Annotated in this window: 107 protein-coding genes (2 of these 107 only partly in view); 39 read left to right on the plus strand and 68 right to left on the minus strand. The window is 63.2% G+C overall.

Annotated features, from left to right (window positions below):
• The 5 genes in view from M2361_RS18300 to xerC are tightly spaced (at most 30 nt apart) and all read left to right on the plus strand, a layout consistent with a single transcriptional unit that may run on beyond the window.
• Window positions 1–654: the 3' portion of a lysophospholipid acyltransferase family protein gene (locus M2361_RS18300; protein ID WP_259251053.1), read on the plus strand. The gene continues 243 nt to the left of window position 1, outside the view; the window shows 654 of its 897 coding nt (coding positions 244–897); the start codon falls outside the window, past its left edge; it ends in the stop codon at window positions 652–654.
• A gap of 30 nt (window positions 655–684) precedes the next feature.
• Window positions 685–1,575, plus strand: coding sequence for a lysophospholipid acyltransferase family protein (locus tag M2361_RS18305; RefSeq protein WP_259251055.1), 891 nt, complete (start codon window positions 685–687; stop codon window positions 1,573–1,575).
• A 28-nt stretch (window positions 1,576–1,603) separates the two neighbouring features.
• Window positions 1,604–2,515 (plus strand): diaminopimelate epimerase, encoded by a 912-nt coding sequence (gene dapF, locus M2361_RS18310; RefSeq protein ID WP_259251056.1) that lies wholly within the window; start codon window positions 1,604–1,606, stop codon window positions 2,513–2,515.
• A gap of 4 nt (window positions 2,516–2,519) precedes the next feature.
• Entirely contained in the window at window positions 2,520–3,197 is a 678-nt protein-coding gene (locus M2361_RS18315; RefSeq protein WP_259251058.1) for a DUF484 family protein, read from the plus strand.
• A gap of 23 nt (window positions 3,198–3,220) precedes the next feature.
• Window positions 3,221–4,225: a tyrosine recombinase XerC gene (gene xerC / locus M2361_RS18320; protein WP_310508920.1), complete on the plus strand. Its 1,005-nt coding sequence runs from the start codon at window positions 3,221–3,223 to the stop codon at window positions 4,223–4,225.
• A 6-nt stretch (window positions 4,226–4,231) separates the two neighbouring features.
• On the opposite strand, the gene M2361_RS18325 is transcribed toward xerC, so the two are convergent.
• The 6 genes from M2361_RS18325 to M2361_RS18350 form a co-directional block, all read right to left on the minus strand.
• Window positions 4,232–5,311: a nickel/cobalt transporter gene (locus M2361_RS18325; RefSeq protein WP_259251523.1), complete on the minus strand. Its 1,080-nt coding sequence runs from the start codon at window positions 5,309–5,311 to the stop codon at window positions 4,232–4,234.
• Between the two features lie 71 nt (window positions 5,312–5,382).
• Window positions 5,383–5,976 carry a DUF1007 family protein gene (locus M2361_RS18330; protein ID WP_259251525.1) on the minus strand — a complete coding sequence of 198 codons (594 nt, stop codon included), beginning with the start codon at window positions 5,974–5,976 and terminating at the stop codon, window positions 5,383–5,385.
• Between the two features lie 50 nt (window positions 5,977–6,026).
• Entirely contained in the window at window positions 6,027–6,998 is a 972-nt protein-coding gene (locus M2361_RS18335; RefSeq protein ID WP_404976391.1) for a metal ABC transporter substrate-binding protein, read from the minus strand.
• Window positions 6,999–7,017: 19 nt separating this feature from the next.
• The gene (locus M2361_RS18340) at window positions 7,018–7,884 is read right to left on the minus strand and encodes a metal ABC transporter permease (protein WP_259251059.1); all 867 of its coding nucleotides are present in this window, start codon (window positions 7,882–7,884) and stop codon (window positions 7,018–7,020) included.
• Entirely contained in the window at window positions 7,881–8,603 is a 723-nt protein-coding gene (locus M2361_RS18345; protein ID WP_259251061.1) for a metal ABC transporter ATP-binding protein, read from the minus strand. The genes M2361_RS18340 and M2361_RS18345 overlap by 4 nt, the downstream gene beginning before the upstream one ends.
• The gene (locus tag M2361_RS18350) at window positions 8,600–8,770 is read right to left on the minus strand and encodes a hypothetical protein (RefSeq protein WP_259251062.1); all 171 of its coding nucleotides are present in this window, start codon (window positions 8,768–8,770) and stop codon (window positions 8,600–8,602) included. The genes M2361_RS18345 and M2361_RS18350 overlap by 4 nt, the downstream gene beginning before the upstream one ends.
• A 251-nt stretch (window positions 8,771–9,021) precedes the next feature.
• Here M2361_RS18350 and M2361_RS18355 point away from each other — a divergent pair, with 251 nt between their 5' ends.
• From M2361_RS18355 to hslU, 5 genes are all read left to right on the plus strand, one after another.
• Window positions 9,022–9,525, plus strand: a complete 504-nt coding sequence (locus tag M2361_RS18355; protein WP_100853858.1) for a Fur family transcriptional regulator — start codon at window positions 9,022–9,024, stop codon at window positions 9,523–9,525.
• 322 nt (window positions 9,526–9,847) lie between these two features.
• Window positions 9,848–10,975, plus strand: coding sequence for a GTP-binding protein (locus M2361_RS18360; protein ID WP_046802983.1), 1,128 nt, complete (start codon window positions 9,848–9,850; stop codon window positions 10,973–10,975).
• Between the two features lie 126 nt (window positions 10,976–11,101).
• Entirely contained in the window at window positions 11,102–11,566 is a 465-nt protein-coding gene (dksA, locus tag M2361_RS18365) for an RNA polymerase-binding protein DksA (RefSeq protein WP_006216410.1), read from the plus strand.
• 132 nt (window positions 11,567–11,698) lie between these two features.
• On the plus strand, window positions 11,699–12,238 hold the full coding sequence (hslV, locus tag M2361_RS18370; protein WP_006216412.1) for an ATP-dependent protease subunit HslV: 540 nt from the start codon (window positions 11,699–11,701) through the stop codon (window positions 12,236–12,238).
• An 84-nt stretch (window positions 12,239–12,322) separates the two neighbouring features.
• On the plus strand, window positions 12,323–13,657 hold the full coding sequence (gene hslU / locus M2361_RS18375) for an ATP-dependent protease ATPase subunit HslU (protein WP_259251065.1): 1,335 nt from the start codon (window positions 12,323–12,325) through the stop codon (window positions 13,655–13,657).
• Between the two features lie 198 nt (window positions 13,658–13,855).
• Here hslU and M2361_RS18380 read toward each other — a convergent pair whose 3' ends face one another.
• The gene (locus M2361_RS18380) at window positions 13,856–14,161 is read right to left on the minus strand and encodes a copper-binding protein (protein ID WP_006216414.1); all 306 of its coding nucleotides are present in this window, start codon (window positions 14,159–14,161) and stop codon (window positions 13,856–13,858) included.
• 207 nt (window positions 14,162–14,368) lie between these two features.
• Here M2361_RS18380 and M2361_RS18385 point away from each other — a divergent pair, with 207 nt between their 5' ends.
• From M2361_RS18385 to rfbC, 5 genes are read left to right on the plus strand one after another with little or no spacing between them, the layout of a single operon-like run.
• Entirely contained in the window at window positions 14,369–14,923 is a 555-nt protein-coding gene (locus tag M2361_RS18385; RefSeq protein ID WP_259251066.1) for a cob(I)yrinic acid a,c-diamide adenosyltransferase, read from the plus strand.
• 48 nt (window positions 14,924–14,971) lie between these two features.
• The gene (gene rfbB / locus M2361_RS18390; protein ID WP_259251068.1) at window positions 14,972–16,033 is read left to right on the plus strand and encodes a dTDP-glucose 4,6-dehydratase; all 1,062 of its coding nucleotides are present in this window, start codon (window positions 14,972–14,974) and stop codon (window positions 16,031–16,033) included.
• Window position 16,034: 1 nt separating this feature from the next.
• Complete coding sequence (rfbD, locus tag M2361_RS18395) at window positions 16,035–16,943, plus strand: dTDP-4-dehydrorhamnose reductase (RefSeq protein ID WP_259251069.1); 909 nt, start codon at window positions 16,035–16,037, stop codon at window positions 16,941–16,943.
• The gene (rfbA, locus tag M2361_RS18400; protein WP_259251070.1) at window positions 16,940–17,821 is read left to right on the plus strand and encodes a glucose-1-phosphate thymidylyltransferase RfbA; all 882 of its coding nucleotides are present in this window, start codon (window positions 16,940–16,942) and stop codon (window positions 17,819–17,821) included. The genes rfbD and rfbA overlap by 4 nt, the downstream gene beginning before the upstream one ends.
• A complete protein-coding gene (gene rfbC, locus M2361_RS18405; RefSeq protein ID WP_259251071.1) occupies window positions 17,821–18,363 on the plus strand; it encodes a dTDP-4-dehydrorhamnose 3,5-epimerase in 543 nt (180 codons plus the stop codon). The genes rfbA and rfbC overlap by 1 nt, the downstream gene beginning before the upstream one ends.
• Here the strand turns inward: rfbC and lipA are convergent, their stop codons facing one another.
• On the minus strand, window positions 18,364–19,386 hold the full coding sequence (gene lipA, locus M2361_RS18410; RefSeq protein ID WP_259251072.1) for a lipoyl synthase: 1,023 nt from the start codon (window positions 19,384–19,386) through the stop codon (window positions 18,364–18,366).
• Window positions 19,387–19,648: 262 nt separating this feature from the next.
• Between lipA and M2361_RS18415 the strand changes: the two genes are divergently transcribed.
• Window positions 19,649–20,461 (plus strand): substrate-binding domain-containing protein, encoded by an 813-nt coding sequence (locus M2361_RS18415; protein ID WP_259251073.1) that lies wholly within the window; start codon window positions 19,649–19,651, stop codon window positions 20,459–20,461.
• A gap of 326 nt (window positions 20,462–20,787) precedes the next feature.
• Here M2361_RS18415 and M2361_RS18420 read toward each other — a convergent pair whose 3' ends face one another.
• From M2361_RS18420 to M2361_RS18465, 10 genes are all read right to left on the minus strand, one after another.
• Window positions 20,788–21,510 carry a tetratricopeptide repeat protein gene (locus M2361_RS18420; protein ID WP_259251074.1) on the minus strand — a complete coding sequence of 241 codons (723 nt, stop codon included), beginning with the start codon at window positions 21,508–21,510 and terminating at the stop codon, window positions 20,788–20,790.
• A gap of 20 nt (window positions 21,511–21,530) precedes the next feature.
• Complete coding sequence (gene lipB, locus M2361_RS18425) at window positions 21,531–22,181, minus strand: lipoyl(octanoyl) transferase LipB (RefSeq protein WP_259251075.1); 651 nt, start codon at window positions 22,179–22,181, stop codon at window positions 21,531–21,533.
• Window positions 22,182–22,193: 12 nt separating this feature from the next.
• On the minus strand, window positions 22,194–22,466 hold the full coding sequence (locus M2361_RS18430; RefSeq protein WP_006216435.1) for a YbeD family protein: 273 nt from the start codon (window positions 22,464–22,466) through the stop codon (window positions 22,194–22,196).
• Window positions 22,467–22,580: 114 nt separating this feature from the next.
• Entirely contained in the window at window positions 22,581–23,447 is an 867-nt protein-coding gene (locus M2361_RS18435; RefSeq protein ID WP_259251076.1) for a D-amino acid aminotransferase, read from the minus strand.
• 134 nt (window positions 23,448–23,581) lie between these two features.
• A complete protein-coding gene (locus M2361_RS18440) occupies window positions 23,582–24,844 on the minus strand; it encodes a D-alanyl-D-alanine carboxypeptidase family protein (protein WP_259251077.1) in 1,263 nt (420 codons plus the stop codon).
• 145 nt (window positions 24,845–24,989) lie between these two features.
• Window positions 24,990–25,643 carry an alpha/beta hydrolase gene (locus tag M2361_RS18445; RefSeq protein WP_259251079.1) on the minus strand — a complete coding sequence of 218 codons (654 nt, stop codon included), beginning with the start codon at window positions 25,641–25,643 and terminating at the stop codon, window positions 24,990–24,992.
• A 54-nt stretch (window positions 25,644–25,697) separates the two neighbouring features.
• Complete coding sequence (locus M2361_RS18450; RefSeq protein ID WP_259251527.1) at window positions 25,698–26,339, minus strand: ABC-type transport auxiliary lipoprotein family protein; 642 nt, start codon at window positions 26,337–26,339, stop codon at window positions 25,698–25,700.
• Between the two features lie 2 nt (window positions 26,340–26,341).
• Complete coding sequence (locus M2361_RS18455) at window positions 26,342–27,298, minus strand: MlaD family protein (RefSeq protein ID WP_259251080.1); 957 nt, start codon at window positions 27,296–27,298, stop codon at window positions 26,342–26,344.
• Window positions 27,285–28,124 (minus strand): ABC transporter ATP-binding protein, encoded by an 840-nt coding sequence (locus tag M2361_RS18460; RefSeq protein WP_100853848.1) that lies wholly within the window; start codon window positions 28,122–28,124, stop codon window positions 27,285–27,287. The genes M2361_RS18455 and M2361_RS18460 overlap by 14 nt, the downstream gene beginning before the upstream one ends.
• The gene (locus M2361_RS18465; protein ID WP_259251081.1) at window positions 28,124–29,254 is read right to left on the minus strand and encodes an ABC transporter permease; all 1,131 of its coding nucleotides are present in this window, start codon (window positions 29,252–29,254) and stop codon (window positions 28,124–28,126) included. The genes M2361_RS18460 and M2361_RS18465 overlap by 1 nt, the downstream gene beginning before the upstream one ends.
• A 95-nt stretch (window positions 29,255–29,349) precedes the next feature.
• On the opposite strand from M2361_RS18465, the gene M2361_RS18470 reads away from it, so the two are divergent.
• Genes M2361_RS18470 through M2361_RS18480 form a run of 3 tightly spaced genes read left to right on the plus strand, consistent with a single transcriptional unit; the run spans window position 29,350 to window position 31,220 of the window.
• Window positions 29,350–30,201 (plus strand): biotin--[acetyl-CoA-carboxylase] ligase, encoded by an 852-nt coding sequence (locus tag M2361_RS18470; RefSeq protein ID WP_259251082.1) that lies wholly within the window; start codon window positions 29,350–29,352, stop codon window positions 30,199–30,201.
• The gene (locus tag M2361_RS18475) at window positions 30,198–31,004 is read left to right on the plus strand and encodes a type III pantothenate kinase (protein ID WP_259251083.1); all 807 of its coding nucleotides are present in this window, start codon (window positions 30,198–30,200) and stop codon (window positions 31,002–31,004) included. Before M2361_RS18470 ends, M2361_RS18475 begins: the two co-directional genes overlap by 4 nt.
• A gap of 15 nt (window positions 31,005–31,019) precedes the next feature.
• Complete coding sequence (locus M2361_RS18480) at window positions 31,020–31,220, plus strand: hypothetical protein (protein WP_259251084.1); 201 nt, start codon at window positions 31,020–31,022, stop codon at window positions 31,218–31,220.
• 31 nt (window positions 31,221–31,251) lie between these two features.
• Here M2361_RS18480 and M2361_RS18485 read toward each other — a convergent pair whose 3' ends face one another.
• Complete coding sequence (locus M2361_RS18485) at window positions 31,252–32,649, minus strand: 3-deoxy-D-manno-octulosonic acid transferase (protein WP_259251085.1); 1,398 nt, start codon at window positions 32,647–32,649, stop codon at window positions 31,252–31,254.
• Window position 32,650: 1 nt separating this feature from the next.
• Window positions 32,651–33,688: a lipopolysaccharide heptosyltransferase I gene (waaC, locus tag M2361_RS18490; RefSeq protein ID WP_259251086.1), complete on the minus strand. Its 1,038-nt coding sequence runs from the start codon at window positions 33,686–33,688 to the stop codon at window positions 32,651–32,653.
• Window positions 33,689–33,874: 186 nt separating this feature from the next.
• On the opposite strand from waaC, the gene wecB reads away from it, so the two are divergent.
• Complete coding sequence (gene wecB, locus M2361_RS18495; protein ID WP_259251087.1) at window positions 33,875–35,008, plus strand: non-hydrolyzing UDP-N-acetylglucosamine 2-epimerase; 1,134 nt, start codon at window positions 33,875–33,877, stop codon at window positions 35,006–35,008.
• 36 nt (window positions 35,009–35,044) lie between these two features.
• Here the strand turns inward: wecB and galE are convergent, their stop codons facing one another.
• The 10 genes from galE to M2361_RS18545 form a co-directional block, all read right to left on the minus strand.
• Entirely contained in the window at window positions 35,045–36,103 is a 1,059-nt protein-coding gene (gene galE / locus M2361_RS18500) for a UDP-glucose 4-epimerase GalE (protein ID WP_259251088.1), read from the minus strand.
• A 23-nt stretch (window positions 36,104–36,126) separates the two neighbouring features.
• Entirely contained in the window at window positions 36,127–37,218 is a 1,092-nt protein-coding gene (locus M2361_RS18505; protein WP_259251089.1) for a glycosyltransferase family 2 protein, read from the minus strand.
• The gene (glf, locus tag M2361_RS18510) at window positions 37,215–38,393 is read right to left on the minus strand and encodes a UDP-galactopyranose mutase (protein ID WP_259251090.1); all 1,179 of its coding nucleotides are present in this window, start codon (window positions 38,391–38,393) and stop codon (window positions 37,215–37,217) included. The genes M2361_RS18505 and glf overlap by 4 nt, the downstream gene beginning before the upstream one ends.
• Before the next feature lies 1 nt (window position 38,394).
• Complete coding sequence (locus tag M2361_RS18515; protein ID WP_259251091.1) at window positions 38,395–39,582, minus strand: hypothetical protein; 1,188 nt, start codon at window positions 39,580–39,582, stop codon at window positions 38,395–38,397.
• Between the two features lie 127 nt (window positions 39,583–39,709).
• Entirely contained in the window at window positions 39,710–41,248 is a 1,539-nt protein-coding gene (locus tag M2361_RS18520) for a glycosyltransferase (RefSeq protein WP_259251092.1), read from the minus strand.
• Window positions 41,245–42,543, minus strand: a complete 1,299-nt coding sequence (locus tag M2361_RS18525) for an ABC transporter ATP-binding protein (protein ID WP_259251093.1) — start codon at window positions 42,541–42,543, stop codon at window positions 41,245–41,247. The genes M2361_RS18520 and M2361_RS18525 overlap by 4 nt, the downstream gene beginning before the upstream one ends.
• Window positions 42,533–43,360 (minus strand): ABC transporter permease, encoded by an 828-nt coding sequence (locus M2361_RS18530; RefSeq protein ID WP_259251094.1) that lies wholly within the window; start codon window positions 43,358–43,360, stop codon window positions 42,533–42,535. The genes M2361_RS18525 and M2361_RS18530 overlap by 11 nt, the downstream gene beginning before the upstream one ends.
• A 23-nt stretch (window positions 43,361–43,383) precedes the next feature.
• Window positions 43,384–44,166: a glycosyltransferase family 2 protein gene (locus tag M2361_RS18535; RefSeq protein WP_259251095.1), complete on the minus strand. Its 783-nt coding sequence runs from the start codon at window positions 44,164–44,166 to the stop codon at window positions 43,384–43,386.
• Complete coding sequence (locus M2361_RS18540) at window positions 44,156–45,280, minus strand: hypothetical protein (RefSeq protein ID WP_259251096.1); 1,125 nt, start codon at window positions 45,278–45,280, stop codon at window positions 44,156–44,158. Before M2361_RS18540 ends, M2361_RS18535 begins: the two co-directional genes overlap by 11 nt.
• Window positions 45,277–46,404 carry a glycosyltransferase gene (locus tag M2361_RS18545; RefSeq protein ID WP_259251097.1) on the minus strand — a complete coding sequence of 376 codons (1,128 nt, stop codon included), beginning with the start codon at window positions 46,402–46,404 and terminating at the stop codon, window positions 45,277–45,279. Before M2361_RS18545 ends, M2361_RS18540 begins: the two co-directional genes overlap by 4 nt.
• 715 nt (window positions 46,405–47,119) lie before the next feature.
• Between M2361_RS18545 and M2361_RS18550 the strand changes: the two genes are divergently transcribed.
• From M2361_RS18550 to M2361_RS18560, 3 genes are all read left to right on the plus strand, one after another.
• A complete protein-coding gene (locus tag M2361_RS18550) occupies window positions 47,120–47,689 on the plus strand; it encodes a carbon monoxide dehydrogenase subunit G (RefSeq protein ID WP_259251098.1) in 570 nt (189 codons plus the stop codon).
• Window positions 47,690–47,788: 99 nt separating this feature from the next.
• On the plus strand, window positions 47,789–49,141 hold the full coding sequence (locus tag M2361_RS18555; RefSeq protein WP_259251100.1) for an MFS transporter: 1,353 nt from the start codon (window positions 47,789–47,791) through the stop codon (window positions 49,139–49,141).
• 18 nt (window positions 49,142–49,159) lie between these two features.
• Entirely contained in the window at window positions 49,160–50,029 is an 870-nt protein-coding gene (locus tag M2361_RS18560; protein ID WP_259251101.1) for a DMT family transporter, read from the plus strand.
• Between the two features lie 9 nt (window positions 50,030–50,038).
• On the opposite strand, the gene clsB is transcribed toward M2361_RS18560, so the two are convergent.
• The 12 genes from clsB to M2361_RS18620 all read right to left on the minus strand — a co-directional run bounded on the left by clsB (window position 50,039) and on the right by M2361_RS18620 (window position 63,340).
• The gene (clsB, locus tag M2361_RS18565; protein ID WP_259251103.1) at window positions 50,039–51,250 is read right to left on the minus strand and encodes a cardiolipin synthase ClsB; all 1,212 of its coding nucleotides are present in this window, start codon (window positions 51,248–51,250) and stop codon (window positions 50,039–50,041) included.
• Window positions 51,247–52,113, minus strand: a complete 867-nt coding sequence (locus M2361_RS18570; protein WP_259251104.1) for an endonuclease/exonuclease/phosphatase family protein — start codon at window positions 52,111–52,113, stop codon at window positions 51,247–51,249. The genes clsB and M2361_RS18570 overlap by 4 nt, the downstream gene beginning before the upstream one ends.
• 273 nt (window positions 52,114–52,386) lie before the next feature.
• Window positions 52,387–54,174, minus strand: a complete 1,788-nt coding sequence (aspS, locus tag M2361_RS18575; RefSeq protein ID WP_259251105.1) for an aspartate--tRNA ligase — start codon at window positions 54,172–54,174, stop codon at window positions 52,387–52,389.
• A 40-nt stretch (window positions 54,175–54,214) separates the two neighbouring features.
• Complete coding sequence (locus M2361_RS18580) at window positions 54,215–54,880, minus strand: DUF502 domain-containing protein (RefSeq protein ID WP_404976393.1); 666 nt, start codon at window positions 54,878–54,880, stop codon at window positions 54,215–54,217.
• 16 nt (window positions 54,881–54,896) lie between these two features.
• Window positions 54,897–55,244: an FmdB family zinc ribbon protein gene (locus M2361_RS18585; RefSeq protein ID WP_259251109.1), complete on the minus strand. Its 348-nt coding sequence runs from the start codon at window positions 55,242–55,244 to the stop codon at window positions 54,897–54,899.
• A 209-nt stretch (window positions 55,245–55,453) separates the two neighbouring features.
• Entirely contained in the window at window positions 55,454–56,737 is a 1,284-nt protein-coding gene (locus M2361_RS18590) for a putative Na+/H+ antiporter (protein WP_259251110.1), read from the minus strand.
• Between the two features lie 179 nt (window positions 56,738–56,916).
• A complete protein-coding gene (locus M2361_RS18595) occupies window positions 56,917–57,813 on the minus strand; it encodes a DUF6999 family protein (RefSeq protein WP_100853801.1) in 897 nt (298 codons plus the stop codon).
• Window positions 57,810–59,741, minus strand: a complete 1,932-nt coding sequence (locus tag M2361_RS18600) for an iron-containing redox enzyme family protein (protein WP_259251112.1) — start codon at window positions 59,739–59,741, stop codon at window positions 57,810–57,812. The genes M2361_RS18595 and M2361_RS18600 overlap by 4 nt, the downstream gene beginning before the upstream one ends.
• Window positions 59,742–59,773: 32 nt before the next feature.
• A complete protein-coding gene (locus M2361_RS18605) occupies window positions 59,774–60,706 on the minus strand; it encodes a fatty acid desaturase (protein ID WP_259251113.1) in 933 nt (310 codons plus the stop codon).
• Complete coding sequence (locus M2361_RS18610; RefSeq protein WP_259251114.1) at window positions 60,666–61,442, minus strand: sterol desaturase family protein; 777 nt, start codon at window positions 61,440–61,442, stop codon at window positions 60,666–60,668. The genes M2361_RS18605 and M2361_RS18610 overlap by 41 nt, the downstream gene beginning before the upstream one ends.
• A gap of 134 nt (window positions 61,443–61,576) precedes the next feature.
• A complete protein-coding gene (gene dapA / locus M2361_RS18615) occupies window positions 61,577–62,470 on the minus strand; it encodes a 4-hydroxy-tetrahydrodipicolinate synthase (RefSeq protein ID WP_259251115.1) in 894 nt (297 codons plus the stop codon).
• Window positions 62,471–62,854: 384 nt separating this feature from the next.
• Window positions 62,855–63,340, minus strand: a complete 486-nt coding sequence (locus tag M2361_RS18620) for a GAF domain-containing protein (RefSeq protein ID WP_259251116.1) — start codon at window positions 63,338–63,340, stop codon at window positions 62,855–62,857.
• A 157-nt stretch (window positions 63,341–63,497) separates the two neighbouring features.
• Between M2361_RS18620 and M2361_RS18625 the strand changes: the two genes are divergently transcribed.
• The 5 genes from M2361_RS18625 (at window position 63,498) to M2361_RS18645 (ending at window position 68,404) form a co-directional block, all read left to right on the plus strand.
• Window positions 63,498–64,700, plus strand: coding sequence for a PLP-dependent aminotransferase family protein (locus M2361_RS18625; RefSeq protein WP_259251117.1), 1,203 nt, complete (start codon window positions 63,498–63,500; stop codon window positions 64,698–64,700).
• Window positions 64,701–64,830: 130 nt separating this feature from the next.
• Window positions 64,831–65,757, plus strand: a complete 927-nt coding sequence (gene ubiA / locus M2361_RS18630; protein ID WP_259251118.1) for a 4-hydroxybenzoate octaprenyltransferase — start codon at window positions 64,831–64,833, stop codon at window positions 65,755–65,757.
• A 167-nt stretch (window positions 65,758–65,924) separates the two neighbouring features.
• Window positions 65,925–66,341 carry a DUF1090 domain-containing protein gene (locus M2361_RS18635; RefSeq protein WP_259251119.1) on the plus strand — a complete coding sequence of 139 codons (417 nt, stop codon included), beginning with the start codon at window positions 65,925–65,927 and terminating at the stop codon, window positions 66,339–66,341.
• A 345-nt stretch (window positions 66,342–66,686) separates the two neighbouring features.
• Entirely contained in the window at window positions 66,687–67,079 is a 393-nt protein-coding gene (locus M2361_RS18640; RefSeq protein ID WP_100853794.1) for a DUF4148 domain-containing protein, read from the plus strand.
• A 203-nt stretch (window positions 67,080–67,282) separates the two neighbouring features.
• Window positions 67,283–68,404 carry a saccharopine dehydrogenase family protein gene (locus tag M2361_RS18645; RefSeq protein ID WP_259251123.1) on the plus strand — a complete coding sequence of 374 codons (1,122 nt, stop codon included), beginning with the start codon at window positions 67,283–67,285 and terminating at the stop codon, window positions 68,402–68,404.
• A 45-nt stretch (window positions 68,405–68,449) separates the two neighbouring features.
• Here M2361_RS18645 and glcC read toward each other — a convergent pair whose 3' ends face one another.
• A complete protein-coding gene (gene glcC, locus M2361_RS18650; protein ID WP_100853792.1) occupies window positions 68,450–69,214 on the minus strand; it encodes a transcriptional regulator GlcC in 765 nt (254 codons plus the stop codon).
• Between the two features lie 239 nt (window positions 69,215–69,453).
• Here glcC and M2361_RS18655 point away from each other — a divergent pair, with 239 nt between their 5' ends.
• The 3 genes from M2361_RS18655 to M2361_RS18665 all read left to right on the plus strand — a co-directional run bounded on the left by M2361_RS18655 (window position 69,454) and on the right by M2361_RS18665 (window position 73,465).
• Entirely contained in the window at window positions 69,454–71,625 is a 2,172-nt protein-coding gene (locus M2361_RS18655) for a malate synthase G (protein WP_259251124.1), read from the plus strand.
• 119 nt (window positions 71,626–71,744) lie between these two features.
• Window positions 71,745–72,362, plus strand: coding sequence for a TetR/AcrR family transcriptional regulator (locus M2361_RS18660; protein ID WP_259251125.1), 618 nt, complete (start codon window positions 71,745–71,747; stop codon window positions 72,360–72,362).
• A 245-nt stretch (window positions 72,363–72,607) separates the two neighbouring features.
• Window positions 72,608–73,465 (plus strand): cysteine hydrolase, encoded by an 858-nt coding sequence (locus M2361_RS18665; protein WP_259251126.1) that lies wholly within the window; start codon window positions 72,608–72,610, stop codon window positions 73,463–73,465.
• Window positions 73,466–73,495: 30 nt separating this feature from the next.
• Here M2361_RS18665 and M2361_RS18670 read toward each other — a convergent pair whose 3' ends face one another.
• The 6 genes from M2361_RS18670 to M2361_RS18695 all read right to left on the minus strand — a co-directional run bounded on the left by M2361_RS18670 (window position 73,496) and on the right by M2361_RS18695 (window position 77,434).
• Window positions 73,496–74,098 (minus strand): TetR/AcrR family transcriptional regulator, encoded by a 603-nt coding sequence (locus tag M2361_RS18670; protein ID WP_259251127.1) that lies wholly within the window; start codon window positions 74,096–74,098, stop codon window positions 73,496–73,498.
• A 127-nt stretch (window positions 74,099–74,225) separates the two neighbouring features.
• Window positions 74,226–74,534: a DUF4148 domain-containing protein gene (locus M2361_RS18675; RefSeq protein ID WP_230693728.1), complete on the minus strand. Its 309-nt coding sequence runs from the start codon at window positions 74,532–74,534 to the stop codon at window positions 74,226–74,228.
• Window positions 74,535–74,649: 115 nt separating this feature from the next.
• Window positions 74,650–74,958: a DUF4148 domain-containing protein gene (locus M2361_RS18680; protein ID WP_259251129.1), complete on the minus strand. Its 309-nt coding sequence runs from the start codon at window positions 74,956–74,958 to the stop codon at window positions 74,650–74,652.
• Window positions 74,959–75,072: 114 nt separating this feature from the next.
• Window positions 75,073–75,381, minus strand: coding sequence for a DUF4148 domain-containing protein (locus M2361_RS18685; RefSeq protein ID WP_050448319.1), 309 nt, complete (start codon window positions 75,379–75,381; stop codon window positions 75,073–75,075).
• A 293-nt stretch (window positions 75,382–75,674) separates the two neighbouring features.
• Entirely contained in the window at window positions 75,675–76,403 is a 729-nt protein-coding gene (locus M2361_RS18690) for a bifunctional 2-polyprenyl-6-hydroxyphenol methylase/3-demethylubiquinol 3-O-methyltransferase UbiG (RefSeq protein WP_259251132.1), read from the minus strand.
• A gap of 77 nt (window positions 76,404–76,480) precedes the next feature.
• Window positions 76,481–77,434 (minus strand): AraC family transcriptional regulator, encoded by a 954-nt coding sequence (locus M2361_RS18695; RefSeq protein WP_259251133.1) that lies wholly within the window; start codon window positions 77,432–77,434, stop codon window positions 76,481–76,483.
• Between the two features lie 167 nt (window positions 77,435–77,601).
• On the opposite strand from M2361_RS18695, the gene M2361_RS18700 reads away from it, so the two are divergent.
• Entirely contained in the window at window positions 77,602–79,809 is a 2,208-nt protein-coding gene (locus M2361_RS18700) for a TonB-dependent siderophore receptor (RefSeq protein WP_259251134.1), read from the plus strand.
• A gap of 103 nt (window positions 79,810–79,912) precedes the next feature.
• On the opposite strand, the gene M2361_RS18705 is transcribed toward M2361_RS18700, so the two are convergent.
• Window positions 79,913–81,079 (minus strand): mandelate racemase/muconate lactonizing enzyme family protein, encoded by a 1,167-nt coding sequence (locus M2361_RS18705; protein ID WP_050448316.1) that lies wholly within the window; start codon window positions 81,077–81,079, stop codon window positions 79,913–79,915.
• Window positions 81,080–81,193: 114 nt separating this feature from the next.
• On the opposite strand from M2361_RS18705, the gene M2361_RS18710 reads away from it, so the two are divergent.
• Window positions 81,194–82,093 (plus strand): LysR family transcriptional regulator, encoded by a 900-nt coding sequence (locus tag M2361_RS18710; RefSeq protein ID WP_259251135.1) that lies wholly within the window; start codon window positions 81,194–81,196, stop codon window positions 82,091–82,093.
• Between the two features lie 112 nt (window positions 82,094–82,205).
• Here the strand turns inward: M2361_RS18710 and ssb are convergent, their stop codons facing one another.
• Window positions 82,206–82,730 carry a single-stranded DNA-binding protein gene (gene ssb / locus M2361_RS18715; protein WP_259251136.1) on the minus strand — a complete coding sequence of 175 codons (525 nt, stop codon included), beginning with the start codon at window positions 82,728–82,730 and terminating at the stop codon, window positions 82,206–82,208.
• 400 nt (window positions 82,731–83,130) lie between these two features.
• Window positions 83,131–84,315: an MFS transporter gene (locus M2361_RS18720; RefSeq protein WP_259251137.1), complete on the minus strand. Its 1,185-nt coding sequence runs from the start codon at window positions 84,313–84,315 to the stop codon at window positions 83,131–83,133.
• Between the two features lie 195 nt (window positions 84,316–84,510).
• On the opposite strand from M2361_RS18720, the gene uvrA reads away from it, so the two are divergent.
• On the plus strand, window positions 84,511–87,366 hold the full coding sequence (gene uvrA / locus M2361_RS18725; protein ID WP_404976394.1) for an excinuclease ABC subunit UvrA: 2,856 nt from the start codon (window positions 84,511–84,513) through the stop codon (window positions 87,364–87,366).
• A gap of 34 nt (window positions 87,367–87,400) precedes the next feature.
• Window positions 87,401–88,063 carry a glutathione S-transferase family protein gene (locus M2361_RS18730; protein WP_259251138.1) on the plus strand — a complete coding sequence of 221 codons (663 nt, stop codon included), beginning with the start codon at window positions 87,401–87,403 and terminating at the stop codon, window positions 88,061–88,063.
• Between the two features lie 35 nt (window positions 88,064–88,098).
• Here the strand turns inward: M2361_RS18730 and M2361_RS18735 are convergent, their stop codons facing one another.
• From M2361_RS18735 to M2361_RS18745, 3 genes are read right to left on the minus strand one after another with little or no spacing between them, the layout of a single operon-like run.
• The gene (locus tag M2361_RS18735; protein WP_259251139.1) at window positions 88,099–89,226 is read right to left on the minus strand and encodes a deoxyguanosinetriphosphate triphosphohydrolase; all 1,128 of its coding nucleotides are present in this window, start codon (window positions 89,224–89,226) and stop codon (window positions 88,099–88,101) included.
• Between the two features lie 24 nt (window positions 89,227–89,250).
• Complete coding sequence (aroB, locus tag M2361_RS18740; protein WP_259251140.1) at window positions 89,251–90,327, minus strand: 3-dehydroquinate synthase; 1,077 nt, start codon at window positions 90,325–90,327, stop codon at window positions 89,251–89,253.
• Window positions 90,324–90,965, minus strand: a complete 642-nt coding sequence (locus M2361_RS18745) for a shikimate kinase (RefSeq protein WP_100853772.1) — start codon at window positions 90,963–90,965, stop codon at window positions 90,324–90,326. The genes aroB and M2361_RS18745 overlap by 4 nt, the downstream gene beginning before the upstream one ends.
• 114 nt (window positions 90,966–91,079) lie before the next feature.
• Between M2361_RS18745 and M2361_RS18750 the strand changes: the two genes are divergently transcribed.
• A complete protein-coding gene (locus M2361_RS18750) occupies window positions 91,080–93,530 on the plus strand; it encodes a penicillin-binding protein 1A (protein ID WP_259251141.1) in 2,451 nt (816 codons plus the stop codon).
• A gap of 56 nt (window positions 93,531–93,586) precedes the next feature.
• Here the strand turns inward: M2361_RS18750 and M2361_RS18755 are convergent, their stop codons facing one another.
• The 6 genes from M2361_RS18755 to hydA all read right to left on the minus strand — a co-directional run bounded on the left by M2361_RS18755 (window position 93,587) and on the right by hydA (window position 101,703).
• Window positions 93,587–95,239: an ABC transporter ATP-binding protein gene (locus M2361_RS18755; protein ID WP_259251142.1), complete on the minus strand. Its 1,653-nt coding sequence runs from the start codon at window positions 95,237–95,239 to the stop codon at window positions 93,587–93,589.
• Window position 95,240: 1 nt separating this feature from the next.
• Entirely contained in the window at window positions 95,241–96,137 is an 897-nt protein-coding gene (locus tag M2361_RS18760; RefSeq protein WP_259251143.1) for an ABC transporter permease, read from the minus strand.
• Between the two features lie 10 nt (window positions 96,138–96,147).
• On the minus strand, window positions 96,148–97,089 hold the full coding sequence (locus tag M2361_RS18765; RefSeq protein ID WP_230693723.1) for an ABC transporter permease: 942 nt from the start codon (window positions 97,087–97,089) through the stop codon (window positions 96,148–96,150).
• A gap of 6 nt (window positions 97,090–97,095) precedes the next feature.
• The gene (locus M2361_RS18770; RefSeq protein ID WP_259251145.1) at window positions 97,096–98,700 is read right to left on the minus strand and encodes an ABC transporter substrate-binding protein; all 1,605 of its coding nucleotides are present in this window, start codon (window positions 98,698–98,700) and stop codon (window positions 97,096–97,098) included.
• Window positions 98,701–98,769: 69 nt separating this feature from the next.
• Window positions 98,770–100,212, minus strand: coding sequence for an amidohydrolase family protein (locus M2361_RS18775; protein WP_259251146.1), 1,443 nt, complete (start codon window positions 100,210–100,212; stop codon window positions 98,770–98,772).
• A gap of 42 nt (window positions 100,213–100,254) precedes the next feature.
• Complete coding sequence (gene hydA / locus M2361_RS18780) at window positions 100,255–101,703, minus strand: dihydropyrimidinase (RefSeq protein WP_259251148.1); 1,449 nt, start codon at window positions 101,701–101,703, stop codon at window positions 100,255–100,257.
• Window positions 101,704–102,022: 319 nt separating this feature from the next.
• Here hydA and M2361_RS18785 point away from each other — a divergent pair, with 319 nt between their 5' ends.
• The gene (locus M2361_RS18785) at window positions 102,023–102,703 is read left to right on the plus strand and encodes a GntR family transcriptional regulator (RefSeq protein WP_259251149.1); all 681 of its coding nucleotides are present in this window, start codon (window positions 102,023–102,025) and stop codon (window positions 102,701–102,703) included.
• A 117-nt stretch (window positions 102,704–102,820) separates the two neighbouring features.
• Here M2361_RS18785 and cyaY read toward each other — a convergent pair whose 3' ends face one another.
• Window positions 102,821–103,150: an iron donor protein CyaY gene (cyaY, locus tag M2361_RS18790; protein WP_100853770.1), complete on the minus strand. Its 330-nt coding sequence runs from the start codon at window positions 103,148–103,150 to the stop codon at window positions 102,821–102,823.
• A gap of 55 nt (window positions 103,151–103,205) precedes the next feature.
• Between cyaY and M2361_RS18795 the strand changes: the two genes are divergently transcribed.
• Both M2361_RS18795 and lysA read left to right on the plus strand, forming a co-directional pair.
• Window positions 103,206–103,358 carry an LPS translocon maturation chaperone LptM gene (locus tag M2361_RS18795; RefSeq protein WP_259251151.1) on the plus strand — a complete coding sequence of 51 codons (153 nt, stop codon included), beginning with the start codon at window positions 103,206–103,208 and terminating at the stop codon, window positions 103,356–103,358.
• Window positions 103,355–104,647, plus strand: coding sequence for a diaminopimelate decarboxylase (gene lysA / locus M2361_RS18800; RefSeq protein WP_259251152.1), 1,293 nt, complete (start codon window positions 103,355–103,357; stop codon window positions 104,645–104,647). The genes M2361_RS18795 and lysA overlap by 4 nt, the downstream gene beginning before the upstream one ends.
• Before the next feature lie 23 nt (window positions 104,648–104,670).
• Here the strand turns inward: lysA and M2361_RS18805 are convergent, their stop codons facing one another.
• The 6 genes in view from M2361_RS18805 to tssJ are tightly spaced (at most 36 nt apart) and all read right to left on the minus strand, a layout consistent with a single transcriptional unit that may run on beyond the window.
• Window positions 104,671–106,137 carry a hypothetical protein gene (locus M2361_RS18805; RefSeq protein ID WP_259251153.1) on the minus strand — a complete coding sequence of 489 codons (1,467 nt, stop codon included), beginning with the start codon at window positions 106,135–106,137 and terminating at the stop codon, window positions 104,671–104,673.
• A 26-nt stretch (window positions 106,138–106,163) separates the two neighbouring features.
• Window positions 106,164–106,880, minus strand: coding sequence for a type VI secretion system-associated protein TagF (gene tagF, locus M2361_RS18810; RefSeq protein WP_259251154.1), 717 nt, complete (start codon window positions 106,878–106,880; stop codon window positions 106,164–106,166).
• A gap of 13 nt (window positions 106,881–106,893) precedes the next feature.
• Window positions 106,894–110,520 (minus strand): type VI secretion system membrane subunit TssM, encoded by a 3,627-nt coding sequence (gene tssM / locus M2361_RS18815; RefSeq protein ID WP_259251155.1) that lies wholly within the window; start codon window positions 110,518–110,520, stop codon window positions 106,894–106,896.
• On the minus strand, window positions 110,517–111,803 hold the full coding sequence (locus M2361_RS18820; protein ID WP_259251156.1) for a DotU family type VI secretion system protein: 1,287 nt from the start codon (window positions 111,801–111,803) through the stop codon (window positions 110,517–110,519). The genes tssM and M2361_RS18820 overlap by 4 nt, the downstream gene beginning before the upstream one ends.
• Before the next feature lie 14 nt (window positions 111,804–111,817).
• Entirely contained in the window at window positions 111,818–113,152 is a 1,335-nt protein-coding gene (gene tssK / locus M2361_RS18825) for a type VI secretion system baseplate subunit TssK (RefSeq protein WP_259251157.1), read from the minus strand.
• 36 nt (window positions 113,153–113,188) lie between these two features.
• On the minus strand, window positions 113,189–113,611 hold the 3' portion of the coding sequence (tssJ, locus tag M2361_RS18830) for a type VI secretion system lipoprotein TssJ (protein ID WP_100853762.1). Its footprint extends 147 nt past the window's final position; the window shows 423 of its 570 coding nt (coding positions 148–570); its start codon lies beyond the right edge, outside the window; it ends in the stop codon at window positions 113,189–113,191.

Below are 113,611 nucleotides of genomic sequence, written 5' to 3' on the forward strand. Positions count from 1 at the left end.
GTGGTATCGGACGATAACGAGGTGGTCGACGCCGCCCGTGCCGAAGGCCGGGGCATCCTGTTCCTGACGCCGCACCTGGGCTGCTTCGAGATCACCGCCCGCTATCTGGCCCGCCAGATGCCCATGACGGTCATGTTCCGCCCCCCGCGCAAAGACGTGCTGGCCCCGCTGCTGGAGACGGCGCGCAACAGTTCCGCCGTCAACGCCGTCCCGGCCACCATGCAAGGCGTGCGCGAATTCGTGCGCGCGCTGCGTCGCGGCGAATCCGTGGGCATGCTGCCTGACCAGGCGCCCAGCGTGGGCGACGGCGTGTGGGTCCCGTTCTTTGGCCGGCTGGCCTACACCATGACGCTGCCCAGCAAGCTGGCCACGCAAACCAACGTTCCCATCATCCTGACCGCCGGCGAACGCCTGCCGCGCGGCAAAGGCTGGCGCATCCACTACGTGCGCGTGCCCGAACCGCTGCCGGCCGACCCCGAAGCCCAGGCGGCGCTCATCAACGCCGCGATGGAAACGCTGATTCGACGGTGCCCCCAGCAGTACCTCTGGAGCTATAACCGCTACAAAACGCCGCGCGGGGCGCCCCCGGCCCCTGATGCCAACGCCAACGCCGATGCCGATGCAGACACCGACAGCATTCGGCAGGTCCGCTGACCGTTCCCGCCCGGCCCTTTCCCCAAAACGATGACAGATTCAAAGACGCGCACGCTGGTTTCCCTGTTGAAGTGGTTCGGCCGCATCAAGCCCTCGACCCGCCAGCGCATCGGCGCCGTGCTGGGCTGGCTGGCGCCACGGCTGGCGAAGTCCCGGGCGCGCATCGTGCGGCGCAATCTTGAACTGTGCTTTCCCGACCAGCCGGAATCGGTGCGCGAGCAATGGGTGGCGGACCACTTCCGGGCCTTGGCGCAATCCATCGTGGACCGGGGCGTGCTCTGGTACGGCACCCCAGAGGCCATCAAGGACATGGTCACGCAGACCGGCGCCGAACGCATCAACGAGCTCACCGCCCAGGGCCGCCCCGTGATTTTGCTGGCGCCCCACTTCATTGCGCTGGACGCCGCCGGCACCCGCCTGACCATGGAAGTGCCCAGCGCCGCCACCATGTACACGCCGCAAAGCGACCCCCACATCGACGCGGTCGTGGCCGCCGGCCGGGCCCGCTTCAACGAGGTGTTTCTGGTCAGCCGCAAGGACGGCGTGCGTGACCTGATCCGCCACCTGCGCGCGCCGCGCCCGATCTATTACCTGCCCGACATGGACTTCGGCCGCCAGGGGTCCGTGTTCGTGCCGTTCTTCGGCGTGCAGGCCGCCACGCTGCTGGCCACCGCCCAGCTTGCCCAGAAATGGAATGCCGCCGTGCTGCCCATCGTGGGCTTCTGGAACCCCGAGACCGGCCGCTATCACATAGACGTCCTGCCTCCGCTTGAGGATTTCCCCGGCGCGGCGTCCCTGGAAGAGGCCACCGCCCGCCTGAACCGCGAGCTGGAATCCTGGGTGCGCCGCTGCCCCAGCCAGTACTACTGGGTTCACCGCCGCTTCAAGACCCGCCCGCCCGGCGAAGCCAAGCTCTATTGATTCCGCCCTGGCTTCCCGCGTCCGAATAATGGGCGATAATCCAGCGATGAACTGGAACTTCACCAAAATGCATGGCGCGGGCAATGATTTCGTCGTGCTCGACGGGGTCCGCCAGACCATCGAAATGACGCCCGAGCGCGCCCGCGCCCTGGGCGACCGGCACTTCGGCATCGGCGCCGACCAGATCCTTCTGGTTGAACGCGCCACCCGCCCGGACGCTGATTTCCGCTACCGCATTTTCAATTCCGACGGCAGCGAAGTCGAACACTGCGGCAACGGCGCGCGCTGCTTCGTGCGTTTCGTGCACGAACAAGGCCTGTCCGACCGCAACCCGCTACGCGCCGAAATCGCCACCGGCATCCTCGTGCTGGATGAAGGCGACGACGAACAAGTCACGGTCGACATGGGCAGCACCCGTTTCGAGCCCGAAGCCCTGCCCTTCGACACCACCGGCCTGGCCTCGCAACGCGAAGGCGAAGACACGCTCTGGGAATTGGACATCGACGCGCCCGCCGGCGTGCCCGGCAAAGTGCTGTTGTCCACCGTGGCCATCTCCAATCCGCATGCGGTGCAGGTGGTGGACAACGTTGACACCGCCCCCGTCGCCATTCAAGGCCCGCTGATCGAAACCCATCCGCGCTTTGCGCGTCGCGTCAACGCCGGCTTCCTGCAAGTGATGGATCGCCACAACGTCCGCCTGCGCGTCTTCGAACGCGGCGCGGGTGAAACCCTGGCCTGCGGCACGGGCGCCTGCGCCGCCGTTGCGGCCGGCATCCGCCGCGGTTTGCTGGAATCGCCCGTGCGCGTGCAAACCCGTGGCGGCGTGCTTACCGTTGCCTGGAATGGCGACCAACTGCGCATGACCGGCCCCGCCGAATCCGTGTTCACGGGGCAAGTCGACATCGACAAGCTCGTCTTCTCCATGGCGCTGAACCGCTGACCCTATGACTGATACCGCTTTCACCGCCCAAGACATCGCCGCCTTCCTGCAAGACCATCCCGGCTTCTTTGACGAGCACGCCGACGTGTTCGCCACCATGCAGGTACCGCACCCGCATGGCTCGCGCGCCATTTCGCTGGGCGAACGCCAAATCCTGACGCTGCGCGAACGCAACCGCGAACTGGAATGGCGCTTGAACGAACTGGTGCGCAACGCCACCGCCAACGAAAGCATCGGCTCGCATCTGGCCAAATGGTGCAGCCGCCTGCTGTCGGAAAACGACGCGCAGCGCGTGCCCGGCGAAATCGCGCTTGGCCTGGCCGAACAGTTTGAACTGAACCACGTGGCGCTGCGCTTGTGGAACCTGTCCGAGCTGGCGCCCACGGGCTACGGCGAACCCACTTCGCAAGACGTGCGCACGTTCACCGACAGCCTGAAGACGCCGTACTGCGGCACCGATACCGACTTCGAAGCCGCGGGCTGGCTCGACAGCAAGCCCAAGTCGCTGGCATTGGTGCCGCTGCGGCTGGAGGCCGACGGCCCCGCCGTGGGCTTGCTGGTGCTGGGCTCGGACGACCCCGAACGCTTCACGCCTGAAATGGGCACGACGTTTCTGGAATCCATCGGCCAACTGGCTTCGGCGGCCTTGCATCGCCTGAATCCCGCGTCGCCGAAGGCCTAGCGCAAACCAGGGCGGGCGGACAAATGACCCAGACCACGCAAGACGCGCCCCCGCCCGACCCTGCCCCCGGCGCCGAGGCTTTGCCCGACCCGATGCGCGCCTGGTTGCGCCATCTGGAAACCAACCGCCGCTATTCGCCTCACACGCTGGACGCCTATCGTCGCGAGCTGCATTTCCTAAATCAGCTTGCCGACCGCGCCCGGCTGCCGTTGGACAAGATTGCCAACGGCCATATCCGCCAGTTTGTCGCTCGGCTGCATGCCGAAGGCAGAGGCCCACGCAGCCTGGCCCGCACCTTGGCGGCCTGGCGCGGCTTCTACCAATGGTGGGCCCCCGCAATCAACCTGGCCGGCAACCCCGTGGCCGGCGTGCGCGCGCCCAAGGCCCCGCGCGGCCTGCCCAAGGCCTTGTCCGTGGAGCAGACCCAAGCCCTGCTTGACCGGCCCACCGCCAAAGTCGCGAACGAACCCGCCGCGCTACGCGACCAGGCCATGTTCGAACTGCTCTACTCCAGCGGGCTGCGCTTGTCGGAACTGGTGGGCTTGGACCTGCGCTACACACGCACGGCCGATTACGAATCGCGCGGCTGGTTGAAGCTGGACGAAGCCGAGGTCGAGGTGCTGGGCAAGGGCGGCAAGCGCCGTTCCGTGCCGGTGGGCCAGGCCGCCGTTGCCGCCTTGCAGAAATGGATAGCCGCGCGCCCGCAATTGGCGCCGCCCGCGCCACAGCCGGAGGACGCCGCCGCGTTATTCCTGGGCGCGCGGGGCAAGCGTATCTCGCCCCGCATCGTGCAATTGCAATTGGCGCAGGTTGCCCAAGCAGCGGGCTTGCCCACGCATGTGCATCCGCACGTGTTGCGCCACAGCTTCGCCAGCCATGTATTGCAGTCGGCGCAAGACTTGCGCGCCGTTCAGGAAATGCTGGGCCACGCCAATATCTCGACCACCCAGGTCTACACCCGGCTGGATTTTCAGCATCTGGCCAAAGCCTACGACCAGGCGCATCCCCGCGCGGGGCGCAAGTCCTGAAGCAGGCTAGCCGCCTCCGGCCACCATGCCGCCCAGCAGCATGACGCCCAGCAACAGCACCGCCACCGCCGCCAGCGCTTCCACCCCGTAGCGCACGCGCGCCGCGCCCGTGCTCGACAAGCGTTGGCCGATGCGCGTGGCCGCGCCGCCGGCGGCCACGGCCAGGCAAGCCAGCGCCGCCACGGTCAAGCCCGTGCCCAAGCCCATCGCCAATGCCGACGCCACGCCGGCCAGGAAGAAGCCCTGCGACAAGGCGAACACCAGCACGATCAGCGCACCGCTGCACGGACGCAATCCGACCGCCAGGATGGCCGACGCGGCGCGCCGCCAGTTCAACTGGCCGGCGACCTGATCGGGCGCCGGCACATGCGCATGGCCGCATCCGCAATCATCGTCGTGGTGATGGTGGTGGTGATGCGTATCGGCATCGGCATGCGGCACCGGCGCATGCACGGCGATGGCGCGCAGCGCAGCCGCGCCCTTCAATGCTGAAGCAGGCGTCGGAGCGGTTGGGACATGGGACACGTTGGGGACAGTGGGCGCATCAGGCATGGGTGCATTCGCCACCACCGCCGCAATCGGCTCACCCCGACGCCGCAGCAATGGCCTGACCGCCTTGATCCACACCAGCCACGCACCCAGCAGCGTCACCAGCCCGTACGACGCCAGTTCCAGCCAACGCGTCGCCTGGTTCATCGTGGCGGCGGTTGCGTTGAACACCAGCGCCAGCACCGCCACCATCACAATCGCCACCAGCGCCTGGATCAGCGCGGACGCCAGCGCCAACAGCGCACCGTTGCGTGCCGTCTGCCGATTGGCCACTACATAGGAAGAGATCACCGCCTTGCCGTGCCCGGGGCCCAGGGCGTGAAACACGCCATAGGCGAACGACAGACCAATCAAGGTCCAGGCCGCGCCGCCGTCGGCCTGCCAGGCGCGCACCGCGCCCGTCAATTGACGGTAGAAATGGCTTTGCCAGACGGCCACTTGCCCAAAGAAACTGGCCAGCCAGCCCGGCCCACTCATGCCCGTGCCGCTTTCGGGCACGCCAAAAGGATGCGCGCCCTGCGCCGTGGCCACACCCATGCCGCCCAGCAGCAGCGACAGCAGCAGTAGCGCCGCCGCCGCCCGCCAGCCAAGGCGCCAGGAAGCCAGCGTTACGGGCATCGCACCTCGATGCGGTGCGTCAGCCCCTTGGTGATGGCGAACAGTTCGTCCGGCAATGCCTCCGGGTCGGCCGGGATCGCGGCCAGTTGCTGCATGGTCTTCCAATCCAATTCCTTGGGCTTGCGGTAGGCCGACGTACAAGTCGCGGCATCCGGGCCTCCCAGCGACACCGCGCCTTTCTCGTCAAAAGCGTACGCAACAAAATAAGTAGGGTCGTAGATATCCACCTGCGCGCCGTCGGCGCCCACCGGCATGGGCGTGGCCAAGGGCAAGGTGAACGACAGCGTCAGGCGTGTGGTCTTGGGGTTCCAGTCGACCTTGGCATCGCGCGGCGCCCCGAACGTGGCGGTCTTGCCGCCCACGGTGACGCGGGTGAAGTAGTGCGAAATGGGTTCACCCAGCGCCTTCATCCAATCATCCGCCATGCCCTTCAAGGTGGCGGCGGGCAAGGAGCCGCCCTTGCCTTTCGGCAGGCCCTGCGTGGCATAGGCGCCGAACATTTCATCGAACAACCAGACCTGGCGAACCGCCGTGATGCGGTGCTGCGCGTCGACATCGATGACCGCGCGGGCGTCGATCCACATATGCGGGTGCGCGCTGGCGGACCCGGCCGCCAGCAGTGCCGTCGCGGCGGTCAGGGCTGCAAGGCCGCGGCGAGCTGACGTACGTTCCATTCAAACATTTCCAGATAGGTAGCGCCGGGCTGTCCGGGCTTGGACAGCGCATCGGAATAAAGCGTACCACCCACCTTGGCGCCGGTCTCGCGCGCAATCTGCTGAACCAGCTTGGGGCTGGAAATATTCTCGACGAACACCGCCGGCACCTTGTCGCGCTTGACCTGTTCGATGATGCGGGCAATTTCACCGGCCGACGGTTCGGCATCCGTGGAGACGCCCATCGCGGGGATGAACGACACGCCGTAGGCATCGCCGAAATAGCCAAAGGCGTCGTGCGACGTCACGACCTTGCGGCGCGCTTCCGGAATGGCGGCGAACGTCTTCTTGGCCGCAGCGTCAACGGCTTCCAGGCGCGCGATGTAGGTGCCCGCGCGCTGGCGATAAGCGTCGGCATGTGCCGGATCGGCGGCGGCCAGGCCCTCGGCCACGTTGCGCGCATAGATCACGCCGTTGGCCAGGTTCTGCCAGGCGTGGGGATCCGAGTCGCCATGATGATGGTGATGTCCTTCCTTGTGATCTTGGTCGTGGTCATGCTCGTCATGCTTGCCATCGCCACCTGATTGCGCGAACTTGCGCGGCGTCACGCCTTTGCTGGCCACCACCGTCTGGCCGGCAAAGCCGGACGCCTTCGTCAGCTTGGGCAGCCAGGTCTCGAAATCCAGGCCGTTCACGAACAACACTTTCGCGGCGGACAGCTTCTTGGCGTCCCCCGGCGTGGGCTCGTATTCGTGCGCGTCGCCATCCGGCCCCACCAGCGTCGTCAGGCTGACGTCATCGCCCCCCACTTCGCGCACGATGTCACCCAGGATAGAAAAGCTGGCCACCGCCTTCAAGGGCTCGGCGGCATGCGACGCCCCGAACACGGCCGACAGGCACAGCCCGGCCATTGCCAACAAGGCGCGGCGACGCAGCGGCAACATGGAACGCATAATGAATCTCCTTATGAAGTCAGGCTTGGCGCATGCGGCGCGGCGCCCGCAGCAGCCCGCCTTGCGGGCCGCCGACGATGGAAAACAGGTAACAGGCGCCCGCCGCCAGAATGATCGATGGCGATGCGGGTACGTTGAAGTGGTAGGACACCAGCAAGCCGCTGACGGAGGCCAGCACGCCGAACCCGGCCGCCAGCGGAATCTGCCGCGCTGCCGACCGTACCCAGAAGCGCGCGGCGGCGGCGGGCAGCATCATGATCCCCACGACCATCAAGGTGCCCAGCACCTGAAAGCCCGCCACCAGGTTGACCACCACCAGCACCAAAAACCCCATGTGGACCCAGCCGCCCCCGCCGCCGCTGGCCCGCAGGAAACCCGGGTCCAGGCATTCGGCGACCAGCAGGCGGTAGATGGCGGCCAGCACCAGCAAGGTCACGCTGGCCGTGATGGTCACCAACAGCAGCGCCGCGTCGTCCAGGCCCAGCACCGTGCCGAACAGCACGTGCAGCAGATCCATGTTCGAGCCGCGCAAGGACACCAGCAGCACGCCCAGCCCCAGCGATATCAAATAGAAAGCGGCGAAGCTGGCGTCTTCACGCAGCGGGGTCAACCGCGCCACCACCCCGGCCAGCAAGGCGACCGCCAAGCCGGTGGCGATGCCGCCCAGCATCATGGCGCCCAACGACAACCCGGACAGCAGGAACCCCGCCGCCACCCCCGGCAAGATGGCGTGCGACATGGCGTCGCCCATCAAGCTCATGCGCCGCAGCACCAGAAACACGCCCAGGGGCGCCGCGCCCAGCGACAAGGCGCAGGCGCCGGCCAGCGCGCGCCGCATGAAGCCGTAGTCCAGAAACGGTGAAACCACCCATTGCGCCAAGGTCATGCGTAGGCCCTCGCATGCCACTGCCGCGCCACCTTCAGATGCGCGTCGCTCAAGACGCTGGCGGTATCGCCCCAGGCCACGACAGAGCCCGACAACAACAGGCATTCGGGAAAGTGGTCGCGCACAAGGTCCAGGTCATGCAGCACGGCGATCACCGTGCGGCCCTGGCCGTGCAGCCCGCACAGCAAGGCCATCAGGTCGTCGGCGGTATGGGCGTCGACCGCGGCAAAGGGCTCGTCCAGCAGCAGCACCGGCGCATCCTGCACCAGCATCCGCGCAAACAAGGTGCGCTGCATCTGCCCGCCCGACAAGGTGTCCACCCCGCGCCCGGCGGCGTCCGCCAGGCCCACCGTTTCCAGCGCATGCATGCAGCGTTCAAGTTCTTCGTGGCGAAAACGGCGCCACGCGCCGACCCGTCGCCAGGCGCCCATGGCCACCAGATCCAGCACCGTGACCGGAAACGATCGGTCCAGTTCGGCCGCCTGCGGCAACCAGGCCAGTTCGGAACGCCCCCCGCCGCTGATGCGCACGCTGCCCGCCATGGGGCGCAGCACGCCCATGATGCCTTTGATCAACGTCGACTTGCCCGCCCCATTCGGCCCGACCACGGCCGTCATGCCGCCGGCGGCAAAACAGCCCGACACGGACTTCAGCGCGGGATGGCCATGCCAGCCAAACGACGCATCGGCCAGCTCGATGGTGACGGGCGCCTTGCTCATCGCGGCCACCAGTCCAGCGCCCACCCCGTCAGCGCCCACAGCAGGGCGGCCGCCACCACGGCCGCGGCCATGCGGCGCCAGGCGGACACCAGAAAAGCAGAGCGGGGAATGGTGCCTTGCCGAAGCGCGGCGCCGGGCCGCGGGGGCAAAAGCGTGAAGTGAGACATGGAAAGCGGGCAGGCTAAAGACTAAAGACGTAGGGGCGGACAGGGGGAAAGAAGCACGCACCGGCCAGCGAAACCACGGCTAATCCGACATGCGTAGACCGCCTGAACTCGGCCCGGCTTATTTTTACAATGTTATATCATAACTAAACTGACTTGAATCTGGCCGAGGGTGCCCGCATATCTGAGTTTTCTGCTACTTTCCTGGCATCTCGCGCGCGTCGCGCGCGTCTTTCATTCAGATAAAGTCCACCATGCCCGCTCCGCCCCGTTCCCCCCGCAGCGACACCGTCGGCGCCCAGCTCAGCGTCGCCGAGACGCTGTGCGAACAGCGCGGCCGCCGCTTAACCCCCATCCGCCGCAAGGTGCTGGAACTGCTGCTTCGCCACGGGCGCAGCCTGAAGGCGTATGAATTGCTGGACGCCATGCGCGAAGTGCATCCCGGCGCGGCGCCTCCCACCGTGTACCGCGCGCTGGACTTTCTGATGGACGAAGGCCTGATCCACCGCCTGGACGCCGTCAACGCCTGGAGTGCGTGCCATGACGCCGGCGGCGCCCCGCATGATTTGTTGGTGGTCTGCACCGGCTGCGGCGCGGTGGCCGAAGTGTCCGACCCCGCCATGAGCCGCCAATTGGCCGAACGGGTCGCCCAAACGGGCTACGCCCTGGCCACGCACGAGACCGAGATCCGTGCGCTCTGTCCCCAATGCCAGAAAAAGCAGCCCGCCGACGCTGCGCATCATCACCACCATCACTGAAGCGGCATGTGGCTGGGCGCCCGTCATCCCCTGGCGCATTCCGGCCGCACTTGAAATCCGCAAAACCGCCCCAAAATAGTGATATCGCCGGATACTTGCCGGCCTACAGACGCGATCCGGACGGCTTCGGCCCCTGGGTTGATCCGGGGTTTGCCCCCTGCCCCCGACTGTGCTGTAATCCTGCGTCCGGCCGCTGTTGGCGGCCCACGCAGCCTGTGGCAAACATCATCCCGCACGGGGCAAAACGCCCTGTCAGCCTATGTTGAATGCCTGGGCTTCAGCTTTGACTTCACAGTCTTGACTTCACGCTAGCAGCTTCGCCATGAACACCCCGCGCAGTTTGGACAAAATGGTTCCCGTCACCATCCTCACCGGCTTTCTCGGTGCGGGCAAGACCACCCTGCTCAAACGCATCCTGACCGAATTCCACGGCCGCCGCGTTGCGGTCATCGAAAACGAGTTCGGACCGGAAAGCATCGACAACGACCTGCTCGTGCAGGACAGCGATGAAGAAATCATCGAACTGTCCAACGGTTGCGTCTGCTGCACGGTGCGTGGCGACCTCATGCGCACCCTGTCCGAGCTGCGCGTCAAGCGCGAAGCCGGCGAACTGACTTTCGAGCGCGTCATCCTGGAAACCACGGGCATGGCCAACCCCGGCCCCGTCTGCCAGACGTTCTTCATGGATGACGACATCGCCGAGTACTACCGCCTGGACGCGGTGGTGACCGTGGTCGATGCCAAGCACGGCATGTCCACGCTGGACGAACAACCCGAAGCCCAGAAGCAAGTCGGTTTCGCCGACCGCATCCTGATCTCCAAGCGCGACCTGGTCAACGAAGTTGACTACGAAGCGCTGCGCCACCGCCTGGTTCACATGAACCCGCGCGCGCCGATCACGCCGGTCAATTTCGGCGAAGTCGACCTGAAGTCCATCATCGACATCAGCGGCTTCAACCTGAATTCCATTCTCGACATCGACCCGGAGTTCCTGGCCGATGAGCACCCCGACGCCGCCCACAGCCACGCCCACGACCATGGGCATGACCACGGGCACGATCATGGCCACGGTCACGACCACGACCATGATCACGAAGGCGATTGCGGGGCGCATTGCGATCACGCGCACCATCACCACCCCAAGCACGACGACGAGATCGGTGCGTTCGTGTTCCGTTCCAACAAGCCGTTCGATCCCGCGCGCCTTGAGGAATTCCTGGGTGGCGTGGTGCAGGTCTATGGCCCCGACCTGATGCGCTACAAGGGCATCCTGTACATGAAGGGCATCAACCGCCGCATGTTGTTCCAGGGTGTGCACATGATGATGGGCGCCGAACCCGGCAAGCCGTGGACCGCGGCTGAAAAACCGTCCACCAAGATGGTATTCATTGGTCGTAAGCTGCCCCAGGAGATTTTCACCCGGGGCTTGGAGCAGTGCCTGGCGGGGTAATCCCCCTTCCCGACGTGACGCGATGCGACGAAGGCAGTACTGTGAGGTACGAGTAACGTAGTCAGCAAGCAGCACGAACCGGGAAAGGACGCCCGCGCCAGGATCGATTCATAGTGGAGTGTTTTCATGGCTACCAAGGCAGCAACTAAAAAATCAAGCAAGTCGACGAGCGATACGGCGATTGATCTGCCCAGCGAGAAGGAATTGCTGGCCATGCCCGAGTCCGACTATATGAACGAACGCCAACTGGCTTTCTTCAAAGAACGGCTCAAACAACTCGAACAGGACATCCTGGCCAACGCCGGCGAGACCACTGAGCACCTGCGCGAAACGCAGTTCGTGCCCGACCCCGCCGACCGCGCCACCATCGAGGAAGAACACGCACTTGAGCTGCGCACCCGCGACCGCGAGCGCAAGCTGCTGAAAAAGGTGCAACAGTCCATCGCCCGCATCGATAGCGGCGAATACGGCTGGTGTGAAGAAACCGGCGAACCGATTGGCGTACCCCGCCTGTTGGCCCGCCCCACGGCCACCCTGTCGCTGGAAGCGCAGGAACGCCGTGAGATGCGCCAAAAGCTGTACGGCGACTGATCCGTCCCGTTTTCGCGCCATGCCCTGAAAGGCTATGCTGGTTTCCAGCATGGCCTTTTTTATTGGCCGTCGCGCACCGCGCTTGATTTCTTTCGAACCGCCCCCAGCTAGTCCTTTCATAGGAAGGAACGCATGGAACAATTTCACGCCACCACCATCGTGTGTGTGCGCCGCGGCAACCGCGTCGCACTCGGCGGCGATGGCCAGGTCACCCTGGGCAACATCGTCGTCAAGGGCACGGCCCGCAAGATCCGCCGCCTGTACCACGACAAGATCCTCGCTGGCTTTGCCGGCGCCACCGCCGACGCGTTCACGCTGCAGGAACGCTTCGAGGCCAAGCTGGAAAAGCACCAGGGCAACCTGATGCGCGCCGCCGTCGAGCTCACTCGCGACTGGCGTACCGACCGCGTCCTGCGCCGTCTTGAAGCCATGCTGATCGTGGCCGACACCGAGCACACGCTGGTCCTGACCGGCAACGGCGACGTGCTTGAACCCGAGCACGGCCTGGCCGCCATCGGGTCGGGCGGCGCCTACGCGCAATCGGCCGCGCTGGCCTTGCTGCGCAACACCGAGCTGTCGCCCGAAGCCGTCGTCAAGCAATCGCTGGAAATCGCCGGCGACCTCTGCATCTATACCAACCAGAACCACGTCATCGAAACGCTGGGTGACTGACATCCGCCACGCGGCGCATGGGAAACCTCCCTGCGCCGCGGCCGCTTCCCCAGCCCGCCGCTCTCGCTTCAAGGATTCGCCCTCATGTCCGCATCCAACATGACGCCCGGAGAGATCGTCTCCGAACTCGACAAATACATCGTCGGCCAGAACCGCGCCAAGCGCGCGGTGGCCGTCGCCCTGCGCAACCGCTGGCGCCGCCAGCAGGTCGCCGAACCCCTGCGCCAGGAAATCCACCCCAAGAACATCCTGATGATCGGCCCCACCGGCGTGGGCAAGACCGAAATCGCCCGCCGCCTGGCCAAGCTGGCCAACGCGCCCTTCATCAAGATCGAAGCCACCAAGTTCACGGAAGTGGGCTACGTTGGCCGCGACGTCGACACCATCATCCGCGACCTGACCGAATACTCGATCAAGCAAACGCGCGAACTGGAAATGCGCCGCGTGCGCACCCAGGCCGAAGACGCCGCCGAAGACCGCATCCTGGACGCCCTGGTGCCACCCGCCCGCGGCGCCTCCGGCGAGCCGGAGCGCGGTGAAGACAACAGCGCCCGCCAGACCTTCAGGAAGCGCCTGCGCGAAGGCAAGATCGACGACCTGGAAATCGAGATCGAGGTGTCCCAGGCCGCGCCGCAGATGGACGTCATGACGCCCCCCGGCATGGAAGAAATGGCCGAGCAACTGCGCGGCATGTTCGCCGGCATGGCTCGCGACAAAAAGAAGCCCAAGAAAATGAAGGTGCGCGAAGCCTTCAAGCTGATCATCGACGAAGAAGCCGCCAAGCGCGTCAACGAAGAAGACCTGCGCACGGTTGCCATCAACAACGTTGAACAGAACGGCATCGTCTTCCTGGACGAAATCGACAAGATCGCCGCGCGCCAGGAATCCGGCGGCGCCGACGTGTCGCGCCAAGGCGTGCAGCGCGACCTGCTGCCGCTGGTCGAAGGCACCACGGTCAACACGCGCTATGGCATGGTCCGCACCGACCACATCCTGTTCATCGCGTCGGGCGCCTTCCACCTGGCGCGCCCGTCCGACCTGATCCCCGAACTGCAAGGCCGTTTCCCGATCCGCGTCGAACTGGAATCGCTGACCGCCGAAGACTTCGTGCGCATCCTGTCCGACACGGATGCGTCCCTGACCAAGCAGTACACCGCGCTGATGGCCACCGAAGACGTGCAGCTGGAGTTCACGGAAGAAGGCGTACGCCGCTTGGCTGAGTTGGCCTTCGACGTCAACGAAACCACCGAAAACATCGGTGCGCGCCGCCTGTACACGGTCATGGAAAAACTGCTGGACGAACTGTCGTTCGACGCCACCTCCAGCCAGGACAAGCACGTGAAGATCGACGCCGCCTACGTCAATTCGCAACTCGCCGAAGCCGCCAGCAGCCAGGATCTGGCCCGCTACGTGCTGTAAGCCGGTGCGGACTGGGCGCTAGGCCAGTGGGTGCCAAAGGGTGCAATACTTTTGCGCCCTTGCACTTGGCCCACTGGCAAAAAAGCCGCTTATCGCCTGATCGCGATAAGCGGCTTTTTCTTGAGCGCCCGTTTTTTCCTCTTCAGATCATGCGCTTCGGTTTGCGAATCCGAATCATGAGCTTCAGAGTCATGAACTTCAGTTAGTGATGGCGGTCACAACGTACTTGCCATCCTTGCGCGTGGCCGTAAAACGCACCTTGTCGCCCGCCTTGATCTTGGCCAACAGCGCCGGGTCCGCGTCATAGACCAGCGTCATCGCGGGCAGGTCCAGCGCCTTGATCTCGTCATGCTTGATTGTCACCTTGCCCGCGGCCGGGTCGACACGACGCACTTCCCCGCTGGCGTCAGCCTGCTGCGCAAACGCCAGGGGCGTCGCCAGCGACACAACGGCCATCGCGGTGGCGACGGCCATGGGCATTGCATACTTGCGGTCAAAAGCCATACAGGCATCCTCCATTGACACCGAAAGCCGCCCGGGAAGCACTGCGCCCGGTCTACTTTCCACAGTGCTAGGATACCGCCGTTACGAAACAGTTCCTGCGGCAGAACGCAACAATCCTGACGGTTGATTGCGAGCCTACCTCTTTGCGAGGTGCCCGCTTACCGCTGGACGCAACCCTCCACATTCACCAACTTCAGGACGTTTCACATGGCCAACCGCTTATCTGTCATCGCTACCCGCACAGGGGACGACGGCACCACTGGCCTGGGGGACGGGTCACGGACTCCCAAGGACGCCCCGCGCATCGCCGCATTGGGGGATGTGGACGAGCTGAACAGCGTAATCGGCGTGCTGCTGGCCGAACCGCTTCCCTCCGAGATCTCGATTGATCTGGTGGCAATTCAACACCACCTCTTCGACATGGGCGCGGAACTTTGCATTCCCGGCCATACCGCCGTCACCGACGAACAGGTCGCCCTGCTGGACACGCGTCTGGCGCATTACAACGCTACGCTGACGCCCTTGCGAGAATTCATCCTACCCGGCGGAACGCGCGCGGCCGCCCAAGCGCACGTGGCGCGCACCGTATGCAGGCGGGCGGAGCGGGCGGTGGTGGCGCTGGCGGCGGCGGAGCCAGTGAATGCGCCGGTCAGACAGTATCTGAACCGGTTGTCGGATCTGATGTTTGTGCTGGCGCGTTGTATAAACCAGCATGCAGGTCAGAAAGATACATTTTGGGCAGGCGCCCAAGCGCGCCGATAGCTTGCGGCCGGAATACGCCGGTCGCCATCGGCCCAAGGTTCGAAGCATATGAGCATTCTCGTCACCGGCGGCGCCGGCTTCATCGGGTCGAATTTCGTCCTGGACTGGCTCGCGCTCAGCGACGAACCGGTCATCACGCTGGACAAACTGACCTACGCCGGCAACCTGGATAACCTGGCTCCGTTGGCCAGCGACTCGCGCCATCGTTTCGTCCACGGCGACATCGCCGATCAAGCCACCGTGCAGGAATTGCTGCGAACGCATCGGCCCCGTGCCGTAATCAATTTCGCCGCCGAAACCCATGTCGACCGGTCCATCGCCGATCCGGGCGCGTTCATTCAGGCCAACGTGCTGGGCACCTACCAATTACTGGAAGCAACGCGCAACTACTGGTCCGCGCTTGGTTCGGCAGATCAGAACGGCTTTCGCTTCTTGCATGTATCGACCGACGAGGTTTATGGCTCGCTGGACGAAAATGGCTCGCCCTTCACCGAACAGACCCCCTACGCGCCCAACAGCCCATACTCCGCCAGTAAAGCCGCCAGCGACCATTTCGTGCGCGCTTACCACCAGACCTACGGCCTGCCGGTGCTTACGTCCAATTGCTCCAATAACTACGGTCCTCGGCAATTCCCGGAAAAGCTGATTCCGCTGATCATTCACCATGCCTTCACCGGCAAGCCTTTGCCCCTCTACGGCGACGGCCTGCAGCGACGCGACTGGCTATACGTGTCTGATCATTGCGACGCCATTCGCAGGATGCTGGAAGCCGGCACGCCCGGCGCCACCTACAACGTAGGCGGCTGGAACGAAATGACCAATCTGGAGCTGGTCCGCGGACTTTGCGGGCTGCTGGACGAATTGCGACCGCGGGCCGATGGCAGGCCATACGCAGATCAAATCACCCATGTCCCCGATCGGGCGGGTCATGACCGCCGTTACGCGGTTGACGCCTCGCGGCTGCAACGCGAATTGGGCTGGATGCCTGCGGAAACGTTTGAGTCGGGTATCCGGAAGACGGTGCAGTGGTATTTGCACGAAACACAATGGGTGGCAAACGTCGCCAGCGGCGCTTACCGTAGGCATCCGACGCCTTTCGGCGGGAGCTAGCGTGAAGATCCTCTTGCTTGGCAAGAACGGGCAGATTGGCCGGGAATTGCGGCACGCCTTACCCGCGTTGGGTGAAGTAGTGTCCTTGGGCCGCGAAGATATCGATCTGCGCGACCAGGACGCCTTACGCATAACGCTATCGTCCCATCAGCCCGATGTCATCGTGAATGCGGCGGGCTATACCGCCGTGGATCTGGCGGAATCGCATCAGAAGGAAGCCGCACTGCTCAATACGCAGGCTGTCACCACGCTAGCCCACTACGCACAAGACTCGGGCACCCTGCTTGTTCACTATTCCACAGACTATGTGTTCGACGGCTCCAGCACCACGGCCTATAAGGAAACCGACGCCACCGCCCCTCGGAATGTCTATGGCGCCACCAAACTTGCAGGTGAAGACGCCATCAGGGCCAGCCTTTGCGAGGCGTTGATTCTTCGTTGCAGCTGGGTCTATGCTGCACACGGTCAGAATTTTCCGAACACGATATTGCGCATCGCACGCGAGCGTGACCAGTTGAATGTCGTCGCGGACCAGATCGGCGCCCCGACATCCGCGACGCTGATCGCGGACGTCACCGTGCGCGCCATCAAGGCGCATCATCGGTCGTTGCTGGCAAGCGGCATTTATCATCTGTCGGCAAGCGGCGCGACAAGCTGGTACGCCTACGCACAGCATCTGGTTGCCGGCGCGGCAGCGCGCGGGATTCCGCTGCGGCTGACACCAGACGGCATTCGACCCATCACCTCGGCGGACTACAACGCCGCGGCCAGGCGCCCTCACAATTCCCGCTTGAACAGCGCAAAGCTTGCCAACGCGCTGAGCCTGCAACTTGCGGATTGGACGCACGGAGTCGAGCAGGTATTGGATCAGCTTTCAGAACGCGCACACCACGGCGGAGACCAACCATGACTCGTAAAGGCATCGTGCTGGCCGGCGGTTCGGGCGCTCGCCTGCATCCGGCCACGCTAGCGATCAGCAAGCAATTGCTGCCCGTTTTCGACAAACCGATGATCTACTATCCGCTCAGCACACTGATGCTGGCAGGTATACGTGACATTCTGATCATCTCCACGCCGCAGGACATCCCTCGTTTTCAGCAACTGTTGCAAGATGGGTCGCAATGGGGCTTGAACCTGCAATACGCCATCCAGCCTTCGCCGGACGGCCTGGCACAGGCCTTTCTGATTGGCGCGCCATTCATTGGCCAAGGGCAGTGCGCGCTGGTGTTGGGCGACAATATTTTCTATGGCCACGAACTGCCCAAACTGCTGCACCGCGCCAACGCGCGCAGGGAAGGCGCCACCGTGTTTACCTACCATGTCCAGGACCCGCAACGCTATGGCGTGGCCGAGTTCAACGAGAATGGCAAGGTGTTGTCCATTGAAGAGAAGCCTGCCCAGCCGCGTTCCAACTACGCTGTGACCGGTCTGTATTTCTACGACAACGACGTGATCGACATCGCCCGAGGCATTCAGCCCTCCGCGCGCGGGGAGCTCGAGATCACCGACGTGAACCAGCGCTACCTGGAACAGGGCTCGCTCGCCACGGAGATCATGGGCCGCGGCTTCGCCTGGCTGGATACCGGCACGCACGAATCGTTGCTGGAGGCCAGTCAGTTCATCGCCACGCTGGAGCATCGGCAAGGGTTGAAAGTGGCTTGCCTGGAAGAAATCGCCTATCGCCAGCAATGGATCACTGCCGAGGCGCTGTCACGGCTGGCTGCGCCGTTGTCCAAAAGTGGTTACGGCCAATACCTGAATCGCATCCTCATGGACAAGGTGTTCTGATGAAAGCCATTGCGCAAGCCCTGCCCGAAGTGCTGCTGCTTGAGCCGCGCATTTTCAGCGACGAACGCGGGTTTTTTTTTGAGAGCTTCAATGAACGCACCTTTGAAGCCACCACCGGTTTGCAGCGTCACTTCGTGCAGGACAATCATTCGCGCTCGCTCCGCGGCGTGCTGCGCGGCTTGCACTATCAACTCGAACGCCCGCAGGGGAAACTCGTGCGCGTCTGCGCGGGAGAGATCTTTGATGTGGCAGTTGACGTGCGGCGCGCATCACCCACGTTCGGACAATGGGTGGGCGCTCACCTTAGCGCGGAGAACAAACACCAAATGTGGATACCTGAAGGGTACGCACACGGTTTTTTGACGTTGTCTGAGTCGGCCGAGGTGCTATATCGGACAACGGACTACTACGCGCCGGAGCTTGAACGCTGCATCCGGTGGGATGACCCCGATCTGGCTATCGCCTGGCCTGGCGGTGAAGCACCGTTACTGTCCCAAAAGGACCATCACGGCGCGTCCCTGAAAACCGCACAACTGGATTGATCAATTCACCCCAGCCGCATGCGCCTGCTCATCCGCATGATACGAAGACCGCACCATCGCGCCCACCGCCGCATGGGAAAACCCCATCGCATAAGCCTCACGCTCAAACATCTTGAACGTGTCCGGGTGCACGTACCGCAATACCGGCAAATGATGCTCCGACGGCTGCAGATACTGCCCGATCGTCAGCATATCCACGTTGTGTTCGCGCATATCGCGCATCACTTGCAGGATTTCCTCGTCCGTTTCGCCCAACCCCAGCATCAGCCCTGACTTGGTCGGCACTTCGGGGTGCAGCTTTTTAAACTCGGCCAGCAGCTTCAACGAGTGCATGTAGTCCGACCCCGGACGTGCCTGCTTGTACAGACGCGGCACGGTTTCCAGGTTGTGGTTCATGACGTCGGGGGGGCCGGCGTTCAGGATGGTCAGCGCGCGGTCCAGGCGGCCGCGGAAGTCGGGGACCAGCACTTCGATGCGGGTGGTGGGCGACAGTTCGCGGATGTGCGTGATGCAATCCACGAAGTGGCCGGCGCCGCCGTCGCGCAGGTCGTCGCGGTCCACCGAGGTGATGACCACGTACGACAGTTTCATCGCGGCGATGGTGCGCGCGAGGTTCTCGGGTTCTTTGGTGTCCAGCGGGTCGGGGCGGCCATGGCCCACATCACAGAACGGGCAGCGGCGCGTGCACTTGTCGCCCATGATCATGAACGTGGCGGTGCCCTTGCCGAAGCATTCGCCGATGTTCGGGCAAGACGCTTCTTCGCAGACCGTGTGCAGGTTGTGTTCGCGCAGGATGCGCTTGATGTCGTAGAAGCGCGAACCGGGCGCGGCGGCCTTCACGCGGATCCACTCGGGCTTCTTCAGGCGTTCTGCCGGAACGATCTTGATGGGGATGCGCGCCGTCTTGGCCTGCGACTTCTGCTTTTGCGTCGGATCGTAGACGGCTTGCGCAGTGGCCGAAGCGGTTGCGGATGCAGCGGCGGATTCGTTCGGGGGAACAGCGGACTCGGCGAGCGTAGACATTGGGCACCTTCGCAACCGGCGCGCAGGACGGCCCGGTTTGAGACAAAAATGGCATTTTACCCTTCGCCGCTCCGGTGCGCCGTCGGGGGTGGGGATGGCTGCCTGCCCCAACGGACGAGGCAAGCCCCCAGCGGTCGCGGACACCTACCGGCCTCATCGGATGGGACAGGCGCCGCAAGGGTCACGGATGCCTACGGGTCCAAACGAGGCATGACCGGCTGGGTTATCGTCTTGCCTGACAAATTTGCTGAATTTCCTTCTTATGGCCCTCCTTCCCCCGCCGCGCCTTGTCGCCCTGATCGCCCCCCGCCTGGACGCCGGACCCGCCAGCCGCGCCATTCAAGCGTGTGCGCAGCGCCTGGCGCCCGAGGGCTACTTTCTGACGGCGGGCCCTTGGCACGACCCGGCCATGCTGCCGCAGCTTGCCGCGCTGCGCCCGGCCGCAGCGCTAGTCATTGGTCCGCTGGACGAACCTGCGTTGCGGGCCGGCTTGGCGGCGCTGGAAATACCGGTGGTGGAAACCTGGAGCGCCTCGGCGCATCCGCTGGACACCGCCGTGGTCATCGACAACGAAGAGGCCGGTCGTGCGGCGGCGCGTCATCTTGCTGAAAAGCGCCATGCGCTGGTGGCCTGCATCAGCGCCGACAATCCGTGGGAACGCGCGCGGCGCCAAGGTTTCATCAGCGCGGCGGCAGCGTTGGGCCTGGATCGGGTGGCGGACATCGTGCAACCGGAAGTGCTGCAGATGAACGACGGCCGCATGGCGTTCTTGCGCTTGCTGGCCACCAATACAATCTTTGACGCGGTATTTTGCACGTCGGACCTGCTGGCCGCGGCGGCGGTATCGGAAGCTCACAACCGTGACCTGCACGTGCCGCAAGATCTGGCCGTCTTGGGATTTACAGACGACGGCAGCGCCGCGCAATGGGCGCAAGGGCTGACTACGTTGGGGGTAGACGCAGAAGACTTGGGCCGCCGGGCCGCGCAGGTGCTCCTGGACCGTTTACAAGGCGAGCTGGCGCCCGGCCAGCATCAAACGCTGGACGCAACATTCGAACCTCGCCTAAGCACGTAGGATGGGTGCAGCGCGGGAGGACGGCTAAAAGAACCCCGCCGTAGATCGCGCGAAACCCATCAGACGAACGTGATGCTGTAGCGGGATGAATTTAGAACACGGGCATTACTGAATGCCGACACAGTCGAGCGTGGTGGGATGCTGCGTTGCTGGATTGTGTTGTGGCGGAATTAGCTAGGAAGCTGGGGGCGCTTGATTGCTTTGTGGCGGAATCTGCTAGGACGCCGGCGCTGCTTGATGGGTTGCGCGCGATCGAACTTGGGGTTCTATTAGTGGTCGTCTCGCGCTTCACCCATCCTACGTCGTATGGTCCTACTTTCCGCGCCTTATACCTCGTAGAGCGGGGGAAAACCGCTGTCTTGCAACAGCGTATTCGCTTCCTTCAAGAATGCTGGCGTGGCGGTTTCTGGTACCTGGACCAGCCATTGCACCGCTTCCTCTTTCTTGCCGCGCAGCAGCAATAGTCGGCCCAGATGAAACATGCCGCGAAAGTCGCCGCCCTCGGCGCAACGCTGGTAGCAGTCGAATGCGCGCTCCATGTCTTGCTCGACTACCTCGCCCGCTTCATAAAACCGCCCGACCACGCCGATGGACTTCACATGGCCGGTCTGCGCCGCCTGCTGGTAAAGCGCCAGTGCCGCGGCCTTGTTTTGTGTGACGCCGCCCCGGCCAGCGCGCAGCATGTGCGCGTAGTTGTACATGCCCCAGTCCAGGCCACGGTCGGCGGCCAGCCTGAACCAATACGCCGCGACGGAATCGTCGGCCGGCACGCCCCAGCCATTTTCATAGCAGCGGCCCACCATATTGATGGCCATCGGATGGTCGGCATTGGCGGCACGCTTGAACCAGGCCAGCGCGGCGTCGGGCTGGCGCGCCACGCCCACTCCGTCCAGCAGCATCTGGCCGTAGATGGTCTGTGCTTCGACCAATCCAAGCTCAGCCGCGGCCCCGATCCAGGCGGCGTAGGGTTCCGGTGGACCTTCGCGCAATTGGGCCAGTTGTTCCGGCGTGGTCGCGGCAACATCGGCGGCGGTATATGCGGTCTTCAAAGCGGTCTTCAAATCCGTTTTCAAAGCGTGCTCCTTGCGCGGCGCCAGGCGTCCGCCAGATTCCGCGCCAGCGCGTCGCCCACGTCGGTGGGCAAGCGGCGCACGCCGCAGGCCGCCATGTCGACGGTACGCAGCCCTTCGTAGCCGCAAGGGTTGATGCCCAGGAACGGGGCCAGGTCCATGTCCACGTTCAGCGACACGCCATGATAGGCGCGCCCGTTGCGGATCTTGATGCCCAGCGCCGCGATCTTGGCGAGTTCGCCACTGTGGGGTCCCAGGTCGGGGTCCGGCACGTACACGCCCGGCGCGCCGGGCTTGCGACAGGCGCCGTCCACGCCATGCTGCGTCAGCGTGTCGATGACGGCGCCTTCAAGCAGCGTGACGTATTCCTTCACGTACATATCCATGCGGCGCAGGTCGAACAGCGCGTACGCCATGACCTGCCCGGGGCCGTGATAAGTCACCTGGCCACCACGGTCGCAATGCACGATGGGGATGTTGCCGGGGTTCAGCACATGTTGCGGCAGGCCGGCCTGGCCTAGCGTGTAGACCGGCGCGTGCTCGCAAAGCCAGATCTCGTCAGGCGTATCGGCGCCGCGCAGCGAGGTATACGCCTGCATGTCCTGCCAGACCGGCAGATAGTCCGCCGGCCGCGCGAGCCACTTGATCACGGCAATTCCGGTTTACAGAACGATGGACACCATCGGATGGCCGTGCAAGGCCTTGTACAGGTTGTCCAGCTGCTCGCGCGAGGTGGCGCGCACGATGAACGTCAGGCCCATGTAGTTGCCGCCCTTGCTGGGCCGCATCTCGACCGTGGCGGCGTCAAAGCCGGGGTCGAATTGCAGCACGACGTCAGTCAGCGTCTGGGCGAATTCGGGATGCTGCTTGCCCATGACCTTGATGGGAAAGTCGCTGGGATATTCGATAAGCGATTCTTCGGGCGGAATATGCATGAGTGGACCCTAGAGAGGTGGTTGCCCCTGAATGTTTTTATATGGGGGCAAGCTGCGCACAGGCAAGGCCGGCCGGAAGGTCGGGCGGCTGTGGCAGCCGCCCGGTACAGCGGCTTACAGCGCGGCGATGCGGGCATCATAACCCGCTCGCAACTGCTCAAAAACAGGGCCGGGCTTGCCCGAACCCACCGGCTTTCCGTCAAGGGTGACGATAGCCAGCACTTCCTTGGTGGCCGAAGACAGCATCAACTCGTCGGCGGATTCCACCTCTTGCAGGCTGATGCGGCGCGACTCGAAGGGGATGCCTGCTGCGTCGGCCAGCTCGCCCATCAGGCCATAGCGGATGCCTTCCAGGATCAGGTTGTTCTTGGGCGGCGCCAGCAGCTTGCCACCCGACACGACCCAGATGTTGGTGGACGAGCCCTCGGTGAGGTAGCCATCGCGAAACTGCACGACTTCGTCAGCGTTCGCATCCACCGCCTGCTGCTTGGCCAGCACGTTACCCAACAGCGACACCGACTTGATCTCGCAATGCAGCCAGCGTTCGTCGGGAATGCTGATGGCGGTCAAGCCCTGCGTGCGTTGCGCGGCGGGTGGCGGCGACCACGCCGAGATCATGCCGAACACGGTGGGCGTGACCGGCGTGGCTGGGAACTGGTGGTCGCGCTTGGCCACGCCGCGCGTGACCTGCAAGTAGACGATGCAGGTGTCCAGCGTGGTGCGCGACAACAACTGCTCGATCAGATCGACCCAGCCCGCGCGATCCAGCGGCGGCGTGATACGCAAGGCGGCCAAGCTGCGATCCAGGCGGTTCAGGTGCTCCGCCATGCGGAATGCCTTGCCCTGGTACACGGGAACGACTTCGTAGATGCCGTCGCCAAAAATAAAACCGCGGTCCAGGACAGAGACTTTCGCCTCGTCGACACGCAGGAACTCGCCGTTGAGATACACCTGGCTTTCGCCCGGCACGCCCGGAATCATGGGGTACTCCTGAAGGATCAAACGTCGCGGACAAGCCCGATAGGCTTGCCTGAAAATGGAAAACGGGCGTTTCGCACGAAACGCCCGCTGCTAGCTTACACCCGCGGCCGCGCCCGTGGCGCGGCGCCGTGCGCTTATTCGAACCAGCGCTTCACGGTGTCGACCATGCGGCCAAAGAAGCCCGCGCGCTCAACGGCATCCTGCACCACCAGCGGTTCGGTGCGCAGCACCTTGCCATCCAGCGTGAATTGCAGCGTACCCACCTGTTGGCCCTTGGCCAGCGGCGCGATCAGCGGATCGGTGCGCTGGGCAACCGGCTTCAAATCACCGGCCTTGCCGCGCGGCACCGCGATCGACACAGGTTTCGGCGGACCCAGCTTGACGCTTTCGGCCGTGCCTTCCCAGACGCGCGCGTCGATACCAGGTTGGCTCTTGTCGAACAGCTTCACGGTGTCGAAGTTCTGGAAGCTCCAGTTCAAGAGCTTCAGGCTTTCTTCGGCGCGCGTGGCTTCGCTATCCGTGCCCACAACCACCACCAGGATGCGGCGGTCGCCGCGCACCGCCGTCGACACCAGGCAGTAGCCGGCCGAGTCGGTGTGGCCGGTCTTCATGCCGTCCACCGAGGGGTCGGCCCACAGCAGCCGGTTGCGGTTCGGCTGCGTGATCTTGTTGTACGTGTAGCTCTTCTGCTTGTAGTAGTGGAAGTAGTCGGGGTGATCGGTGATCAGATGCGACGACAACGTAGCCAGGTCACGCGTGGAGGTCACGTGCTGCGGATCCGGCAGGCCGGTCGAGTTCATGAAGTGGGTGTTCTTCATGCCCAGGCGTTCGGCTTCCTGATTCATCAGCGCGGCGAAAGCGGATTCACTGCCGCCCACGGCTTCGGCCAGCGCCACGGAGGCGTCGTTGCCGGACTGCACAATCATGCCTTGATTGAGCTCGTCGACAGTCACCGGTTTGCGCGGTTCGATGAACATGCGCGAACCGCCGGTGCGCCAGGCGTGCTCGGACACGGGCACCGTCTGTTCCAGCGTCAGGCGCTTTTCTTCCAGCGCGTTGAACACCACATAGGCCGTCATGATCTTGGTCAGCGATGCCGGCTCGACCTTCATGTCGGGGTTGGACGCGGCCAAGGTCTGGCCGCTGTTCACGTCGATCACGATCCATGCCTTGGCGGCGATGGTGGGCGCCGGAACCGCCGACACATCACCCACCGGCACCGCGCCCGAGGCCGTTGGCGCCGGTGCCGCCGTGCCGGCAGCGGCCGGTGTAGCGGCGGGCGCCTGTTGCGACCAGGCCGGCATCGAGGCCGCGAGCATCGCCGACAACACAGCGCCTGTGATCAGGCGGCGGGTAAAGACAACGGGGGAGTGAACGGAATAAGGCAATTTCTTCATCGGCAACGTGGGTCCAAGGAAAGACACCCGCCGGCGCGGGGCTGATGGCTGACAATTATAGGCAGGCGATTGGACCGGTCCGCTTCGCAGGGGGTTCCCGGTGCATTTAAAACATGCAACTTGATGCAACCTTGCCAGGCCGGGGTCAGTCCAGTGCGACTTTCAAGCGCGCCTGCACCAACTGGCGCAGCACCAGCAGCTTGCCATGGAAGAAGTGCGATGCGCCCGGCACCACCACCACGGGAATCGAGCGCGGCCGCGCCCAATCCATCGCTTCGGACAGCGGCACCACTTCGTCTTCTTCACCGTGGACCATCAGCGTGTCGTCCGGCACCTGTACTTCATGCGACTGAAAGCGATTGACCGCCGGCCCCATCAGCATCAGCGCGGACGGCAACGCCGCATCGCCGGCGTCGGCAAGCGCGGCATAGGTTTGCGCGGCGACGGCGGTGCCGAACGAAAAGCCCGCCAGCACCCAGGGCGCATCGGCCAGTTCGGGATGCAGCTCACGCATTTGCGCCACCACCGCCAGCATGTCCTGCGTTTCGCCCACCGACTTGTCGAACGCACCTTCCGACTGCCCCACCCCACGGAAGTTGGGGCGCACCGCCACCAGGCCATGCTGCACGCAGGCGCGCGACACGGTCGTGACGACCTTGTTTTCGCGCGCACCGCCTTGCAGGGGATGCGGGTGCAGGACCAGGGCCCAGCCTCGCGGCGTGCCGGCAGGCCAATCGACGGCGCAATCGATGCGGCCGGCGGGGCCGGTGAAGGCGTGGGTATCAGTGCGTGCGGACATGGATCAACTCAACGTGCGTAAAGAAAAAGGAAAAGCGGAAAACCGAAAACGATGTTAACCGCCCGCTTTGGCGGCTGGCGTCATCGTGGCGGGCGTCATGGTGGTGGCCAGCCATTGCGCCAACTGGTCGGCCGCCTCGTCGGTGGCTTGCCGCAACGCGGCCACGCCGCCCGCGGCATCTTGCGTGGGCGCGGGCGCCTGCACCAGGATGCGGGTTTGATCGACGACCGAGCGGCCGTTGACCAAAACCGCTTGCAGCAAGATGCGCCCCTGGCTGGTCTGGCCGTCTTCCGAGAACACCTGCTCGAACTGCGACAGGGAAACCTGCAACTGCGGCGTCTGAAGATTGACGCGGTCAGCCAGAACGGGACCCTGACGCGACAGGCGGTCGGTAATGCGCTGGCGCACCAGCTCGGACGGCGCCGACGCCCAACGGTAGGTGGCATAGGCCTTGGGCGCGGCGCTGTCGCCCACCCGCCAGATCATGCCGGTATCCGACAACGCGGGCGACGCCTGGAAAGTCAGCGCGATGGGAGCGCGTGCCGGCAAGGAGGGAGCTGGCCGGGCGTCCAGCCCCAAGTCGAAGACGGACGGTGGCGCGGGCACGCGGCCAATGCCGCAACCCGCAAGCGCCAGGGTCAAGGTCAGGGTCAATGTCCGGGTCACCATCGAAACGGCGCTACGCATCTTCAGCATCTTCATTTGGGCTGTCTCCCGAAACCGGCGAACCCGGCTTCGCCAGGCCCAGGCGCAACAGGCGCCGGGCCGAACAAGAACGATTGCGGCGTGCTGTCGACACGGCGCAGGGTCACGGCCGCTCCGCGCGCGGCCGCACTGACGTTGCCGGCCATGTTGGTAACGGCAGGCAAGGTCTCGCCGTCCAGCCGGGCGGCGGCCAGGGCAATGTCGTTCAGGCTGCGCGTGGCCACTGACAAGGGGCCATCGGGCGCGTTCAGGCGTGCCACCGCCTGGCGAGCCTGCTGCGCCAGATCGGCAATCTCGCGTGCCGCGCGATCCGCCTGGCGCGAGGTGGTGTTCAGCGAATCCAGCAGCGGGCCCAGCTTGGCCATCGTGGGCGCCAGGTCGCGGGTGGCTTGCCGCAATGACTGCGTGATGTCGGTGGCGTTCTGCAGGCTGGCGGTCAGCGCTTGCACGTTTTGTTCGCTCAGCACGCGGCGCAGTTGCTCGGTGGCTTCTTCCACGTTGGAAATCAGCTTGCCGCCGCGCTGTTCGATGCGGTCAAGAAAGCCCGGGCGCAGCGGAATGGCGGCGGGATTTTCCGCCGTGGACGCCAGGCGCTTGAGCGAGGTGCCGTCGTCGCGCAGCTCGACGTTGGCCATGCCCGTCACGCCCTGCACGCCCAGTTCGGCCCAGGTCGACTCGGTGATCGGCGTGTTCGGGGCCACGCCGATGCGGATGCGCACCTGCCCCGGCTTGTTGGGGTTCAGCGCCAGCGACTGCACCTTGCCCACCGGCACGCCCTGATAGCGCACGGCCGATTGCGGGTTCAGGCCGCTGACGGCCGTGGCCGAGATGATTTCGTACGTTTGCAGTTGGGTCCGGTCCCGGCCAATCCAGACGGCCACCAGCACGGCGGCGGCCAGCAGGACCAGCGTGAAGATGCCGGCCATGAGCGCATGACTACGGTTTTCCATGATGCAATCCCTTCGGCGCCAGATCCCCAAGCGCGCGCAAGCCGCGTTCGCCCAGGAAGAACGTGTGAATGAAGGGGTGATCGACCTTCAGTACTTCCGGCACCGTGTCGCACACGATCACCCGCTTGTCCGCCAGCACGGCCACACGGGTGGCCAACGCCAGCAGCGTGTCCAGATCGTGCGTCACCATGACGACGGTAAATCCCAACTGCCGATGCAGGCTGCGCACCAGGTCCACGAATTCGTCGGAGCGCAGCGGGTCCAGGCCCGCCGTGGGCTCGTCCAGGAACAGCAATTCCGGGTCCAGCGACAAGGCGCGCGCCAGCGCCACCCGCTTGACCATGCCGCCGGACAGGTCCGACGGCCGCTTGTCGGCATCATTGGCCGTCAGCCCCACCATGGCCAGCCGGCACATGACGACGTCGCGCACCAGGTCTTCGGGCACCGTGCGCAGTTCACGCAGCGGCAAGGCCACATTGTCGAACACGGACAAGGCCGAGAACAGCGCCCCCGCCTGAAACAGCATGCCCCACCGGTACGACAGGCGCCGACGCTCGCCGGGCGTCAGATCAAACAAGGAATGCCCCAGCACTTTCACGCTACCGGCGGCGGGCTGGTCCAGGCCGATGATCTGCCGCAGCAACACCGTCTTGCCCGTGCCCGAGCCGCCCACCAGCACCAGGATTTCGCCCGGGAAGACGGTCAAGTCAAGGTTGTCGTGAACCACGTGGTCGCCAAAGGCCGTACGCAGGCCGCGCACCGTGATGACGGGTTCAACCGTGATGCTGTCATCGGTGAACAATCGATGTTGCAGGGCGCTGTTCATCAGATGCCCACCGAACTGAAGATGATGGCGTACAGCGCATCCAGCAGGATCACGCCCGTAATCGACGTAACCACGGATGTGGTGGTGCCGCGCCCCAGGCTTTCGGTATTGGGCTGGATGCGCAGGCCGAAGTGGCAGGCGATCAGCGCGATCAGGATGCCGAAGGTCACGCCCTTCAAGATGCCGATCCAGTAATTGGTCAGTGAGATGGCATCAGGCAGTGACGTCAAGAACCACTGCGCCGACACGCCCAACTGCACTTGCGCGGCCAGCATGCCGCCCAGGAGCGCCATGGCGCTTGTCCAAAGGGCCAGCAGGGGCATGGTTACCGCCAACGCCAGCACGCGCGGCAGAATCAGCCGTTGGCCGTGCGAGATGCCCATGACGCGCATGGCGTCCAGTTCCTGAGTGACCCGCATCACGCCAATCTGCGCGGTGATGGCCGAGCCCGACCGGCCCGCCACCAGGATGGCGGCCAGCACCGGCCCAAGCTCGCGCACGATGGACACGCCCAGCAGCCGCACGATGAAGCGGTCGGCGCCGATCATCTGCAACTGCTGCGCCGACAGATACGACAGCACCACGCCGATCAGGAACCCCACCAGCGCGGTGATGCCCAGCGCCTGCGCGCCGGTCCGATACACCTGCGCCGAGATCTCGCGCCATGGGCCCAGGCGCGGACGGCGCAGCATGCTGCCCAAATCCAGAATCAGTTGGCCCAGCATGATGAGCAGGGCCCGGCCGTTCTCGGCCGCCTGAAAGATGGCGCCCCCCAGGGCGCGAATCCAAGTCCAGGATTCGGGCTTGGACGGCGCCGCCTGGACCTCGCCCTTGTTCAGGGCCAGCGCATTGAACACATCCTGCTGGCCGGCCGACCAGCGCACGCGCTCGGGCAGCTTTTCGCCCCAGGCTTGCCAGATGAGCAAGGCGCCGATGGTGTCCAGCCGGCTGATGCCATGCAAGTCCCAACGCACGCCCTCTTCGGCGGCCCGCGCCATTGCCGTGCGCCGACGTTCGACTTCGCCGGCCTGGGCCAGGGCCAGCACGCTCCAGTCGCCCGCCACATGGCAAACTTTCCCGTCCTGACGGAAAGGCACGGCGGCGGGCGCGGATGAAGCGGAATGCGGCATGTAGGCGGGGCACCGATGCAAAATGTATCGCCAATGATAAACGCTACAGGGCTGAAAGGCCGCGAGGGCGGGCCGCGTGCCCTACAATCGCCGCCATGCCCGATCACGTCCGCCCTATCGACCTGCCCGCGCCGGAAGCCCTGGCCCGGGAGCTAGGCTCGCGCCTGCCCGTATTCCAAGACATCGCCTGGACCGGCGACACCGGGTCGACCAACGCCGACCTGCTGGCGCGCGCCCGCTCAGGCGCTGGGGCCGGTAAACCGTGGCTGCTGGGCAGCCACCTTCAGAACGCCGGCCGTGGCCGCGCGGGGCGTCCCTGGCAAAACCAGTCTGGCGCCACGTTGATGTTCTCCTGCGCGTACGACGTCCACCTGCCTGCCGCGCAATTACCCGCGCTGTCTCCCTTGGCCGGCGTAGCCGCCTGCGAGGCACTGCGCGCGGTGGCCGGCCCGCGTGCGCGCGGCCTGTGCATGAAGTGGCCGAACGATGTGCAATGGCACGACGCCAAGCTGGCGGGCGTGCTGGTGGAAACCACCCGCAACCCGGGCGGCCGCGAAGCCGGCTACACCGTCGTCATCGGCATGGGCGTCAATCTGACCGACGCGGGCGAACTGTCTCGCGCGCTGGGCCGCGAGGTGGCCGATTGGACCCAGGTGCAAGCCGAATCAGGCCGCGTGGCCAGCGCCGCCGACCTGGTCTGCGCCAGCGCCACCGCCTGGCTGGAAGCCGTCCAGACCCTGGAACGCGAAGGTTTCGCTGCGTTCCGCCAGCGGTTCAACCAGGTCGACGCCTTGGCCGGCAGGCCGGTGAACGTGCTGGAGAAAGGCGATATCCTACTTAGCGGCACCGCCTGTGGCGTAGACGAACACGGGCGCCTGCTGGTGCAAACGCCCGAGGGCGCCACCCCGATCTCGATCGGTGAAATTTCGATTCGACGCCAAGCATGATTATTCTTATCGACTCCGGCAACAGCCGTCTCAAGGTGGGTTGGCTGGACGCCAGCAACCCCGACATGCCCCGCGAACCGGCGGCTGTCGCCTTCGACGGCCTGGACCTGGATGCGCTGGACGGCTGGCTGGCCGCGCTGCCGCGCCGCCCCCTGCGCGCGCTGGGCGTGAACGTGGCCGGCGAGGCGCGCGGCACGGCCATCGCCACAATCCTGCAAAAACATGGCTGCGCGGTCACCTGGTCGCTGTCGCAGGCGACGACGCTGGGGCTGGTCAACAGTTACCGCGTGCCGACGCAATTGGGCGCCGACCGCTGGGCCTCGCTGCTGGGCGTGCTGTCGCGCTTGCCGGGCGCGCATCCGCCCTTCGTGCTGGCCAGCTTCGGCACCGCCACCACCATCGACACCGTCGGCCCTGACAACGTTTTCGCGGGCGGCCTGATCCTGCCCGGCCCCGCCATGATGCGCAGCGCGCTGGCCCACGGCACCGCCAACCTGCCCATCGCCAATGGCCAGGTCGTGGCATACCCCGTCGATACGCACGAAGCCATCGCCTCGGGCATCGCCGCGGCCCAAGCCGGCGCGGTGGTGCGCCAATGGCTGGCGGGCCGCCAGCGCTATGGCCAGACCCCGCAGATCTACGCGGCGGGCGGCGGCTGGCCCGAAGTGCATCAAGAGATTGAACGCTTGCTGGCCGACGCCGGCGGCGCATTCGGCGCGGCTCCCGTGCCGGAGTACCTGGATCACCCCGTCCTGGATGGCCTGGCCGCGGTCGCGCGCGCCACCCTGGACACCCACGCCTGAGCGAGGTCTTGCGCCATGCGAGTGCTCTTCATCCTGATATTGCTGGCGAATGTATGGGTGCTGGCGCTGGGCCAGGGATGGATCGGCGTGCGCCCGGAAGATGAAGGGCGGGATACGCGAAAGTTCAGTCAGGAATTAAACGTGGATGCGGTAAAGCTGGTGGGACGGGCGATATCCACGCCCTCCACGGCACCCCCCAACCAGACGACACGCTGAGCATTCTTGGACCCAAGGGGTGCAATGATGGTCACCCCAGCCAGGGCGCCAGCGCATCCGTGGTCCGCCGCGTTGCGCCCGCATGCAGCTCGAACCAGGCGCGGGCGGCACGGCTTGCTTCTTGGCGCTGTGCCTCATCCTTCAGCATGGCCAACGCGGCATCGGTTGCCTGGGCGGGATCAGCCTTGCGCGTTGCCGCCCCCGCGGCAATCGCATCTTCCGCCGCCTGCTGAAAATTGAACGTGTGCGGTCCTACGATGACCGGCACACCCGCTGCACAAGCCTCGATCAAGTTCTGACCGCCCAGCGGCGCAAAGCTGCCCGCCACAATGGCCACGTCCGAGGCGGCGTAATAGAAGGCCATTTCACCCAGGCTATCGCCAAGCAGCACCCGGGTTTCAGGCGCCGGATCGCCGCCAGCGCTGCGCCGGACATACGACACGCCCGCCTCGCTCAGCAGGCGTGCAGCGTCGTCAAAGCGTTGGGGGTGGCGTGGGATCAACAGAAACAGTGGCGCGTCGATGGGGCTGCCTGTGGCGCTGTTGGCGGAGTTGTTGGCAGGGTCGCTAGCCGAGTTGCTGGCAGGATTGCCTGCGGGGTGGCAAGAACCATTGCCGTAATGCTTGATGGCCTTGATGAATGGCGCGTCCTCGCCTTCGCGGGTGCTTGCAATGGCGATGACCGGGCGGCCGATACGCGCGCGCCATTCCCGGCCGGCCTGGACCTGCGCCGCCGGCAACACCAAGTCGAATTTCAGGTTGCCAGTCACAACGGGCGTGGGCGCGCCCGCCTGCGCCAGCCGCCCGGCGTCTTCAGCCGTCTGCGCCAGAACCAGATCCAAGCCACCCAGCGCTTCGCGCATCACGCTACCCATCCGTGTCGCCTGGCGCAGCGACGATGCCGAGTACCGCGCGCTGACCAGCGCCATCGGCACCCCTGCTTGCCGCGCGGCCGCCAGCAGGTTGGGCCAGATCTCGCGTTCAATCAGCAGGCCGCAGCGAGGCCGATAGCCCCGCATGAAGCGCCGGGTTGCGCCGGGAAAGTCATAAGGCAACCAAGCTTGCCGCAACTGCCCCCGGGACATGGCGTCGGCGAACAGCCGCTGGCCTTCGGCACGGCCCGTGGCGGTCATATGCGTGAGCAACACAGGCAGCCCCCGGTCGAGCAACGCCTGAAGCAGCGGCTGTGCAGCGCGCGTCTCGCCCAGGCTCACGGCGTGCATCCATACGGGTGCAGTCCAGGCGAAACCTGTTGAAGTGGCAGTAGTAGCCGAAGTAGAAGCAGGGGGTTTTGTATCAGGCCGATGGCCGAAACGTTCACGCGAAAACACGCCCCACTCGCCGCCCGCGCGCTTGGCACGACGAGCCATCCACAACCAGAGCAGCGGGGCCAAGGCCCGCAGTGCCAGCGTGTAGACGCAGCGGTTCATGTCACTGCGCGGCCAGCGCCTGTTCCACCGAGGCCATCACCGCTTCGCGCGATGGCGAAGCGCCCCGGTCACCCAGGCTGGCGGTGTAGTTCGACCCGACCAGCGGAGTGCGAACCGGCGTGGAGGCGCGGTAGATGCCGATGGTCGGCCGACCCAGCGCGGCGGACAGGTGAGTCAGGCCGCTGTCCAGGCCGACCATCAGACGTGAGCCGGCCAGCAACTGCGCCACCGACGTCAGATCCATACGGGGCATCACTTCCGCCCCGTCCATGCCTGCCACCAGCAGGCCGGCGCGCTCCGCTTCGGAATCGTTGCCCGCCAGGAGCTTCAACGTGCAGCCCGCCTCGCGCAAACGGCGAAACACCGCGCGCCAGTCCTCTTCGGGCCAAAGCTTATCGTCGCGACTGGCCGACGGCATGATCACGGCGTAACCGCGGTCATTGTCCAGATGATGCAGGCGCGGCAGCTCCGTGACGTCCAGGCCGGCGCTACCGACTTCCACCATGGGTTCAGCCGCTTGCCCTGCCTGGCGCACGAAATTCTGCAAGCCGAAGTCCGGCAGGCCGGCATGCTGGTAGCCAAAGGTCAATGCCGCCAACTTGCGCTGGCGGATCACGGCGGGCTGCCAGAATTCAACACGGTGCCGCACGTTATAGAAGAGCGAGGCCAGCGGCTCGCGCGCCGACCTCCAATCCAGCCCATGCCGCACGCCACGCGTCTGCCGCACCAGCCACGCAGACTTCAGCAGCGCCTGCATATCCAGCACGATGTCATATTGGGTGGACCGCAGCCGCTCTTTCAGCGCCCGGCGCTCGGCGCGCACCTGGCCCGACCACCACGACTTGCGCCAGCGGCGGTGCGCGACTTTGATGATTTCATTGACGGCCGGGTGCCACGAGGGGATCTCGGCAAACGCTTCCTCGACGACCCAGTCAATCTGTGCGTCAGGCACATGCCGGGCAATATCGGTGATTGCCGGAAGCATGTGGACTAGGTCGCCCAGGGAGGACGTGCGAACGATGAGAATGCGGGTGGGCATCAAAGCTGGGGATCGTGCAACTGAAGGAGCGAATGTACAACATATCAACGCTTGAGTAGCTATGCCCCGCACCGAGGGTGCCACGAAGGTAGAATCACCCCATACGGAGCACTCCATCGCCCAGTACTATGAACTGGCACCCTCTACATCGGCCATCGCCGCTTTACGGCATAGCATCTGTCTGAAATGAAAATCCTAACAGTATTTGGCACACGTCCCGAAGCCATAAAGATGGCCCCCTTGGTCCTCGCACTCGCGCAAGAGCCCGCAATAGACGCGCGCGTATGCGTGACCGCTCAGCACAGGGAAATGCTGGACCAAGTACTTGGGTTGTTTGAAATAAAACCGGATTTTGATTTGAATATCATGAAACCGGGTCAGGACCTCATCGATGTGACGAACGCCATTTTGGTCGGCCTTAGAGAGGTATTTGCCCAATTCCGGCCCGACTACGTGCTTGTACACGGCGACACCGCGACTACGTTTGCCGCATCGTTGGCTGCTTACTACCACAGGATTCCGGTTGGACACGTTGAAGCGGGGCTGCGCACCGGCAATATCTATTCGCCGTGGCCCGAAGAGGCAAACCGTAAACTGACAGGTGCGTTGGCAAAATGGCACTTCGCGCCCACCGATACGGCGCGCGCTAATCTGCTACGCGAGGGAGTATCAGACGAAAATATCATCGTGACGGGTAATACCGTTATCGATGCTCTGCTATGGGTGAAACAGAAGTTGGCGGAGGATGCTCATCTACGTGAATCAATTGCCGCACAACTTCCATTTTTGAACGATGACCGCCGCGTTGTCTTGATTACTGGACATCGCCGCGAGAGCTTCGGCTCCGGATTTGAGAGGATATGCCAGGCCATCGCAAACTCTGCCGCCAGTTTTCCTGACCACGACTTCATTTATCCGGTCCATCTGAATCCTAACGTCCGCGAACCCGTAAATCGTCTGTTAAAAGGACTGAAAAACGTGTTTCTGGTTGAGCCAATGGATTATCTGCCTTTCGTCTATCTGATGAACCGGTCGTACATCATTCTCACCGACTCCGGTGGAATTCAAGAAGAGGCGCCCTCACTAGGCAAACCAGTACTAGTGATGCGCGACACTACTGAACGGCCCGAAGCGGTGGCCGCAGGCACTGTACGGCTAGTTGGAACTGACGCGGCCACTATTACAGACCAAATCGCCGCATTGCTTCAGCATCCCGATCAATATCGGACCATGAGCGTCGCTCATAATCCCTATGGCGACGGGTTGGCGAGCAAGCGTATCGTAGAAAGTCTCCGTGGCGCCGGCCCGATCTCAACCTAATCAATCCTCTCACTTTCTCAGGCGCTATTTGGCCAATTAAGGAACCTGATCCTTTGCCACATAGCCCTGGGGATTGTCTTTCTGCCACTTCCAACCGTCGCGGCACATTTCCTCGACGGTCCGCTTTGCGGCCCAGCCGAGTACCTCGTTCGCCGAGGTCGGGTCAGCCCACGCCTGCCCAATATCACCAGCTCTACGCGACGTCACCTGCTGTGGAATAGAGATTCCACTCACACGCTCGAACGCTCCGATTAGTTCTTTCACTGACGTCCCTCGTCCCGTGCCGAGATTGAACGCAGCAAACCCTTGGGGACTTTTTTCAGACAGCGCGTACTCGATGGCTTTGACATGTCCGTCCGCTAGATCGGAGACATGCACATAATCGCGTACCCCCGTGCCATCGGGGGTATCGTAGTCATCTCCAAATATGCTTAGACATTTGGACCGGCCAATAGCAGTACGGGTGATATACGGAAAGAGGTTGTTGGGTTCGCCTTGCGGATCCTCACCGATCAAGCCACTCCTATGCGCTCCGATAGGATTAAAGTACCGCAGGCAAATCGCCTTACTCCTAGGACTCGACGCGCAAAGGTCTCGCAAAATTTGCTCGACCATCGCCTTGGTCTGCCCATAGGGATTGGTAGGTGAGATGGGGTGGGCTTCCAAAAACGGCAGATATTTTGGCTCACCATAGACCGTAGCCGAAGAACTGAACACAATCGCATTTACGGTCGCGCGTCGCATGGCTTGCAGCAGGACAATAGTGCCTGTGACATTATTGTCGTAATACTCGAGGGGTATAGTGTTCGACTCTCCCACCGCTTTCAGCGCCGCCAGATGCAGTACGCAGTTGACGGGTGCACCACGGTCGTTGCATACCTGAAAGGCTGCGTCCAACGCGTCCGCATCCCGGATATCTCCGGCAATGCACTCGACGGCAACCCCTGTAATCTGCTCGACACGTTCAAGTGCGACAATGCAACTATTAGAGAAGTTATCAAATACCACGGGGCGATAACCTGCCTCGATCATACTCACGAGCGTATGCGTACCGATGTAGCCAGCCCCACCGGCTACCAGAATAGAGTTATTCATGAGGCTCTCTCCCCTTCCCCAGCTTATGGCAAAACACCGAGCCGAACGCGCACAGCGCGCTTCACCCGCCTGTAACCCCGTAAAGGCAAGCCAAGTAAATTTTCGAAGCCGTTATCCAAACGTTTGATCGGTTCCGCTAGCCGCCAGAAGACTGCAATAGGCGCGTAACCGAACATCCTCGATATTTTGACTCCGCGATGTACTTTTTTGCCAAACATGTCCCATACGATTCCGGTCTTCAACCAATCTGAACCAAAATTCTTATCGGCGACAGCAAAAATTTCGCGCAGAGCTTTCAGCTTTGGATAATCCGAAAGCGTACTAACCCGCTTAATCCATGACACGCAGTGGATCGCGACGTACCACATCAGTTGCTTACGATAGGGTTCGAAAGCGCCTTTCTTGCGATAGAACGCCAGCATATCGTTCAATGCCGGAACGATATTCAGTATTCGCTTGTCCGTTTGCTTCATCGACTGAGTCGGACGCGTAATGTCGTAATTGTAGAGCTCCTTATCCACGTAATATATTTTCTTCGCGACAAGATAACTCTTAGGGACAAAATTCGCGTCCGCGAACATGATCCCAGGCAAAAGACGGACGTCCGGATCTTCGAAAATCGAACGATGGTAAATCCGACCACAAGGAGTTGCCCAGTTTCGGTACAACAAGTCTCGGTCCACATTTGTCAACTCTCGCTCGGAGTCGATGGGTATCGGCTTGAATTGCGACGTATAGCCGGTGAAGTAATAGCGAAGATTACCAATAAGCAGATCCGCGCCCGTTTCCTGTGCCTTCGCGTACATAAACTCAATGGCGTCGTCATCCAGGAAATCATCGCCGTCGACGATGATTATGTACTCCCCGGTAGCGCGATCAATTCCATAATTGCAAGCCGCGCCATGTCCGCCGTTCTCCTTAATGAACGACTTAAAAATATGCGGCCAACGGGCTACGTACTCGTCAATGATAAGTTGACTATCGTCAGTCCCCCCGTCGTTGACCACGAGCACCTCAATGTCCTTGCATCTCTGATTTGCTAGAGACGCAAGGCAACGATCGACATAAAACTCGAGGTTGTATACCGGGACGACCACACTGACTTTAGGCCTCATTTTTTCTTTTTCTCGTCAAATTCGGTCTCGAACACGTCAAGCGCTCGTTCGATAATATTGTTCATATCGTAATAGCGATATTCGGCTAGGCGGCCTACGAGTTTCAACTGAGGAAACTTATCGGCAAGACTCAGGTAGCGCGCATACAATTCCGCACTGGAGTCCTTGGGGATTGGGTAGTAAGGAATGCTCTGAGAGGGCACCATCCGATCATAGACTTGCGGATATTCTTTCATGATGGTCGTCTTTTCCGGCTTCTCACCCATCAGATGCTTATACTCAGTGATTCGAGTAAATTTCTCCGCGTTCGGATAATTAACCGTAGCAGTCGGCTGGTAAAAGTCCATACTATGGGTTTCCAAATCGAAGCGCAGCGATCGATAAGGCAGCTCGCCAAAAACATAGTCAAAAAGCTCGTCTACAGCACCTGTATAAATCAAATCCCCATTGAACTCTTCGCCATCCAGGAGAAGTTTCCCGGTGTTTGAATCGAGCTGGAGCAGATCCTTAGCCTTCGTGTTGAGCCGAACCTCGATGTTCGGGCTGGAGAGCATGTTGGCGAACATGGCGGTGTAGCCGTTCTTGGGTAGAGCTTGGTGGCTCTCCTGGAAGTAACGATCGTCGTAAGACAAATGCACCGGCACACGCGCGGTAATAGTCTCAAAATCCAGATTTTCCGGCTTGTCGCCCCATTGCTTTGTAGTGTAGTTTAGATAAATATTCTGAAAAATGAACTCGCCCAAGTCCCGGACACGCTGATCAGCGTGTTTGCGCAACACGGAAACCGGCACTTTCACGTCCATACCGAATTCCGCTACCAGCAGCTTTTTCAGATCGGCGGCCTGATCTGGCAGGAGCTTTTCAAGCGAAGTCAGATTGAACGGGACCGGCACTAGTTGTCCCTGCACATGTGCAAGCACCCGGTGCTGGTACGGCTCCCAGTCCGTGAACTGCGATATGTACGCGAGTACGCGCGGGCTATTGGTGCGGAACAAGTGAGGTCCATATTTATGAACCATAACTCCGTGCTCGTCCCGATAGTCGAACATATTGCCTGCGATATGATCCCTCTGCTCAAGCAGCAGGACACGCTTGTTGTTCTGGGAGGCCAGGCGCTCTGCCAGAATAGAACCAGCAAAACCGGTTCCAACGATCACCACATCAAACTTATTCATATCACACCTTTATAACTGACCGAATCGCGTTCTCCATGAGGCTAGAAACTCTCTCAATGGAATACTCGTCGTATACTGAATAATCAGGGTTAATTTTTTTATCGATATATCGCTTCAAAACGTAGGCAATCCTATCTAATCTTCCGTCCGCAATCAGGTTTTTCGACTTAACCATAATGTCAGCGGTAGGCCCTTTTGCCATCGTGATGGAGGCGATGGGTTTTCGTGCACCCATATAGTCGGTGAGCTTTCCTGGAAAAAAGGGATTGCAGTCCAACTCGTCTTCTTCCTTACTGAACATCCCGTCAATCAGCAACAGGGCATCCGCCTCAGCCATCAGTCGCAAGCTTTCGGAATACGGCACTGAACCGAGGAAACTGACATGCGACGAATACCGCATTGCGGCGTGCACCATTCTGTCGTTTTCGCAGGGAGCACCTCCGTAAAACTGGATTTCGAACCGCCCAGCATATTCGGGATATATCTCCAACAGGCGATCCACCGCTTTAAGCACGGGCTCCGCTGTACGCTTGACGTGATAGAGCGTGCCAAGGTGAGCAAAAATGAACTTCTCGGTTTTGACGTGCCGGGGAGCAGGATACATTTCTCGATCGAAACAATGGGGCACTACGACAGCTTTGTCTTTGATAGATTCCAAATCCCCGAGAAACATCAGATCCCGTTGATACTCGTTGTTGAGTATTACGAGGTCAGCATTGAGCAGAGTATCCCTTTCAATTGCGCAGTCTTCTTCAACGAGTGGGTAGCCGGCGATATATTTAACGTACGGATTCTTTACAAACAAGTCACCGAAGTAGCTAATCCAGGGCAGCTCCGGATGCATTTTCTTGATTGCGGCGGCTGCCTCGTGGCTCACCACCTCGTTTGAATGAGAAATAATGAAGTCGAACTTCTCCTCAGCCTCCCCAAACGCTTTAATTACCCCTTCGACAAAATGCGATCGGGCTTCGCGAGTCCGGGGCTGCGTATGGTCGGCGCCATCTATCTCGATTCGCTTGATGGATGCCGACGCATGAGCCATGATGCGGTCATCGCGTAAGTCTCGCGGTACTTGCACAACTGTATAGGAAAAATCAGTGTCTTTAATCCGCTTGAAAAAATCCAGATCAGCAGACCCGATGTAGGGCGCAAAAAACCAAGAAGGGGCAAAACCATTGAGTTTTTTCATTGTGAAGGAACTTATGCGTCAAGCATCTCGCGGCAGTAATTATATGAAAGGTGCATGAATTATAAGCATGCCGCGCTCAGACAGTAGCGGACGCAATAACTGATACACGAAGTAGTTCCAAACATGGTCAACGTACCAGCCACTTCCGCGCCTTCGCCAAAACGCGCTGAAAGCTAGTGGGCTCTTGCTTTAAGCGATCGTCCAAGCCCTCAAAGGCCATATCCAGACGATTTATGGCCTCGACCAACGCCTCGCTTTGCTTTACACGCTCCGTCTCGTAGTTTCGTAGTTCGTCGACCAACCGTTCCACAGTTTTCGAGCTGCGATTTTCTGCTTCCGCCATCGCTGCCATGAGCTTCCGCTGCCCGGTATCCAATTGCTCCCGTTCAATACTAGACCGAACGGCATTCATGCGCGACGCATAGAAACTGTAGCAGGCGACCGCCGTAGGCGAAAAATACGATGTCGAATGCACCACACGGCCTATTCGGTAGAGCAGGTCTTGCGATTGGAGATAGGGCTCTGTTGACGCAGCTTCCTCAGACTGCAATACGGTATATATTGCCCGAACCGAAGGAGGCTCGCTGTAAGGAAAAGCAGAAATCTGCTTGGCGAATGCGGCCCACAAAGCATCTTCGGAATGGTAGTGCAGCACAGCATCAGTCAAGTCGGCTACGTTGGCGGTTCGCCGCTCCAGCTGGCTGACAAGATCCGCAAGGGACACATCAGGCAGGTTTCGTCCCGAGAAGTTGGCATATGCGGCGCGCCGAAAGAGGTCGAGATCTACAAGACCCTTGACTCCATCGTAGCCCACCATGCATATAGGCTTCCCACATGCGATACCCTCCAACAACACCCGTCCCATTCCCGCTACACCGGCGCTTGAGTGCATAAGGCTTCGGACATCTGCTCTTGCTCCCAAGAACCGCGCGATATGATCGACACCGTCCTGCCTTAATAACTCTTCGAGCGTTGCACGGCCAGGGCCGTCGCCCACGATATCAACCTGTCCAAGATTGAGCTCGTGCGCCACGTTGATGAACTTTCGAATCCCGTGGATCTTGACAGCGTCTAGGCGACTGACGGCCAGCCAAGGCGCTCCTGTCGGGGCCGACGACACCGCTTGGCGAAAATACTCAACATCGACTGAGTTGTGTTGTATGCACAGCCGCCCGTACCCCGTGTACGGCGCAGCTAGTTCGCCCACCTCGTTGGATACGGCAAGCACTGCGTTGGCGGCAGGCAACGCCAGCGAAGCCAGCAGGTAGTCATTAAACGGCCCGTAGCCGGAGCTTAAGGATGTTGGGCCATGCAAGGTGATGATGAAGGGAACTTCCTCTAATGCCGCAGCCAGCATAGCCGGAAAAATGCTCGTGAACGGATGTGCGTGCACGTGCGTAACCGACTTATCACGAATGACCGCGCGCAGCGTTTCCACGGCGGCGATCAGATCCGTAACGGTCGCCGCTGGCCCTAAGGGAAGACCTGGATGAACCGTCGACAAGCCAGGAGGCAAAAACTCGGCGGCCGGTTTCGACCCACAGGCCAAATGGACCCCCCAGCCTTCAGAGGTCATAACTCTTACTTGGCCTGCAATATATGTTTCCAAGCCGCCGACTTCGAAGCTCTCTGTGACGATAAGTAAAGAAGGGGTTGCAACGCTCACAGCTTGTCCACCCTGGCGCTCGAAGGGAGGGCTGCAATTCCGCTACCTAACGTGCGGCGATGGCTCACTTTGAGAATAATCACGTCTGTCTTTCGATCAAGATAATCCATGCCTGCTTTGGTCACCTCTTCGGCAATCGCAAGAGTGACAAAGTAGTTACCTTCGCATAGGGCCAATTCCAGATCGAACACCACCCGAAGGCGATCGCCAGCCTTGGCGTCCGGATAACTGGAGTCGTGGTATAGGGTGCTCGTGCCAAAGGCTGACACGCCCTCGACGGTACGGACGAGCAACCCAGCCTGCATCAAGGTGATCGGCGCGAAGACTTCTACATCCACTTCGATACGGGCTTTCTGCCCGATTTCAAAAGCTTCGCACTGTACGCCCGCCGCATCCAACGAGCGCCAACCGCGAATTAGCGCGCGCATCCCCGGGTCCGCATCAGGACTCAAATCTAACGTTCCTGTGGAAGCCTGTTCTACAACAGCGCTTTTTTCGTCCGCAGTTGCGTCACCCGATGACATATTTGCATTCAGGTAGCGTAAATATGTGCGCTCATCTGAATAGAGCAAAGCGTGATACTGATCGACTACCTCTTTTGCAGGTCCCAATCCATGCAATTCACCCTTATGCAGCAATGCGGCACGTTGACAGAATTTCTCCACGGTAGAGGTCGCGTGCGTAACAATCAAAATGGCGCAACCACCAGCTCGCAGTCGCTCGATATAATCGAAACACTTGCGCTGAAACTTCTCGTCGCCGACGGAAAGCGCTTCGTCAACGATCAAGACATCAGGTTGGACGCAGGCCTGTACCGCAAACGCTAAGCGGACGTACATGCCGCTCGAGTACGTCTTTACCGGCTGCTCGAGGTGTTCTCCAATGTCAGCGAACGAAATGATCTCATCTATTCGTTCGTCCATCTGGTCTTTCGAGAAGCCCAGGATCGAACCATTTAAATAGACGTTCTCCCGACCAGTGAAATCCGGGTTAAAACCTGAACCCAGCTCCAGAAGTGCCGCAAGCTTGCCGTTGACACTGGCTTCCCCGGAAGTTGGTGCCAAGGTGCCAGCGATAATCTGCAGTAACGTACTCTTGCCACTCCCATTTCGGCCCAGAATGCCGACCGTTTCGCCCTTCTTAACATCCAGCGAAACGTTTCGTAGAGCCCAAAATTCCTTGAAGTACTGGCGCCGCCCAAACGAGAGAAACTGCAACAGGCGGTCGCGCGGTTGCGAATACATCTCAAACCGCTTGGAGACATTTTCTACTGAAATTACTTTTTCAGAGAACATCGGCAAACCCTTTTCTCGTTTTCTGGAACCACGAGTATCCTAGCGCGGCAATAACTATCGCAACTACCATGTAAAGCGCCCAAACAGCCCAATCAATTGTTCTCCCCCAAAATAATACATTCCGACTCTGCTCGATAATGAGAGTCAGCGGACTGATGTGCAGGAAGGGTCGGTATTTTTCAGGGATAGCCTCGGCTGCGTAAAATATGGGCGAAAGAAACATTAGGACGGTGGTGATTATCCCGATGAATTGCGTAACATCACGCAAATAGACACCAAGAGACGCAAGAAACCAACTAAATCCCAGAATAATAATTGCAAGCGGCAGAACCACGAGCGGAAATAGCAAAACTGTCCAGTGCGGAATTCCAAATAAAATTAGATAGAAAATTATCCACACCAAAAGACTGATAAGCATGTGAAAAAGCGCCGCCCCTAAAGAAACACACGGAAGCGTTTCCAGCGGAAAGACGACCTTTTTTACATAATTAACATTACTCAAAATAAGCGACGGGGCTCGGTTTATACATTCGGCGAACATATTGAATACGATAAGTCCGGCAAATAGGACCAAGGCAAATTCCGCTTTTGATTCAGAACCTCCCGGCCATCGTGCTTTGAAAACCACGCTGAACACAAACGTGTACACCAAGAGCATGAACACGGGATTAAAAAATGACCATAATAGGCCCAGGGCTGAACCCCGATACCGGCCGACAACCTCTCGCCTTATGAGGTTCCATGTGAGCTGGCGATTCGCCGCCAAGCTCTTCAAGAGCGACAGCGGAGATGCACTGTGTTTTGATTTTTGAGACACGCGCAGTAATTCCTACAAATGAATCATCGATTAGCTTTCCGCGATATGCTACGCTTTAATATTGCGTGCCACATATAGCAAAGGAATAAAAAAGAACTACGAAAGGCGGATAGGCCAAGCCTTGAGCGATAAATTGCCCATTGCCAACGAGCGGCATGAAACTTGTTTGCTGACATCGAGGACGAGCTCACTCGATATCTTGCGAGCGGTTCACTTGATGGAGTAGCCCGGGCTACTTCCACTTGTCCAAGCGCTCGAAGCCAAAATAAATAGTCCTCGTGTTTACTGTCTTCGAACCTGAGACCCGCCAGGTCTACCCTGCGGAATATGCCAGTCAGATTGCCGATGAAGTTAGACCTCAGCAGTCGCTCGTATCGTACAACTTCAGGAGCTAGTACTTTACCGAGCTCACGGCCATCGCCGTCCATACGCACGTAATCCCCATAAGAGATTGCCACGCCGGTCTCCTCCATGAACGCCACCTGCCGGTCCAGCTTGAACGTTTCCCAGACATCGTCCGCATCGAGAAAAGCGACATATTCGCCGCGCGCCGTGTCTAGGGCAAGATTTCGGCTATTGACGACGCCCATATTGCTCGCACTACGGCGATATCGAATGCGGTCCTCTCCCTGTTGAAATGCCTTAACGATTTGAGCCGTATCGTCGGTGGAAGAGTCGTCGACCACAAGCAGCTCCCAGTTGCTATAAGTCTGGGCCAACACCGATCGAATCGCCTCGGCGATAAATCGTTGGGCATTAAATGCCGGCATCACGATAGAAACAAGAGGCTTATTTTCAGCGCCCATCGCCCCTCCCTCCCCTGCAGAAACGCCGCATCCGCGTCGCGTATTCACCGCAGTAATGCGATCTAAAATAGGAGGAGTACCGTTCCATCCACACCTGCGCGGCGCGCCGCCCACGTTGGTTAATCTCGTCAGCAGAAAGCTCGTTGAGCCACGCTTCCAGAGCGTCCTGCCCCTCGGCTACCGCCCAACCAGAATCGTCTTGGCCCACTCGAGCCCCAGGCGGCGTTCCCGCCGTCGTCAGCATAGGTCGGCCCAGCATCAAATGTTCGTAATATTTGTTGGGCGATGCGTACTGGTGGTTTGGAACCGAAAGATAATACATACCCACCACGACGTCCATTGTGGACATCAGGCGAAGCCCGTCGTCGCTCTCTTTAGCTCCGTAATAGTGAATATTGGAAGCCTCCCGCGACACGGCGGAAAACTTCTCCGCCAATCCACCGTACCCTGCCACGTGCAACTGCACATCAGAGCGCCGCAGGCAGGCGGCGAGCAAATCTTCCAACCCGCGGTGCAGGGGTTCCAAAACACCAAAATAGCCAATCTTCCACGGACTCTTAGCTTCCCAAGGCAGAGTAGGAGCCACTTGCCAGCTAGGCACGTTCTCCAATACAAGCACGTTCGCGTCATCTTGGCGCAAATCGTGCTGCACGTAGCGGTCGGCACTCGCAATTATGGTCAACGCAGCGCTCCGGGCGATTATGCGTTCCAAGGCGTCCAACGCCGCGCCAGCGATCCCGCCAATATTTCGTACGGCCGTGTACTTATCATACAGATCGAACACAAGCGGGCGTCTAAATAAACAGCAGAACACCCAGCTCGCAAATCCGCCATCAAGATCGACTGCATGCACCACATGAACATGACGGCGCTCTTTTACGAGTCTAAAAAAAACGTAGGCGTTCCACCATAAAAGCAAGATGGCGTTGCGCCACCCCCCGCCCAGCTGCGCACGCTTCGAAAAATAATGAAAACCTGGACGCGCGGACGCCGGACGCCCGTCCTTGTTCCAGCCCACGAAACAAAAGGCAAGCCCGACTTCAGACAACGCTTGGAAGTACTTTCCCATACGTGCATCGTAGTCCGCGATATACGATCTGATAAAAAAAATCATTTTCTTATGGATCGGCGTAAATCTGAGCGCCCACGTTTCTTTATAATCATCCAGCGCGGCATACGAAACAACACCAGTTTTCGGTACAGAAGCACATAGGTGATGGAGAACGCTGCTGCGCAACCCATAAGGACGTATGGCATCTGCCAAAACAAGACCGCTGGAATAACAGCGAGAGACGACAATAGCCAAAGGTAGGGTGATGTCATGGAATTGCGCTGGTTACGGTGACGCAACTCGCGGGAGCCAACTGCCCAGCGCACAACACGTTTGTAAATTAGCATATGGAGATGCACGCCGTCCGGCGCTCCGGGTGACACGCCACGCAACCATTTTTTTCTATATATCGAAAACAACGTCTCGAACACCGGATAAATGCACAACAGCAGCGGAAACCATGCTGAAACATTAGGGTGTCGCGCGAGCATGAGCACGGATACAGTACCTATCATGAACCCAATAAAATACGCACCCCCATCGCCGAGAAAAATCAAGCCTCGAGGATAATTCCACAGCAGGAAGCCGAATAAGGCGCCGATCATGCCGACACATGCGACAAGCAGCAGCCGATCTCCAAGATAATATGAAACATAGGCGAATCCTGCGAAAATCATCGCCGAAACTACTGCAGCCAATCCGTTATAGCCATCGATGATGTTGATAGCGTTGGCGGCGCCCGCAATGGCCACGGCGGTAACCACGAATGAGATCGGCCCGAACTGAAGTAGCCAGTCGATTCCAATAATGTCCAACCGCGTCAAAGTCGCGCCAAGAAAATAATATGCGGCCATACCAGACAGCATTGCCAAAGACAATCTGAGCAAGACTCTTACTCGCTTCGTCAGATCTTCGGCCAGACCTCCAAAAAATGCCGGCATCGCGACCGCTAGCAAGGTCAGGGGCTCGTTGCTCAATGAGGCCTCACGTAAGGTTGCCAATACAAGAATACAGGCCATCGCGAACACGATCGCGACCCCGCCCACGCGTGGCACAGGCTTGTCGTGGTATTTTTGGACGCCTTGGGTTTCATGATCGGCAGTAAACCTGCCATGAAGCGCATTAAATCTAAGCACTAATAGCGTGAAGACCAAGGACACGACAAACGCTACAAGCAAATAAAGCATATTTTATTCAAGCGCCATAACATGATAAGTATTTTTATACTGAAGCCCGCTGTTAAACGTTTCCCGAGCAGACTCCATTGACTATCCAGTCATGAGGGGAGCTTCGTGTTTGAATAATAATTTCGATTTCATCAGTTCAAGACCGTTACTGCTCCATCGGGAGGGCGGCGGGAGGGATCTACAGTGGACGAGACATACTTTTTTATACACACAGTAGCTCTACGCTGCCGGCGCTTTCTATGATCGGTGAAGACCTGTCGGTCACCTACCCCAAACCTTCATCGATGAGGCTGCCCCGCACAGAGCCTGGATTATCGCACTTTCGACGTTGCAACGGCGCGTAATAAGGAGTAGGCACTTGCCAAGAGATCCTTCGAAATAGCTGTGGCACGCCTGCAGCGTTAATAAGAATAAGAATTTTTCCTTTCTCCATAAACGCGCTCGCCGAAAGTGAATTAACTAGTTACATGAACGGGAACGTTGCCCGAGATGGAGCAGTGCGCCTAGCTCCACGGGATTCCCGGTGAAGTTGCGGACTGAGAAATCGCGTTGCAATGGGGGCTCACCGCCGCCAGACGAAACTCGTGGCTGCAATGCCGAATAGCTTACCGCTAGGACGAACCTTGCTAGACTTCGAACGGAGGTCTCCAGATAGCGTAGTCAAATTCTATTGTTAGAGCCACAATGCACGTATAACTTCTAAAAGGAGACAGCCATGCGCATTGCCGATGCCCAATGGATTCCTTCAACGCAACACCAGACATGGGATGCGTTGACTGACCCGAGAGTCTTGCAGAAGTGCATACCGGGCTGCGTGGAAGTTGCGATGCGCAGCCCTACCGAATACGGCGTCACCTTGCGGGCCAACATCGCGGGGATCGACACCGACTACGAGGGCGAGATCCTGCTCTCGGACGTCAACGCTCCCGACAGTTGCACACTCGTCTTTGAAGGCAAGGGCCGCGCGGCCTGCCTGGCCATCGGTACCGCGCAGGTAAACCTCAGCACCAAGGACCAAGGCACCCGCGTCGCCTACACCGTGGCGGGCATGGCCGGGGGCAAGTTGGCCGAGTGCGGGGAAGGCCTGCTGCTGAAAGCGGGCGACAAGATCATTCAGAAGTTCTTTGCCGCCTTCATCGACCACATGGCGACCCAGCCGCGCGTCGCGCCGCCGCCCCCTCCTCCCGAGCCCGAACCCCGCGGTCTGTCCAATTCCCGATGGTCATGGCTGTTGGTCGTGTTGGTTATCGCGGTTTTCTGGGGTTATCACTCGTTTTACAAGTGAAAACCCTAGTGGGCCGGTGATATCCTAGGCGGCATGACTCCGCCGCCGCCACCGACACAGCCAGCCGCCGAATCCCCTCGCTCTCGACGAGACTTGCTGATGGCCATGGCGGGCGTGTCGGCGACGGTGGTGCTGGCCGCGTTGGATTCCACCATCATCAGCACCACCCTGCCTCGCGTGGCCGAGGCCCTGAACGGCATGGCGCTTTACGCCTGGGTGGGCACCGGCTATCTGCTGGCCACCGCGGCGTCCATCCTGATCTTTGGCCGGCTGGGCGACATGTTCGGCCGCAAGCCCTTGATGCTGGTGTCCGTGCTGATCATCGCGCTGGGTTCCATCGCTTGTGGACTGGCGCAATCCATGACGCAACTGATCGTGTTCCGCACCCTTCAAGGGGTCGGCGGCGGCATGATGATCGCCACCGCTTTCGCGGCGCCGGCCGACCTGTTTCCCGATGCCAAGCAGCGGGTGCGCTGGATGGCGTTGGTGTCGGCCGCGTTTGCCATGGCCAGCGGAATCGGCCCGGTGCTGGGCGGCGCGGCGACCCAGGCGCTGGGATGGCGTGCGGCGTTCTTCATTTCGCCTATCGCGGCAGCCGGCGCGTTTTTTCTGTTGGCGCGCTACTTCCCGCGCATCCGCCCCATGCACGATGGCAGCCGCAAGATCGACTGGGTAGGCGCCATCTTGCTGGTCTTGGCCGTGGGCGCCCCGCTGGCGGCGCTGGAACTGGCCTTCGCCCGGGGCGAACATGCCCATCCCCTGTTGGGCGCCCTGTTGGCGGTGATTGGCGTGGCCGCCATCGCCATCCTGATTCCCACTGAGCGGCGCGTAAAGTCCCCCATTTTTCCGCTACGCGTGCTGGCCGGGCAGGAATCCCGCCTGCTGAACCTGTCCGCCATGATGGTGGGCGCGGTCATGTTTGTGCTGATCTTCTATAGCCCGCTGTTGTTGCAGCAGGTGTTGGGCTACTCGCCCAGCGAAGCGGGTTTGCTGCTGACCCCGCTGGTCGCGGCGATTTCAGTCGGCAGCATCATCAATGGCCGGATGTTTCCCAAGCAGACTGAACCGCAACGCCTGATGGTGTTCGGCGGCCTGCTGCTGGCGGCCGGTACGCTGATGGTGCTGTTGATTTCGCCCGGGACCTCGGCCTGGTGGATTCTTGCGGCCTTCTTCGTCAACGGCTGCGCGCTGGGCTTTCTACTTCCCAATCTGACGCTCTTCATGCAGATGCTGAGCGAACGCCGCGACGTGGGCGTGGCGTCGGCGCTGGTCCAGACCACGCGCGCGATCGGCAGCGCCTTGGGTACCGCGCTGGTGGGCATCATGATTTCACACGGCACGGTACTAAACGGAGTGCGGGCCGGCCTGGTCTTGTGTATTGTCCTGTCCCTGGCCTGTGCGCTGCTTGCGCATCGAGTCAAGATGAAGAATCTGGTCACTGGCCGGAAATAAGGCAAACCGAGACACATCATGCGTCAACGCAATCTGTTGGACCTGCTGCTGCTGGCGGCGGTCTGGGGCGGCTCTTTCCTGTTCATGCGCCTTGCCGTGCAGGACTTCGGGCCCATCGCCCTGATCGAGTTGCGTGTCGGCCTGGCCGCGCTGTTCCTGCTGCCGGCGGCCATCTGGCGCGGCAAGCTGCCTGTGATTGCGCGGCACTGGAAGCCGCTGCTGGTGGTGGGCACCTTGAACGCCGCCGTGCCCTTCCTGCTTTACGCCTACGCCGCGCAATCGCTGGGCGCGGGCTTCCTGTCGGTGGCCAACGCGGTGACGCCGGTATGGGGCGCGGTGGTCGGGTGGCTATGGCTCAAGGACAGGTTGCCGTGGATGCGGTCGCTGGGCCTGTTGATCGGGTTCGTGGGCATCATCGTGCTGGTGTGGGACAAGCTGAATTTCCAGGCCGGGGGCACCGGGCCCGCCGTGCTTGCCGCCGTGTCGGCGCCCGTGTTCTACGGCATCGCCGCCAACTGGACCAAGCGTTTCCTGACTGGCGTGGATGCCTTGGCCAGCGCCACGGGCAGCATGATCGCGGCGTCGCTCGTGCTGCTGCCGCTGGCGATATCCGCCTGGCCGGAGACGCCCGCGTCAATGACCGCCTGGATCTCCACGATCTTGCTGGCTGTCGTCTGCACGGGCGCGGCCTACATCATCTTCTTCCGGCTGATCGCCAATGTGGGACCGACCGCCGCCGTCAGCGTCACCTTCCTGGTGCCGATTTTCGGGGTGGTGTGGGGCGCGTGGTTGTTGGACGAGAGCATCACGCCGTCCATCGCGCTGGGCGCCGCCATCATCCTGGTCGGCACCGCGCTGGCCTTGGGGCTGATCAAGCGCCGTGCCTGAGCCGGCGCTTCAGTATTTATCCGACGAGCCCGTCAACGCCACGCCTATGCGCAGCAGCGTATAAGACACCGCGTCCACCCAGCGCCGCAACCATCCCCGGCGCTGGTAATCCAACGGCCGGATGAAGCGGCCGCCTTCGCGGATGGCCGTTTCCAGGCGTTCTTGCAGGTCCCACGCAAAGGGCTGGCTGTCGACGACGACGTTGGCCTCGCGCGCCAGCAGCAGGCTGAACGGATCCAGGTTGGACGAGCCCACCGTGGCCACGTTATCAATGACGGCGACTTTGGCGTGCAGGTATCCCGGCATGTACTCGAAGATCTCGATGCCGTCACGCAGCAGTTGGTCGTACAGCGAGCGCGTGGCGTGGTACTGCATGCGGTATTCGACCTTGCCTTGCAGCAGCAGCCGCACCCGCACACCGCGCGCGGCGGCTTTGGCCAGGGCGCGGCGGAACTGGCGTCCCGGAAAGAAATAGGCGTTGGCGATCAAGATATCGCGACGCGCCTGCGTGATGCCATACAGATACGCGCGTTCGAACGTCTGGCGATACCGCAGGTTGTCACGCAGCACCAGCGCCGCGCGCAAGGTGCCGCAAGGTTCAACCGGCGCATGGTGCGGCTTGGTGAGCCGCATGCGGCTCCAGTCGCGCGGATGGCGCCGCAACCGCGCCCAGTTCAAACGCACCCACAGCAAGTCCTGCGCATAGGCCGCTTCGGTGACGAGCGGGCCTTCCACCTGCACCGCGAAATCAAAGCGCGGCGCGGAGATGCCGTCCGTGGGATCCAAATCATCGTAATCGTCGATGACGTTGATGCCGCCGATGAACGCAATGCGTCCATCCACAATGGTGACCTTGCGATGCAGCCGTCGCAGCCGGCTGCGCGACGGAATAAAGCGAGCGAACCAGCGCGGTTCAGGCCGGAAGATGCGGCATTGGGCGCCTGCGTCCAGCAGCATCGCGCGCACGTGCTCGACGTTCATGGCGCTGCCGAAGCCGTCCAGCACCACCCGCACTTTGACGCCGCGCCGCGCCGCCGCCGTCAGGCACTCCAGCACCTGCGAGCCGGTGCGATCCACCATGAAAATATAGGTTTCCAGATGCACGCTGACCTGCGCGGCGTCGATAGCCGAACACAGCGCGGGGAAGAAGTCGGCGCCGTTCTGCAACAAGCGGATGTTGTTGCCGTCCGTCCATTCCAGCTTGACCTGCTCGGTCTTCACGGAAGTTCCAGCTCCGCCAGCAAGGGGGAGTGATCCGACAACCGCGCCCACTCCCTACCGCGCAACACGCGCGCGCTGCGCACGGCAAACCCGCGCTGGTAGATGCGGTCCAGGCGAAACCACGGAAACACGGCGGGAAAGGTACGGGGCGGCGGGTGCAGCATGCGCGCGCTGCCGTCCATGCCCAGTTGGTTGGTGCGTTCCATGACGGACAGGCCGCCATTGGGCAACCCGCGCAGTGCGTTGCTCAGCCGTTTGACCGAATCGCGCAAGCGCGGCAATTCGCCGCCATGACTACGGGGCGCATGGGAAAACACTTCATACAGCCCCAACTGTTGAACGAACAGCGGCGCCAGGCGGTCATTCCAATCATTGAAATCCCCTGCGATCAGAATGGGCTCACCGTCCGGCACCATACGCCGAATGCGCTCGGTCAACGCCAGCACCTGGCGCGTGCGGCTGCCGGCAAACAGGCCCAGATGCACCACAAAGCAATGCACCGGGCGGTCGCCCACGTCGATGCGCGCATGCAGCAGCCCGCGTTGCTCCAGGCGGTGGTCGGAGATGTCGAGGTTTTCGTGATCAAGAATGGGAAAGCGCGAAAGCAGCGCATTGCCATGGTCCGTGGCGTGGCGGACGGCATTGCGGCCGTAGGCCACATCCAGCCGCAAGGCGGCGGCCAGGGATTCGTGTTGCGCGTGGAGCAAGGATCGTTGCTCGTTGCGGCCCTGGACTTCCTGCAGGAAGACAAGATCCGGGCGCAGGCCATACAAACCCAAGCGAAGTTCATTCAGGGAGTCGAGCCGGCCCAATGCCGAACGGCCCTTGTGAATGTTGTAGCTGACGACACGGATGAGCGACATAAAAGCGATGGCGCCTTTTGAAAGCAGAGGAACCACTGGCCAGACCCAAGAGCAGCTCCGGCAAGCACCGCCAACAAAGCGGCGTCTGCCAGATTACTCCAATTCAGCCACGCCCTGCCGCGACAAAACACTCACAAGTAGCCACGCAGCCAAGAACGCAACCCGCCGCAAGCCCATGCCGCCCCACAAGCCGGGCCGCCGAGGATCCGGCTCCGCCGGTCCCGCGAGGCGCCCCCCTGGGGGGGAGCCGCCCCCGGCGCCTCGGGGGGGGGCTTACTTAGCCTCGACGTTACGCAAGCGGATGTGCAACTCGCGCAACTGCTTTTCGTCGACTTCGGAAGGCGCTTGCGTCAGCAGATCCTGAGCGCGCTGCGTCTTCGGGAAGGCGATCACGTCGCGGATCGATTCGGCGCCGGTCATCATCGTGACGATGCGGTCCAGGCCGAACGCGATACCACCGTGCGGAGGCGCGCCATACTGCAACGCGTCCAGCAGGTAGCCGAACTTTTCCTGGGCTTCCTCGGCGCCGATCTTCAGCGCGCGGAACACCTTGCTTTGCACTTCTTCGCGGTGGATACGGACCGAGCCGCCGCCGATTTCCCAACCGTTCAGCACCATGTCGTAAGCCTTGGCGAAGGCCTTGCTGGGGTCGGTTTCCAGGAAGTCCTCGTGGCCGTCCTTCGGGCTGGTGAACGGGTGGTGGGCAGCGGTGTAGCGGCCGTCGTCCTCGTCGTATTCGAACATCGGGAAGTCAACCACCCACAGCGGCTGCCAACCGGCTTCGAACAGGCCCGTCTTCTTGCCGAATTCGCTGTGGCCGATCTTCACGCGCAGTGCGCCGATGGCGTCGTTGACGACCTTCTCGCGATCCGCGCCAAAGAAAATGATGTCGCCATCTTGCGCGCCGGTACGCTTGACCAGTTCGGCCAGCGCGGCGTCGTGCAGGTTCTTGACGATGGGCGATTGCAGGCCGTCACGGCCCTTGGCCACTTCGTTGACCTTGATGTAGGCCAGGCCCTTGGCGCCGTAGATGCCGACGAACTGCGTGTAGCCGTCGATTTCGCTGCGGGACATTTCCGCGCCGCCGGGCACGCGCAGGGCGACCACGCGGCTGCCGGGCGCCGTGGCGGCGGCGGCAAACACCTTGAAGTCCACATCACGCATGACGTCGGTCATGTCGGTGAATTCGAGCTTCACGCGCAGGTCCGGCTTGTCCGAACCGTAGCGACGCATCGCTTCCGTCCACGGCATGATGGGGAACGGCTGCGCCAGGTCCACACCCTGCACGACCTTGAAGACGTGACGGATCAGGTTTTCAAAGATTTCACGGATCTCGAACTCGTTCAGGAACGAGGTTTCGCAGTCGATCTGGGTGAATTCGGGCTGACGGTCAGCGCGCAAGTCTTCGTCGCGGAAGCACTTGGTGATCTGGTAGTAGCGGTCAAAGCCCGACACCATCAGCATCTGCTTGAACAACTGCGGCGACTGCGGCAGCGCGAAGAAGTGGCCGGCGTTCACACGCGAAGGCACCAGGTAGTCGCGCGCGCCTTCGGGCGTGCTCTTGGCCAGCATCGGGGTTTCGATATCGATGAAGCCCAGCTGGTCCAGGAACTTGCGCGTTTCGATCGACACGCGGTAACGCAGCATCAGGTTGCGCTGCATTTGCGGGCGGCGCAGGTCCAGCACGCGGTGCGTCAGACGAGTCGTTTCCGACAGGTTGTCGTCATCCAATTGGAACGGCGGCGTGACCGACGCGTTCAGGATTTCGACTTCCTTGCACAGCACTTCGATTTCGCCCGAAGCCAGTTCGCTATTGGCGGTGCCGGCCGGACGCTCGCGCACCAGGCCGGTGACGCGGACGCAGAATTCATTGCGCAGGCGCTCGGCGGTGGCGAAGGCGGCGTTGTCCGGATCGAACACGATCTGGGCCAGGCCCGCGCGGTCGCGCAAGTCGATGAAGATGACCCCGCCGTGGTCGCGGCGGCGGTTCACCCAGCCGTACAGGGTGACGGTCTGGCCGAGATGGTCACGGCAAACCTGGCCGGTGTAGCAGGTACGCATGCGGGATGACTCCGTTGTGTGCTTAGTTTGAGCGTAAGGGTTACGAATCGCCGCGAGGCGCGTCTTGCACGCCAGGCGCCGGAGAGAGCGGAGCCGGTTGGCCCTCGGGCGCAAGCGCCTGGGCCGGGGCGACCACGCCCATGGAAACGATGTACTTCAAGGCCGCGTCCACGCTCATCTGAAGATCGATCGCGTCGGCGCGAGGCATCATCAGGAAAAAGCCGGACGTGGGGTTCGGCGTTGTCGGCACATACACGCTGATGTGGTCGCCTGGCATCAGGCTGGCCACTTCACCGCTGGGTGTACCGGTGACAAAAGCGATGGTCCAGGAACCCGCCCGCGGATACTGCACCAGCACCGCGCGGCGAAACGCCTGTCCGTTCGGGGCAAGCACGGTATCGCTGACCTGCTTGACCGAGTTGTAGATGGAACGCACCAGCGGAATACGGCCCAGCAGGTTTTCCCACTGGTCCACCATGGTACGGCCGATCAGGTTGGCCGCAAACACGCCCGTCAACAGCACCACCACGATGACCAGGACGAAGCGGAAGCCGGGGATGTCGATGCCGAACAGCGATTCGGACGACAGAAAGCCAGGCACGAACCCTTCCAGGGTGGCGACCAGCAAACCCAGCACCCACACCGTGATGACCAGGGGAACCCAGATCAGCAGGCCGGTGATGAAGTACTTTTTGATAAGGCGCATCCGCATCGCGTGGACTCTAGGCGGACGACGTACCGGCGGCCGGCGATCCGGCGGCCGGAGCGCTTGCGGCAGGAGCGCCTGCCGCAGGAGCCGCTGGAGTTGCCGCCGGCGTGGCGGCCGGCGCCGAAGCAGGCGCCCCGCCTTCCGCCGCCGCCCCGGTGGACGCAGCGCCCCCGGAACCATTGCCACGGAAATCGGTGACGTACCAGCCGGAACCCTTGAGCTGGAATCCAGCCGCGGTCACCTGCTTGGAAAACGTGCTTTGGCCGCATTCGGGGCAAACCGAAAGGGGCGCATCGGAAATCTTCTGCAAAACGTCTTTGGCATGGCCGCAGACGCTGCACTTATAGGCGTAGATGGGCATCAAGGGCTCCCAGGCGCGCGCCCGGAAAATAAAAAGCCGTCGGTCGCCAGACAAATGCAGTCCGGGGCGACGGGAGGGCAAGGCCGGAAAAAAATTCGGGAAAGTCTTGAATTTTAGCGGTTTTTCATGAACCGTCGGTGTCCGGCCCGGCCCCGGGGCGCCAAGCGGCACTGCGGGGGCCTGCCCCCGGCGCCGCCGGCCGCCTTTCCCTATACCGGAAGCAGGAACATGATGGCCGCGACCAAGGTGGGCGCGAGGGCCGACAGGAACAGGCGGCCCGACGAAATACTGCCGTCCGGGAAGTGGTTCTTCAGGATGGCGAAGCCCGCCGGATTGGGCGCGTTGGCAATGACGGTCAAGCCGCCGCCCGTGACCGCCCCGGCCACCAGCATGTAGCGCCACGTCTCGTTGGTGCCTTCGACCAGCGAACCCAGATACGTCAACGCGGCATTATCGGTAATGGCCGTCAGCGCCGTGGCGCCCCAGAACAGCACGAACGGTTCCAGCCCGCCCAGCAAGTCCTGCAACCACCATTTCTGCAAACCGCCCAACACCACCAGCCCGGCCAGGAAGAAGCCCACCATCAGGCCTTCCTTGATCAGCAGACGGTTCTGATGGCGCTTATAGGCTTCCGAAAAGCCGATGAACATCATCAGCAGACCCATGAAGATGGCCGGGTGATGGGCGGTAAGCACCACCGCCACCAGGAACGCCAGATGCACCAGGATGACGAGCACCGGCACCGGCGGACGCGAATCCGATCCTTCCGGCGCGTCCACCCCGCCGCCCGTACCGACCGAGCGTTCCATCAAGGCCTTGCGGCAGACGAAGGTCAGGATGCCTGCGTTCAGAAGGACGGCCACCGCGGCGCGCCAGCCGAAATGCTGCACCATGTGCGCGGCGTCCCAGCCGAAGGTGGACGCCACCATCAGCACCGGCGGCGCGGCGTAAGACGTCAACACACCACCGATGGACACGTTCACGAACAGCACGCCCAACGTCAGGTATTTGAAGCCGGCGCGGCCGCTCGTGCGGAAATAGGCATCGCGCAGCAAGATGGCGGCCAGCGTCATGGCGGCGGGCTCGGTAATGAAGGAGCCGCCCAGCGGCACCAGGGACATCACCACGAAGAAGGTCGCCAGCTCGCGCGGCAGCGGCAGCACGCGCGCCACGATGCGCACCATCAGCCCCACCATTTCCAGGATCGGCCGGCTGGCCGCCACCACCATGATCACGAAAACGAACAGCGGCTCGGTAAAGTTGCGCGTGTCCATGTAGTCGATCGCGGTAACGGGACCAGACAGCGCCGCCATCGTCACGATCAGCGCAAATGCCCAGACGCCGAACACCGCCTCCACCTCGGCGAACAAATGCCAGATGCCCGCGTGCGGGCCGCCGCGATGGGCAAGGCGCGCAAAAACGGGAACGGAAAAGGTATGAAGAACCGCCACGGCAAACAGGATGGTGGCGATGACTTCAATAGGCTGGGGCATAAGAGGGACTTCCGAAATAAAGAATCACGCAACGGAAATTCACGCGATGCGAACGCGATCCGGCGCTGCTCACCGAACAAGGCAGGCAATATAACGCAGGCATATGGCCCTGTAACGCAGGGTCTACACCAAGGCGCGCCGCGCTACGCCCGATGCGAAGACGCGCTCCCAGGCCTTGTCTAGCTGATCGGCGCGGGCGGTTCCGCCCCCTGCTGCGCCGCCTTCATCTCCATCAGCAAGCTGTGCAGCATCTCGGTGGACAAGCCGTGCAGCACCAGGCGGTAACCCGCGCGCAAGGTCGACAGCGGCACCAGCGGATGGCTGTTGTTGACCAGGATCAGGTGCTGCGGCGCGCCCAGCAACTTGGCCGTATAGATGCCGATGGTCTCATCCAGCTGCAACGAATTGGCCGCGCGCCAGAAGTCGTTGTCGGTCAGCATCAGCTGATACAGCGGCGTGAACAGTTCGATGGCGCTTTGCAGGTCCAGGAAGTTCAACCTGCCCTGCGGCATGTCTTCCAACTTCAGCGGCGGGTCCTGGATCATCGAGAAGTCCACCGTTTCAGGCGCATGCATTTCCACGCCGGCTTCGCGCAGCGCCTGGTTCAGGCGGATGACGAAGTTGAACAGGTTCAGGTCGTGCTTGACGAAGAGTTCGTCTTTCAGATCATCGATTTCCAGCGGTTGCAGCGGCGTGGTCGTGATTGGCACCGGCGAATTCGCGGCGATGAACGCCAGCGCCTGCGCGCCCAGATGGAAGTGGCGCAGGATCAGCCAGTTGGCCTCGGGCGACACAAAGCGTTTGAGCCCCCAGGCCAGAATGCGATGCAGCAGCTTTGAATGCGACCAGCGGCGCGGCAGAAACGTCTTCACCACCTGGATCAAGATGATGAAGGCGCGCGCCAGCGGCCGCAGGAACGGCAGCAGATACTGGCGCGAGGCGCAACTGGAGTCCGTCAGCCAGGCCTTCTTCACCTTGTCCGGCAAGGGCGTGCTGCGGTCCAGATACAGGGCAAGCCAGGGGTTGGGGTCGGCCGGGTCGTGCGGCTTGGCCAGAAAATCGGGTTCCTTGCTCATGCCGCATCGCCCTCCATCACGTGGTGGAACTGCATCAGGTACAGCGCGGCCGTACGGCGCGCGGTGTCCACGATGCGTTGTTCGGCCCGGCCGTCTTCGTCGCAATCCAGCGCCAGTTCCACCGCCGACAACCAACGCGCCAGATGATGCTCGTCGTTGTGGCCGTGGTATTCCAGAAAGCGGAAGGCATCGGGCGGCAGCTTCAGGCTGGCTTTCAACAGCGGCAACAGCGCCGGCACGATGCGCTGGCCCGTGCCCTCGATGATGTAGATGGCGCCCAGCAGGCCAATCGGGTCGCGCGTGGCGGCCAGGCCGTGCAGATAGGCGTTCAGCGCCTCGCCACCGGGGTTACGGCGCAGCGCGTCGATGTTATCGACCGCGCCACCTGCCGTGCGGTAGTCCTGAAACAGAATCTGGAAGTCGTTCTGTTCTTCGCCGGCATGCATGTCGATCAGCGCGGCAAGCGGCGCGTACTGCTCCGTCAGCGACGCCGCGCCCTCGCGCATCCACTTGCTGCCTTCGCGCACTTGCGGAATCCAGTTCTCCATCCAGTTCAGGTAGTCGGCCGTCTGGAATTGGCGGTTGCGCAGCCGGCGCACCACCGGCGTGCGCCATACCCGCGAACGGTAGTCGTGCCAGATGGCGGCCAGCTCGGTCAGCAATTGGCCCAGGCCTTGCGGGGCCATGTCGGGGTCGTGCGGCGGCGCGATGGCGTCGGCGTCATCGCTTTGCGTGTCGTCGCGGGTCGCGGGCTTGGCGGCGGACATCGTGGTTCCGGCCACCGCCGGCGCATGCACCGCTTCGGCCTCCAGCAGCATATAGGCCGCCATGAAGCGCCCCGACTCGGGGATGTAGCAGAAGATCTGTTCGCCCGGCTTGATCTCGCGCGTTTCCAAAAACTCGGCCAGCATGATCAGGATCGACGCCGCGCCGGTGTTGCCACGCCACGCCAGGTTGCTGAACCAGCGCTCGCGCGGAATCACCAGACCCGCCTTTTCCATCAGGTCTTCGACCACGGGGATGAATTTTTCAGACGAGTAATGACATAGGAAATGGTCGACCTGATCCGGATCCAGCCAGCCGTCGCGCACCAGCTTGGCGTACTCGTGGATGCCGATGTCGAACAGATGCGGCAACAGGCGGATGTCCTGCCGCAGCGACAGCGCGCCGTCGGCCTCGGCCTCGTTCCAGGACGGATAATCCAGATGGCCTTTTTGGCGGTCAGCGGACAGGCCCAGTTGCATGCACACGGGGTAGTCGCCCGAGAACGAGCGCTGATGCACCCATTTCAGCTTCAGCCGAACGCCCTGCGATGCCCCTGCCAGCGCGCGGCCCGAGTTGCCCAGCAGCAAGGCGCCCGCGCCATCCGACAGCATCCAGCGCAGGAAGTGCGCGTCAAAGTCCGCGTCATAGCCACGCGCCGCAAAGCGCGATCGCTTGAACAGGCGCGACGGCAATTCGCTGGCCACGGCCAGGGCGCTGGCGTGTCCGCCCATCTCCACGCCCTGCGCCGCCACCTGGATCGCCGACACGCCCGCCGCGCAAATGCCATGCACCGACAACGTTTCCATCGGCTGCGCGGCAAGCTCGCCCTGGATCATGTTGGCAAAGCCCGGCATCAGCGCATCGCCACCCGACGATCCGCTGGTCAGCAAGGACACAGCGGCAAGGTCGCTGTCATTGCGCCGCAGGCAGTCGCGGATGGCGTTGGCCGCCAGTTGCGCGTTCGTGTAGACCGTCTGGCCTTCCGGGTCGATAGCGTAGTAGCGCTGCTTGATGCCATTCTCGGCAAGGATGCGGCTTTTGATGCGGCTGGACATCCGGTTCAGCGGCGCAATGTAGCTGTCCATGGCGTCGTTGGACACGGCTTCGCCCGGCATGAAATAGCCGGCGCTTTCCAGGTAGACACGATTAAACGCGATGGGCATGTGACAGGCCTCGATGGGGAATGAATGGGACGCTAGCGGACATGCTCGGGCGCCATGCGGGAACGGCTGCGCAAACGCGGCACGAACGCCGCCAGCACGAAGACGCGGCACATATAGGGCAGCAGCCCACGTTCGTTAAGTGCCGGGTCGACGCGCAAGCGATAGTGCTCGCGATGCAGCCGGGTCAGTTCGGACCAATGCGCGCGCGGATGCTCGTGATGCGCGGTATGCAGGCCGATATTGAATAGCATCGGGTTGACCAGCCCTTCGAAATTGCGCGCGTAATTCAGGCCGGCCACCTGGCGCGGCCCGCCGTCGGCGTGCGCGTGCTGCAAGTAGTTGGTGGCCAGCAGCCAGTGCAGTCCGTGCAACTGCGGCACGATCACCAACACCAGCGCCTTGACGGGATTCACCGCCAGCAGCCCGCCCCACAAGCCCAGCCACGCACCGTATTGCGCCATGCTGTAGCGCCACGCGCCCGGCCAGTGGCGGCGCAGTCGCCCCAGCCACGCGAAGAACATCGGGTACAGCACCCAGCCCGCCTGGAACGGGTGCAGCACATAGCCCCACAGGTGATTCGTGTCGCCGCCAAAACGGTACGTGCGCGCGGCGTCGCGTACGCCATGCTTGTAGCGATGATGGTTCGCCACATGCGCGGGATAGAACACAAACGTTGGGTGCCCCTGCAGCAACGTGATCCAGAAATCGGTGGCGCGATTGGTCCAGCGTCCGCGCCACATGCGGATGTGCGTGTGGTTGTGATGGATGACGCCGATGCCCAAGGTCAAAAAAAGCATCAGCGCGTAAAGCGGCCACCAGAATCCGTACACCCATTGCCACGCCGCCAACGCGGGCAGCGCGGCCAGGTAGGCCAGGCTTTGCCAGTCGCGCCGGTTGCGCAGCGACGGCAGGCGGCGCCGCGCGTTAAGCCTTGCCGCCAACAGATTCTCTGCGCTGGAAGGCATCCAGCTGGGGGGCCGCGGCCTCGGCTTGCAGGCGCGTGCGGAACAAGCGGTCCATGAAGGTGAACTGGAAGCCGTAATTGCCGTTGTAGCAGGCGTGGTGCAGATGGTGGCGCCGGCTGGCGGCGAACCAGTGCGCGTAGGACACCTTGGGGAAAAAATCGTAATTGGCGTGGCCGATGCAATTGAAGAACAGGCTGAACAGCGGCACCGACGCCAACGCCCAGAAGCTGAAATCATGCAGCACCATGGGCAGCATGATGACGTTGCCCAGCATCAGCGCTTCGATGGGATGAAAGCTGTAGGTCGAGAACGGCGTGGTCACCACGGACCGATGATGCGGCAAGTGGAAACGGCGCAGCAGCTTGGTGTGCAGCAAGCGGTGGTTGATCCAGAAATGGACATCGTTCCAGGCGACCAGCACCAGGATTTCCACCACCACTTTTTGCCAGCTTGGGTTCGGGTCCAGATGCGCCCAACCCAGTTGCAGCAAGCCCCAGGGAAAGATCATGCCGGTGCCAAACAGCAGGATGGACAGCCCGGACTGCGCAAATTCACGGCGTAGCTGGCCGGGGCCCAAGGGGCGCGGATCCAGCGACCGGCCTATGCCGAGTGCCGGCAACACGTGCTGGGTCAGCAGCCAGGTGGCCGCACCAAAAACCAGATAGATGCCGCCGAAAAACAGCAGCCCCGCCAGCATCACCTGCCAGGCGGACAAGGCTTCAAATGCTTGAGCCATGAACGTTTTGTTTCACCCCGAAGAATGGCCGCATCATAAGCAATCCGTCAGCATCCCGGTAAGGCATTTATTACAAAATGAATCCGGGCACCACAAAGCTGAATGGAACAGCGCGATTGCGGCCTAACTTCCGTCTACTGGCAAGGAAACTGGCGGTTCAGGCCCGCAACGGCCGCGTCCAGGCGCAGTGCCAACGCCGCGCTGGCCGCCGGCATCGGCTGCCGCAGTTCTTCGGTCAAGAGGCCCTGGCGCCCAAGCTGTGCCTTCAGCGGGCCGGGGTTGGGTTCTTCGAAAGCCAGACGGATCACCGGCGCCAAGGCGTGGAACAGCCGACGCGCCACGTCCAGTTGCTGCGCGCGCACCGCCTGGTACATGGCCACGAACAGGTCAGGCCGTACATGCGCGGCGGCGGCAATCATGCCGGCCCCGCCCAGGCACAGCACGGACAAGGTTTGCAGATCTTCGCCCGCCAGCACGTTCATCTGGCCGTCGGCGATCAAGGCCAACGTCTTGTCCAAGGACCCGCCGCAATCCTTGATGGCGGCAATGTTCGGATGCGCGGCCAGCGACAGTAACGTCGATGTCTCAAGCGTGGTGCCCGTGCGGTACGGAATGTCGTAGAGCACCAGGGGAAAGCGCGAGGTATCGGCCAGGCGGCGGAAATAGGCGGCGGCCCCTTCCTGGCCGGCGCGCACGTAGTACGGCGCGGGCGCCAGGATGCCCGCCAGCGGTCGCGTGCCAAAGGCCGACAGGCGTTGCAGCACATGCCCCTGGTGGTTGCCCGCCAGGCCCATGATGACGGGCAGCCGGCCGGCTTCGGTCAACACGGCGTCCAACACTGCCAGCTGCTCGGCGTCGTCCAGTGACGCGGCCTCGCCCGTGCTGCCGCACACGACCAGCCCGTCCACGCCCGCGGCGGCATAGTGGCGCACCAGGCGGCGCAAAGCCCCACCGTCGACAGCGCCACCGGAAAACGGCGTCACCAACGGCACCCAGACGCCTTGGAACACAGATTGTTGAATAGACATGAGAACACTCCTTCGATGTAGGCGGACCGCGGTTGGACCGTACAGAAGTGCTCGGGATATCAGAGGATGCGCGCGGAGGCGCTGAGGCGCCACCAGGAGGCCGCTGTTCCGTCGCCCATCTGACGGAACAGCATGCTCCGGTCAGATGAGCGGCTGTTTTTTGGATTTCAGGCCGACGGCAGCCAGCACCACGCCCAGGGCGCGGATGCAGGAAGCGGATTGGATGGCCTGAAGAATCATGAATGAATAAAAACGATAAGACGCGCGTCGGCGGCTGATGCGGAAATCTACCGGGCGACCGTCAACGTGTCAACGGCGCGCGGTGGCGGGCGGCCTTGCGCGCATCGGACGGCTCGACGGCGCTTAGCCCGCGCTTGTCTACGCTTAACCCAGGCTGGCCAGGAACACGGCGCACAGCGCCTCCATGCCTTGGCGGTCGTCTTCGTCGAAGCGATCAGGCACGGGGCTGTCCACATCCCAGACGCCGATCAGTTCGCCCTGATGCACCAGCGGCACCACGATTTCCGAACGCGACGCGGCGTCGCAAGCGATGTGGCCGGGGAAGGCATGCACGTCGGGTACCAACTGCGTCTGCCGTTGGCTCGCGGCCGCGCCGCACACGCCGCGATTCAAGGGAATGCGCACGCAGGCCGGCTTGCCCTGGAAGGGTCCAAGAACCAGATCGGTGCCATCAAAGAAATAAAAGCCCGCCCAGTTCAGATCGGGCAAGGCTTGATAGGCCAGCGCGCTCAAGTTGGCGGCGTTGGCGATGCGGTCGGGTTCGCCTTCCAGCAGCGCGCGGGCCTGTGCCACCAGTTCGGCATACAGGGCGGACTTGGAGTCGGCGACGATCGGGGCGGCTTCAAACATGGCGATAAATGTAACTGTACAGGCGGTTTTCGATGCAGGTGATTTTAGGGGTTCCACGCGTTAAAGGGGCCGGGCTGCTAGCGTGTGGGACAATACTTTTTTGTCGCAGTCCCGTTACAAGCCTCTCCCTTTACCCTTCTTCTTCAAGAAGCAATCCATGGACAAGCCTCTCGAACCTGCGTTTTCCTTTTCGGAACGCGCCCAGCAACTTACCAGCTCCGCCATCCGCGAGATCCTCAAGGTCACCGAGCGTCCCGAAGTCATTTCGTTCGCTGGCGGCCTGCCGGCGCCCGGCGGCTTCCCGGTAGAAGTGGTACGTGCTGCGTTCGACAAGGTATTGGCCACCAACGGCCGCGCGGCTTTGCAATACGGCCCCACCGAAGGTTTTGCGCCGCTGCGCCAATGGGTTGCCGACGACCTGAACCGCGCGGGCGCCAACGTCGCCGCCGACCAGATCCTGATCGTTTCGGGTTCGCAGCAGGCGCTGGACCTGCTGGGCAAAGTGCTGATCGACAAGGACAGCAAGGTGCTGGTCGAAGACCCCAGCTACCTGGGCGCCCTGCAATCGTTCAGCCTGTACCAGCCGAAGTTCGTGCCGGTGCCCACCGATGAAGGCGGCCTGATCCCCGAAGCCATCACGCCGGAACTGGCCGACGGCGCGCGCTTCCTGTACGCGCTGCCCAATTTCCAGAACCCCACGGGCCGCACGCTGAACCTGGAACGCCGCATCGCGTTGGTCAAGCGCGCCGCCGAACTGAACCTGACCATCGTTGAAGACGACCCCTATGGCGAACTGCGCTACGCAGGCGAGCCGCAGCCGGGCCTGATCGCGCTGGCCGCCGAATACGGCGCCAACGTCGTTCGCCTGGGCACGTTCTCGAAGGTGCTGGCCCCCGGCCTGCGCCTGGGCTACATCGCCGGCGCGCGCTCGCTGATCAACAAGCTGGTGCAGGCCAAGCAAGCCACCGACCTGCACACGCCCACGCTGACGCAGATGGCCGTGTACGAAATCGTCAAGGACGGGTTCCTGGAAGAGCACCTGCCCAACGTGCGCGAAATCTACCGCGCCCAGGGCAGCTGCATGCTGGACGCGATCAAGCAGGAATTCCCGTCCACCGTCACCTGGACCAAGCCGGAAGGCGGCATGTTCATCTGGCTGACGCTGCCCGAACACATGGACAGCACCAAGCTGCTGGAAAAGGCCATCGCGCAAAACGTGGCCTTCGTGCCGGGCGCGCCGTTCTACAGCGGCGCGGGCAAGCCGAACACGCTGCGCCTTAGCTTCGCCACCGTGCCGGAAGACAAGATCCGCACGGGCATCGCCATCCTGGGCAAGCTGCTCAAGGAATACACGGCATAAGCAAACCGTAGCCAGGGCAATGCGGCCTGAAAACCGCATCCTGAACGGCGATTGACCTTCCACGGCCGGGCGCGATGCCCGGCCGTTGTTTTATGCTGTCGGCTTTCCCGACCATTTTCTGACCGTGACAGTGAGCGCCTCGCAACAATCTCCCGTCGATCTCAGCGACATCGTCTTCACCGACTGGGTCGAACGCTGGCTCCCGAAGTCGTGGCGTCCCTACGCCCGCCTTTGCCGCCTGGACCGGCCCATCGGCACGTGGCTGACGTTGTTGCCGGCCATTGCCGCGCTGGTGCAGTCCGCGGGCGGGCTGCCCAACCTGCAACGGCTGATCGTCTTTTCGCTGGGCGCGCTGCTGATGCGCGGCATCGGCTGCACCGTCAACGACATGTGCGACCGCAACTTCGACAAGCACGTCGAACGCACGCGCTTCCGTCCGCTGACCAGCGGCCAGTTGTCGATGAAGAACGCCGTGTGGTTCCTGGTGGGCCAGTTGCTGGTCTGCGGATCCCTGCTGTTCTTCCTGAACGAGATGAGCCGCTGGCTGGCCCTGGCCGTGCTGCCCTTCGTCTTCATCTACCCGCTGTGCAAGCGCGTCACGTACTGGCCGCAAGTGGTGCTGGGCATCTGCTTTAACTGGGGCATGCTGATGGCCTGGTCCGACACGCAGAACGTGGTGCCCCTGGCCGCCATCGCGATGTGGCTGGGTGCGGTGCTTTGGCAGGTGGGCTACGACAGCATCTACGCCTATGTCGACGTGCGCGATGACCGCAGCCTGGGCCTGCATTCCACCGCCATGCGCTTTGGCGACCAGGGCAAGCTTTGGATAGGCGGGTTCTATATCGCCACCGTCGTGCTGTGGGCCTGGGGTGGCCACGCCATGGGGCTGTCGTGGGCGTATCAGGTGGGGATGGCCGCCGTGGCGGTACATCTGACGTGGCAATTGAAGGTGTTCGACATCCAGCGGCCCGACCGCAACTTCATGCTGTTCCGCGCCAATCTGTGGCTGGGCGCGCTGCTGGTTGCGGCCGCGTTGGCGGGCACGCTGATCCGCTAGGCAAGACGGGGCATGCACGCAGACGCGGCGCAGATCCGGCGTAGTTCCGGCGTAGGTTCGGCGAAAATCCTGGGCATGAGCCGGTCACGATTTGCCGCGCGCGCATTGCCGCCTGGGCCGGATCGCGCCATCATGGCGCTTGTCGAAACGACCTACGGAGACACCGCATGCCCTCTTTCGTGAAATCCCTGGCGACTGCCGCCGCCGCATCCGCCATGTTCGGTGCCGTGTTCGGCACAATGCCCGCGCAAGCCGCCACCGACTGCTCGGCGCAGCGCGGTTGCGCCGCGAAATTCTGCGAAATCGAAAACGACATCGCCGCTGCCCAGGCACAGAACAACACGCGCCGCGAAGCCGGCTTGAAGAAGGCACTGGCCGAAGCCCGTGCCAATTGCACCGACGGCCGCCTGCAGTCGCAGCGCGAAGCCGACGTGCGTGAGAAACAAACCAAGGTGTCCGAACGCGAGCAAGAGTTGAAGGAAGCCCGCGCCAAGGGCAAGCAAGACAAAATCGACAAGGCCCAGCGCAAGCTGGAAGAAGCCCAGTCCGAATACAACGCCGCGCTGGTTGAGTTGAACCGCTAAGCGTTTTGCGCCTTTCTCGCCTTGCAAAGCCCCGGGCCTATCCCGGGGCTTTTGGTTTTGGGGCGTGCGACTGATTTTCCGGGCATGCGCGTTTGTGGGTGGATGAGCGCGGCTGCCTCGACCACCACCTATCGTGTCATCAGACGGAAATATCACCACCCATGGTGCCAACTGGTGGAATTCAAATCGATTAGCACAGAATTTGGAAAGATGTTTTCAGGTAATAAGGGTTTATCCCAGGGTTCTTTGAGCACAGAATGCATCTCATCGGGACACAGCAAGCGAACCCCCGGCAATGACGCCAGCGGTTCGAATCCCAAGCTCACAAGACACCGGAGGTCTGCTATGAAAACCCTTGCTACCGCATTGATGCTGTCCATGTCCGTTCTGGCTGCCGGCGCGCAAGCCGCCGAAGCCGACCAAGGCCCGACCCGCGCACAGGTTCAGGCCGAACTGCAACAAGCCAAGGTTTCGGGCCAATACACGTTCGGCGAAGAAGGCTACCCCGCCCCCATCGCCCAGACGTCCAGCCTGACCTCGCAACAAGTCCAAGCTGAACTCGCCCAAGCCAAGAACGCTGGCGAAGTCACCTTCGGCAACCTGGACTACCCGCCCGTCGCCGCTGCTGAACACGCCACGTCGCTGAGCCGTTCGCAGGTTCAGTCGCAACTGGCCCAAGCCAAGGCGGAAGGCCTGGTCACCTTCGGCAACCTGGACTACCCCCCCATGGGCAGCTGATCCACGGGCCTGAAAAGGCCGTGACAGCCCCATCGAAAGCCCCTCGGCAAACGCCGGGGGGCTTTGTTTTTGACGATTCGACATGCAATTAAGTCATATCGGCGTTAACTTAAACCGTTACGACAGATTTGATTCTACAAATCGACAGCGCTCACGCATAGGATGAGGCCACCCCCATCCCCTTTGATTGCAGGAGCAGCACCATGTCCACCTCAGCCACCCGCCCCATCGTCTTGCTGGGCGCCGGAAAAATCGGTTTCGCTATTGCCCTGATGCTGGAACGCAGCGGCGATTACACCGTTCTGGTTGCCGATCAGGACCCCGCCCGGCTGACGGTTTTGGCCGAACTGGGCTGCGAAACCCGCCAGATCAGTGACGACGCCTCGGTGGCGCGCTGCATCGAAGGCGCCTATGCCGTGGTCAACGCCCTGCCCTTTCATCGCGCCACCGCCGTCGCAGGCCTTTGCGCCCGTGCCGGCGTGCACTACTTTGACCTGACCGAAGACGTCGCCAGCACCCACGCCATTCAGGCGCTGGCGGGCGATGTGCAGAGCGTGTTGATGCCGCAATGCGGCCTGGCTCCCGGCTTTATCGGCATCGTCGGCAACGCGCTGGCACGCCGCTTCGACACCTTGCTAGACCTGCGCATGCGCGTGGGCGCGCTGCCGCGTTACCCCTCCAACAGCTTGCGCTACAACCTGACCTGGAGCACCGAAGGCCTCATCAACGAATACTGCAACCCTTGTGAGGCCATCGTCGATGGGCAATTGACCAGCGTGCCGGCGCTGGAAGGCTATGAAACGTTCGCGCTGGATGGCGTGGAATACGAAGCCTTCAACACCTCGGGCGGCCTGGGCACACTGCCCGCGACGCTGCTGGGCCGTGCCCGCAACGTCGACTACAAATCCGTGCGCTATCCCGGCCACTGCAACATCATGAAGTTGCTGCTCAACGACCTGCGCCTGCGCGATCGCCGCGACCTGCTCAAGGATATTTTCGAGTCCGCCATTCCCACCACCGAGCAGGACGTCATCGTCATCCAGGCCTCGGCATCCGGCCATCGTCACGGCCGCTTGGAAGAAGAGTCCTACCCGATCCGCGTGTTCGGCGCGGACGTGGACGGCCACCGCCTTAGCGCCATCCAGTTGTCCACGGCGGCGGGCATCTGCGCGGCGCTGGATCTGGTGGCGCAAGGCGCCTTGCCGCAAAAGGGATTCGTGGGCCAGGAAGCGATTGATCTGGATGCCTTGCTGAACAACCGCTTCGGCCGTGTGTACGCTGGCAAACCGCTGGCGCTGGCAGGCTGCGCAACGGCCGACCGCTAAAGGCCGCTTTCCATCGCGCGGGCGCACACGCCCGCCCGCGCGGCGTTAGGTCCAACCTTCCAGACGTAGCGTCGCGCGCACCAGCCGCTGTTCTTCCTGTTCGATATCCGACAAGCTTTGACGCACGCTGTCCACATGGTCGGCGGCGGCTTTGCGCGCCTGTTCCGGCTGGCGTCCCGTCACCGCGTTGAACAGGCGCGTGTGCTGCCGGTCGATCTGCCGCTTTTCGGGTTCGCGGTGGTACAGGTTGTTCACGCACGCAAACACCGAACCCAGCAGCAGATCCGTCAGCGATTGCAGCGTGTGCACCAGCACCGGGTTATGCGAGGCCTCGCAGATCGCCAGATGAAAGGCGTGGTCCAGATGGGCGTGGGTGGCCGTATCGGTGGCCGTGCCCTGCGCCGCCACCATGTCGTCATAACGACGGCGGATCATGATGAAATCCGCCTCGGTGCCACGTATGGCGGCAAGCCGCGCGGACTCGGCTTCCAGCAGCGAACGCACTTCCAGCAGGTCGTACAGCGTGCGGGGCTGCGAGTTGAACAGATGCATCAACGGCCCGGCGTCCACCTTTGAAATGTGCGCCACGAACGAGCCCTTGCCTTGCGCGGTGTGGATGATCTCGCGCGCGCGCAACAGCTTCAGCCCTTCGCGCAGCGCCGTGCGCGACACGCCCAGCTTTTCAGTCAAGCGCCGTTCGGACGGCAACGCCTGCCCCGCCTTGAGCACGCCATCCAGGATCAGGCGTTCGATACGTTCGGCGACCTCGTCCGCCACCTGGCGGGGTTTTTCTTCTGTTTCCGCGTACATGCAATCTCCGCACCAGTGGTATGACCAAGCCGAACCAGTGTTTCCGGCGAATTACCATACCCTCGTAAGTGGCTGATATAGAACCACAAAAATCTGGTATCTGTCTTCACCGCCGTAAACAAACTGGTATGACCAGCTGGTTTTGATATGGACATTGGAGCGGGTGCGAACGATGATGTCAAAACAGATTCGCCCGGCGCCCCGGCGCCGGCCAGCCCTACTTACCGTTAGAGACCCGCATGACTCAACGCATCCAGCACCACGGCCTGCAAGTGGCGGCCAATCTCAACCAATTCATCGAACAAGAAGCCTTGCCCGGCACCGGCCTGGATGCCGACGGGTTCTGGCAGGGCTTTGCGGCGCTGGTACACGACTTGGCGCCCAAGAACCGCGCGCTGCTGGCCGAACGCGACCGCCTGCAGGCCGAACTGGACACCTGGCACCGCGCCAACCCCGGCCCCATCGCCGACCCGGCCGCCTACCGCAAGTTTCTGGAGGGCATCGGCTACCTGCTGCCCCAGCCCGCCAGCGTGCAGGCCACCACCGATAACGTCGATACCGAAATCTCGCAGCAGGCCGGCCCGCAACTCGTCGTGCCGATGTCGAACCCCCGCTATGCCTTGAACGCCGCGAATGCGCGTTGGGGCAGCCTGTATGACGCCCTCTACGGCACCGACGCCATTCCCGCCACGCCGGGCGACACCGGCAAGGGCTACAACCCCGAGCGCGGCGCCGCGGTCATTGCACGCGCGCGCAGCTTCCTTGATACCGCCGCCCCGCTGGCCAACGGTTCGCACGCCGACGCGCAAAGCTACACCGTTGAAGGCGACCAACTGCGCGTGGCCTTGGCCAAGGGCGTGGTCACCGGCCTGAAGTTCGGCTCGCAGTTCGCCGGCTACCAAGGCGAGGCGTCCGCCCCCACGGCTATCCTGTTGAAGAACAACGGCCTGCACTTCGAAATCCAGATCGACCGCGCCAACACCATCGGCAGCACCGACGCCGCCGGCGTCAAGGACGTGCTGGTTGAAGCCGCGCTGACCACCATCATGGACTGCGAAGACTCGGTCGCCGCCGTCGATGCCGACGACAAGGTCCATATCTACCGCAATTGGCTCGGCCTGATGAAGGGCGACCTGACCGAAGACGTCACCAAGGGCGGCAAGACCTTCACCCGCAAGCTGAACGCCGACCGCCAGTACACGCGCCCGGACGGCGGCGCGCTGACCTTGCATGGCCGTTCGCTGATGTTCGTGCGCAACGTGGGCCACTTGATGACCAACCCCGCCATCCTCGACCGCGATGGCCAGGAAATCCCGGAAGGCATTCTGGACGCCGTCGTCACCAGCCTGGCCGCGCTGCACGACCGCACCGCCAAGCTGAATTCGCGTACCGGCTCGGTCTACATCGTGAAGCCCAAGATGCATGGCCCCGATGAAGCCGCCTTCGCCAGCGAACTCTTCGACCGCGTGGAAGACCTGATCAAGGTGCCGCGCAACACGTTGAAGATGGGCATCATGGACGAAGAGCGCCGCACCAGCATCAACCTCAAGGCCTGCATTGGCGCGGCGGCCTCGCGCGTTGCCTTCATCAATACGGGCTTTCTGGACCGCACCGGCGACGAAATGCACTCCAGCATGGAAGCCGGCCCGATGCTGCGCAAGGGCGACATGAAGTCCACCGCCTGGATCACGGCCTACGAGCGCAACAACGTGCTGGTCGGGCTGGACACCGGCCTGCGCGGCCGTGCCCAGATCGGCAAGGGCATGTGGGCCATGCCCGACCTGATGGCGGCCATGCTGGAACAGAAAATCGCGCATCCGAAGGCCGGCGCCAATACCGCCTGGGTGCCTTCGCCCACCGCCGCCACGCTGCACGCGCTGCACTATCACCAGATCGACGTGCAAGCGGTGCAGAAGGAACTGGAACGCACCAAGCTGGACAGCGTGCGCGACGACTTGCTGGGTGGGCTGTTGACCGTGCCGGTAGGCGACCCGTCCAAGTGGTCCGCCGCCGACATCCAGCAGGAACTGGACAACAACGTGCAGGGGATCCTGGGTTACGTGGTGCGCTGGATCGACCAGGGCGTGGGTTGCTCCAAAGTGCCCGACATCCACAACGTGGGCCTGATGGAAGACCGCGCCACCCTGCGCATCTCCAGCCAGCACATCGCCAACTGGCTGCGCCACGGCGTGACCAACAAGGACCAGGTCATGGAGACCTTCAAGCGCATGGCCAAGGTGGTGGATGGCCAGAACGCCGGCGACGCGCTCTACCAGCCGATGGCCGGCAACTTCGACACCTCGCTGGCGTTCAAGGCCGCATGCGCCCTGGTGTTTGAAGGCCTGACGCAACCGAACGGCTACACCGAACCCTTGCTGCACAAGTATCGCCTGCAGTTCAAGGCGGCCTGATCGCTGTTCGCGTTACACGCTAAAACGGGCAGCCTGGGCTGCCCGTTTTTTTTTGCCAGCCAAATAAGCCCCATTTAATAAACACATTACTTTCGCACAGTCGTGCTAAATTCTGCCGCATGACTGCCAAAACAGAAAAGAGCGAGCTGACCTTCGCCGCCATCGTGGATGCGTCCCTGGAGATGGCCGCGACCCAAGGCATGGAAAGCTTGTCGCTGGGCCAAGTTGCCAAGCGGCTCGGCATCAGCAAAAGCGGCGTATTTTCGCGCGTGGGTTCGCTGGAAGCCTTGCAGCAGGCCGTGCTGGACGAATATGACCGGCGCTTTGTGGCCGCCGTCTTCACCCCCGCCATGGCGCAACCGCGTGGCCTGCCCCGCTTGAACGCGCTGGTGTCGCTATGGGTGGAGCGCGCCAGCAACGTCGAGCTGTCGACGGGCTGCGTCTATGTGGCCGGCGCCTTTGAGTACGACGACGTGGAATCGCCGCTGCGGGCCGTGCTGGAAGGCAACCTGCGGCGCTGGCGCACGGCCATGGTGCGCACGGTGCGCCAAGCGCTTGAGGCCGGCCATTTGCGGCCCGACACCGACCCGGAACAACTTGTGTTCGAGGTGTACAGCCTGATGATCGGCCTGATGCATGACGCCCGCTTCCTGCGGGACCCGAAAGCCCCCGCGCGCGTGCGCGCTGCCTATGACAGGCTTATCTCGACGTACCGCAGCTTTACGTACCTGGAATAACCCACTCCCCGCCGGCCAATGCCGGCGATTTTCTGGACCAATTTCGCACGATCGTGCGAAATATTCTTTGGATACTGCCATGTGGATGCTGATCGCCGCTCTTGCCCTCGCCGTACTGGCCTACCTTTGGCGGCAATGGCGCGCCCTGCTGCGTGAATTGCCCGACTGCGCGGAACATCTAGTGCTGTTCTAGTGGTCAAGCGTCATCCCGGTCTATATTCCGGAAAAGGCCATCGAAATTCCCTATGCCGCGTTCCGTCCATTTATTGATCGTCGACCCGCAGAACGATTTCTGCGATCTGCCCGAGCCTTACCTGCCCCGGGATCCCATGACCGGACAGGCCAGGCAACCCGCCCTGCCCGTGCCGGGCGCCCACGCCGACATGCAGCGGCTGGCGCGTTTCATCGACGCCACCGCGCCAGTATTAAGCTCGATCACCGTCACGCTGGATTCGCACCATCGCGTGGACATCGCGCATCCAACGTTCTGGCACGCCGGTGAAGGTCAGGCCGTCGAGCCGTTCACGCCGATATCCGCCGCGCAATTGCGTGCCGGCCAGTTTGTGCCTCGCCACGCGGACGACCTGCCACGCACCCTGACCTATCTGGACCAGCTTGAAGCACGGGGCCGATACACGCTGATGGTGTGGCCGGTGCATTGCGAAATCGGCACGTGGGGCCACAACGTGCACCCCGACGTGCGGGCGGCGTACAACCGCTGGGAAGACGCCGGGCAATTCATCGTGCGCAAGGTGCCCAAGGGCACGAACCCATGGACGGAACACTACAGCGCGCTGATGGCCGAAGTGCCGGACCCCGATGACCCGCGCAGCCAACTAAACCGCGGCTTGCTGGATTCGCTGGATCGTTCCGACCTCATCCTGGTCGCGGGCGAAGCGGGCAGCCATTGCGTGCGAGCCACGGTGGAGCATCTGTCCGAACATCTGCCTGGGGGCAATCTGTCGCGCATTGTGCTGCTGACCGACTGCATGAGCCCCGTCCCCGGCTTCGAAGACGCTCAGACAACTTTTCTGCAACGCATGCGCGATCTGGGCGTACAGGAACGCACCAGCATCGACATGGCGCGCGCGCTGCAAAGCTGACATCCGTGGTTGACGTCAGTCCTGCTGCGCTTAGACGCCAGCCGCGGGCTTGGCGGCCTTGTCGCATGCCACGTACAAGGCGCTGATGGCCTCGCACAACGCGGGCGGTTGCTGGAACAGCCGCGAGACCAGCAGGCAGCCTTGCACGGTAGCAAAGACCGCGCGGCCTGCCGCGTCAGCCGAGCCAGAGAATCTCAGCGTGCCCTCAGCGGCGCCTTGAGCCAGCACACGCGCCAGCCACGCTTCGTGAGCACGGAAAAATCCCTGCAATGCGCCGCGAACGCGCTCAGACAAGGTCATGATGTCAGCGGCCAACATGCCGCCCAGACAAAGTTCACCTTCGCCGCAAGCCGCCGATTCCATCATCGACAGGTACGCCTTAAGCTGCGCTTGGGCAGGCTGCGTGGTGTCGATGCCGCGTATGGCACCCAGCGCGCGCGTGCTGTAGGCTTCGACCGCTTCGTACAGCAGGTCGTCCTTGCCTGGAAAATAATAGTGAATGCTGGACGTCTTCACGCCCACATGCTCCGCCAAGTCGCGGTAGCTGAAACCATTGCATCCGCGCGTTCGGATGAGCTTTTCGGCATGCGCCAGCAGCAGGTCTCGGGTTGTGTTGGGGGTCGGAGTGTCCATGGCTGAATATTACCTACTAATAGGTCGGTCCGTCATCGGTGCCCGCCCTAGTGTGTGGACCGAAGCCCGTGCGAACCCCGGCCGGGAAACATCCCGCCCCCCGGGGTTCGCATGTGCCGGCATCGGCTTAGCCTTGCACGGGCGGGTAGTCGAGTTCGCCGGTGTCGGTCAGGCCTTGGGCACGGGCTGCAGCCAGTTCTTGCTTGACCTGAGCGCGGGTCTTGTCGGCACCGACGGCGGCAAAGGCCGTGGCGGATTCGCCTTCTTCACCGAACACCAGTTCGCCATTGGCGCGGGCGTCGGCCAACTCTTGCTGCACTTGGGCACGGGTTACGGTGCTGGCGGTGTTCAGGGGAGGCGGATAGTCCAGTTCGCCAGCTTGGGCGGCGCCGATAAACGAGGCGGACAAAATCAGGGCGGATACGAGGGTCTTCATGGTTGAACTCCAGTAAGGATCAATGCTGCGTAAGGGGGCAAGCGGTTTGAACAATCAGGATGAAACGCTGCTTCGAAAAGCCATCTATGCCTAGATAGATAAGGCTTCAAAAAACTCAGCCTTCCACGGGCGGGTACGCCAGTTCGTTGCTTTCGGTCAGGCCTTGCGCACGGGCGGCGGCCAATTCCTGCTTCACTTGGGCGCGGGTCTTGTCCGAGCCAGCATCAGCAAACGTCGTCGCGGCGTAGCCTTCTTCACCGAACTCCAGTTCGCCATTGGCGCGGGCGGCAGCCAGTTCTTGCTGCACTTGGGCGCGCGTCACGGTGCTGGCGGTGTTCAGGGGAGGCGGGTAGTCCAGTTCACCGGCTTGAGCGGCGCCAATGAACGAAGCGGACAGAATCAGGGCGGATACGAGGGTCTTCATGGTTAATCTCCAGTAAGGATCAGTGCTGCGTATGGGGGCAATCGGTTTGAACAATCAGGATGAAACGTTGCTTCGAAAGCTATCTATGCCTAGATAGATAAGGCTTCAAAAAACTCAGCCTTGCACGGGCGGGTAGGCCAGTTCGTTGCTCTCGGTCAGGCCTTGGGCACGGGCGGCGGCCAATTCCTGCTTCACTTGGGCGCGGGTCTTGTCCGAGCCAGCATCAGCAAACGTCGTCGCGGCGTAGCCTTCTTCACCGAATTCCAGTTCACCGTTGGCGCGGGCGGCAGCCAGTTCTTGCTGCACTTGGGCGCGCGTCACGGTGCTGGCGGTGTTCAGTTCGGGCGGGTAGTCCAGTTCGCCGGCTTGGGCGGCGCCAATGAACGAGGCGGACAGGATCAGGGCGGATACGAGGGTCTTCATGGTCAGTTCTCCAGATGGAATATGCGAAAGATGCTTCGGTTGAGTTTGGGTTACGATCGCCAGCTATCTACTTATAGATAGGTACGGCGATAAATAAAAAGGGCCAATCAAAAAATCGTCCTACTGTATTTCTGGCTTCGGCGGCAGCGGTGTTTCCGGGGTGTGGCCTGTACTGCCTGCTGCGGTTGCTGCTTGTGCTGCGTCGATGGATGAATCTTACCTACTACTAGATAGATAGCGCAAGCGGGTTTTGTGAAACTAAATATTTCATGATGCCGGGGGACCACAACGCGCTAGCGCGTCGCCGCCACCAACACCATCATCGGGCGATCACGCTCTTCATCCAGCGCCGGTTGCGCCGCCAGTTGCTCAGCCGTCGGCGCCCACTCCTGCACGTGCGTGATGGTGAACCCGGCCGCGATCAACTGGTTCAAATACGTGCCCAGCGTGCGGTGCTGCTTGATCACGCCTTTGGCCAACCAGTCCGTGGTGCGCGGCCCCTCCACGGCGTATTGGTTCAGCGGCCAGACCCGGCGCCCGGTGGCATCTTGCACGAAGCCCGGCTGCGCCGGCGCGGTGTAGATGGGGTGCTCGGCAGAGAACACAAAATGCCCTCCTGGCGTCAGCGCGCGATAAATCGCGGCAAACAACTCGGGTAATCGTTCGATGTAATGCAGCGTCAAAGAGCTGTAGGCAAAGTCGTAGGCCGCGGCGGGTAGCGTCAGGTTTTCCAGGTCGGCGCGTTGATAAGTGATTCGGCCGGCGGGCGTCGTGGCGCGTGCGCGGTCCAGCATGTTTTGGGATACGTCCAGGCCCAATACCTGGGCGGCGCCCTGCGCTTCTGCCCACCGGCAGAACCAGCCAAAGCCACAGCCCAGGTCCACCACGCGGCTGCCGGCCAATGCGGGTATCAGCGCCTGCAGTGCTGGCCATTCGGGCGCGCCATCCAGGCCGTGCACGGATCGGGCCATCTGGCTATAGCCTTCGAAAAACTCAGCGGTGTCATAGATGTTTTGCGTCATGGCGCGTCCTTTGTGCAGGGCATTCGTACGCCTGTATTGCGCATTCCGGCTGCGGATGCGTCAGGCTGGATCCGACCTTACCAGGATCGCGGCGACGCGCCGTAGCGCAGTTTGAAGACCTTGCTGAAATGGCTCAAGCTGGAAAAGCCCACCTCGCCCGCCACCTGCGTCACGCTCATGCCGGCCTGCAACAAGTCCGATGCGCGGGCCAGCCGCATATCACTCAGATAGGCATGCACCGAACGGCCCACGCATTCGCGCATCAATTGCTGCAAGCGCTTCTCTGACAGCCCCACCGTGCGCGCCAGAAGCCCCGGCGGCCAGTGTTCCGCGCAGCGATCCCGCAACAGTTGGCACGCGTGACGTATCCGTTGATGTTCGTGCGCCGCGGGGCCGGCCAGCGCGGCAGGCAAGGACAGTAGCTGCACGAATGCCGACAGCATTTCAAGGGTCTTGGCGCGATACCAAAGGCGCCGCGCGTCTGCCGCTGGCGGCGCATCGCTGGAAAGGCTGCCCGCCAAGGCCAGCAAGCCGGCGGGCGCGTCCAGCGACGCCACCAAGGACCCCTGCGCCGGTACGCTGACATCGCGGTGAAAACGCTGCCGCAGCAAGCCGATGGGCATCGTGCCGCCCGCGCGCGTCAGCGCGTCCGGCGTGTAGCGGATATCCACCATTCGCACCCGACGCCTGGCCGGCAGATGCGTGGCCCAGCCCATCACGCGCTCGTGGTTGAACAAAAGCGCCGCGCCGCCCGTCACCTTCAGAGGCTCACCCCCTTCCAGCGCCAACAGGGCATCGCCTTCCAGCCAGACCTGCATGCCGAATACCGGCGCGCCCGGCGCGGGAATCGTCAAGGTTCGTCGTGGGCAGCCATCCAGCACCACCAGGCTGACGCCATCATCAACCCGCAGCACTTTTTCGATGACATCTTCCCAGTCGTCGGTGGCGGGCACGGTCGGCAGCGTGCCGCGCCACCATTCATGCGGCTGGACGGGACCCGTGCAGGGGTCGGGCAGTGACAGAGTAGACAAGGGCGCGGTGGCGCTGGCAGGCATAGGTGGCGGGCGCAAAAAACGGGGCGGCAGCAAAACCGTCAATCGGCGCCGAAGAAACGTCAGACAGAAAAACCGGGATCTGGAATCATGCCGACGCTTAGGAATGATTCTTGTTAATTATAAATTGAACCAGGGGTAACACCGTGTCCTTTTCCAAGAAGCCGCTGCCGTTGGCGCTGTTGGCCGCCATTGCCGCGTCGCCGGCTGTCGTCGCCGCCCAAACCGCGCCGCCTGCCGCAAGCGGCGTGACCACGCTGGCCCCGGTGGTGGTGCAAGGCGCGCGCGACGCGTCGCCCACCTCTGGCGCGGACTTCGTGGCCACGCGCAGCCGCTCGGGCACCAAGTCGGACGCGGAACTCATCAACACGCCCCAGACCATCAACGTCATTACCCGCAATGAAATGGACCAGCGCGGCGTCACCTCGGTCGCCCAGGCCGTGCGCTACACCCCGGGGGTGATTGCGCAATACGGCGACAACGACGTGCGCTATGACTGGCTGACCATACGCGGCTTTACGCCGTCGCGCTATCTGGACGGCCTGCTGCTGCCCTTTGGCGCGCGCGGCTACTCGCAGCCACGTATCGACACCTATGGCCTGGAGCGCATCGAAATCCTGAAAGGCCCGTCGTCAGGCCTGTACGGCCAAAGCGCGCCGGGTGGTCTGGTCAACATGACCAGCAAGCGCCCCACCGCCGAGCCACTTAACGAAGTGGTGTTGCAGGCGGGCAGCTTCAACCGCTTTCAGGGCGCATTCGACTTCTCTGGCCCGGCCGATGAAGAAGGCAAGTTCCTATACCGCTTGACGGGCACGCTGCGCGACAGCGATACGCAGTATCAGCACGTTGACGACGAACGCCAGTTCATCGCCCCCAGCTTTACCTGGCGCCCGTCGTCCGACACCAGCCTGAACCTAAGCGCCCAATATCAGAAGATCACCAGCCATGGCGGCGGCGGCGCCCCCGTGTTGCCCGTCATCGGCACGCTGGAAAAAAGCGACACCGCCGGCTACATCCCGCGCGACCGCTTCGTGGGCGAACCCGGCTACGACATCTTCACCAACGAACAAACCATGGTCGGCTACACGCTAGACCATCGCGTGAACAACACCTGGAGCCTGCGCCAAAGCGCCCGCTACACGAACGTCGACACCAACACGCGGCGCGTGCAGATTGGCGCGATGGTGTCGGACACCCAGGCCATCCGCTACGCCTGGGCCTTTCCCGAAACCTCGCACACCTTTCAGATCGATAACCAGTTGAACGCCAAGTTCAGCAGCGGCCCGATGCGTCATGACCTGACCTTCGGCCTGGACTACCTGCGCGAAAAGTCCCGCTACAACGAGAGCAGCCTGGGCCTGATGCTGCCACCCGCGTCCCCCTTGTTTGACGTGTTCGACCCTGACTACGGCACCTCGGTAACGCGCCCGCCCACCGCCACCAAGATCAACATGACGCGCACGCAGCTAGGCCTGTACGCGCAAGACCAAATTGAACTGGACCGCCTGCGCTTCACGTTCGCCGGCCGCTATGACTGGACCGAAGGCACCACCGACAACGGCACCGTGGGCAGCGGCGGCCAATGGGGCTGGACGTCCCGCAAGGCCGATGCGGACCGCTTCACTGGGCGCGCCGGCGTGACCTATCGCTTCGACAATGGTCTGGCGCCGTACCTGAGCTATTCCACGTCTTTCCAACCCATGACGGGCGTCACGCGCGACGGCTCGGCGCTCAAGCCCACCACGGGCGAACAGTACGAAGCCGGCGTGAAGTTCCAGCCCGATGGCTACGACAGCTTCATCACGCTGTCAGCCTTCCAGATCACGCAGAAGAACGTCAGCACGCCGGATCCCGTCAACACCAGCTTTGTCGTGCAGACCGGCGAAGCGCAGGTGCAGGGCATCGAGCTGGAAGGCAAGGCCAGTTTCGACAACGGGCTGGACCTGACCATGTCGTATGCGTTGAGCGACAGCGAAATCACCAAGACCAACGTCGCCGCGCAACGTGGCAACCAGTTGATCTTCGTGCCGCGCCATCAAGCCGCCTTGTGGGCCGACTACACGCTGCGCGACGGTCCGCTGCAAGGCGTGGGCCTGGGCGCCGGCGTCACGTACCGCGGCGGCTTTTATGGCGACTTGAACAACCGCTACGCCATCCCCGCCGTCACGCTGGTGGACGCGGCCATCCGCTATGACCTGGGCCGCGCCAGCCCCACGCTGGCCGGCGCGCAGGTGGCGCTGAACGTGTCCAACCTGTTCGACAAGCGCTACGTCGCCAACTGCCTGGGCACCGCTGTCAGTTGCTACTGGGGCGCGGAACGCACGGTGATGGCGACGCTGCGGTATCGCTGGTAAATCGGACGTGGATCGCGGGTGATTCGCGGGTGACCCGCTCAGGATGACCCGCTGAGGGTTCGCCGGTGATTCGCCGGCAAACCCCGTGCGGGGCGGCTGCCGCCTACGCCGACAATTGCCGCATGACGGTGATCAGGTCCGACTTGCCTTCAAATCCGATGCCGGGCAGCTCCGGCATCGTGACGTAGCCACCATCCACTTTCACGCCATCGGGAAACCCGCCGAAGGGCTGGAACAGGTCCGGGTAGCTTTCGTTGCCGCCCAGCCCCAAGCCTGCCGCAATGTTCAAGGACATCTGGTGGCCGCCGTGCGGAATGCAACGGCTGGCCGACCAGCCGTGCTGCTTCAGCATGTCCAGCGTGCGCAGATACTCCACCAGCCCGTAGCTCAGCGCGCAATCAAATTGCAGCCAATCACGGTCCGGACGCATGCCGCCATGGCGGATCAGGTTGCGCGCGTCCTGCATCGAAAACAGGTTCTCGCCCGTCGCCATGGGGTTGGCGTAGTAGTTGCGCAGCGTGGCCTGCAATTCGTAATCCAGCGGGTCGCCCGCCTCTTCGTACCAGAACAGGTCGTACTGCGACAGCGCCTTGGCGTACTGGATGGCGGTGTCCAGATCAAAGCGGCCGTTCGCATCCACCGCCAGCTTCTGCCCGTCTTGCAGCACGCTCAAGATGGAATCGATGCGGCGCAAGTCCTCATCCAGCGACGCCCCGCCAATCTTCTTCTTCACGACCGTGTAGCCGCGATCAATGTAGCTACGCATTTCGTCCTTGAGCTTGCCGTGGTCTTGCCCAGGGTAGTAATACCCACCCGCCGCGTAGACGAACACGCGGCGGTCGGCCTGGCCGTTGCCGTAGCGGTCGGCCAGCAACTGGAACAGCGGCTTGCCCTCGATCTTTGCGACCGCATCCCACACCGCCATGTCGATGGTGCCGATCGCCACCGAGCGCTCGCCATGGCCGCCCGGCTTCTCGTTCGTAAACATGGCGTTCCAGATCTTGTGCGGGTCCAGGTTCTTGCCCGTCGCGTCCACCAGCGATTCCGGATCCGCCTCCATGACGCGCGGAATGAAGCGTTCGCGCATCAACTTGCCCTGGCCATATCGGCCATTCGAATTGAAGCCGTAGCCCACCACCGGCTTGCCGTCGCGGATCACGTCGGTGATCACGGCAACCAGGCTCAGCGTCATCTTGCTGAAATCGATATAGGCGTTGCGGATGGGCGAGCTGATGGGCAGCGTCTGTTCGCGGATCTCGACGATTCTCATGGGTGTCTCCTGATGCGCCGCCAGTTCGCGGCGTTGGTGCAAATGGGAACCCCTAGCGTAGAGGCGAATACCCGCACTAAGATTCACCATTATTCATTTGATTATTTACTTTCAGTGAAAACCGACATCGCGTCCGAACTGGAGTTCTTCATCCATCTGGCCCGGCTGGGTAGCCTGTCCGCCGCCGCGCGCGAACTCAACCTGACGCCGCCCGCCGCCACCAAGCGCCTGGCGCTGATGGAGCGGCGCCTGGGCGTGCGCCTGGTAAACCGCAGCACGCGCACCCTGAGCCTCACGAGCGAAGGCGAGACGTATCTGTCGCACGCCACCAAGATCCTCGAAGACCTGCGCGACATGGAAGACGCCGTCTCCAGCAGCGGCGCCACCCCGCGCGGCGCGCTGAAAGTGAACGCCACCCTGGGGTTCGGCCGCACCACCATCGCCCCGCTGGTCTCGGACTTCGCCAAGCGCTATCCCGAGGTCCAAGTCCAACTGGAAGTCACCGACCGCCCGGTGGACCTGGTGGAAAGCGGGTTCGACCTGGCTATCCGCTTCGGCGAACTACCCGACAGGCGCCTGAGCGCGCGGCGCGTCATGTCCAACCGTCGCTTCCTGTGCGCGGCGCCGCGCTACCTGGATAAACACGGCACACCCGCCACGCTGGCCGATCTTGCGTCACACCGCTGCATCCTGCATACGCAAAACGATGAGGCGCACGGCGTGTGGCGATTCACCCGCGATGGGGAAAGCGTGGCAATCAAGGTGGATGGGGCCTTGTCCAGCAATGACGGAGATATCGTGCTGGGCTGGGCGCTGGACGGCCATGGCATATTGATCCGCTCGGAATGGGATCTGGCCAAGTATTTGCAAAGCGGACGGCTGCGGGTGGTATTACCCGACTTCACGCTGCCATCCGCGGACCTCTTTGTGTATTACCCCCAACGCAGAAATCAAACCGCCCGGGCCAGGGCGTTTATTGATTATCTGGTTGAGGTGTTCCAGCGGTCGGTGTGACGTGCCCATCGCACGGCCACGCGCCACTATTCATTATTCATGTTGATCCGGCTTTCAAAAAAAATGCCCCCGCATTGCGAGGGCATGTATTGAAACCGTGCAATAGCCGGAATCAGAACGGAATATCGTCGTCCATATCCGCCAAATTCGCACCGCTGCTGGCCGGGGCCGCAGCAGGCGCCGGGCGCTGTTGCGGGGCCGGGCGTTGCGCCGGAGCGGCGCGTTGTTGTTGCGGGCGCGACGGGGCGTCATCGTAGCCACCGCCACCACCGTAGCTGGCGCCACCGCCACCGCCGTCTTCGCGGCCGCCCAGCATCTGCATCTGGTCAGCCACCACTTCGGTGCTGTAACGGTCAGCGCCGGTGTCCTTGTCTTGCCACTTGCGCGTCTTCAGGCGGCCTTCGATGTAGACCGAACGGCCTTTCTTCAGGTATTCGCCGGCGATTTCAGCCAGGCGGTTGTACATGACGACGCGGTGCCATTCGGTTTCTTCGCGGCGCTCGCCCGATGCCTTGTCCTTCCAGGTGGAGGTGGTGGCGATGGACATGTTGCAGATTGCAGCCCCTTCCGGGCTGTAGCGGACTTCCGGGTCGCGACCCAGGTTGCCCACGAGAATGACTTTGTTAACCGATGCCATGCCGATGTCCCTCAGTTGTTGACAGCCTGCGCCTGTGCGTTGCCGCGAGCGCGCCGGCAACAACATAAAAAGCGATGTTGAAGACCGGCTTCATGAAACACGCCGGTCATCATGACAATGACCGGCGACGCCTGGGATCCTGATGACCCCTACTTCCGTGAAGCCCTAATTTGGTACGTATTATCGACGAAAAGCACTCGGCACGCCAAACGCGATTCGTGACAAAGCGATCCACCCAGGGAATCGATTTAAGGGCTGTTGGCGGCCATTCACAGCGCGATCAGGGACGTTTCGGATGAATTCGGGGACGCATAACCAGCTCGATCTAGAGCCCGATCCACAGCCCTGCAACGGGCCGCACCGCCCTTAGCCAGCGGCCCCACGCCCACCTCAGCCGCCCTTATGCCAGCGGCCGCAACGCCCAGGTCACCGCCAGCCACACCGCCGACAAAATAGCCGCGCCGATGAACACCGCGCTGGCGCCTGAATGCGCTGCCAGCCAGCCCCCTAAGGCGCCGCCCATGAACAGACCCGCCGCCTGCGCCGTGTTGTAGAAGCCCAGCGCCAAGCCCTTGTAAGCCTGCGGCGCCACGCGCGACACCAGCGACGGTTGCAGGGCTTCCAGCACGTTGAAGGCCACGAAGAAGCCCGTCAGCGCGATGGCCAGCGTGTAGAAACCATGGCTGGCCGCCGGCATCAACGCGCACACCAGCACCAGGCCCGCCACGGCGGCGCGCAAGGCGCCTCGATGGGCGCGGCGCTTTTCCGCCACGAACACCACGGGCACCATCAGCACGAACGACACCAGGATGACGGGCAGATAAACCTTCCACAGCTCGCGCGCGTCCAGGCCCCCCACCTTGGCCAGCAGGGCCGGCACCACGACAAACATCGACACCTGGATCAAATGCAGCACGAACACGCCGAAGTTCAAGCGCAGCAGGTCGCGGTGGGTCAACACTTCCATCGGCCGGGCGGCTTGCATGGTGCGGGCCTGGGTGCGCGGCACCACGGGCACGACGAAACGCGCCACGGCCAGGCAGATCACGCCCAGGCAGGCAATGGTCCAGAACAGGCCGGACAAGCCCCACCAGCCCACCAGCACGGGCGACAGCACCAAGGACACCGCGAAAGACAGGCCAATCGACGCGCCCACCATCGCCATGGCGCGGGTGCGGACTTCGTCGCGGGTGGCGTCTGCCAGCCAGGCGGTGACGGCGGCCGAGATGGCGCCCGCCCCCTGGATGGCGCGGCCGATGGTGATCCAGTACACATCGGTCGCCTGCGCACAGACGATGCTGCCGGCCACGAACAGCAGCAGGCCGAACAGCACGACGGGGCGGCGGCCCCAGCGGTCGGACGCCAGGCCGAAGGGAATCTGCATGAACGCCTGGGTCAGGCCATACATGCCTAGCGCCAGGCCGACGCGGGCGGGGTCGTCTCCGCCCGGCATGCCGGCCGCCGCCACGGCAAACACCGGCAGCAACAGGAACAGCCCCAACATCCGCGCGGCGAACAGGCCGGCCAAAGCCACGCTGGCGCGGCGCTCGGAAGGGGTCAATTTCAGTTTGATGTCTGCCGGCATGCGGAAAATTCAACAATGACAAGGGCGGTGCGCGCGCGTGGATGTCACACGCTCACAGTCTGATCTGGCGGTGCGGCGCCGGAGCCCATTCAGTCCAAATCACGGACTGCCTTGAACGCGGGGGGACTCGGCGCGCTATAGTAACAAGTTGGCCTTTGAAACCGCTTAAAAGAGCCTGATGGACACCCGATCGACGTGACAATACGCATACGGGGTGCTCGCACCCACAACCTCAAGAACGTTTCGCTGGACCTGCCGCGCCACAAACTGGTGGTCGTCACCGGCTTGTCCGGTTCTGGCAAATCTTCGCTGGCGTTCGATACGCTGTACGCGGAGGGCCAACGACGTTATGTGGAAAGCCTGTCCGCGTATGCCCGCCAATTTCTCCAACTGATGGACAAGCCGGACGTCGACCTGATCGAAGGCCTGTCGCCGGCCATCTCCATCGAGCAGAAAGCCGCCGGCCACAACCCGCGTTCCACCGTCGGCACCATCACCGAGATCCACGACTACCTGCGCCTGCTGTATGCGCGGGTGGGCACGCCCTACTGTCCCGAGCACGGCCTGCCGCTACAGGCGCAGTCCGTCAGCCAGATGGTGGACGCGGTGCTGGGTTGGACGCCCGAAACGCGGCTGGCCGTGCTGGCGCCCATTGCGCGCGGCAAGAAAGGCAGCTTCGAGGACGAATGCGCCAGCCTGCAAGCGCAAGGCTATGTGCGCCTGCGCGTGGACGGGCAGTTGGTGGAAATCGACGGCATGGCGCCGTTGAAGAAAACCGAAAAGCACGACATCGATGTCGTCATCGACCGGCTGCGCATCAAGGCGGAAAGCAAGCAGCGCCTGGCGGAAAGCTTCGAAACCGCGTTGCAATTGGCCGACGGACGCGCGCTGGCGCTGGACATGGACAGCGAGCACGAACAGGTATTCTCCAGCCGCTACGCCTGCCCGGTGTGCAGCCACAGCCTGCCCGAGCTGGAACCGCGCCTGTTCAGCTTCAACAACCCGATGGGTGCCTGCCCCAGTTGCGACGGCATCGGCCAGGTGGGCTTTTTCGACCCCAAGCGGGTCGTGGCGTTTCCTGAGCTGAGCCTGGCCGCTGGCGCGATCCGTGGCTGGGACCGCCGCAACGCTTTCACGCATTCGCTGTTGGCCAGCCTGGCGGCGCATTACGAATTCGATATCGAAGCCCCGTTTGAAGACCTGCCCGAAGCGCTGCGCGACAAGGTGCTGTACGGGTCCGGCGAAGAAGAGATTTCGTTTCTCTACCTGAATGAAAAAGGCCGCAGCACAGTCAAGCGGCATACCTTCGAGGGCGTCATCCCGAACCTGGAGCGCCGCTGGCGCGAAACGGATTCGGCGACGGTGCGCGAAGAGCTGGGCAAGTACCGCAATATCAAGACCTGCCCCGACTGCGCGGGTTCGCGCCTGCGCCCCGAGGCCCGCAACGTGCTGATCGGCCACGATCCGCGCGGCGGCGAACGCCACGGCCAAGCCATCTATGAAGTCGAGGCCATGCCGCTGTCCGGCTGCCTGGCCTGGTTCCGCGACCTGAGCCTGACCGGGGCCAAGCAGGAAATTGCACAGCGCATCGTGCGCGAGATCGAGGCGCGGCTCAGCTTCCTGAACAACGTCGGGTTGAATTACCTGTCGCTGGACCGCAGCGCCGACACCATTTCAGGCGGCGAGGCCCAGCGCATCCGGCTGGCCAGCCAGATCGGCTCGGGCCTGACGGGCGTGATGTATGTGCTGGATGAACCCTCTATCGGTCTGCATCAGCGCGATAACGATCGGCTGATCGGCACCTTGCAGCACCTGCGAGACCTCGGCAACAGCGTCATCGTGGTCGAGCACGACGAAGACATGATCCGCATGGCGGACTGGGTGGTCGACATGGGTCCGGGCGCGGGCGAGCATGGCGGCGAAGTGGTGTCGCAGGGCGACCCGGAAACCGTGCAGCGCGATCCGAACTCGCTGACCGGCCAGTACCTGAGCGGCGCGCGCGAGATCGCGATTCCCCCGCGCCGCCCGGTCAACGACGAACTGCCCTGGCTGACCCTGAGCGGCGCCAGCGGCAACAACCTGAAAGACGTCGAACTGCGCGTGCCCGCCGGCCGCCTGGTGTGCGTCACGGGCGTATCGGGTTCAGGCAAATCCACGCTGATCAACGACACGCTGGCGGTCGCCGTGTCGCGCCAACTGCATCACGCGCAAAGCGAACCCGCCCCCTACGTGTCGATGCAGGGGCTGGAGAATTTCGACAAGATCATCAGCGTGGACCAAAGCCCCATTGGCCGCACGCCGCGCAGCAACCCTGCTACGTATACCGGCCTGTTCACGCCCATCCGCGAGCTTTTCGCGGGCGTGCCCGAGGCGCGCACTCGCGGCTACGACCCCGGCCGATTCAGCTTCAACGTGAAGGGCGGGCGCTGCGAAGCCTGCCAGGGCGACGGCGTGGTCAAGGTGGAAATGCACTTTCTGCCCGACATGTACGTGCCCTGCGACGTGTGCCACGGCAAGCGCTACAACCGCGAAACGTTGGAAATCCGCTACCGGGGCCGCAACATCAGCGAAGTGCTGGACCTGACGGTTGAGCAGGCGCTGGACTACTTCGAATCCGTGCCGGCCATCTCGCGCAAGCTGCACACGCTGATTGATGTTGGACTGTCTTACATCCGCCTGGGCCAAAGCGCGACCACGCTGTCGGGCGGTGAAGCGCAGCGCGTGAAGCTGTCGCTGGAACTGTCGCGCCGCAGCACCGGACGCACGCTGTACATCCTGGACGAACCCACCACCGGCCTGCATTTCCGCGATATTGAATTGCTGCTGCAAGTGCTGAACCAGTTGGTCGACAGCGGCAACACCGTGCTCATCATCGAACACAACCTGGACGTCATCAAAACGGCGGACTGGCTGATCGACATGGGTCCGGAAGGTGGCGATGGCGGCGGCTACGTGGTGGCGCAAGGCACGCCGGAAGATGTCGCGAACACGCAGGCCAGCCATACCGGGCAATACCTGGGCAAGCTGCTGCGGCGTAACGCAAGCAGGTAGAACGACTTATCAACACCCCGCAAGGAACCGCGCCATGTACACCCTGATCATCGGCAACAAGAATTACTCTTCGTGGTCCTTGCGGCCGTGGCTGGCGCTGCGTGCCACGGGCATCGCCTTCACCGAGCAAAAGCTCGGGTTCTTCACGGAAGAGTTTTCGCGCAAGGTGGGTGCGGTGTCGCCCGCCGGGCTGGTGCCGGTCTTGCTGGACGGCGACTTCGCCGTGTGGGATTCGCTGGCCATTTGTGAATACGTGGCCGAGCAACACCTGGAAGCCGGCCTATGGCCGAAGGACGCAAAGGCCCGCGCCCGCGCGCGTTCATTGGTGGCGCAAATGCACAGCGGCTTTGGCGCCCTGCGCAATGCTCTGCCGATGAATATCGAAGCGCATCTGCCGGGCATCAAACTGCCCGAGGCCGCGCAACAGGATATCTCGCGCCTGCAAGCCATCTGGCACGACACCCGTGCTGAATTCGGCCAGGGCGGCCCGTTCCTGTTCGGTGCATTCTCGATTGCCGACGCATTCTTTGCGCCGGTGGTGTCGCGCTTCACCACCTACGGCATCGCTGCTGCGGGCGCCGTGCGCGACTACATGGATGCGGTGCTGGCGCTGCCGGCCATGCAGGATTGGATGCGCGATGCGCGCGCTGAAGCCACGTTCGTGCCCGAAGACGAACCCTATCGAAAGCACCGCTAAGCGGGCAAGGCGCGCGGCTGGCCAACCCGGCCGCGTCAGCCCATTTCGAACAGGCGCTTGTGTTCGCGGATGGCGTAGCGGTCGGTCATGCCGGCGATGTAATCGGCAATGGCGCGCGCCTGCTCGTTGAACGACGGACGCCGGTAGTCGGGCGGCAGCAAGCGCGGGTCATCAAGAAACGCCGCGAACAGTTCGCGCACGATGCGGCGCGCCTTGGCCGTCATGCGCAGCACCTGGTAGTGCCGATACAGGTTGTCGAACAAGAACTTCTTCAAGGCATCGGCCTCGCGCCGGATGTCGTCCGAGAACCCCGCCAGCGGCGGTGACCGGCGCACGTCGTCCACACTGGCCGGCGCCGCGTCGCGGATACGGGCCAGCGAGGTTTGCGTCAGGTCGACGATCAGCGTGTTGATCATGCGGCGGATGGTCTCCGCCACGGCACGGCGCGGCGCCAGGCCCGGATAGCGGTCCAGCACATAGGCGTGATGCCGTTCGAAGATCGACACGTCTTGCAGTTGCTCAAGCGTGATCAGCCCGGAACGCAGGCCGTCGTCGATATCGTGGTTGTTGTAGGCAACTTCATCGGCAAGGTTGGCCAGTTGCGCTTCCAGCGACGGCTGCGTGCGGTTCAGGAAACGTTCGCCCACATCGCCCAACTGGCGCGCGTGCGCGGCCGAGCAATGCTTGAGGATGCCTTCGCGCGTTTCAAAGCACAGGTTCAGGCCATTGAAGTCCGCATAGCGCTCTTCAAGCTCGTCCACCACGCGCAGGCTTTGCAGGTTGTGCTCGAAACCGCCCGCCTCGGGTGCCAGTTCGCGCATGCAGGCGTTCAGCTCGTCCTGCCCCGCATGGCCGAAGGGCGTATGGCCCAGGTCGTGCGCCAGCGAGATGGCTTCGGTCAGGTCTTCCGACAGCTTCAGGCTGCGGGCCAGCGTGCGCGCAATCTGCGCCACTTCCAGGCTATGCGTCAGGCGGGTGCGAAAGAGATCGCCTTCATGGTTGACGAAGACCTGCGTCTTGTATTCCAGCCGGCGAAACGCGCCGGAATGCACGATGCGGTCGCGGTCGCGCTGAAACTCGGTCCGGTTCTCGGGCGGCGGCTCTGCCGTTTTCCGACCACGCGATTGAGACGGGTCGGATGCGTAAGAAGCCAGTTCATTCATCTGCAACACCGTCTCCAATCGCGGTTACTGGGTGGTTCGGGACAAGACGGCGCGCACCGCGTCGTCGGGGGCCGCGCGCATGAAGGCTTCGCCAATGCGCGGCATGAGCACGTAGCGGATGGACCCGCCTTCCGTTTTCTTGTCGACCTGCATCAAGTCCAGCCAGCGGTCCGCGCCCAGGTCAGGCGCCACAACGGGGCAGCCAATGGCGGCCACCAGCGCGCGCACGCGCTCGACATCGGCCCGGTCAAAGCCCGCCACGTCGGCGGATAATTCCGCCGCCTGCACCATGCCGCAACCGACGGCCTCGCCGTGCAGCCAGGCGCCATAGCCCAAGCCGGATTCAATGGCGTGGCCGAAGGTGTGGCCCAGGTTCAGGATGGCGCGCAAGCCGGACTCGCGCTCGTCCTTGCCCACCACCTGCGCCTTCAATTCGCACGAACGGCGGATGGCATGGGCGACGGCCTGTGGGTCCAAGGCGCGCAATTTTTGCGCATTCTCTTCGCACCAGGTCCAGAAATCCGGGTCCAGAATCAAGCCGTACTTGATGACTTCGGCCAGCCCCGCCGACACTTCCCGCGCGGGCAGCGTATTCAGCACATCGGTATCGATCTCGACCGCCACCGGCTGGTAGAACGCCCCAATCATGTTCTTGCCCAGCGGATGGTTGACGGCGGTCTTGCCGCCCACCGACGAATCCACCTGCGCCAGCAGGGTGGTGGGCACCTGCAGAAAGCGCACGCCGCGCATGTAGACGGCGGCGGCAAAGCCCGTCATGTCGCCGATGACGCCGCCGCCCAAGGCCACCAGGACGCAACGGCGGTCCAGGCGGTGGGTTAGCAAGGCGTCGAAGATCAGGTTCAGCGACTGCCAGTCTTTGTAGGCTTCGCCGTCCGGCAGCTCGATGCGCAACACCCGCTTGCCGGTGCGCGCCAGCGCCGCCTCGGCGCGTTCGCCGTAGAGCGCCGCCACGGTGGGGTTGGTCACGACCGCAATCGCGGTGGCGTCGGCGGGAATGCATTGGTCCAGGGCATCGATGCGGCCGGGGCCGATATGGATCGGATAGCTTCCGCCCGGGGTGTCGACGTCAACAACGTTCATATGCGCTTCTCAAAGGCTTGTAATTGCGGCAGCAGCGCCTTGACCAGGGTGTGGATGGGCGTCGCGCCCGTCTCCACGACCAGGTCGGCGACTTCTTTATAGAGGGGTTCCCGCAAGGTCATCAGGTCCCGCAGGGTGCCGCGGGGGTCCGCCGTGGCCAGCAAAGGCCGATTGCGGTCGCGGCAGGTCCGGCGGAACAATTCATCCACGCTGGCCCTTAAATAGATGACAATTCCGCGCTCGTGCAGCCGTTGGCGATTTTCGGCCGCCAGGATCGCGCCGCCGCCGGTGGCAAGAATTATGTTGCGCCGTTGGGTACACTCCTCCAAGGCGGCGGACTCTCGGCGACGAAAACCGGCTTCGCCCTCGATTTCGAAGATAACCGGCACCCGAACGCCGCAACGCGCCTCGAGCTCATGATCCAGATCCATAAACTCGCGCCCCAACGCACGCGCCAGACTACGGCCTATGGTGGTCTTGCCCGCGCCCATCATCCCGACCAGGAAGACGGGCAGATCGTGCGGCAACGGCACAGCCTTGCCTGTGCATTCGACGGCGCACGGCACGTTTTCAGGCGCCTCGCCAGTGGGCGCTGGGTCCGGGTCAGCTTCCGGACATGAGTGAGCGGAAAAGTTCATGTCGGCATTATCACATCTGCCGCCAGTTGCCCGCGCACCACACAGAACAATCTTGTTACAGAAACCGGTCCCTCTCGCTGAGATGGGGCCGGAGTTACCCGTAAAATCGCCGCGATGAGCAAGCCCCAGAATTCCTCCAAGAAAGACAAGCCCGCCAAGAGCGGCTCCCCGATCCTGCGATTTTTCGTAAAAACCGGCATCTTCTGTGTCGGCCTGTTCCTGTGCGGCGTATTGCTGGCCGGAATGGCGCTGGCGCTGGCTTGGCCCAACCTGCCAAACCTGAACGCCATGACGGACTACCGCCCCCGGGTGCCGCTGCGCGTCTACACGGCGGACCGCGTCCTGATCGGCGAGTTCGGCGAAGAACGCCGCAACGTGCTGCGCTTCAATGAAATTCCCGACGTCATGAAGTCGGCGGTGCTGGCGGCCGAGGATGACCGCTTCTACCAGCACGGCGGGATCGACTGGATGGGCGTGGTGCGGGCGGGCCTGACCAACGTGATCAACATGTCGAAGACGCAGGGCGCCAGCACGATCACGATGCAGGTGGCGCGTAACTTCTACCTGTCGTCGGAAAAGACCTATTCGCGCAAGTTCTACGAACTGCTGCTGACGTTCAAGATTGAATCCGAGCTCACCAAGGACCAGATCCTTGAGCTCTACATGAACCAGATCTACCTGGGCCACCGCGCCTACGGCTTCGCGGCCGCGTCGCGCGCCTACTTCGGCAAGCCGCTGTCGGAAGTCACGCCGGCCGAAGCCGCCATGCTGGCCGGCATTCCGAAGGCGCCCTCGCGCTTCAACCCGATTTCGAACCGCCCCCGTGCCGAACTGCGCCAGCGCTACGTGCTGGGCCGCATGCTTTCGCTGGGCTACCTGACCGAACCCGAATACAAGCAGGCGATGGCACAGCCCATCGTCATGAAATCGGCGGAAGGCACGCCGGCAGGCGGTTATGCCATCCACGGCGAATACGTGGCCGAACTCGCGCGCCAACTGCTCTACAACGTCTACCAAGACAACGTCTACTCGCGCGGCATCAACATCTACACCACGGTGCAGTCCAAGGACCAGGAAGCGGCCTATCGCGCCGTGCGGGAAGGCGTGCTGGAATACACCCGCCGCGCGCCCTACCCCGGCCCCGAAGAACAACTGGACCTGCCGCCGGGCACCGAAAGCAACCCGGCCGCGCTGGATGAATTCCTGGACGGCGTGTTCGACAAATTCAGCGACAGCGGCGACCTGCTCACCGCCCTGGTGCTGTCGGCCAGCCCCACCGAAGTGAAGCTGGCGCGCAGCTCGCGCGAAATCATCACCATCACGGACAAAAAAGTGTTGGCCGTCGTGGCGCGCGCGCTGAACGACAAGGCCAAGCCGGACCAGCGCATCAAGCGCGGGTCGGTGGTCTACATCCGCAAGTTCGGCGACCACTGGGAAATCATCAACCTGCCGTCGGTGCAGGCGGCGTTCGTGGCCCTGACCCCGCAAGACGGCGCCATCCGCGCCATGGTGGGCGGCTTCGATTTTTATCGCGGCAACTTCAACCGCGTGACGCAAGCCTGGCGCCAGCCGGGTTCGAACATCAAGCCGTTCATCTACGCCGCCTCGCTTGAGCGCGGCCTGACCCCGGCCACGCAGATTTCCGACCAGCCGTTTGAACTGACCGCGGCGCAAACCGGCTCCAAGGCCTGGAATCCCAAGAACTACGGCAACCAGTACGAGCCCATGCTGACCTTGCGCCAAGGCCTGTACAAGTCGAAGAACATGGTGTCGATCCGCATCCTGCAGGCCATCGGCCCGCAGTACGCGCAAGACTATCTGACCCGTTTCGGCTTCGACAAGGCGCGCCAGCCGCCCGTGCTGCCGCTGGCGCTTGGCGCGGGTTCCGTGACGCCGCTGCAACTGGCGGGCGCGTTCTCGGTGTTCGCCAACGGCGGTTACCGCGTCACGCCCTACCTGATCGACCGCGTCACCGACAGCAGCGGCAAGGTCATCATGCAGTCCCGGCCCGTCGTGGCCGGCGACGCGGCGGCCCGCGCCATCGACCCGCGCACCGCCTGGGTCATGGACGACATCCTGCGCGGCGTGGCCACTTACGGCACCGCGGCCCGCGCGCGGGCGCTGCTCAAGCGCAACGACATCGCCGGCAAGACGGGTACGACCAACGAGTCCGTGGACGCCTGGTTCTCGGGCTACACCCCGAACCTGGTGGCAACGTCGTGGCTGGGCTTTGACCAGCCCAAGTCGCTGGGCTCGCGTGAAACGGGCGGCGGCGTCGCCATGCCGATCTGGGTCGATTACATGCAGGACGTCTTGAAGGGCGTGCCGGAAGAAAAGCCGCGCCCCCGCCCCGACGGCCTGATCGTGGAAAACGGCGAGTTCTACTTCTCGGAATTCCCCCCTGGCCAAGCCGTCGCCCGCCTGGGGCTGGCCGAGGCCGATACGCTGGGTGAATTCCTGAACGGTCTGGGCAGCGGCAGCAGCAACCCGGACACGCAGATCAAGGTTGCACCGGGCGTGGGCACGCAAAACACCGCGCCCTGGTCACAGAAGATCCCGTTCTGACGAAAAAAGGGCGGCCTGAATAGGCCGCCCTTTTTACTGCCGGTCGCTTCCCGCTTTTACTGCAACACCACGTCGGCCGGCCGGAACCGCTTGAAGTCCCACTGCCTGCCCGGCGCGGCCTCCAGCAGTTGCCGCGTGTAGCCGTCCTGCGGCCGGGTCAGCACCGCGACCGCCTCCCCCGCCTCGACGATCTGCCCGGATTTCATCACGACGATGGAATTGCAGATCTGCGCCGCGACCCGCAGGTCGTGGGTGATGAACAGCACCGCCGTATCCGTGCGGGCGCGGATGTCCTCAATCAGTTCCAGCACCTGCGCCTGCACCGACACATCCAGCGCGGATACAGCTTCGTCGGCGATCAGGATGTCGGGCCGCAGGGCGAGGGCGCGCGCGATGCAGATGCGCTGGCGCTGCCCGCCCGAGAACTGATGCGGATAGCGGTCCATGGTGTCCGCCCCCAACCCGACGATATCCAATAGCTCGATCGCCCGCGCCCGGGCTTCGTCCTGCGGCACACCAAAATTGCGCATGCCCTCGACAATCGAATCCCCCACGCGGATGCGCGCATTCAACGACCGGTACGGGTCCTGGAACACGACCTGGATGCGTTTGCGCACGGGATGAAATTCCCGTTTGCCGGCCGTGGCGATCTCGGTCCCGTCCAGGCGCACGCTGCCTGAACTGGGATCGATCAAGCGCGCAATGCAGCGCGCCAGGGTGGACTTGCCCGAACCCGACTCACCCACGATGCCCACGATCTCTTTCTTGCGCAGCGTGAAGCTGACGTCACGCACGGCGTGCACCGTCCGCTTCGCCTTGAAGAAGCCGCGCTCGTTGTAGGTTTTGTGCAGACCCTGCACGACCAGCACGGGCTCGCCTTCGGGCGCCTGCCGCGCGGCCGGCGCAAGGCCCGGCACCGATGACACCAGCATGCGGGTGTAGGCCTCTTTCGGGCGCGCCAGGATCTCGTCGCGGGTGCCCACTTCTACCAGCCTTCCCCGGTTCATCACGGCGATGCGGTCGGCAATCTCCGCCACCACACCGAAGTCGTGCGTGATGAACAGCACCGCCGTGTTGTGCGATTTCTGCAGCTCCAGGATCAACGCCAGAATCTGCTTCTGGGTCGTCACGTCCAGCGCCGTGGTGGGCTCGTCGGCGATGAGCAGCTTGGGGTTCAGGATCAACGCCATGCAGATGACGATGCGCTGGCGCTGGCCGCCAGACAACTGATGCGGATAGGACTGGTAGATGCGCTCTACGTCCGGCAGCCGCACCGACTCCAGCATGTCCAGGATCTTGCGCTTGCGGGCGGCAGCATCCATGCCGCTGTGGGTGCGCAACACCTCGTCGATCTGCCAGCCCACCGTGCGCACCGGATTGAGCGCCGTCATGGGTTCCTGGAAAACCATGGACATGCGGGTAGCGCGCAACTCGCGCAGGCGCTCGGGCGTACACGCCAACACGTCTTCGCCATCAAGCAGGATGCGGCCCGCGCTGGGCCGCAGCGCGTCGGGCGCCAGCAGGCCCATCACTGAAAACGACGTGACGGACTTGCCCGATCCGGATTCCCCGACCACGCACAAGGTTTCACCGGCGTGTATGTCGAAGCTGATGCCTTCGACCACGTGGCGCGGCTCATCCTCGGGCGCACCCACCAGCGCCACCGACAGGTTCTGCACTTGCAGGACGGGCATTGTGGAATCGTTCATGTCAGACCCTCCGCGCCATCTTGGGATCCAGCGCGTCGCGCATGGCGTCGCCCAGCATGTTCACGCTGAGCACAGTCAGCGCCAGGAAAAGACCGGGCAGCAGGATCAGCCCGGGCTTGATCTGGAAGTACATGCGGCCCTCGGCAATGACGTTGCCCCAGGACGGGAACTCGGGCGGCATGCCCACGCCCAGGAAGCTCATGACCGCCTCGGACAGCATGGCGGACGCAAAGATGAAGGTGCCCTGCACGATCAACGGCGCCACCGTGTTGGGCACCAGATGGCGCATCATCAGCACATGCGTGGGTGTGCCCAGCGAGATGGCGGCTTCCACATACGGCTCGTCGCGCAGGCTCAGGATCAGCCCGCGCACCAGGCGCACCACGCGCGGAAACTCGGGCACGGCAATGGCGATCAGCACCGTCAGCATGCTGGCGCCGGTCACGGCGACCAGCGCGATGGCCAGCAGGATGCTGGGCACGGACATGATGCCGTCCATCACGCGCATGATGACCATGTCCGCCGCGCGAAAGTAGCCGGCGATCACGCCCAGCAGCAGCCCGGGTATCAGCGCGGCGACGGCGGTGCCCGCCCCGATCATCAGTGAGATGCGCGCGCCGTGAACCACGCGCGACAGCACGTCGCGGCCGTAGGCGTCAGTGCCGAACCAATGCTCGGTGGAAAAGCCCTTCAGCCGCTGCATGGGATTGATGGCCATCGGGTCGGCCAGGCCCAGCAGGTTGGCCGAGATGGCGGCCAGCACGATGATTGCAAGCATCACCAGCGCAGCCATGACCGGCCATGTGGACAGCGTGCGAACCAGCGCCGACCTGGGCCGTTTGCGGATGGCGGGCGCGAGGCCGGCCCCACCCGCTATCGAGTGTATGGAAGTGGACATGCGGATTCCTTCAATAACGGATGCGCGGATCGAACACCGAGTACAAGACGTCGATGGTCAGGTTCACGCCGATGTAGACCAGCGAGAACAGCAGGATCAGCCCCTGGATCAGCGGATAATCCCGGGCCAGCACGGACTCGACCACCAGCCGGCCCAGGCCGGGCAGGTTGAACACCGACTCCGTGACGACCACCCCGCTGATCAGCAGCGCGATGCTGACGCCGATCACGGTGATGATGGGAACGGCCGCGGTACGCAGCGCGTGCGCCATCATCACGGCGCGTTCGGTAATGCCCTTGGCGCGCGCGGTGCGGATGAAGTCCTCGCCCATCACCTCCAGCACGCTGCTGCGCGCGATGCGCGCAATCAGGGCGACAAAGCCCGTGCTGAGCGCAAGAGTGGGCAGCAGCAGGTGCATGCCGAAGGCCCAGAGGCCCGCCGACGGCGACTTATAGCCTTGCACGGGCAACCAGCCCAGCTTCATGGCGAACAACAGGATCAGGGCATAGCCGGTGACGAAGATGGGCACCGAAAAGCCCAGCACCGAAAACGCCATCACCGCCCGGTCCGCGCGGGTGCCACGCCGCCAGGCCGCGAACACGCCCAGCGGCACGGCGATCAGCGTAGACAGCAGGATGGTCGACAGCGCGAGGGCCAGCGACGGCCCCACACGGCTGCTGATCATCGCCGTCACGGGCGTGCCCGAATGCAGCGACACACCCAGATCGCCCTGCAGCACCTGCCCGCTCCACAAGAAAAACTGGGTGGCCAGCGACCTGTCCAGCCCCATGTGCTCGCGGATCTGCGCCAGTTGCGTCTCGGTGGCGGCATCGCCCGCCAGCATCAGCGCCGGATCGCCCGGCGTCAGCCGCAGCAGGCAGAACACCAGCACGGCCACCGTCAACACCACGGGTACCGTTGCCAGGATGCGTCTGAGTAGGTAGCTGAACATGCTGGCTTACCGGCTGGCTTTCTTGATGTTCCAGAACACCGGCGCGGGTGACTCCAGCACGCCCGACAGCTTCTTGCTGTAGGCCGCGGCCGTCTCGATCTGGCCCAAGGTGATGGCCACGCCTTCGTCCAGCATCACGTCCTGCAACTGCTCGGCGATCTGCTTGCGTTCCGGTTCCGTCGCGGCCACCAGGAACTGGTCGCGCAACGCTTCCACCTTCGGCACCGTCGGCCAGCCGAACCAGGCCTTCTCGCCATTGGCCGACACGCCATAGTTGCGCAGCGGATCCATGATTTCGCTGACGTGCCACGTGGTCACGAAAATGCTCCAGCCGCCCTTGGCCGGCACGTCGCGGTTGGCGCGGCGCGACAGCATGGTCATGAAGTCCATGGCCTGCAATTGCACGTTGAAACCTGCCTGGCGCAACTGCTGCGCCATCACCACGGGAATGGCGGAGGCCATGGCGATATCGGTGGCGTGCAGGACCACCACCGGCGTGCCGTCGTACTTGGCTTCCTTCAGCAGCGCCTTCGCACGGTCGATGTTGGACGGCACGATCATGTCGGCCCGGGTATCGCTGGAATACGGCAGGCCGCAGCCGAACACCGCGCCGCAGGTCTTGAAGAATTCCGGATCGCCGACCTGCGCCTTCAAGATGTCGTCCTGGCCGACCGCGTACATGGCAGCCTGGCGCACCAGCTTGTTGTCGAAAGGCGCGTTGAGCTGGTTGAAGCGGTACATGGGTTGATAGCCCATCTTGTCCAGCACCCGCAACGTCAGATCCGGCGAACTCTTCACCATCGGCACCAGGTCGAAAGGCACGGTCTCGATGTAATCGACCTCGCCGCCCAGCAGGGCATTCACGGTGGTCATCGGGTCGGCCATGGCCACCCATTCCACGCGGTCCACGTTGACCACCTTGCCGCCCGCCGTCCAGCTTGGCGCCTCCTTGCGCGGCACGTAGTCCGTGTTCTTTTCGTAGACCGTCTTCACGCCCGGCTGAAATTCCTTCTGCACGAACTTGAAGGGCCCCGACCCCGTGTAATCGGTGATGGCCTGCGCCACCGGCGTCTGCGCCACGCGCTTGGGCATCATGAAGCTGGGCAGGCCGCTGGGTTTGCCCAACGCCGACAACACGTCCGCGGGCTCCTTCAGCACGATCTTGAAGGTCTTGTCGTCAACCACGTCCATCGACGCCACCAGCGGCATGAGCTGACGGCCGGTCTTGTCCGACTGCGCCCAGCGCTGAATGGACGCCACGCAATCCTCGGCCTTCACCGGCGCGCCGTCATGCCATTTCAGGCCGTCGCGCAGCGTGAACGTGTAGGTCTTGCCGTCCGGCGAGATCTCCCACTTGTCCGCCATCTGCGGCTGGACCTTGTTGTTCGCGTCCGTCGCCAGCAGCGTGTCGTAGATCATGTAGGCGTGATTGCGCGTCTGGTGCGACGCCGTCAGCACGGGGTCCAGCACCGTCAGCTTGCTGGCCATCACCACGGTCAGCGTTTCCGCCTGCGCGGGCGCCCAGGCCATGGCGGCGGCGCAAGCCAGCGCGGCGCCGACGCGGCCCAGGCCGTAGCGGGTTTCAAGTCGTTCAGCGTTCAGATAAGCCATGTCATTCCCTTGAAGTTTTTATGGATGAACGGGGCCTGTGCCGGCCCTTCGAGTGGGGTTGCGATCGGATCAGACGATGTCGAACGACAGCGGCGACATCTGTTCGGCGCTGCGGCCGGCCACCAGGTCGCGCGAAGGCACCAGCGCCTCGGCGCGGCGCTGCGCCTCATCCACCTGCTCGGCTGCCTTGCGGTAATCCAGCGAATGCACCTGCCCTTCGTGCACCACACGGTGGCCATCGATGTACACGGTGTGCACGGCGCGGTCGGCGGCGGCGTAGACCAGGCTGCGCACCGGGTCGCGCGACGGACGCATCAAGTGATGTGTCATGTCCACCATCACCAGGTCGGCGCGCGCGCCCACCGCGATGCGGCCCAGGTCGTCACGGCCCAGCGCCTTCGCGCCCCCGACGGTCGCGGCGTGGAACACTTCGCCCGTGGTGACGGCGCGCGGCGTTTGCGCCATCAGGCGGGCCAGGTAGCCCACGTGGCGCATTTCCTCGATCATGTTGTGCGGATACGTGTCCGTGCCGATGCCCAGGTTGATGCCCGCGCGGCGATAGCGCCCGAAGTCGCGCAGCGCCATGCCCCGGCGCATGAAGACCGTAGGACAGTGCGCCACGCTGGCGCCCGTTTCGGACAGGATGGACAGGTCGGTCGCCGTGCCCCAGTGCGTGTTCGGATGGTCGTCCACGAAGATGCCGTGGCCCACGATGCTGCCGGGGTCCAGCACGCCCAGGCTGTGCAGCCACTGAACCGGCGTCAGGCCATGGCGGCGCGTGATCTCGTGAAATTCCGGCAGCGACTGCGCGGCATGCGTCTGCCAGCCGATGCCACGGCGCTTCGCCTCCTGGTGGCTGGCCTTCAGCAGTTCCGGCGTGCAGGTGTCGATCTGCGCCGGCACCAGCATGCCCGTCAGCCGGCCGCATGCGTGGGCCTCGGCCTTGTCGATCAGCGCCAGTGCGCGCTCCATGCCCGCCTCGCCGGCCTTCTCGTTCCAGTCGTATTCCACAACATGGCCGTTGCGCGTGTACCAGCGCGCCGAGCGGAACATGGGCGCGATATAGGCCCGCAGCCCGCTCTGCACCATGATGTCGATCCAGTGCTCGTGCGCCACCGACATATCCACCACGGTCGTCACGCCGGACATCAGCAGTTCGGCGGCGGCCAGCGTCAGTTGCGCGGGCGCGGCCTCATCGTCGCCTTCCATCGTGGGCATGTACTCGTACAGGTTCGAGTTGTACAGGCCCGCCGACCCGGTCTCGTCCGTGTAGCCCTTGTTGATGGGTTCATGAACCAGATGGCTGTGGATATCCACCAGGCCCGGCATCACCATCATGCCGCTGCCGCTGACGACTTCCGCATCCGGCGCCGCCGCCTGCGCGCCCGGCCCCACGTGCGTGATGCGGCCATCCGCGAACGCCACGTCGGCGTTCTTCATATAAACGTGCCGCTGGCGCGTCTCGTCCCAGGCAACCACAACGTCGGCGTTCTTGATCAGGGTAGTTTTCAACGCAATATCCTCCGAATGAATCATGGGTATCCGTGTGGCGCGCTAACGCCAGGCGGGCCGCGCGCCCTTGCGGGCGCTGGGTGGCGCCAGGCTGGGCAGCCCGCGCGGCAAAAACTTTCCTTGGCCCGGCGCGCCGGCAAAGCGCTCGCCGTCCCACACGACCTGTCCGCGCAACAGGGTCATCGCGGGCCACGCCCGCAGCGTCATGCCCGCGTACGGCGTGTAGTCCACCGCGTGGTGCAGGTGTTCGTTGCTGAGCGTGAATTCGCGCTCGTCCCAGATCACCAAGTCGGCATCGCTGCCGATGGCCAGCGTGCCCTTTCGCGGGTACAGGCCATAGGCGCGCGCGGGCTGGGTGGCGGTCAGTTCCACAAAGCGGTTCAGGCTGATGCGCCCACCCAGCACGCCTTCCGAATACAGCAGCGGCATGCGCGTTTCGATGCCGGGGATGCCATTCGGAATATGGCGGAATGCCACCTCTTTGCCTCCGGGCGTCTTGCCGTCGTCGCCCGTCAGGTTGAAGGGCGAGTGGTCCGACGAGAACACCGTGAACAGGCCGTCCGCGAGCCCCTGCCAAATATCTTCCTGGCTGGATTTGTCGCGCGGCGGGGGGCTGCATACGCAGCGCGCGCCGACATAGCTATCGTCCGTGCCCAGGTCGGCGGCGGTCAGCAAAATGTATTGCGGGCAGGTTTCGGCATAGACATTCAGCCCCTTGGCGCGCGCCTCGCGGATCTGCGTAACCGCTTCGCCGCCCGAGATATGCACCAGCAGGATGGGCACGTCGATGAGTTCGGACAGGGCGATCGCGCGATGCGCCCCCTCGCGCTCCACCAAGGTCGGCCGCGACACCGCATGAAAGCGCGGCGCGGTGCGGCCCGAGGCTTCCAGCCTGCGCGTCAGCCAGGCAATGCAGTCCGAGTTCTCGGCATGGATCATCGCCATGCCGCCATGCGTGCGCGCCACGTCCAGCACGTCCAGGATCTGGCCGTCAGACAGCTTGAGCGCGTCGTAGGTCATGTACAGCTTGAACGAGGTGTAGCCGGCCTGGATCAGGCGCGGCAGTTCCTCGGCCAGCACGGCCGGCGTGGGGTCGGTCAGGATCAGGTGGAAGGCATAGTCCACACACGCGCGGCCTTCGGCGCGCTGGTGGTAGTCGTCAATGGCGGCCTGCACGGTGCCGCCCTTGCGCTGCGCCGCGAACGGGATCACGGTGGTCGTGCCACCGCAGGCGGCCGAGCGCGTGCCGGTAAAGAAGTCGTCCGCCAACTTCACGGGCGGCGCCATCGGTTGGTCCAGGTGGCAATGGGCGTCGATGCCGCCCGGCGTCACCACCCGCCCGGCCACGTCGATTTCGCACAGGCCCGGCGCCAGGCCGTGCCCGATCTGTACGATGCGCCCGTCCGATATCCCCAGATCCGCGCGACAAGTGTCGCCGGCGGTCGCCAGCACCGCGTCGCGCAGCACCAGATCAAAACCTTGCTTCGTCATATGCGTCAGCCCGTCTGATCCGCCCTTTCCACACCGCGAAAGCGCGGCCGGGATGGACATGTTGTGAGCGGATTCTAGTCTGAATACAAGAATGATTACTCTAGTGATTACCCTGAAATATACATTTCAACCGTAAATTGTTAACATTATTTCGGACTGCACCTTAAGCCGCGTCTCCAACGGCGGCGGCTGATCGGGTATCTTCACGTTCATCCGTCATGTTGCTAACAACATGAGCCCTACAAGCGGCAAGGCACCGCTCATTACCCACGGCGGCGATCCTGCCCTGGCATCTCACGCGCAAACCAAGAACGAGCCCATGGCATCAGACAAACGCGAAACTTCGGTCACCGGCATCTACGAACGCATCTACCGCGCCATCCTGGACAACCGCCTCAAGCCCGGCACCAAGCTGGTTGAAGAGCGCCTGGCCGAAATCTTCGAAGTCAGCCGGCCGCGCATCCGCGAGGTCCTTGCGCGCCTGGCTCACGAACAGATCGTCGAACTGTTCCCCCAGCGTGGCGCGTACGTGGCCAAGCCGTCCATCGAAAAGGCGCGCGACGTCTTTGAAGCGCGCAGGCTGATAGAGCCCGCCGTGGTGCGGCGCCTGACGCAGAACCTCACGCCCGAAAAGCTGGCGCGCCTGCGCGAGCACGTGGTCCTGGAACACGATGCCCGCAAGCGCGACGACAAGCGCGCCATCATCCGGCTGGCCGGGGAATTCCATATCCTGCTGAGCGAACTCGCGGGCAACGGCGAGCTGGCGCGCACCATGCGCGAACTGTCCACGCTGACCTGCCTGGTCATCTTCCTGTACAACCTGCCCACCGCCACCAGCTGCCGCGACGACGAGCACGAGCTCATCACCGAAGCCATCGCGGCCCGCGACGCCCAACGCGCCGAGGAACTGACGCTGCATCACCTGGAGCACATCGAACAAAGCGTGAAGCTGGAATCGGTGGAAGAGTCCGTGGACCTGGAAGAAGTCTTCAAGTTCTGACCCCCGTCCACAAAGCCGGCGAAAAAATAAGCCCCAGGTCGTAAAACCTGGGGCTTATCAATAGCCTGAATGCCGGCCGATAAGGGCCGGCCTTTTTACTTGCCGAGTACGCCAGCCTTAGAGTTTCAGCGTCACGGGCACGCCGGCCGCGGCCGAGCAGATCTGGGACAAGGCGTCGGGCAGTTGCGGGCCGCCCCGGGTGTCGTGCCAGTGTTGACCGTCGTAGCGGTAGTGGAAGCCGCCGCTGCGCGCGGCCACCCAGAGCTCCTGCATGGCGGCCTGGCTATTTACGACGACATGGGTGTTATCTTCGAAAACCATGGTCAGGACATTGCCGCTGCGGCTGGTTTCTACATCGACGTCGAGCGAAGCCGCCCAGTCATCGGCCTGGCTTTCGATGCTGTCCAGCACCTGGTCGATCAACGCAAGAAATTCGGTTTCGGTCATAATCGAGCCTGCAAGAATTACGGAGTTCCCAGTGTTCCAATTGGCATTCAGCCGCATGGCTCTTCGCATTGTAGCCACGCTTGTGGCCTCCGGCATGGTGGCGGCTTGCGGGTACAAGGGGCCTTTATATATGCCGACGCCTGACGGCAAGCCGCCGTCGAGCTCGCAGCCCGCGCCGCAAATTCCGCCAGCGCCCTCGATTCCATGACGTCAGCCTATCCCTTGCCGCCCGAGCTGGCCGGCCATCCTTATTTCCAGTACCGCAACAACGTACTGTACGCCGAGGATGTGCCGCTGGACCATCTGGCGCATGGGCTAGGCACCCCGCTGTACGTCTATTCCCGCGCGGCCCTCAAAGCCGCCTGGGAAACCTACCATAGCGCCATCGGGCAACGCCCCGTGCTGGTCTGCTACGGCATGAAGGCCAATTCCAATCTGGCGGTACTGAAGGAATTCGTGCGGCTGGGCGCGGGCTTTGACATCGTGTCCGGCGGCGAGCTCAAGCGCGCGCTGGCGGTGGGCGCCGACCCGTCCAAGATCGTGTTTTCCGGGGTGGGCAAGCAAGCCTGGGAAATGCGCGACGCGCTGGCGGCCAAGGTGAAGTGCTTCAACGTGGAGTCCGAAGCGGAACTTCACCGTCTGTCCGACGTTGCCGAAGCGCTTGGCGTGCGCGCCCCGGTGTCGCTGCGCGTGAACCCCGATGTGGACGCGCAGACGCACCCCTACATCTCCACCGGCCTGAAAGAAAACAAGTTTGGCATTGCCATCGAGTCGGCGCTGGACGCCTATCGCGTCGCGCGGTCCTTGCCGGGCCTGGATATCGTGGGCGTCGATTGCCATATCGGCTCGCAACTGACCGACATCAGTCCCTATTTCGATGCGCTGGAAAAGTTGCTGGACCTGATCGACGCCTTGGATCAGGACGGGATCCGCATCGCCCATCTGGACTTGGGCGGCGGCCTGGGCATCCGCTATACGGATGAAACACCCCCGTCACCCAAGGCGCTGCTGGACCGCGTGTTTGAACGCCTGAACGCGCGCGGACAGGGGCATCTGCACCTGGTGCTGGAGCCGGGCCGTTCGCTCGTCGGCAACGCAGGCGTGCTGCTGACCACGGTGCAATACCTGAAGCACGCCGAGGCGCGCAATTTCGCCATTGTCGACGCCGCCATGAACGACCTGCTGCGCCCCGCGCTGTACGAGGCCTACCACGGCGTGCAAGCGCTTCGCCCGCGCGCGGGCGATCAAGTGGAATACGACATCGTGGGCCCGGTGTGCGAAAGCGCCGACTGGCTGGCCAGGCAGCGCAAGCTGGCGATCAAGCCAGGCGATGTGCTGGCGGTGGAATCCGCGGGCGCCTACAGCATGGCGATGGCCAGCAACTACAACACGCGCGCCCGCGCCGCTGAAGTCATGGTGGATGGCGACCACTATCACGTGGTGCGCCAGCGCGAGACGCTGGACGATCTGCTCAAGGGCGAGTCCACGCTGCCTTGAGCCGGCGTCCGCCGTTCACCCCTTCACTTGAACTCGTGCGAGATCGAGGCGGGCTTGCCCGCCGCAACGGTCAATGTCATGCGGTGCTCGCCCGCCGACGCGTTGCGCACCGTCACCTGGTAGCGGCCCGGCGTCAGAGACAACTCGCGCAAGGGCGGGCTAACGCCGCGTGACCGGCCATTGATCAGCACTTCCCCCCACGGACGCACCGCCACGCGCACTGCGACAGGCGCTGCCTTGGGCGCGGCTTTGGGTGCTGCATCAGGCGGGGTTTCGGACGCTGTGGTGGGCGCTGCGGTCGTGGCGGGCGTCGGCGCGTTGTTGGAAGCCTCGGCAGCGGCAGCGGGCGCCGACGCGGGTGCGCCGCCACCGGTGTCGGAGTCAACGCGAGACGGCTCCGGGGCAGACGACGGCTGAGACGCAGACTCGGGTGCCGACTGAAGGTCGGTCGGCGGTGTGGGCTGAGGTGCGGGCTGAAGTTCAGGCCGAGCATCAGGCTCAGGTGTGGGCTCAGGTGTGGGCTGACGTTCTGGCTGGGCTTCGGATGGCGTTTGCGCGGCGGGCGCGGCTTCAGGAAGCTGCGGCGCCGGGATCGGTGCGGGAGTAGGCGCTGATGCCTGCGGCGTAGCGGCCAGTTGGACAGGTGCAGGCGACATCTGCATCCAGGCAACCCCGACTGCGGCCAGCAGCAACAAGCACGCCAGTATCCATGGCATGGCTCGTGGGCGGCGGCGAGGCGGATACTCCGGCGACGTCTGCGCCACCGGGTCGGCCTCGGCAAGCTTCGGCTCCTCATCAACAGGCAGGGCTATCGTCGGCGGGACGACAGGCAAGACCGTTGGCTCCCGCAGGGGCAACGCCCCCATCGCTGCCGCGAACGCGGCCACCGTCTGCGGCCGTGCATGCGCCGGCATCGCCAAACCGCTGTCCACCGCGTCGCAAAACGCCTTGTCGTATTCGTTCGCGCCCCATTCCTCCAGGGGCAGGCAATCATCGCGCACGCGACGCGCCAGCGCGCTGGGCGGCGCGCTGCCCGTTGCCAGGAAGTACGCCAGCGCCGCCAACCCGTACACGTCCGTCCACGGGCCACAGGGATACGCCGGATCATCCGTGTATTGCTCGAACGCCGCAAAGCCGGCATGGCGAGGCGCGTCCTCGGCATCCGGCGCAGGCTGCACCGGCGGCGTGGCCAGCATGGCCTGGCCCGATGCGTCGAGGCCGACGCTGTTCAGGGCGCACCGGTCTGCGGCGACCCCGTCTGAGGCGCCCCCATCAAACCCGACCGCGGCCGGATGAATACCGCCATGCACCCGGCCTTGCGCATGCAGCGGCGCCAGCGACGCGGCCAAGCCGGCAACAATGCGCGTGATCTCGTTCTGGCGCTTGCGGCCCGGCGGCAAGCGCATCAGATCTTCCAGGCGCGGGTCGACAGGCAGGACGGGAATACCGGCCCCGCCCGAGTCGGGCGGCATGATGGAAGCGGGTGTCATGCGCGGTCCTCCGGGGTCGATCGGGCTCATGGCCGCCACGTCGGCAGCGACGAGAACAGTCTGGCGAACAAGGTGGCGTTCAGCGCACCGCCATGCACATAGGTTTGCAACGCCGCGCCGTCCGCCTGGTTGGTCCACCAATAGCTGGTGTGCGAACTGGGGTTGAAGCAGAAAGGCAAGTCGGGCCACGCATTCAAGGCGCGGCGCGCCAAGGGTGCCGATTCCTGCTCAAGCCCCGCGCGCAAGATGTCCATGATGTCGTTGCCCGCGCGCGGCGCGACCGGGCTTGGCGAGGCGGCAGGCATGCGTACCTGCTGCAGGCTGCGGTCAAACTGCTCCGGCGCGCAGCCATGGCGCACGGCCGCCAGCATGCTGGCGCCCACTTGACGGTAGTAGTCGCTGGCGCCGTCCAGCATGCTGCTGTGATATTGCGCGGGCGGCAGCGCCACCACCACGCACAAGGGATAGCCGCGCCCCACGCGATCGCGGCTTGGCGTGATGCAGCCCAGTTGCGCCACGCCGGCGCCGGGCCCTGCCGGAATGGCGAAATTCCAGATTGGTGCCGACGCAAAGCTGCGCGCCGCCGTGGCGTCCGGCGCCTGCTTCAGCGCCACCAGCCCGAACTGCAACCAGTGGTCCCACCACGCGATCAGTTCACGCGGTAAACGCCGGTGCACGAAGTCCCCCGCGGCCGGGATCTTGCCGTACCAGCCTACCTGCCCGCTCTCCACTCCTAGGTCCATGTCGATGTCCTGGTCACGACGCGCCGGGGCAGGCAAAAGCCTGCATCTCGGCTAGATGAAAAGGGCTTTTGACGCTGCTGGCGGTGATCTCCAGCACCACCTTGCGCCCACCCAGATCGAAGGTGGCCAAGGTGATCTCCGGCGACGCGCCACGCCGCAACTGCGCGCGGTCCAGCATGCGGTTCAGCGCCCAGGGGCCCGAGGTCGTCATGCCTGCCGCGCCGACTTGCGGCGTCAACTCGATCCGCACCTGGTTGCTGCCCCGAGGCCCCGGCCATTGCACCGTGGTCGCCACCTGCGGGCCATGCGCGTAACGCACCGACTGGCCGTCCACGTCCATCACGAACTGCGTGATGCCCGCGTCCATCTCCACCGGCCGGATGGCCACGCGATACGACGGCAGCGGGTTACCCGCCATGAAATACACATCGCGGATGACGCCCGCGCGCTGGAACGCATCCAACGTGGCCGAGCTGCCGCCTTGCCGGCCATCGACACCGGGCTTGAAACGCCAGCGCGACCCGGACACGTCGATCTGCGTCGCCAGGTTCTTCTGAAAGAAGTCGTCCATCAAGCCGTTGGGCGCGAACAGCCGCGCCATGTCGTTGGGGGCCACGTCGCGCGTGGAGCGGCTGGAAAACGGATAGCGCCCCGCCACCGACTGGCCGCAGAACACGCCGATGGTGGCGGACACCGTCTCGCCCATGCGTGCGCGCGCCACATCGGACACTTCGCCTGACGCATTCACCGACAAAGCATTGAGCACATCGCGCAAGGGTCCTGGCAAGCGTCCGGCTTCCGCGCGCAGCTTGGTCACCGAATCCGAACTGGGGGTTGGGCTGCCGCTGCGCAACGCCGCATCCGCCGCCGTCAGATAGGTGTAGAGCTCATTGATCAGGCCCGTGGTGGCGGCGATGGGTGGCGCGGCGCCCCCGGCTCCGCCTTCGCCCTGGGCCAGCCGGCGATACGGCTCGAAGTACTGATCCACAATGCGTTCCAGCTTGTCATCCGACGCATCCGCGCGCGCGGCGGCGCCCGGCCCCGTCGGCCCGAACATCTGCTCCAAGGCTTCACGCGTGCTGCTGACACGGTCGCGCGCCTGATCCACCAGCGATCGATCATCCTTGGCCGAGTCGCGCAGCAAGGATGTTTCGCGCGCGACACCGCGCACCAGTTGCACCAGCGGTGATTCCGGCGCGGACAGCGTGCGCGCCATCTGGATGTTCTGCAGCAAGGACTTGCTGGGCGCCAACTGCAAGTCATTCAGATAGGCGTCCCACTGCGCCACATAATCATTCATGTACAGGCGCTTGATGCCCGCCACCAGTTGGCGTTGCGCGGCCTGGTCCAGCACGCCCGGCGCGGGAATGTTCAAGATCCACGCATCGTCCGACCGCAGCACCTCGGCCACGCTGGACATGCGCTTGTTGAACACATCCCAATAGCCACGATAGCTATACAGCGGCGGAATGCCCTGGCTTAACGGCTTGCCGCTCTTGCGCACGAACACGGCGCTGGCCTGCGCGCCGCCCAACGTCACCACCGTGTTTTCAGGAGCGATATCGGTATTGGCTAGCGTCCGGCGCAAGCGGCTGTAGGCGCGTTGCGCCAGCGTGTAGCGCGCCAGTTTCTCGCGCGCCTGCGCCACCAGCGCCTCGTCCTTCGGGAAAGGCGAGGCCAGCACGTGACCCTGCGTCAGGTTGCGCAAGTGCAGCGACAACTGCTCGTACTGGCGGCGCGTGTAGCCGTCCGGCAACGTCGATTGCATGTCCGACAGCAGCCACGCATGCATGAACTCCGCGTCGTAGCGGTCGGCCTCGTAAAGCATCAGATACGCGCGCAACGCTTCGTAGGAATACTCCAGATCGCTGGCCGACGCATCCCGCAGCGCGGCCTCGATGCGCCGCGCTACTTGCGGCAACAGCACCTGATCCAGCGTGTTGTCGTACACCCCCTGCGCGGCGGCTTGCAGCTTGAAACCCTGATACAGCCCGAAGCGGTAGGCAAGCGGCGGCTGGTCGATTTCAAAGCTCTCGTGGCGCGGCAGGTACCAAAGGCTGTCCAGGAAGGGCATCAGGCCCAGCACATCGCCCGTGCGCGTGATCTTGATGTCGCGCGTCAGCTTTTCCACCGCCGGTACGCGGCGCGCCACTTCCTCCACATACCCCGAGTTGTTGCGGTAGCTCAGCGCCCAGCCTGCAATCAACGCCACGAACATCGCCGTGACGACGCCATAGCCCGCCCAATGCAGTTGTCGATAACGACGTTCCCAACGCAGGTTACGGCCCGCCAGGCCCGCCTCGCGAAAGATGACATCGCGCAGCAGATTCTTCAGGAAGTAGCTGCGGCCCTCGCCTTCTCCCGGCACGCTGGACGCGGGCGCGGCCGCGCCATCGATGCGCAGATAGCGCTTCAGATGCCCGGTTACCTGATCGAAGGTCTCGCCGCCCTGCGTGCCGCTGGTGAAGTACACGCCCCGCGGGATAACGCGCGCTTCGAATTTCGACGTTGCAAACACATCGCTCAGGAAATGGCCCAGGATGTTCTGCAACCCGGCGAACTGCTGCGGCAGCATATAGGCCAGCGCGCGCCGCGACGGGTCTTCCTCGGCGGCCACCACTTCCGGCAGCGCGTCGTCCAGCCGCCGTTGCAGCAGCGCGTACTCGGCATGAAAGGCCGCGTATAGATCGAAATCGGGCTCCTGCGTGCGCGCATAGGGCAAGGTGAAGCCCCACACCTGCGCCAGCTCGTCGCGGCTGAACGACGCGAAATACTCTTCGAAGCCGGACAGCAGATCCGTCTTCGTCACCAGCACGTACACCGGAAACGCGATGCCCAGTTGCTCGCGCAGTTCCTGCAAGCGACGCCGCAACACCGCCGCATGCTGCGCCCTTTGCGCGTCGGACGCCGACAGCAGGTCTTCAACACTGACCGTCAACATGGCCCCGTTGATCGGCTGCCGGCCCCGGTACTTCGTCAGCAGGCGCAGAAAGCCGCGCCACTCTTCCTCGTCCCCCGTCGGATCGCTTTCATGCGTGGTGTAGCGCCCCGCCGTATCCAGCAGCACGGCGTCGTCGGTGAACCACCAATCGCAATTACGCGTGCCGCCCACGCCGCGCAGGGCCACCTTGCCGTAGCGCTCGGCCAAGGGGAAGTTCAAGCCCGAATTCACCAGGGCCGTGGTCTTGCCTGCCCCCGGCGCGCCGATGATCACGTACCAGGGCAGTTGGTACAGGTACTGTTTCGAAAACCGATCCAGCGGACGGCGCTTGCCGCGATTCTCGAAGCGCGTCTTGCGCAGCAGTTCAACGGCTTCATCAAAGCGCGCTTCCAACTGACGGATCTCGTCGTTCTCGGCAGCCTCCTCCACCGCTTTCTCGGCGCGCGGCCGGGGACGCAACTGGCCCAGCAATTGCGCGTTCAAGCGCCCTTCGCGCCACTTGCGCCACAGCCACCGCAGCAGCCATATCGCGAACATCGCCACGATCACGATGATGCGAACCACCTGGCTTTCCAGCGGCCGTACAGTCCCCACCGCAATCAGCGGCCCCGCAATCCAGATCAGCAGCGCCAGCGCCACCAGCCCCAGGAAATTCCATACGCGCCGGCTGAAGAACCATCCGAACAATCGATAGATCATTCTTGGCCCCCTTGTGCGCCGCCCTCATGCGGGGCGGGCGGCACCAGCACCGTGATTTCCACGCGGCGGTTCAGCGCACGGCCTGCCGCCGTATCGTTGGGCGCGACCGGGTCGGCGTCTCCGCGCCCTTCGGCCCGCACGCGCGCCGACTGTCCCAGGCGTTGTTCCAGCATGTCCTTGACGGCGTCGGCGCGGGCTTGCGACAGATGCCAGTTGGACGGAAAGCGCGCGCTGCGCATCGGTATGTTGTCGGTGTAGCCGCGCACAAGAATGTTGCCCTGCGTCTCGCGCAGCGCGTCCGCCACGCGCGACAGCACCGGCAAGTACTGATCACGAACCGAACTCGCGCCGGACTCGAACACGCCGTCTCCGCGCAGCACCACCACGCTGCGGTCGACTTCGTCGCGCACGCTGACCAACTGGTCGCGGATCTCGGGGGCCAGGAACACCGCCAGGCGCGGCGTGGGCGCGGGCCGCTTCACCGCCACCGGCGCAATCTGCACCACGGGCGGCTTAAGCTGGCTGATGGATGCAAACACCCCGTCCGACTGGCTACCCAGCCGCCAGCCCAGCCCCCAGTACAAGGCCAGCGCCAGCACGGCGGCCAGCGCACCAAAGACCCACAGCGGCACCGGCAAGCGGCGCAACGGCGTCTGCGCGGGCTCGTCGCGCCAATGCGGCGACAAGGCCAGCGCGTACTCGCCGCGCGCACCACGCAGAATCCGCAGCAAACGCTGGCGCAGCGTTTCCAGTTGCGAACGGCCGTTGTCCATCACGCGGTAGCGGCCTTCAAAGCCCAGCAGCAGGCAGTAGTACAGCAGCTCCAGCAAGTCCAGATGTTGCGCCGGGTTCTGCGACAGCTTGGCCAGCAGTTGGAAGAATTTTTCACCGCCCCAGGTCTCGTTATGGAAGGTCACCAGCAGGCTATGCGCCGACCACACGCCGCCCCCGCCCCACGGCGTTAGCGCCGCGGCTTCGTCCAGCGCCGTGCACAGGCAATAGCGCGCGCCCAGAATGGTTTCGTTCGATATGCCCGCCTGCTGCGCGCGCAGCTCAAACTGGCGCACCTCGTCCAGCAAGTGCTCGCGCAGCATCGCGGGCGACGGATGCGCCGCCGTTGCGCGGATCTGTGGAATCAGGTCCAGCAAGGGGTTGGCCGCCGCCACCAGCGGGTTGGTGCCGCTGATGACGTAGTCGTGGGGCCGCAACCGGCTGGAAGCCTGGCCAGGGCTGTCGCCCAAGCCACCGGGCGGTGCGGACAGGGTGTGATCCGATGCATGCATAGCTGTCTCCGCGTTCAATCCCGCAACGCCCAGAACTCCATCGTCAGCCCGGGAAAGTCGCCGGCCAGATGCAGCGCAAGCGCGCCGGTGCGCTCCAACTGCTTCCAGAAGTCGCCGCTTTTATCCAGTTCGAAATACACGTGCCCCGCGCTGTAAGGGATCTGGCGCGGCGCCACCGGCAACGCGCGCACCGCCACGCCGGGTAGCTGCAAGTGCACCAGATCGCGAATACGTTCAACCGGGCCGATCTTGACCTGCGCGGGAAAGCGCGCGCGCACGGTATCGGTACCCATGTCCGCATGCACCGCCAGCACGAAGCCGGCGGTTTGCAGCAGTTCGGGGTCCGTGATCTGCGCCACCCGCACGCCCTGGCCCCGGTCTTGCAGCGGGATCTGCAACGCGCGCTGCTCCAGCACCGCCGACAGCGAACGGCGCAGCTCGTGCATCAGCGGTGCGAAGGTGGCTTGAAGATCGTCGTGCGCGTACTCGGGCAATACTTCCGGACGCCGTGTGGTGGACGTGAACGTGGACAAATCGCACGCCAGCATCAGCCAGTCGTGGAACAGGCGTTCGGGGTGCAGCGCGGCGCTCTGGCGCGCATGCCACAGCGCGCCCACGTAACGGTTGACGGTTTCCAGCAGCATGAAGTCGGACACTTCGGATACGCCGCCGCGCCCCGGCTGCGACAAACGCTCGGCCAACGCCTCGCTGCGCGCACCCAGCAGGCCGTAGAGCTCGTTGACCCACCCCCGCAGCACCGGGTGCTCCCCCGCCGCCAGCCACGGCGACACGTAGGCGTCGTCCAGCACCACGCGGTTGTCCTGACGACGCTCCACCACGCGCGCCACGCCCAGGCCCAGCCAGTCGTCGGTCAATTCGTCTTCCAGCATCAGACGCAGCCGCAGACGGCCCAGTTGCAGCAGGGCGGGTTCCAGCCCCATCGAGCCGGTGTCTTCCACCTCGGCCTCGTGCACCAGATAGCGCGCCAAGGTGTCCTCTTCGCCTTCGTAGATCACGTCGGTTGCACCGGGACGTGCACGCGGAATCGCCAGCATGACGCGCGTGTCGCGTGCCTGCGGCGGCACCTCCAGCGCGGCGGGCGCGGCGGCGGGGTCAGAAAAGTCGAACGGCGTGCCGTCGGGCATGACGCCCGTGGCTTCAGTCAGCACCAGCTTGCCGATCGCCAGAGCATCTCGGTCCAAGGACAGATGGGAAAATCCCCAGAAGAACCCTTGCGCCGCCGCGCGCTGCCGCGTCGCCGCGTGCAGCACATGCCGCTCAAGCTGCTGGAAATGCTGGGGCCGCAGGAACATACCCTCCGACCAAATCACTTTGTCTCTGCTCACCATGCTCAGGTTCTCTTGTTCTCGTTTGATTTTCTGCTGCTAGAAGGGCCACCACGAACGGCTGCGGTCCACTTCTTCCAGGCCGGCGCGCGTCACCGCGACTTTCACCGTCTCCTCATTCGGCGAAAACTGCCAGACCTTGTAGATATTCGTGTTCTGCGGTTCGGGTAGTTGCACCAGCAGGCGCCACTTGCTTTGCTCAAGGTCCCGATATGCCGCCACCACCCCCACCACGCGCGCGTCGGGGTTGCCGGGGTAATGCAGCACCTTGGTATCACCCGGCCGCAAGATCACCTGCTCGGTGTTCAGCAGCTCGGTGCCCAACGCCGCACGCGCATCGGCCTGCAAGGTGAAGAAGTCGCTGGCTTCGAAGGTGCTGGCCGATTTCAATTCATAGATGGTCACCTGCACCGGCGAAGGCCTGCCGCTGGCGTTGGCGTTCACCTTCGGGTCGGCACGCAG

The sequence above is a fragment of the Achromobacter sp. JUb104 genome (genome assembly GCF_024806975.1).
Classification (GTDB): Bacteria; Pseudomonadota; Gammaproteobacteria; order Burkholderiales; family Burkholderiaceae_B; genus Achromobacter; species Achromobacter spanius.

What these genes read in the sequence shown, in the direction of transcription:
- lipA (WP_259251072.1), bottom strand. Translation starts at nt 19,386, where the DNA reads ATGTCTACGCTCGCCGAGTCCGCTGTTCCCCCGAACGAATCCGCCGCT.
- rfbA (WP_259251070.1), top strand. Translation starts at nt 16,940, where the DNA reads ATGACTCGTAAAGGCATCGTGCTGGCCGGCGGTTCGGGCGCTCGCCTG.
- M2361_RS18450 (WP_259251527.1), bottom strand. Translation starts at nt 26,339, where the DNA reads ATGCTGAAGATGCGTAGCGCCGTTTCGATGGTGACCCGGACATTGACC.
- M2361_RS18720 (WP_259251137.1), bottom strand. Translation starts at nt 84,315, where the DNA reads ATGCCGGCAGACATCAAACTGAAATTGACCCCTTCCGAGCGCCGCGCC.
- glf (WP_259251090.1), bottom strand. Translation starts at nt 38,393, where the DNA reads ATGAATAAGTTTGATGTGGTGATCGTTGGAACCGGTTTTGCTGGTTCT.
- tssM (WP_259251155.1), bottom strand. Translation starts at nt 110,520, where the DNA reads ATGATCTATCGATTGTTCGGATGGTTCTTCAGCCGGCGCGTATGGAAT.
- M2361_RS18765 (WP_230693723.1), bottom strand. Translation starts at nt 97,089, where the DNA reads ATGTTCAGCTACCTACTCAGACGCATCCTGGCAACGGTACCCGTGGTG.
- M2361_RS18690 (WP_259251132.1), bottom strand. Translation starts at nt 76,403, where the DNA reads ATGACGCAAAACATCTATGACACCGCTGAGTTTTTCGAAGGCTATAGC.
- M2361_RS18360 (WP_046802983.1), top strand. Translation starts at nt 9,848, where the DNA reads ATGAACACCCCGCGCAGTTTGGACAAAATGGTTCCCGTCACCATCCTC.
- M2361_RS18340 (WP_259251059.1), bottom strand. Translation starts at nt 7,884, where the DNA reads ATGACCTTGGCGCAATGGGTGGTTTCACCGTTTCTGGACTACGGCTTC.
- M2361_RS18345 (WP_259251061.1), bottom strand. Translation starts at nt 8,603, where the DNA reads ATGAGCAAGGCGCCCGTCACCATCGAGCTGGCCGATGCGTCGTTTGGC.
- M2361_RS18655 (WP_259251124.1), top strand. Translation starts at nt 69,454, where the DNA reads ATGACTCAACGCATCCAGCACCACGGCCTGCAAGTGGCGGCCAATCTC.
- M2361_RS18685 (WP_050448319.1), bottom strand. Translation starts at nt 75,381, where the DNA reads ATGAAGACCCTCGTATCCGCCCTGATCCTGTCCGCCTCGTTCATTGGC.
- lysA (WP_259251152.1), top strand. Translation starts at nt 103,355, where the DNA reads ATGACGTCAGCCTATCCCTTGCCGCCCGAGCTGGCCGGCCATCCTTAT.
- ssb (WP_259251136.1), bottom strand. Translation starts at nt 82,730, where the DNA reads ATGGCATCGGTTAACAAAGTCATTCTCGTGGGCAACCTGGGTCGCGAC.
- dksA (WP_006216410.1), top strand. Translation starts at nt 11,102, where the DNA reads ATGGCTACCAAGGCAGCAACTAAAAAATCAAGCAAGTCGACGAGCGAT.
- M2361_RS18665 (WP_259251126.1), top strand. Translation starts at nt 72,608, where the DNA reads ATGCCGCGTTCCGTCCATTTATTGATCGTCGACCCGCAGAACGATTTC.
- M2361_RS18735 (WP_259251139.1), bottom strand. Translation starts at nt 89,226, where the DNA reads ATGAATGAACTGGCTTCTTACGCATCCGACCCGTCTCAATCGCGTGGT.
- M2361_RS18755 (WP_259251142.1), bottom strand. Translation starts at nt 95,239, where the DNA reads ATGAACGATTCCACAATGCCCGTCCTGCAAGTGCAGAACCTGTCGGTG.
- M2361_RS18435 (WP_259251076.1), bottom strand. Translation starts at nt 23,447, where the DNA reads ATGATTCCGGGCGTGCCGGGCGAAAGCCAGGTGTATCTCAACGGCGAG.
- M2361_RS18440 (WP_259251077.1), bottom strand. Translation starts at nt 24,844, where the DNA reads ATGAAGAAATTGCCTTATTCCGTTCACTCCCCCGTTGTCTTTACCCGC.
- hslU (WP_259251065.1), top strand. Translation starts at nt 12,323, where the DNA reads ATGTCCGCATCCAACATGACGCCCGGAGAGATCGTCTCCGAACTCGAC.
- M2361_RS18415 (WP_259251073.1), top strand. Translation starts at nt 19,649, where the DNA reads ATGGCCCTCCTTCCCCCGCCGCGCCTTGTCGCCCTGATCGCCCCCCGC.
- M2361_RS18640 (WP_100853794.1), top strand. Translation starts at nt 66,687, where the DNA reads ATGAAAACCCTTGCTACCGCATTGATGCTGTCCATGTCCGTTCTGGCT.
- M2361_RS18465 (WP_259251081.1), bottom strand. Translation starts at nt 29,254, where the DNA reads ATGCCGCATTCCGCTTCATCCGCGCCCGCCGCCGTGCCTTTCCGTCAG.
- M2361_RS18525 (WP_259251093.1), bottom strand. Translation starts at nt 42,543, where the DNA reads ATGTTCTCTGAAAAAGTAATTTCAGTAGAAAATGTCTCCAAGCGGTTT.
- M2361_RS18325 (WP_259251523.1), bottom strand. Translation starts at nt 5,311, where the DNA reads ATGGGTGTGGCCACGGCGCAGGGCGCGCATCCTTTTGGCGTGCCCGAA.
- M2361_RS18540 (WP_259251096.1), bottom strand. Translation starts at nt 45,280, where the DNA reads ATGATTTTTTTTATCAGATCGTATATCGCGGACTACGATGCACGTATG.
- tssK (WP_259251157.1), bottom strand. Translation starts at nt 113,152, where the DNA reads ATGGTGAGCAGAGACAAAGTGATTTGGTCGGAGGGTATGTTCCTGCGG.
- xerC (WP_310508920.1), top strand. Translation starts at nt 3,221, where the DNA reads ATGACCCAGACCACGCAAGACGCGCCCCCGCCCGACCCTGCCCCCGGC.
- M2361_RS18580 (WP_404976393.1), bottom strand. Translation starts at nt 54,880, where the DNA reads ATGCGCCTTATCAAAAAGTACTTCATCACCGGCCTGCTGATCTGGGTT.
- M2361_RS18745 (WP_100853772.1), bottom strand. Translation starts at nt 90,965, where the DNA reads ATGAACTTTTCCGCTCACTCATGTCCGGAAGCTGACCCGGACCCAGCG.
- wecB (WP_259251087.1), top strand. Translation starts at nt 33,875, where the DNA reads ATGAAAATCCTAACAGTATTTGGCACACGTCCCGAAGCCATAAAGATG.
- M2361_RS18730 (WP_259251138.1), top strand. Translation starts at nt 87,401, where the DNA reads ATGTACACCCTGATCATCGGCAACAAGAATTACTCTTCGTGGTCCTTG.
- rfbC (WP_259251071.1), top strand. Translation starts at nt 17,821, where the DNA reads ATGAAAGCCATTGCGCAAGCCCTGCCCGAAGTGCTGCTGCTTGAGCCG.
- M2361_RS18660 (WP_259251125.1), top strand. Translation starts at nt 71,745, where the DNA reads ATGACTGCCAAAACAGAAAAGAGCGAGCTGACCTTCGCCGCCATCGTG.
- M2361_RS18515 (WP_259251091.1), bottom strand. Translation starts at nt 39,582, where the DNA reads ATGAAAAAACTCAATGGTTTTGCCCCTTCTTGGTTTTTTGCGCCCTAC.
- M2361_RS18600 (WP_259251112.1), bottom strand. Translation starts at nt 59,741, where the DNA reads ATGCCCATCGCGTTTAATCGTGTCTACCTGGAAAGCGCCGGCTATTTC.
- M2361_RS18445 (WP_259251079.1), bottom strand. Translation starts at nt 25,643, where the DNA reads ATGTCCGCACGCACTGATACCCACGCCTTCACCGGCCCCGCCGGCCGC.
- M2361_RS18760 (WP_259251143.1), bottom strand. Translation starts at nt 96,137, where the DNA reads ATGTCCACTTCCATACACTCGATAGCGGGTGGGGCCGGCCTCGCGCCC.
- dapA (WP_259251115.1), bottom strand. Translation starts at nt 62,470, where the DNA reads ATGTCTATTCAACAATCTGTGTTCCAAGGCGTCTGGGTGCCGTTGGTG.
- M2361_RS18550 (WP_259251098.1), top strand. Translation starts at nt 47,120, where the DNA reads ATGCGCATTGCCGATGCCCAATGGATTCCTTCAACGCAACACCAGACA.
- hslV (WP_006216412.1), top strand. Translation starts at nt 11,699, where the DNA reads ATGGAACAATTTCACGCCACCACCATCGTGTGTGTGCGCCGCGGCAAC.
- M2361_RS18350 (WP_259251062.1), bottom strand. Translation starts at nt 8,770, where the DNA reads ATGTCTCACTTCACGCTTTTGCCCCCGCGGCCCGGCGCCGCGCTTCGG.
- M2361_RS18385 (WP_259251066.1), top strand. Translation starts at nt 14,369, where the DNA reads ATGGCCAACCGCTTATCTGTCATCGCTACCCGCACAGGGGACGACGGC.
- M2361_RS18535 (WP_259251095.1), bottom strand. Translation starts at nt 44,166, where the DNA reads ATGGGCGCTGAAAATAAGCCTCTTGTTTCTATCGTGATGCCGGCATTT.
- rfbB (WP_259251068.1), top strand. Translation starts at nt 14,972, where the DNA reads ATGAGCATTCTCGTCACCGGCGGCGCCGGCTTCATCGGGTCGAATTTC.
- M2361_RS18670 (WP_259251127.1), bottom strand. Translation starts at nt 74,098, where the DNA reads ATGGACACTCCGACCCCCAACACAACCCGAGACCTGCTGCTGGCGCAT.
- M2361_RS18595 (WP_100853801.1), bottom strand. Translation starts at nt 57,813, where the DNA reads ATGAGCAAGGAACCCGATTTTCTGGCCAAGCCGCACGACCCGGCCGAC.
- M2361_RS18635 (WP_259251119.1), top strand. Translation starts at nt 65,925, where the DNA reads ATGCCCTCTTTCGTGAAATCCCTGGCGACTGCCGCCGCCGCATCCGCC.
- M2361_RS18820 (WP_259251156.1), bottom strand. Translation starts at nt 111,803, where the DNA reads ATGCATGCATCGGATCACACCCTGTCCGCACCGCCCGGTGGCTTGGGC.
- M2361_RS18505 (WP_259251089.1), bottom strand. Translation starts at nt 37,218, where the DNA reads ATGAGGCCTAAAGTCAGTGTGGTCGTCCCGGTATACAACCTCGAGTTT.
- M2361_RS18785 (WP_259251149.1), top strand. Translation starts at nt 102,023, where the DNA reads ATGGCATCAGACAAACGCGAAACTTCGGTCACCGGCATCTACGAACGC.
- dapF (WP_259251056.1), top strand. Translation starts at nt 1,604, where the DNA reads ATGGGCGATAATCCAGCGATGAACTGGAACTTCACCAAAATGCATGGC.
- M2361_RS18555 (WP_259251100.1), top strand. Translation starts at nt 47,789, where the DNA reads ATGGCCATGGCGGGCGTGTCGGCGACGGTGGTGCTGGCCGCGTTGGAT.
- galE (WP_259251088.1), bottom strand. Translation starts at nt 36,103, where the DNA reads ATGAATAACTCTATTCTGGTAGCCGGTGGGGCTGGCTACATCGGTACG.
- M2361_RS18480 (WP_259251084.1), top strand. Translation starts at nt 31,020, where the DNA reads ATGCGAGTGCTCTTCATCCTGATATTGCTGGCGAATGTATGGGTGCTG.
- M2361_RS18315 (WP_259251058.1), top strand. Translation starts at nt 2,520, where the DNA reads ATGACTGATACCGCTTTCACCGCCCAAGACATCGCCGCCTTCCTGCAA.
- M2361_RS18645 (WP_259251123.1), top strand. Translation starts at nt 67,283, where the DNA reads ATGTCCACCTCAGCCACCCGCCCCATCGTCTTGCTGGGCGCCGGAAAA.
- M2361_RS18770 (WP_259251145.1), bottom strand. Translation starts at nt 98,700, where the DNA reads ATGGCTTATCTGAACGCTGAACGACTTGAAACCCGCTACGGCCTGGGC.
- M2361_RS18585 (WP_259251109.1), bottom strand. Translation starts at nt 55,244, where the DNA reads ATGCCCATCTACGCCTATAAGTGCAGCGTCTGCGGCCATGCCAAAGAC.
- M2361_RS18795 (WP_259251151.1), top strand. Translation starts at nt 103,206, where the DNA reads ATGGCTCTTCGCATTGTAGCCACGCTTGTGGCCTCCGGCATGGTGGCG.
- M2361_RS18750 (WP_259251141.1), top strand. Translation starts at nt 91,080, where the DNA reads ATGAGCAAGCCCCAGAATTCCTCCAAGAAAGACAAGCCCGCCAAGAGC.
- hydA (WP_259251148.1), bottom strand. Translation starts at nt 101,703, where the DNA reads ATGACGAAGCAAGGTTTTGATCTGGTGCTGCGCGACGCGGTGCTGGCG.
- M2361_RS18705 (WP_050448316.1), bottom strand. Translation starts at nt 81,079, where the DNA reads ATGAGAATCGTCGAGATCCGCGAACAGACGCTGCCCATCAGCTCGCCC.
- M2361_RS18590 (WP_259251110.1), bottom strand. Translation starts at nt 56,737, where the DNA reads ATGCCCCAGCCTATTGAAGTCATCGCCACCATCCTGTTTGCCGTGGCG.
- M2361_RS18610 (WP_259251114.1), bottom strand. Translation starts at nt 61,442, where the DNA reads ATGGCTCAAGCATTTGAAGCCTTGTCCGCCTGGCAGGTGATGCTGGCG.
- M2361_RS18330 (WP_259251525.1), bottom strand. Translation starts at nt 5,976, where the DNA reads ATGTGGATCGACGCCCGCGCGGTCATCGATGTCGACGCGCAGCACCGC.
- M2361_RS18335 (WP_404976391.1), bottom strand. Translation starts at nt 6,998, where the DNA reads ATGCGTTCCATGTTGCCGCTGCGTCGCCGCGCCTTGTTGGCAATGGCC.
- M2361_RS18455 (WP_259251080.1), bottom strand. Translation starts at nt 27,298, where the DNA reads ATGGAAAACCGTAGTCATGCGCTCATGGCCGGCATCTTCACGCTGGTC.
- M2361_RS18675 (WP_230693728.1), bottom strand. Translation starts at nt 74,534, where the DNA reads ATGAAGACCCTCGTATCCGCCCTGATTTTGTCCGCCTCGTTTATCGGC.
- aspS (WP_259251105.1), bottom strand. Translation starts at nt 54,174, where the DNA reads ATGCGTACCTGCTACACCGGCCAGGTTTGCCGTGACCATCTCGGCCAG.
- M2361_RS18545 (WP_259251097.1), bottom strand. Translation starts at nt 46,404, where the DNA reads ATGCTTTATTTGCTTGTAGCGTTTGTCGTGTCCTTGGTCTTCACGCTA.
- cyaY (WP_100853770.1), bottom strand. Translation starts at nt 103,150, where the DNA reads ATGACCGAAACCGAATTTCTTGCGTTGATCGACCAGGTGCTGGACAGC.
- M2361_RS18475 (WP_259251083.1), top strand. Translation starts at nt 30,198, where the DNA reads ATGATTATTCTTATCGACTCCGGCAACAGCCGTCTCAAGGTGGGTTGG.
- aroB (WP_259251140.1), bottom strand. Translation starts at nt 90,327, where the DNA reads ATGAACGTTGTTGACGTCGACACCCCGGGCGGAAGCTATCCGATCCAT.
- M2361_RS18680 (WP_259251129.1), bottom strand. Translation starts at nt 74,958, where the DNA reads ATGAAGACCCTCGTATCCGCCCTGATTCTGTCCGCTTCGTTCATTGGC.
- M2361_RS18380 (WP_006216414.1), bottom strand. Translation starts at nt 14,161, where the DNA reads ATGGCTTTTGACCGCAAGTATGCAATGCCCATGGCCGTCGCCACCGCG.
- M2361_RS18305 (WP_259251055.1), top strand. Translation starts at nt 685, where the DNA reads ATGACAGATTCAAAGACGCGCACGCTGGTTTCCCTGTTGAAGTGGTTC.
- waaC (WP_259251086.1), bottom strand. Translation starts at nt 33,688, where the DNA reads ATGCCCACCCGCATTCTCATCGTTCGCACGTCCTCCCTGGGCGACCTA.
- M2361_RS18560 (WP_259251101.1), top strand. Translation starts at nt 49,160, where the DNA reads ATGCGTCAACGCAATCTGTTGGACCTGCTGCTGCTGGCGGCGGTCTGG.
- M2361_RS18460 (WP_100853848.1), bottom strand. Translation starts at nt 28,124, where the DNA reads ATGAACAGCGCCCTGCAACATCGATTGTTCACCGATGACAGCATCACG.
- M2361_RS18620 (WP_259251116.1), bottom strand. Translation starts at nt 63,340, where the DNA reads ATGTTTGAAGCCGCCCCGATCGTCGCCGACTCCAAGTCCGCCCTGTAT.
- glcC (WP_100853792.1), bottom strand. Translation starts at nt 69,214, where the DNA reads ATGTACGCGGAAACAGAAGAAAAACCCCGCCAGGTGGCGGACGAGGTC.
- tagF (WP_259251154.1), bottom strand. Translation starts at nt 106,880, where the DNA reads ATGGACCTAGGAGTGGAGAGCGGGCAGGTAGGCTGGTACGGCAAGATC.
- M2361_RS18485 (WP_259251085.1), bottom strand. Translation starts at nt 32,649, where the DNA reads ATGAACCGCTGCGTCTACACGCTGGCACTGCGGGCCTTGGCCCCGCTG.
- M2361_RS18570 (WP_259251104.1), bottom strand. Translation starts at nt 52,113, where the DNA reads ATGTCGCTCATCCGTGTCGTCAGCTACAACATTCACAAGGGCCGTTCG.
- M2361_RS18430 (WP_006216435.1), bottom strand. Translation starts at nt 22,466, where the DNA reads ATGCATATTCCGCCCGAAGAATCGCTTATCGAATATCCCAGCGACTTT.
- M2361_RS18355 (WP_100853858.1), top strand. Translation starts at nt 9,022, where the DNA reads ATGCCCGCTCCGCCCCGTTCCCCCCGCAGCGACACCGTCGGCGCCCAG.
- M2361_RS18470 (WP_259251082.1), top strand. Translation starts at nt 29,350, where the DNA reads ATGCCCGATCACGTCCGCCCTATCGACCTGCCCGCGCCGGAAGCCCTG.
- M2361_RS18605 (WP_259251113.1), bottom strand. Translation starts at nt 60,706, where the DNA reads ATGCCTTCCAGCGCAGAGAATCTGTTGGCGGCAAGGCTTAACGCGCGG.
- M2361_RS18625 (WP_259251117.1), top strand. Translation starts at nt 63,498, where the DNA reads ATGGACAAGCCTCTCGAACCTGCGTTTTCCTTTTCGGAACGCGCCCAG.
- M2361_RS18805 (WP_259251153.1), bottom strand. Translation starts at nt 106,137, where the DNA reads ATGACACCCGCTTCCATCATGCCGCCCGACTCGGGCGGGGCCGGTATT.